The 115,343-nt window shown below is 66.9% G+C and carries 99 protein-coding genes, 3 pseudogenes and 1 riboswitch (1 of these 103 running past the window's edge); of the genes and pseudogenes, 37 read left to right on the plus strand and 65 right to left on the minus strand.

Annotated features, from left to right (window positions below):
- The 3 genes from QXH22_RS28075 to QXH22_RS28085 form a co-directional block, all read right to left on the minus strand.
- Positions 1 to 1,278, minus strand: a 1,278-nt coding sequence (locus QXH22_RS28075) for an FAD-binding protein (RefSeq protein WP_306277621.1), incomplete at its 3' end; no start/stop codon positions are given.
- Positions 1,275 to 1,775 (minus strand): VOC family protein, encoded by a 501-nt coding sequence (locus tag QXH22_RS28080; protein ID WP_306276875.1) that lies wholly within the window; start codon positions 1,773 to 1,775, stop codon positions 1,275 to 1,277. The genes QXH22_RS28080 and QXH22_RS28075, both read right to left, overlap by 4 nt.
- 100 nt (positions 1,776 to 1,875) lie before the next feature.
- Positions 1,876 to 2,565 (minus strand): TetR/AcrR family transcriptional regulator, encoded by a 690-nt coding sequence (locus QXH22_RS28085; protein WP_306276876.1) that lies wholly within the window; start codon positions 2,563 to 2,565, stop codon positions 1,876 to 1,878.
- A gap of 112 nt (positions 2,566 to 2,677) precedes the next feature.
- Here QXH22_RS28085 and QXH22_RS28090 point away from each other — a divergent pair, with 112 nt between their 5' ends.
- Positions 2,678 to 3,118 carry a nitroreductase/quinone reductase family protein gene (locus tag QXH22_RS28090; protein ID WP_306277622.1) on the plus strand — a complete coding sequence of 147 codons (441 nt, stop codon included), beginning with the start codon at positions 2,678 to 2,680 and terminating at the stop codon, positions 3,116 to 3,118.
- Here the strand turns inward: QXH22_RS28090 and QXH22_RS28095 are convergent.
- The 3 genes from QXH22_RS28095 to QXH22_RS28105 all read right to left on the minus strand — a co-directional run bounded on the left by QXH22_RS28095 (position 3,115) and on the right by QXH22_RS28105 (position 7,934).
- Positions 3,115 to 5,799, minus strand: coding sequence for a PE family protein (locus tag QXH22_RS28095; RefSeq protein ID WP_306277623.1), 2,685 nt, complete (start codon positions 5,797 to 5,799; stop codon positions 3,115 to 3,117). The two genes, QXH22_RS28090 and QXH22_RS28095, sit on opposite strands and share 4 nt — an antisense overlap.
- Positions 5,800 to 6,217: 418 nt before the next feature.
- Positions 6,218 to 6,880 carry a hypothetical protein gene (locus QXH22_RS28100; protein WP_306240490.1) on the minus strand — a complete coding sequence of 221 codons (663 nt, stop codon included), beginning with the start codon at positions 6,878 to 6,880 and terminating at the stop codon, positions 6,218 to 6,220.
- Positions 6,881 to 6,980: 100 nt separating this feature from the next.
- Positions 6,981 to 7,934, minus strand: coding sequence for a sterol desaturase family protein (locus tag QXH22_RS28105; protein WP_306240491.1), 954 nt, complete (start codon positions 7,932 to 7,934; stop codon positions 6,981 to 6,983).
- Positions 7,935 to 7,994: 60 nt separating this feature from the next.
- Here QXH22_RS28105 and QXH22_RS28110 point away from each other — a divergent pair, with 60 nt between their 5' ends.
- Both QXH22_RS28110 and QXH22_RS28115 read left to right on the plus strand, forming a co-directional pair.
- On the plus strand, positions 7,995 to 8,927 hold the full coding sequence (locus QXH22_RS28110) for an alpha/beta hydrolase fold domain-containing protein (protein WP_306240492.1): 933 nt from the start codon (positions 7,995 to 7,997) through the stop codon (positions 8,925 to 8,927).
- On the plus strand, positions 8,846 to 10,090 hold the full coding sequence (locus tag QXH22_RS28115; RefSeq protein ID WP_306277624.1) for an NAD(P)/FAD-dependent oxidoreductase: 1,245 nt from the start codon (positions 8,846 to 8,848) through the stop codon (positions 10,088 to 10,090). Before QXH22_RS28110 ends, QXH22_RS28115 begins: the two co-directional genes overlap by 82 nt.
- Here the strand turns inward: QXH22_RS28115 and QXH22_RS28120 are convergent, their stop codons facing one another.
- From QXH22_RS28120 to QXH22_RS28220, 21 genes and pseudogenes are all read right to left on the minus strand, one after another.
- Positions 10,091 to 10,816: an MgtC/SapB family protein gene (locus QXH22_RS28120; RefSeq protein WP_306240496.1), complete on the minus strand. Its 726-nt coding sequence runs from the start codon at positions 10,814 to 10,816 to the stop codon at positions 10,091 to 10,093. It abuts the gene before it with no gap.
- Between the two features lie 80 nt (positions 10,817 to 10,896).
- A complete protein-coding gene (locus QXH22_RS28125) occupies positions 10,897 to 11,223 on the minus strand; it encodes a DUF732 domain-containing protein (RefSeq protein ID WP_306277625.1) in 327 nt (108 codons plus the stop codon).
- Entirely contained in the window at positions 11,220 to 12,626 is a 1,407-nt protein-coding gene (locus QXH22_RS28130) for a PPE family protein (RefSeq protein ID WP_306277626.1), read from the minus strand. Before QXH22_RS28130 ends, QXH22_RS28125 begins: the two co-directional genes overlap by 4 nt.
- Positions 12,627 to 12,658: 32 nt before the next feature.
- On the minus strand, positions 12,659 to 13,897 hold the full coding sequence (locus QXH22_RS28135) for a PPE family protein (RefSeq protein ID WP_306240499.1): 1,239 nt from the start codon (positions 13,895 to 13,897) through the stop codon (positions 12,659 to 12,661).
- A 227-nt stretch (positions 13,898 to 14,124) separates the two neighbouring features.
- On the minus strand, positions 14,125 to 14,445 hold the full coding sequence (locus tag QXH22_RS28140; RefSeq protein ID WP_306240500.1) for a DUF732 domain-containing protein: 321 nt from the start codon (positions 14,443 to 14,445) through the stop codon (positions 14,125 to 14,127).
- A gap of 58 nt (positions 14,446 to 14,503) precedes the next feature.
- The gene (locus tag QXH22_RS28145; RefSeq protein ID WP_306240501.1) at positions 14,504 to 15,904 is read right to left on the minus strand and encodes a PPE family protein; all 1,401 of its coding nucleotides are present in this window, start codon (positions 15,902 to 15,904) and stop codon (positions 14,504 to 14,506) included.
- Positions 15,905 to 15,976: 72 nt separating this feature from the next.
- A complete protein-coding gene (locus QXH22_RS28150; RefSeq protein WP_306277627.1) occupies positions 15,977 to 17,272 on the minus strand; it encodes a PPE family protein in 1,296 nt (431 codons plus the stop codon).
- 710 nt (positions 17,273 to 17,982) lie between these two features.
- Positions 17,983 to 18,303, minus strand: a pseudogene (locus QXH22_RS28155) (PE/PPE C-terminal domain-containing protein); the annotation flags it as partial.
- Positions 18,304 to 18,366: 63 nt separating this feature from the next.
- Entirely contained in the window at positions 18,367 to 19,602 is a 1,236-nt protein-coding gene (locus tag QXH22_RS28160) for an IS256-like element IS1512 family transposase (RefSeq protein WP_065140125.1), read from the minus strand.
- A 120-nt stretch (positions 19,603 to 19,722) separates the two neighbouring features.
- Positions 19,723 to 20,616, minus strand: a pseudogene (locus QXH22_RS28165) (PPE family protein); the annotation flags it as partial.
- A gap of 364 nt (positions 20,617 to 20,980) precedes the next feature.
- Positions 20,981 to 21,152: riboswitch (M-box (ykoK) riboswitch) on the minus strand.
- 132 nt (positions 21,153 to 21,284) lie between these two features.
- The gene (locus tag QXH22_RS28170) at positions 21,285 to 22,475 is read right to left on the minus strand and encodes a PPE family protein (protein ID WP_306277628.1); all 1,191 of its coding nucleotides are present in this window, start codon (positions 22,473 to 22,475) and stop codon (positions 21,285 to 21,287) included.
- A 54-nt stretch (positions 22,476 to 22,529) separates the two neighbouring features.
- Complete coding sequence (locus QXH22_RS28175; RefSeq protein ID WP_306277629.1) at positions 22,530 to 23,792, minus strand: PPE family protein; 1,263 nt, start codon at positions 23,790 to 23,792, stop codon at positions 22,530 to 22,532.
- 493 nt (positions 23,793 to 24,285) lie between these two features.
- Positions 24,286 to 26,121, minus strand: a complete 1,836-nt coding sequence (eccA, locus tag QXH22_RS28180; RefSeq protein WP_306240506.1) for a type VII secretion AAA-ATPase EccA — start codon at positions 26,119 to 26,121, stop codon at positions 24,286 to 24,288.
- Entirely contained in the window at positions 26,118 to 27,344 is a 1,227-nt protein-coding gene (eccE, locus tag QXH22_RS28185; RefSeq protein WP_306240507.1) for a type VII secretion protein EccE, read from the minus strand. Before eccE ends, eccA begins: the two co-directional genes overlap by 4 nt.
- Positions 27,341 to 29,146 (minus strand): type VII secretion-associated serine protease mycosin, encoded by a 1,806-nt coding sequence (mycP, locus tag QXH22_RS28190; protein ID WP_306240508.1) that lies wholly within the window; start codon positions 29,144 to 29,146, stop codon positions 27,341 to 27,343. Before mycP ends, eccE begins: the two co-directional genes overlap by 4 nt.
- Positions 29,124 to 30,635, minus strand: a complete 1,512-nt coding sequence (gene eccD, locus QXH22_RS28195; protein ID WP_306240509.1) for a type VII secretion integral membrane protein EccD — start codon at positions 30,633 to 30,635, stop codon at positions 29,124 to 29,126. The genes mycP and eccD overlap by 23 nt, the downstream gene beginning before the upstream one ends.
- Before the next feature lie 266 nt (positions 30,636 to 30,901).
- Entirely contained in the window at positions 30,902 to 31,804 is a 903-nt protein-coding gene (locus QXH22_RS28200) for an ESX secretion-associated protein EspG (protein WP_306240510.1), read from the minus strand.
- A 99-nt stretch (positions 31,805 to 31,903) separates the two neighbouring features.
- Positions 31,904 to 32,188 (minus strand): WXG100 family type VII secretion target, encoded by a 285-nt coding sequence (locus QXH22_RS28205; protein WP_055579135.1) that lies wholly within the window; start codon positions 32,186 to 32,188, stop codon positions 31,904 to 31,906.
- A 32-nt stretch (positions 32,189 to 32,220) separates the two neighbouring features.
- Entirely contained in the window at positions 32,221 to 32,517 is a 297-nt protein-coding gene (locus tag QXH22_RS28210) for a WXG100 family type VII secretion target (protein WP_055581207.1), read from the minus strand.
- A gap of 309 nt (positions 32,518 to 32,826) precedes the next feature.
- Positions 32,827 to 33,126 (minus strand): type VII secretion system ESX-5 target PE19, encoded by a 300-nt coding sequence (locus QXH22_RS28215; protein WP_055579137.1) that lies wholly within the window; start codon positions 33,124 to 33,126, stop codon positions 32,827 to 32,829.
- 251 nt (positions 33,127 to 33,377) lie between these two features.
- The gene (locus tag QXH22_RS28220) at positions 33,378 to 33,701 is read right to left on the minus strand and encodes a DUF732 domain-containing protein (protein ID WP_306240511.1); all 324 of its coding nucleotides are present in this window, start codon (positions 33,699 to 33,701) and stop codon (positions 33,378 to 33,380) included.
- Between the two features lie 356 nt (positions 33,702 to 34,057).
- Between QXH22_RS28220 and pstS the strand changes: the two genes are divergently transcribed.
- On the plus strand, positions 34,058 to 35,119 hold the full coding sequence (gene pstS / locus QXH22_RS28225) for a phosphate ABC transporter substrate-binding protein PstS (protein ID WP_371934339.1): 1,062 nt from the start codon (positions 34,058 to 34,060) through the stop codon (positions 35,117 to 35,119).
- Between the two features lie 14 nt (positions 35,120 to 35,133).
- On the opposite strand, the gene QXH22_RS28230 is transcribed toward pstS, so the two are convergent.
- The 3 genes from QXH22_RS28230 to QXH22_RS28240 form a co-directional block, all read right to left on the minus strand.
- A complete protein-coding gene (locus tag QXH22_RS28230; protein WP_306240512.1) occupies positions 35,134 to 36,348 on the minus strand; it encodes a PPE family protein in 1,215 nt (404 codons plus the stop codon).
- Positions 36,349 to 36,385: 37 nt separating this feature from the next.
- Positions 36,386 to 37,603, minus strand: coding sequence for a PPE family protein (locus QXH22_RS28235; RefSeq protein ID WP_306277630.1), 1,218 nt, complete (start codon positions 37,601 to 37,603; stop codon positions 36,386 to 36,388).
- 149 nt (positions 37,604 to 37,752) lie between these two features.
- Positions 37,753 to 37,947: a ferredoxin gene (locus QXH22_RS28240; RefSeq protein WP_306277631.1), complete on the minus strand. Its 195-nt coding sequence runs from the start codon at positions 37,945 to 37,947 to the stop codon at positions 37,753 to 37,755.
- 64 nt (positions 37,948 to 38,011) lie between these two features.
- Here QXH22_RS28240 and QXH22_RS28245 point away from each other — a divergent pair, with 64 nt between their 5' ends.
- Positions 38,012 to 39,208 (plus strand): cytochrome P450, encoded by a 1,197-nt coding sequence (locus tag QXH22_RS28245; RefSeq protein WP_306277632.1) that lies wholly within the window; start codon positions 38,012 to 38,014, stop codon positions 39,206 to 39,208.
- Here the strand turns inward: QXH22_RS28245 and QXH22_RS28250 are convergent.
- The 5 genes from QXH22_RS28250 to eccB all read right to left on the minus strand — a co-directional run bounded on the left by QXH22_RS28250 (position 39,205) and on the right by eccB (position 48,305).
- A complete protein-coding gene (locus tag QXH22_RS28250) occupies positions 39,205 to 40,431 on the minus strand; it encodes a PPE family protein (protein ID WP_306277633.1) in 1,227 nt (408 codons plus the stop codon). The genes QXH22_RS28245 and QXH22_RS28250 overlap by 4 nt on opposite strands.
- A gap of 10 nt (positions 40,432 to 40,441) precedes the next feature.
- A complete protein-coding gene (locus QXH22_RS28255; protein ID WP_065049588.1) occupies positions 40,442 to 40,741 on the minus strand; it encodes a PE family protein in 300 nt (99 codons plus the stop codon).
- Between the two features lie 75 nt (positions 40,742 to 40,816).
- Positions 40,817 to 42,037 carry a PPE family protein gene (locus QXH22_RS28260; RefSeq protein ID WP_371934346.1) on the minus strand — a complete coding sequence of 407 codons (1,221 nt, stop codon included), beginning with the start codon at positions 42,035 to 42,037 and terminating at the stop codon, positions 40,817 to 40,819.
- 578 nt (positions 42,038 to 42,615) lie between these two features.
- Positions 42,616 to 46,779, minus strand: coding sequence for a type VII secretion protein EccCa (gene eccCa, locus QXH22_RS28265; protein ID WP_306277635.1), 4,164 nt, complete (start codon positions 46,777 to 46,779; stop codon positions 42,616 to 42,618).
- Positions 46,776 to 48,305 (minus strand): type VII secretion protein EccB, encoded by a 1,530-nt coding sequence (gene eccB / locus QXH22_RS28270; protein WP_306240523.1) that lies wholly within the window; start codon positions 48,303 to 48,305, stop codon positions 46,776 to 46,778. The genes eccCa and eccB overlap by 4 nt, the downstream gene beginning before the upstream one ends.
- Before the next feature lie 282 nt (positions 48,306 to 48,587).
- Between eccB and malQ the strand changes: the two genes are divergently transcribed.
- The 3 genes from malQ to QXH22_RS28285 all read left to right on the plus strand — a co-directional run bounded on the left by malQ (position 48,588) and on the right by QXH22_RS28285 (position 51,620).
- On the plus strand, positions 48,588 to 50,783 hold the full coding sequence (gene malQ / locus QXH22_RS28275) for a 4-alpha-glucanotransferase (protein ID WP_306277636.1): 2,196 nt from the start codon (positions 48,588 to 48,590) through the stop codon (positions 50,781 to 50,783).
- On the plus strand, positions 50,777 to 51,244 hold the full coding sequence (locus QXH22_RS28280) for a nuclear transport factor 2 family protein (RefSeq protein WP_306277637.1): 468 nt from the start codon (positions 50,777 to 50,779) through the stop codon (positions 51,242 to 51,244). The genes malQ and QXH22_RS28280 overlap by 7 nt, the downstream gene beginning before the upstream one ends.
- 100 nt (positions 51,245 to 51,344) lie before the next feature.
- Positions 51,345 to 51,620: a LapA family protein gene (locus QXH22_RS28285; RefSeq protein ID WP_306277639.1), complete on the plus strand. Its 276-nt coding sequence runs from the start codon at positions 51,345 to 51,347 to the stop codon at positions 51,618 to 51,620.
- A gap of 2 nt (positions 51,621 to 51,622) precedes the next feature.
- On the opposite strand, the gene QXH22_RS28290 is transcribed toward QXH22_RS28285, so the two are convergent.
- Positions 51,623 to 52,051 (minus strand): SRPBCC family protein, encoded by a 429-nt coding sequence (locus QXH22_RS28290; RefSeq protein ID WP_306240527.1) that lies wholly within the window; start codon positions 52,049 to 52,051, stop codon positions 51,623 to 51,625.
- A 369-nt stretch (positions 52,052 to 52,420) separates the two neighbouring features.
- Here QXH22_RS28290 and QXH22_RS28295 point away from each other — a divergent pair, with 369 nt between their 5' ends.
- The gene (locus tag QXH22_RS28295) at positions 52,421 to 53,980 is read left to right on the plus strand and encodes a molybdopterin-dependent oxidoreductase (RefSeq protein WP_306277740.1); all 1,560 of its coding nucleotides are present in this window, start codon (positions 52,421 to 52,423) and stop codon (positions 53,978 to 53,980) included.
- A 4-nt stretch (positions 53,981 to 53,984) separates the two neighbouring features.
- Here QXH22_RS28295 and QXH22_RS28300 read toward each other — a convergent pair whose 3' ends face one another.
- Positions 53,985 to 54,398, minus strand: coding sequence for a hypothetical protein (locus tag QXH22_RS28300; RefSeq protein WP_306277640.1), 414 nt, complete (start codon positions 54,396 to 54,398; stop codon positions 53,985 to 53,987).
- A 132-nt stretch (positions 54,399 to 54,530) separates the two neighbouring features.
- Positions 54,531 to 55,091 carry a hypothetical protein gene (locus QXH22_RS28305; RefSeq protein WP_306277641.1) on the minus strand — a complete coding sequence of 187 codons (561 nt, stop codon included), beginning with the start codon at positions 55,089 to 55,091 and terminating at the stop codon, positions 54,531 to 54,533.
- Positions 55,092 to 55,293: 202 nt separating this feature from the next.
- On the opposite strand from QXH22_RS28305, the gene QXH22_RS28310 reads away from it, so the two are divergent.
- Both QXH22_RS28310 and QXH22_RS28315 read left to right on the plus strand, forming a co-directional pair.
- Positions 55,294 to 57,171 carry a DUF4407 domain-containing protein gene (locus tag QXH22_RS28310; protein WP_306277642.1) on the plus strand — a complete coding sequence of 626 codons (1,878 nt, stop codon included), beginning with the start codon at positions 55,294 to 55,296 and terminating at the stop codon, positions 57,169 to 57,171.
- Positions 57,172 to 57,273: 102 nt separating this feature from the next.
- A complete protein-coding gene (locus QXH22_RS28315) occupies positions 57,274 to 57,723 on the plus strand; it encodes a hypothetical protein (RefSeq protein WP_306240532.1) in 450 nt (149 codons plus the stop codon).
- A gap of 12 nt (positions 57,724 to 57,735) precedes the next feature.
- Here the strand turns inward: QXH22_RS28315 and QXH22_RS28320 are convergent, their stop codons facing one another.
- Positions 57,736 to 58,950 (minus strand): cytochrome P450, encoded by a 1,215-nt coding sequence (locus QXH22_RS28320; protein WP_306240533.1) that lies wholly within the window; start codon positions 58,948 to 58,950, stop codon positions 57,736 to 57,738.
- Positions 58,951 to 59,139: 189 nt separating this feature from the next.
- Here QXH22_RS28320 and QXH22_RS28325 point away from each other — a divergent pair, with 189 nt between their 5' ends.
- A complete protein-coding gene (locus QXH22_RS28325; protein WP_306277643.1) occupies positions 59,140 to 59,691 on the plus strand; it encodes a TetR/AcrR family transcriptional regulator in 552 nt (183 codons plus the stop codon).
- 4 nt (positions 59,692 to 59,695) lie between these two features.
- On the opposite strand, the gene QXH22_RS28330 is transcribed toward QXH22_RS28325, so the two are convergent.
- Positions 59,696 to 60,517 (minus strand): DAPG hydrolase family protein, encoded by an 822-nt coding sequence (locus QXH22_RS28330; RefSeq protein WP_306277644.1) that lies wholly within the window; start codon positions 60,515 to 60,517, stop codon positions 59,696 to 59,698.
- Positions 60,517 to 61,857: an FAD-binding oxidoreductase gene (locus QXH22_RS28335; RefSeq protein WP_306277645.1), complete on the minus strand. Its 1,341-nt coding sequence runs from the start codon at positions 61,855 to 61,857 to the stop codon at positions 60,517 to 60,519. The genes QXH22_RS28330 and QXH22_RS28335 overlap by 1 nt, the downstream gene beginning before the upstream one ends.
- Positions 61,858 to 61,923: 66 nt before the next feature.
- Between QXH22_RS28335 and QXH22_RS28340 the strand changes: the two genes are divergently transcribed.
- On the plus strand, positions 61,924 to 62,670 hold the full coding sequence (locus QXH22_RS28340; protein ID WP_306240538.1) for an IclR family transcriptional regulator: 747 nt from the start codon (positions 61,924 to 61,926) through the stop codon (positions 62,668 to 62,670).
- A gap of 79 nt (positions 62,671 to 62,749) precedes the next feature.
- On the opposite strand, the gene QXH22_RS28345 is transcribed toward QXH22_RS28340, so the two are convergent.
- The 6 genes from QXH22_RS28345 to QXH22_RS28370 form a co-directional block, all read right to left on the minus strand.
- Positions 62,750 to 63,040 (minus strand): ANTAR domain-containing protein, encoded by a 291-nt coding sequence (locus tag QXH22_RS28345; RefSeq protein WP_306240539.1) that lies wholly within the window; start codon positions 63,038 to 63,040, stop codon positions 62,750 to 62,752.
- 166 nt (positions 63,041 to 63,206) lie between these two features.
- Positions 63,207 to 64,571 (minus strand): wax ester/triacylglycerol synthase domain-containing protein, encoded by a 1,365-nt coding sequence (locus tag QXH22_RS28350; protein WP_306277646.1) that lies wholly within the window; start codon positions 64,569 to 64,571, stop codon positions 63,207 to 63,209.
- A gap of 118 nt (positions 64,572 to 64,689) precedes the next feature.
- Positions 64,690 to 65,967, minus strand: coding sequence for a D-arabinono-1,4-lactone oxidase (locus tag QXH22_RS28355; RefSeq protein ID WP_306277741.1), 1,278 nt, complete (start codon positions 65,965 to 65,967; stop codon positions 64,690 to 64,692).
- 2 nt (positions 65,968 to 65,969) lie between these two features.
- Complete coding sequence (locus QXH22_RS28360) at positions 65,970 to 67,175, minus strand: M28 family metallopeptidase (RefSeq protein ID WP_306240541.1); 1,206 nt, start codon at positions 67,173 to 67,175, stop codon at positions 65,970 to 65,972.
- Between the two features lie 28 nt (positions 67,176 to 67,203).
- Entirely contained in the window at positions 67,204 to 68,442 is a 1,239-nt protein-coding gene (locus tag QXH22_RS28365; protein ID WP_306240542.1) for an amino acid deaminase/aldolase, read from the minus strand.
- 180 nt (positions 68,443 to 68,622) lie between these two features.
- Complete coding sequence (locus QXH22_RS28370) at positions 68,623 to 69,843, minus strand: CaiB/BaiF CoA-transferase family protein (protein WP_306277647.1); 1,221 nt, start codon at positions 69,841 to 69,843, stop codon at positions 68,623 to 68,625.
- 226 nt (positions 69,844 to 70,069) lie between these two features.
- Here QXH22_RS28370 and QXH22_RS28375 point away from each other — a divergent pair, with 226 nt between their 5' ends.
- Genes QXH22_RS28375 through QXH22_RS28410 form a run of 8 tightly spaced genes read left to right on the plus strand, consistent with a single transcriptional unit; the run spans position 70,070 to position 78,685 of the window.
- Complete coding sequence (locus tag QXH22_RS28375; protein WP_306277648.1) at positions 70,070 to 70,933, plus strand: mycofactocin-coupled SDR family oxidoreductase; 864 nt, start codon at positions 70,070 to 70,072, stop codon at positions 70,931 to 70,933.
- Positions 70,934 to 70,987: 54 nt separating this feature from the next.
- Positions 70,988 to 71,926, plus strand: coding sequence for a thiamine pyrophosphate-dependent dehydrogenase E1 component subunit alpha (locus QXH22_RS28380; protein WP_306277742.1), 939 nt, complete (start codon positions 70,988 to 70,990; stop codon positions 71,924 to 71,926).
- A 14-nt stretch (positions 71,927 to 71,940) separates the two neighbouring features.
- Positions 71,941 to 72,939 (plus strand): alpha-ketoacid dehydrogenase subunit beta, encoded by a 999-nt coding sequence (locus QXH22_RS28385; RefSeq protein WP_306277649.1) that lies wholly within the window; start codon positions 71,941 to 71,943, stop codon positions 72,937 to 72,939.
- Positions 72,932 to 73,171, plus strand: coding sequence for a lipoyl domain-containing protein (locus QXH22_RS28390; protein ID WP_306240546.1), 240 nt, complete (start codon positions 72,932 to 72,934; stop codon positions 73,169 to 73,171). The genes QXH22_RS28385 and QXH22_RS28390 overlap by 8 nt, the downstream gene beginning before the upstream one ends.
- 17 nt (positions 73,172 to 73,188) lie before the next feature.
- Positions 73,189 to 74,058 (plus strand): enoyl-CoA hydratase/isomerase family protein, encoded by an 870-nt coding sequence (locus tag QXH22_RS28395; protein ID WP_306240547.1) that lies wholly within the window; start codon positions 73,189 to 73,191, stop codon positions 74,056 to 74,058.
- A 19-nt stretch (positions 74,059 to 74,077) separates the two neighbouring features.
- Positions 74,078 to 75,607, plus strand: a complete 1,530-nt coding sequence (locus QXH22_RS28400; RefSeq protein ID WP_306277650.1) for an acyl-CoA synthetase — start codon at positions 74,078 to 74,080, stop codon at positions 75,605 to 75,607.
- 13 nt (positions 75,608 to 75,620) lie between these two features.
- The gene (locus tag QXH22_RS28405) at positions 75,621 to 76,991 is read left to right on the plus strand and encodes an aromatic ring-hydroxylating dioxygenase subunit alpha (protein WP_306277651.1); all 1,371 of its coding nucleotides are present in this window, start codon (positions 75,621 to 75,623) and stop codon (positions 76,989 to 76,991) included.
- Entirely contained in the window at positions 76,988 to 78,685 is a 1,698-nt protein-coding gene (locus tag QXH22_RS28410) for an FAD-binding protein (protein WP_306277652.1), read from the plus strand. The genes QXH22_RS28405 and QXH22_RS28410 overlap by 4 nt, the downstream gene beginning before the upstream one ends.
- A gap of 12 nt (positions 78,686 to 78,697) precedes the next feature.
- Here QXH22_RS28410 and QXH22_RS28415 read toward each other — a convergent pair whose 3' ends face one another.
- Together QXH22_RS28415 and QXH22_RS28420 are read right to left on the minus strand one after the other, a co-directional pair.
- The gene (locus QXH22_RS28415) at positions 78,698 to 79,549 is read right to left on the minus strand and encodes an enoyl-CoA hydratase-related protein (RefSeq protein ID WP_306277653.1); all 852 of its coding nucleotides are present in this window, start codon (positions 79,547 to 79,549) and stop codon (positions 78,698 to 78,700) included.
- Between the two features lie 110 nt (positions 79,550 to 79,659).
- Positions 79,660 to 80,205: a bifunctional 2-polyprenyl-6-hydroxyphenol methylase/3-demethylubiquinol 3-O-methyltransferase UbiG gene (locus tag QXH22_RS28420; protein ID WP_306277654.1), complete on the minus strand. Its 546-nt coding sequence runs from the start codon at positions 80,203 to 80,205 to the stop codon at positions 79,660 to 79,662.
- A gap of 95 nt (positions 80,206 to 80,300) precedes the next feature.
- Between QXH22_RS28420 and QXH22_RS28425 the strand changes: the two genes are divergently transcribed.
- Positions 80,301 to 80,891, plus strand: a complete 591-nt coding sequence (locus QXH22_RS28425; RefSeq protein ID WP_306277655.1) for a TetR/AcrR family transcriptional regulator — start codon at positions 80,301 to 80,303, stop codon at positions 80,889 to 80,891.
- 21 nt (positions 80,892 to 80,912) lie between these two features.
- Here the strand turns inward: QXH22_RS28425 and QXH22_RS28430 are convergent, their stop codons facing one another.
- Complete coding sequence (locus QXH22_RS28430; protein WP_306277656.1) at positions 80,913 to 82,139, minus strand: hypothetical protein; 1,227 nt, start codon at positions 82,137 to 82,139, stop codon at positions 80,913 to 80,915.
- Between the two features lie 531 nt (positions 82,140 to 82,670).
- On the opposite strand from QXH22_RS28430, the gene QXH22_RS28435 reads away from it, so the two are divergent.
- Positions 82,671 to 83,084, plus strand: a complete 414-nt coding sequence (locus QXH22_RS28435) for a hypothetical protein (RefSeq protein ID WP_306244200.1) — start codon at positions 82,671 to 82,673, stop codon at positions 83,082 to 83,084.
- Here QXH22_RS28435 and QXH22_RS28440 read toward each other — a convergent pair.
- Together QXH22_RS28440 and QXH22_RS28445 are read right to left on the minus strand one after the other, a co-directional pair.
- Complete coding sequence (locus tag QXH22_RS28440) at positions 83,081 to 84,832, minus strand: amidohydrolase family protein (RefSeq protein ID WP_306277657.1); 1,752 nt, start codon at positions 84,830 to 84,832, stop codon at positions 83,081 to 83,083. The genes QXH22_RS28435 and QXH22_RS28440 overlap by 4 nt on opposite strands.
- Positions 84,833 to 84,940: 108 nt before the next feature.
- A complete protein-coding gene (locus QXH22_RS28445) occupies positions 84,941 to 85,708 on the minus strand; it encodes an LLM class flavin-dependent oxidoreductase (protein WP_306277658.1) in 768 nt (255 codons plus the stop codon).
- Positions 85,709 to 85,982: 274 nt separating this feature from the next.
- Between QXH22_RS28445 and QXH22_RS28450 the strand changes: the two genes are divergently transcribed.
- The 4 genes from QXH22_RS28450 to QXH22_RS28465 are packed head-to-tail and all read left to right on the plus strand — an operon-like array spanning position 85,983 to position 88,588.
- Positions 85,983 to 87,167: a cytochrome P450 gene (locus QXH22_RS28450; protein WP_306277659.1), complete on the plus strand. Its 1,185-nt coding sequence runs from the start codon at positions 85,983 to 85,985 to the stop codon at positions 87,165 to 87,167.
- On the plus strand, positions 87,164 to 87,358 hold the full coding sequence (locus QXH22_RS28455; protein ID WP_306240559.1) for a ferredoxin: 195 nt from the start codon (positions 87,164 to 87,166) through the stop codon (positions 87,356 to 87,358). Before QXH22_RS28450 ends, QXH22_RS28455 begins: the two co-directional genes overlap by 4 nt.
- Positions 87,359 to 87,410: 52 nt before the next feature.
- Positions 87,411 to 88,205: a heavy metal-binding domain-containing protein gene (locus QXH22_RS28460; protein ID WP_306240560.1), complete on the plus strand. Its 795-nt coding sequence runs from the start codon at positions 87,411 to 87,413 to the stop codon at positions 88,203 to 88,205.
- Positions 88,205 to 88,588, plus strand: coding sequence for a DUF5073 family protein (locus tag QXH22_RS28465; RefSeq protein WP_306277660.1), 384 nt, complete (start codon positions 88,205 to 88,207; stop codon positions 88,586 to 88,588). The genes QXH22_RS28460 and QXH22_RS28465 overlap by 1 nt, the downstream gene beginning before the upstream one ends.
- 6 nt (positions 88,589 to 88,594) lie before the next feature.
- Here the strand turns inward: QXH22_RS28465 and QXH22_RS28470 are convergent, their stop codons facing one another.
- The 3 genes from QXH22_RS28470 to QXH22_RS28480 form a co-directional block, all read right to left on the minus strand.
- On the minus strand, positions 88,595 to 90,097 hold the full coding sequence (locus QXH22_RS28470; RefSeq protein WP_306277661.1) for an adenylate/guanylate cyclase domain-containing protein: 1,503 nt from the start codon (positions 90,095 to 90,097) through the stop codon (positions 88,595 to 88,597).
- 87 nt (positions 90,098 to 90,184) lie between these two features.
- Positions 90,185 to 91,588: a wax ester/triacylglycerol synthase family O-acyltransferase gene (locus tag QXH22_RS28475; protein WP_306277662.1), complete on the minus strand. Its 1,404-nt coding sequence runs from the start codon at positions 91,586 to 91,588 to the stop codon at positions 90,185 to 90,187.
- A gap of 58 nt (positions 91,589 to 91,646) precedes the next feature.
- Complete coding sequence (locus QXH22_RS28480; RefSeq protein WP_306277663.1) at positions 91,647 to 93,161, minus strand: FAD-dependent monooxygenase; 1,515 nt, start codon at positions 93,159 to 93,161, stop codon at positions 91,647 to 91,649.
- A gap of 103 nt (positions 93,162 to 93,264) precedes the next feature.
- Here QXH22_RS28480 and QXH22_RS28485 point away from each other — a divergent pair, with 103 nt between their 5' ends.
- Both QXH22_RS28485 and QXH22_RS28490 read left to right on the plus strand, forming a co-directional pair.
- Complete coding sequence (locus QXH22_RS28485; RefSeq protein ID WP_306277664.1) at positions 93,265 to 95,991, plus strand: LuxR family transcriptional regulator; 2,727 nt, start codon at positions 93,265 to 93,267, stop codon at positions 95,989 to 95,991.
- Positions 95,992 to 96,000: 9 nt separating this feature from the next.
- The gene (locus QXH22_RS28490) at positions 96,001 to 96,927 is read left to right on the plus strand and encodes an antibiotic biosynthesis monooxygenase (RefSeq protein WP_306277665.1); all 927 of its coding nucleotides are present in this window, start codon (positions 96,001 to 96,003) and stop codon (positions 96,925 to 96,927) included.
- On the opposite strand, the gene QXH22_RS28495 is transcribed toward QXH22_RS28490, so the two are convergent.
- On the minus strand, positions 96,928 to 97,803 hold the full coding sequence (locus QXH22_RS28495) for an SDR family NAD(P)-dependent oxidoreductase (protein WP_306240567.1): 876 nt from the start codon (positions 97,801 to 97,803) through the stop codon (positions 96,928 to 96,930). It abuts the gene before it with no gap.
- On the minus strand, positions 97,800 to 100,631 hold the full coding sequence (locus tag QXH22_RS28500; RefSeq protein ID WP_306277666.1) for an RND family transporter: 2,832 nt from the start codon (positions 100,629 to 100,631) through the stop codon (positions 97,800 to 97,802). Before QXH22_RS28500 ends, QXH22_RS28495 begins: the two co-directional genes overlap by 4 nt.
- A gap of 224 nt (positions 100,632 to 100,855) precedes the next feature.
- On the opposite strand from QXH22_RS28500, the gene QXH22_RS28505 reads away from it, so the two are divergent.
- The 3 genes from QXH22_RS28505 to QXH22_RS28515 all read left to right on the plus strand — a co-directional run bounded on the left by QXH22_RS28505 (position 100,856) and on the right by QXH22_RS28515 (position 104,098).
- On the plus strand, positions 100,856 to 101,926 hold the full coding sequence (locus tag QXH22_RS28505; RefSeq protein WP_306240569.1) for a hypothetical protein: 1,071 nt from the start codon (positions 100,856 to 100,858) through the stop codon (positions 101,924 to 101,926).
- Positions 101,927 to 102,204: 278 nt separating this feature from the next.
- Positions 102,205 to 102,912 carry a DUF4344 domain-containing metallopeptidase gene (locus QXH22_RS28510; protein WP_371934340.1) on the plus strand — a complete coding sequence of 236 codons (708 nt, stop codon included), beginning with the start codon at positions 102,205 to 102,207 and terminating at the stop codon, positions 102,910 to 102,912.
- A 79-nt stretch (positions 102,913 to 102,991) separates the two neighbouring features.
- Positions 102,992 to 104,098, plus strand: a complete 1,107-nt coding sequence (locus tag QXH22_RS28515) for a glycosyltransferase (RefSeq protein ID WP_306277667.1) — start codon at positions 102,992 to 102,994, stop codon at positions 104,096 to 104,098.
- Here the strand turns inward: QXH22_RS28515 and QXH22_RS28520 are convergent.
- Complete coding sequence (locus QXH22_RS28520) at positions 104,085 to 104,846, minus strand: hemerythrin domain-containing protein (RefSeq protein WP_371934341.1); 762 nt, start codon at positions 104,844 to 104,846, stop codon at positions 104,085 to 104,087. The genes QXH22_RS28515 and QXH22_RS28520 overlap by 14 nt on opposite strands.
- A 193-nt stretch (positions 104,847 to 105,039) precedes the next feature.
- Here QXH22_RS28520 and QXH22_RS28525 point away from each other — a divergent pair, with 193 nt between their 5' ends.
- The 4 genes from QXH22_RS28525 to QXH22_RS28540 all read left to right on the plus strand — a co-directional run bounded on the left by QXH22_RS28525 (position 105,040) and on the right by QXH22_RS28540 (position 107,274).
- Positions 105,040 to 105,255, plus strand: coding sequence for a hypothetical protein (locus QXH22_RS28525; RefSeq protein ID WP_371934342.1), 216 nt, complete (start codon positions 105,040 to 105,042; stop codon positions 105,253 to 105,255).
- Positions 105,252 to 105,560, plus strand: a complete 309-nt coding sequence (locus QXH22_RS28530) for a PadR family transcriptional regulator (RefSeq protein WP_306277669.1) — start codon at positions 105,252 to 105,254, stop codon at positions 105,558 to 105,560. Before QXH22_RS28525 ends, QXH22_RS28530 begins: the two co-directional genes overlap by 4 nt.
- A gap of 68 nt (positions 105,561 to 105,628) precedes the next feature.
- Complete coding sequence (locus QXH22_RS28535; RefSeq protein ID WP_371934347.1) at positions 105,629 to 106,810, plus strand: APC family permease; 1,182 nt, start codon at positions 105,629 to 105,631, stop codon at positions 106,808 to 106,810.
- The gene (locus QXH22_RS28540; protein WP_306277670.1) at positions 106,807 to 107,274 is read left to right on the plus strand and encodes a DoxX family protein; all 468 of its coding nucleotides are present in this window, start codon (positions 106,807 to 106,809) and stop codon (positions 107,272 to 107,274) included. The genes QXH22_RS28535 and QXH22_RS28540 overlap by 4 nt, the downstream gene beginning before the upstream one ends.
- A 185-nt stretch (positions 107,275 to 107,459) precedes the next feature.
- On the opposite strand, the gene QXH22_RS28545 is transcribed toward QXH22_RS28540, so the two are convergent.
- The 4 genes from QXH22_RS28545 to QXH22_RS28560 all read right to left on the minus strand — a co-directional run bounded on the left by QXH22_RS28545 (position 107,460) and on the right by QXH22_RS28560 (position 110,728).
- A complete protein-coding gene (locus QXH22_RS28545) occupies positions 107,460 to 108,431 on the minus strand; it encodes an enoyl-CoA hydratase/isomerase family protein (protein WP_306240572.1) in 972 nt (323 codons plus the stop codon).
- A gap of 60 nt (positions 108,432 to 108,491) precedes the next feature.
- Entirely contained in the window at positions 108,492 to 109,151 is a 660-nt protein-coding gene (locus QXH22_RS28550) for a TetR/AcrR family transcriptional regulator (RefSeq protein WP_306277671.1), read from the minus strand.
- 68 nt (positions 109,152 to 109,219) lie between these two features.
- Complete coding sequence (locus QXH22_RS28555; protein WP_306277672.1) at positions 109,220 to 110,380, minus strand: iron-containing alcohol dehydrogenase; 1,161 nt, start codon at positions 110,378 to 110,380, stop codon at positions 109,220 to 109,222.
- A gap of 96 nt (positions 110,381 to 110,476) precedes the next feature.
- Positions 110,477 to 110,728: a hypothetical protein gene (locus tag QXH22_RS28560; RefSeq protein WP_306277673.1), complete on the minus strand. Its 252-nt coding sequence runs from the start codon at positions 110,726 to 110,728 to the stop codon at positions 110,477 to 110,479.
- 155 nt (positions 110,729 to 110,883) lie between these two features.
- On the opposite strand from QXH22_RS28560, the gene QXH22_RS28565 reads away from it, so the two are divergent.
- Complete coding sequence (locus QXH22_RS28565) at positions 110,884 to 111,702, plus strand: sugar phosphate isomerase/epimerase (RefSeq protein WP_306277674.1); 819 nt, start codon at positions 110,884 to 110,886, stop codon at positions 111,700 to 111,702.
- Positions 111,703 to 111,734: 32 nt separating this feature from the next.
- On the opposite strand, the pseudogene QXH22_RS28570 reads toward QXH22_RS28565, so the two are convergent.
- The 3 genes and pseudogenes from QXH22_RS28570 to QXH22_RS28580 all read right to left on the minus strand — a co-directional run.
- Positions 111,735 to 112,334: pseudogene (locus tag QXH22_RS28570) on the minus strand (Gfo/Idh/MocA family protein); the annotation flags it as partial.
- Positions 112,324 to 113,547, minus strand: coding sequence for an FAD-dependent oxidoreductase (locus QXH22_RS28575; protein WP_306277675.1), 1,224 nt, complete (start codon positions 113,545 to 113,547; stop codon positions 112,324 to 112,326). The pseudogene QXH22_RS28570 and the gene QXH22_RS28575, both read right to left, overlap by 11 nt.
- Positions 113,548 to 113,580: 33 nt before the next feature.
- A protein-coding gene (locus tag QXH22_RS28580) for a PPE family protein (RefSeq protein WP_306277676.1) crosses the window boundary here: on the minus strand, positions 113,581 to 115,343 show its 3' portion. Its footprint extends 157 nt past the window's final position; the window shows 1,763 of its 1,920 coding nt (coding positions 158-1,920); its start codon lies off the right edge, out of view; its stop codon occupies positions 113,581 to 113,583.

The following is a 115,343-nucleotide window of genomic DNA, read 5'->3' on the forward strand; positions in this document are numbered from 1 at the left end:
GTACATCGCCCGCCCGAGCGACAGGTCGAATACCGCCCATGGGCTTTTATCCTGTGGCGCAACGTATTCGGGCTGTTTATGGAAGTCCGGGTCCTCGCCCTTGGCGGCGAATTCGTTGTAGCGGTCCAGGGATGCGGCGAGATTGCCCGCCGGTATGCCCAGGGCCGTCTCCATCTCGGCGATGGTCTCGTACCCGTCGAGGAATTTGATCAGCGGCATCGCCGGCATCTGCATGTGTGCTTCGTCGACGATCAGGTAGGCGGTCTGCTCCGGCTGTTCGAGCACGAAGGCCGAAGTGCGCGAGTGGTAGGAGTCCTCCGCAACGAAACGTTTGCCGTCCTTGTTGACGATGATGCCCGTCAGCAGGATCTCCGGCGGATAAGCCGCCGCGGTGATGAACAGCTCGTCCATGTATTTGGTGGCACCCCCGGCCGACTCGCCCAGCCGGATGGCCAGCCCGTCGTCGTGTGGATTGCCCAGGATGTACGGCGCCACCAGGCCATGGTGCTTGGTGCGCCGCGGCTGACCCAGCGCCGGCGTGTGCTCGGCGACCATGTCGGGGTTCATCGCGAAGCCGCCGGCCGCGATGACAACCGCTTTCGCCCGCACCGCGCCGGTGTCGGAGAAGTGCTTCCAGCTCACGCCGACAACCGCGCCGTCGTTGTCGACGATCAGGTTGGTGACCCCGGTCTCGTACTGGACCTGCACGCCGAGTTCGTCAGCGCGTTTGACCAGCAGGTCGATCACCATCGCTGCGCCGCCCAGTTCACCGGGCACCGGCACGGAGTGTCCGCGCGGCGCGGGCTTGGCCTGCTCGCAGAACGGCCACACCTTCTCGTTGCCCGTGTAACTCAGCCCCTCGGTGCCCGGCGGCACCACCACTTTGCCGGGGTAGTAACTGCGCTCGAACTGAAAGCCAAGTGCCTCAAGCCAATTGAAATGCTCGACACTGTCCTCGCAATAGGCGCGGATCTTGTCGAGCTCGGGCTCGCGGGACACCGCGACCAGGTACTTGTACATCTCCTCGGGAGAGTCGGCATGACCCGTCGCCTCCTGGACCGCGGTGCCGCCGCCCAGATAGAAGTGGCCGCCGGCCATTGCGGTGGTCCCACCGGCGGCGGCTGCCCGTTCCAGTACGAGCACCCGTGCACCCGCGGCCGCGGCGCTGACGGCCGCGCAGCCACCGGCGATGCCGAAGCCGATCACCAGCACGTCGACCTCGTCCGACCAGGACTCGACCGTGTCCACGTTGACCGTGGTGGGGATGTCGGTGCTCACCGCTGCTCCTGTTTTATGTAGTCGTAGAACGCTTTGATCTCGGGCGAGAGGTACGCGATCTCCACAAACGGGACACCCGCCTGCGGCGCGCTGACGTAGGCGAAGTGAATGCCGCCGGGCATGACGCCCTGTTGCACCACCTCAGCATCGTGACGGGTCGCGTCGGCAAGTGCGGCGTCGAACGCCCCCAGCGATTCGGCCTCCATGCATATGTGGTGCAGACCGGGGCCATGGTCCCGCAGGAATTCACTATAGATATTCTCTCCGCGGACCGGCGCGATCAGTTCCAGCTGCATGTCTCCGAGGTAGCTCAGCGAAATGCCCGCGACGAAGTCAGCAGGCTCACCGCGGAAGCTGCAGGTGTCCGGCGCAAAGTGGACGTCGGGTATCCGCACCCACTTGCGAGCGCCTAAAAGCCCGGTGAGAGCCGTTTCCGTGGCCTCGAGGTCCGGCGTCACCCAGGCGATCTGGATCGGTGACGCAGCAAGAAAGTTCATCGTCACGCAGACTATCGCAGCGCGCGGTCGGCAGAAAGAACGGGGAAAAACTTTGCCGCCGAGGCCAGCACCGGCCCCACGGCGGCCTGCTGAACATGTTCTAGTTCGGCTGGTCGAACAGGCCGATCAGCAACCGGACCTGGGTGTCGAACACGCTCCTGGGGTCGGTCACGGTGTCGGACCCGTACTGCTGGAACACCTCCATGCTGATCGCCCCCAGCACGCCGGCCCACAACAGGAAGCAACGGGCCATCACGCGATCGTCGCCCGGAAAGCCGAACTCGCGCCGGATGCGTTCGAAATCAGACGACATCGGTTGCGGCGCAGCATCACTGGTCAGCTTGATGTCGCCCGTCGTGATTCCGGTCGCGATGGCGTCGAACAGGTCTGCGACCACGCGGGTGCCGACTCCCACCGTGCGGTCCGGCGGCGCGTGGTATCCGGGTACCGGGCTGCCGTACAGCAGCGCCCAGCGCGCCGGGTGCGCGACAGCCCAGGCGCGCACCGCGTGCGTGATGGCCAGCACGTCGTCGCTCCAGAAGTCGCTCTCGGTGCCGTCGCGGGCCTGGCGCACCGCGTCGGCCAGGTCGGAGTAGGCGTCGACAAGGAGCAGGGTCAGCAGTTCGTCCCGGTTGGCGACGTAGCGGTAAACGGCCGAGGAAACCATGCCCAACTCGCGGGCAATCGCTCGCAGCGACAACCCGGCCGCGCCGTGCTCCACCAGATGGCGGCGCCCGAGTTCGATGATCTTCGCCTCGATCTGCTCCCGCGATTCCTGGCGTGTGCCCACGGGGTCAAGTCTGGCAGGACCGAGATCACCGCTCTTGCTTTTCGGTCACGGTTGTGACACGGTCAACCCAATACGAGAGCAGTGCTCTCGTATTGGGTTGAGGGAGGTCAGCATGTCCACGCAGTATCAACAACCGAATGCGGCCGCCCGGTCCGCGAATGCGGTGATCCGCTGGCTCGCCGAACTGGGCATCAGCATCGCCGGGACCCGGGCGCTGCGAGTGCGAGGCCGCAAGACCGGGAAGCCGCGCAGCGTGGTGGTCAACCTGCTGATCCTCAACGGGGACGAGTATCTCGTGTCGCCCCGCGGCAACACGCAGTGGGCGCGCAATGTCAGGGCCGCCGGGGTCGTCGAAACCGGCCCGCGCTGGCGACGGCGACGGGCCACCGTCACCGAGGTCGCCGACGACGGTAAACCCGAGATCCTGCGCCGGTATCTGCAGCGGTGGTACTGGCAGGTGAAGGATTATGTGGGCGGCGTGACGCCGGATTCCGGCGACGACGAGTTGCGCGCCGCCGCGACCCGCATTCCGGTGTTCGCTCTCGCTCGTTAAGGGGTGCCGGTAGTCCCTGGGGATCCGTCCAAGCCGTCGGCGCCGGCCGCGCCCCCCAGGCCACCGGTGCCGCCGGCACCGGCGCTGACCTGCGCGTAACCCAAGCCATCGCCGCCGTCGCCACCAGGACCGCCGCTGCCGGCAGGCTGCATCGCATTGCCGCCGTTACCGCCGTCCCCGCCCGCGGCGGTGGCAGTGGAAGTGGCCTGCAACACGACGGCGTCGCCGCCGCGCCCGCCCGCGCCGCCACCGGCACCGCCGTCGGCTCCATCGCCACCGCGGCCGGCCGTAGCAGTCGCTGTCGACGTCTCACTGCCAATCAAGGCCGAGCCACCCTCGCCGCCTGCACCGCCGGTCGCGGTGGCACCGCCGGCGGTCCCGGCCACGCCGTTGCCGCCAACTGCGTTTCCGGAACCCTCGCTGGCCGCATCACCGCCGCGGCCGCCTGCGCCGCCGCCCCCGCCGGTGCCGCCACGCGCTCCGTCGGCGCCGATGGCGTCGCCGCTGCCCAAATTCCTGGCATCGCCGCCCCTTCCGCCCGCTCCGCCGCTGCCGGTCGCACTGTCCCCGCCGGCGCCACCGGCGGCACCAAAGGCATCGACCGTCGACGATGCGCCGGCATACCCCAGTCCGCCTCGTCCACCGTCACCCCCATTGCCGGATGTTCCCGACCCGCCGGCGCCGCCCACAGCGGCAATCGCGGTTGTCGTGCCCTCGGTTCCCGCGGCACCACCCTCACCGCCGAACCCTCCGGTGACACCGGCGCCGCCGGCTCCACCCACACCGCCGGTGGCGAGCCCCGGCGACGCGATGTTGTTCGTATACGCCAACCCGCCTGCTCCGCCGTCGCCTCCGCTGGCGCTGATGCCGACGCCCCCGGCCCCGCCCGCGCCGCCGACGGCGTCGCCAATGCCGCGGTTTTCTACGAACCCGCCTCCCCCGCCATAGCCGCCGGCGGTTCCCGTGCCGCCGGCACCGCCGGCGCCGCCGGTCGCCGTGGCCGCAGACGTCTCGTTGTCGATGATCGCGCTGCCGCCACCGCCGCCGTTACCGCCTGCGGAGGTGACACCGCCGTCCGTGCCGGCGGCGCCGGCTCCGCCGAATGCGTTCCCGGTGCCCGAGTGAAGCACATCGCCGCCACTGCCTCCGGCGCCACTACCAGCAGGTCCGACGCCGGCAGTCCCGCCCTTGCCACCGAAGGCGTCGCCGCTCCCTTCATGGAACGCGCCTCCGCCGCGGCCGCCGTCGCCACCCACGCCTACCGTCGCGGCACCTCCAGCCCCGCCGGTCCCGCCGGTGGCGGTTCCCACCCCATAGCCTCGCGATACGCCCCCGTCGCCGCCGTAGCCGCCGGCGGCCCCGGTCCCGCCGTCGCCGCCGGTGCCGCCCACGCCGGAGTCGCCGATTCGTCCTCCCGTGCCGCCGGTGCCGGCGGCCCCGCCGCGTCCGGCGTCACCGCCCGTCCCACCGGTGCCGCCATCGCCTGCACCGATCCCGTCGCCTCCCCTGCCGCCGGTGCCCCCGGTTCCGCCCGTACCGCCGTTACCGTTGACACCGCCGTTGCCAGCCCCGCCAGTGCCACCGACGCCTCCGGTTCCACCTTGAGCGCCCATGACACCGCCGCCGTTAAAGCCCGTGCCGGTTTCGCCTTCCAGCCCCGTACCACCCGTACCCCCGGTGCCCCCGGTCCCGCCGGTGCCCGCGCCGCCCGTGACCGCCCCACTGCCGCCAAGACCGGCGGCCCCGCCTGTGCCACCGGCACCACCGATCCCGGCACCGGAGCCACTGTCTGCTGCGCCCGCGCCACCGTGGCCGCCCATCCCGCCGGTGCCACCCACACCGCCGTTGCCGCTACTGCCGCTCGTACCCGAGTTGCCGCCGAAGAATCCGGACGCGCCACCGGCTCCGCCCGCCCCGCCGACGCCGCCCATACCGCCCTGACCACCGGTCTGACCTGCGCCGCCGGCCCCGGCATTCACTCCGTCAACACCGGCGGTTCCGGCTAGGCCCGCTCCGCCCGTCCCCCCGACGCCGCCCGCGCCGCCGATGCCGCCGCCGCCGCCGGCGCCCCACAGCAATCCGCCGTTACCGCCGGCTCCACCAGTGCCGCCGGCCCCGCCGGTGCCACCTTGAACGCCCGCGCCGCCGGTGGCCCCGGTCAGGCCGATACCGCCGGCACCGCCCCGGCCGCCGTTGCCGAAAAGGCCGGCATCGCCGCCCCGGCCGCCGGACTGCCCGGCCGCTCCGGACCCGCCGTTGCCCCCGTTGCCCCACAGCAGCCCACCTGCCCCGCCGTTGGCTCCGGTTCCTGCTGCGCCGTCGGCGCCATTGCCGATCAGCGGTCGGCCCAACAACATTCGGGTGGGGGCGTTGACCACCTCGAGCACCAACTGTTCGGCGCTGGTCACTTCGGCGGATGCGTAGGCATTGGCGCTCCCCATCAGGGTGCGCACGAACTGGTCATGAACCGCGGCCGCCTGGCCGCTGAAGGTCTGATAGGTCTGGCCGTGGAGGGAAAACAGGGCCGCGATAGCCGCCGACACCTCGTCTTCGGCCGCGGCCAGCACACTGGTCGTGGCGCCGGCCACCATCTGGTTGGCGGTGCTGACTACCGATCCGATTCCGGCGACGTCTGCGGCTGCTGCCGTCATCGCTGCGGGGAACGCGATCACCTGCGACATGAAACGGGCCCTGTCTGTCTATGTGGTGAGGGGATGTGATGATCCCGGGGGCCCGATCCCGGCAAAGTCCCGATCGTGGGCCGTCGGCTGCCACCGTTCCTGTGATCGGCGACCCCGAAGGACCCAGGCTCGGATCGTAACTTCGGTTTTCCGAAAAATGCCTGATTTCCAGCAATTCTCCTCGACTATTTCGGCCGTTGATTTGGCTGCCTAATTGGTATATAAGCGATCCGCGCCGCCAGTTCAGGGCAAACGAAATCGCGAGCATTTCGAATGCGAAAAACACTAATCGGCAATGCATTTGAGTTTCAGGCGTCAACCACAGCTAATAAAATGTGAGAAACGCATGAACCCGATGCCGACACACTGCGATAATTGGAATCCGGCTCTAGTCCGTGGCGAACCGTCGCACGAAAGACTACGGATTGAAGCCGGTGTCCTCGTGAACCTGCTGGGTGACCGCCTGCCAGGAGACCGCCGCCGGCAGCGTGCCCCACACGCTGTTGAAGATCCCGACGATCTGGCCGGACCCGTCACCCGCCAGGTAGATCGGGCCGCCCGAGTCGCCCTGCTGGGTCTGGACACCGTTGCTCATGGTGAACCAGCCGTTGTTGACGCTGTCGACCGTTCCGCAGGTCTCGCCGGTGATGATGCCGAAATGGCAGACGGCCTGGCCCGGCGCCACCGTGCCCGGTCCGGAGCGCAGTTGCCGGCCACCCGGCAGCGCGTTGCTCACGGTCACGTTGTCGGCCAGGGCAATCGCCTCGTAGTCGGCGATCATCTGGTCGGTGGCCACCGTCGAACCGGTCGGAGTGTTGTCACGGAAGGTCGTCATGCGGCCGATGACGTTGTTGGCCTGGTCGGTCACGGTGCCGCCCCCGCGGCAGTGTCCGGCCGTGTAAGCCATGTGCATCCGGACGTCGACGAATCCCAGCGTGCACACCCGGTTGTCCTGATGAATCTCCATCCCCGGATAAACGACCGCGGGGTCCGCGACGGCAATTGCCGGCGCAAGCGCCGACACCGACGCCACGAGCATCAGGGATGCCGTTACTGAACGCAACACCGTCCGGCGCACCATCGGACTCCGATCCATCCCGGGCCGACACAGCGCCGACCTCCCCTATCGAGGTTACGGATTGATAACCCCATAGTGGTTTTCGCGCCTCGTGACCGATGCGTTACCGAGACGCCGCAAGCGGGCTGCTTTTCTCGGCCCGCCCGGCCGTGCGCGGCGTCCAACCGGGAGGTCCGAACACGTAGCCGAACCGGTCGCGCAGCCGGGTGGCCGATCGGACGTCGCGAGCGATCGCCACGTACTCGTGGGTCTGCAATTTCCAGATGTTGAAGGTGTCCACCTGCTTGGTCAGGCCGTAGTGCGGCCGGAATAGTTCCTTCTGGAAGCTGCCGAACATCCGGTCGAAGATGATGAAAATTCCGCCGTAGTTCTTGTCCAGATAGACCGGATCCATGCCGTGGTGCACCCGGTGGTGCGACGGAGTGTTGAAGATGAACTCGAACCAGCGCGGCAGCTTGTCGATGCGCTCGGTGTGCACCCAGAACTGATAGATCAGGTTCAGCGACCAGCTGAAGAAGATCAGCCACGGGGGAAGTCCGAGCAGCGGCAGCGGCAGCCACATCAGGATCTCGCCGCTGTTGTTCCACTTTTGCCGCAGCGCAGTGGCGAAGTTGAAGTATTGGCTTGAATGGTGCGCCTGGTGGGTAGCCCAGATGAGCCGGATGCGGTGGGCGGTGCGGTGGTAGGCGTAGTACAGCAGGTCTACGCCGACGATCGCGACGACCCAGGTGTACCACTTGGTCGCGGGGAGGTGCCACGGAGCGAGGTAGGCATAGATCGCGGCATACCCGAACAGCGCCAGGGTCTTCCAGGCCGCAGTCGTGGCTATCGACACCAGGCCCATCGAGATGCTCGCCATGGAATCGCGGGTGAGGTACGCACCCGATGACGGCCTGTCCTTCGACGGGTTCTTCGCCGCAGCGGCATCAAGCTTTTCCAGCTTGCGGGCCGCGGTCCACTCCAAGGTCAACAGCAAGAGGAAGAACGGTATGGCAAACAGCACCGGGTCCCGCATCTCCGGAGGCAGCCCCGCAAAGAAGCCCGCTATAGCACTCACGGCAGACAGATTACTGTCATCGCGCACTCACCGTGCCGGGTTCTGTCACGGTGGGCAGCAGTGAGGACTCTGAGGCGCCCGGTGCGCAAACCCCACGTGACGCAGCGTCTGCTCCGGGCGTCCGGCATGCGCAACCGGATGTTCCCGCCGGCGAAGCTGGCGAGCTGGGCCGCCAACCCCCGGCCGCCCTATTGCGGGATGCCGTCGAAGCTGGTCCAGAAGAAGATCGAAGTCGTGCGCGGCGATCTCAACGGTCGCCCCGTCTACCAGGTCAGCCCCCGCCACGTCGACTCCCGGCAGCACCGCGGTCACCTGATCTACCTGCACGGTGGCGCCTACGTGCTGGATCTGCTCCCCCATTTTCACTGGCCGGCCATTGCCCGGCTGGCGACCATGCTCAACCGCACCATCACGGTGCCGATCTACCCGATCGCGCCCGAAAGCAACTACCGACAGGTGTTTCCGTTCCTGCTACAGCTCTACCGCAGCATTCTGGAGACGCGTGATCCGGATTCCGTTGCCTTCATGGGCGATTCGGCCGGTGGCGGGATGGCGTTCGCGCTGTGTCACGCCGTGCGCGACGCGGGCCTGCCGCAGCCCACGGATGCGGTACTGCTCTCGCCGTGGATGCACCTCGGGTTGCCGGACCCCGAGGTGCCCAACGTCGCCAAGATCGATCCGTTCCTCAATCTCGACGACCTGCGCGCCGCGGGCATCCGCTACGCCGGCGGCGACCCGCTCGACACTCCCCTGCTCAGCCCGAGTGTGGGTCCACTGGACGGGCTGCCAAGGCTCACGGTTTTCACCGGAACCCATGATGTACTCAATCCCGACGCCCGCGCCTTCCGTAGCCGCGCGGCGTCCGAAGGGCTGGACATCGGCTGGTACGAACTCGAGGGAGGCATGCACACATGGATGCTGCTTCCCGGGCAACAGGCCAAGGCGACGCTGGGCCAGATTCGCGACGTGCTGTCGGTGCCCGCCAGGTCCTGATCATCGGCTCGGGTTTCGCCGGGCTGTGGACCGCGCTGGGTGCCGCGCGACGCCTCGACGAGCTCGCCGTCCCGTCGGGGGGTGTGGAGGTGACGGTGCTCAGCACTCAGCCGTTCCACGACATCCGGGTGCGCAATTACGAGGCCGACCTGAGCAGCTGCCGCATCCCGCTCGCGGAGTTGCTCGACCCCGTCGGCGTCGCCCATGTCACCGCGCAGGTGACGGGTATCGACGTCGACGCCCACGTGGTGACCACATCGGCCGGCGCCGAGTACCGGTATGACCGCCTGGTCCTGGCGGCGGGCAGTGGCGTGAACAAACCCGACGTTCCGGGACTGCGTGAGTTCGGTTTCGACGTCGACACCTACGACGGGGCCATGCGCCTGCGACGCCATCTGGAAGCGCTGCCCGACGAACCGGCGGCGGCCACCGTTGTGGTGGTAGGGGCCGGCCTGACCGGGATCGAAACCGCGTGCGAGTTGCCGCACCGGCTGCGCGAACTGGGCATGACGCCGCGGGTGGTGCTGGTCGACCACAATCCGCTGGTCGGTTCCGGCATGGGCGCTTCGGCCCGGCCGGTGATAGAGAAAGCGTTGTCCTACAACGGTGTTGAGTGCCGCACCGGCGTCGGCGTCACGGCCGTCGGCCAGGCGAGCGTGTCACTGACCTCGGGAGAGCAGCTGGACACCGCCACCGTCGTGTGGTGTGCCGGGATGCGGGCCAGCGCGCTCACCGAGCAGTTGCCGGTGACCCGCGACCGGTTGGGGCGCGTTGCGGTCGATGACTATTTGAGGGTGATCGGGGTTCCGGGTGTCTTCGCGGCAGGCGACGTGGCCGCTGCCCGGATGGACGAGGAGCACCTTTCGGTCATGTCGTGTCAGCATGGCCGGCCGATGGGGCGATACGCGGGGTACAACGTGATCAGCGATCTGTTCGGCGAGCCGCTGCTGGCGCTCCGGATCCCGTGGTACGTCACGGTTCTCGACCTCGGCCCGGCGGGCGCGGTATATACCGAGGGATGGGACCGCGTCGTGGTCGCGCAGGGTGCCCAGGCAAAGGCCACCAAGCAGACGATCAACACCAAACGGATCTATCCGCCCCTGACCGCCCGTCGCGCCGACCTGCTCGCCGCCGCCGCACCGGAGCTGCAGGCGCGACCCTGATCAGTCGGGCTGGCCGGAGGGCAGCATCGGGGTGGTCTGCTCGCCGGCGTACCAGTGCACCGCATAGATGCCCGGTTGCAGCGACAACTCAGCCACCAGCCGTTCCAGCTTGGCTGCGGAGTGACCGCCCAGAAGTACGTGTGCCGTCAAGGCGACGTTGTCTTCGGCTTGTCCGGTGTGAATGCCGCGCAGGATGATGTCGTTGCTGCGGGTGTGCTGCACGATCTGGGCGCGCGCGTACTTCGCCGATTTGGGCCGGCACACCACTTGGACCTGGTAGGGCTCGAGTCCCTCGTCGTCGTCTCCGGAGTTGTCGTGGTCGATGAGCCGGCCCAGCGGTCGTCCCAGCAGGTGGATGGCGACCACCGTGCCGGTGGCGATCAGGGCGAATACCAGATGTCCGGAGGCGGCCAGCACGCCGACCGCGGCCGAGCACCACAGCGTGGCGGCCGTGTTGAGGCCCCGGACGTTGGCACCCTCGCGCAGGATGACACCGCCGCCCAGGAATCCGATGCCGGACACCACATAGGACGCGACCCGGGTAGGGCTGCTGTCCTCGGTGGCCGCGGCGTAGAGCACGAACAGCGTCGCCCCGGCCGCCACGAGCGCGTTGGTGCGCAGGCCCGCCATGCGCGCCCGCCATTGCCGCTCCAGCCCGATCAGGGCGCCGCATCCCACGCCGACGGCCAGGCGGAGCGCGAAATCGGCGATCGTCAGCGTGTGCACGGCGCCACTCCTCTCCTCGAACCGCAAGGCAACCAGAATCGGGTTAACACTCGGTGGCGGCCAGGCGAACCCGGTTGCCGCTAGAAGTACCCGCCCTCGGGTTGGCCCAGGTGCTCGGGGCAATAGGTATTCGACGCGATAGCCGTGAACAGGGCCGCGCCATCCAGGGTCAGTCCGGGATTCTGGTTCCGCACGTCCGTCAGGACCTGCAGACCGGTTTCGCCGTTGCGCATCAGACCGCATACCGCTTGGGCGGACGTGATGGCCCGGTTCGGGTCGGGGACGGTGATGCCGGCGTTGGCCAGAGCGGAGAGAAACGCCGCATCGTCGCCATTGGGGTCTGCGTGCGCGGGGACAGCCAAACCGATCGTGGCGACGACCGCGGCTATTGCGAGCGCCGGCCTCATGTGCCACCCAATTGCGCATCGGGCAGTGTCACCTTGGGCTTGTCCTTGTTGGACACGTGCACTGCGTGGATTCCCGGCTCTTTCGACAGCTTATCGAGGAGCGCGTCCAAACCGGCCTTATCGACATTCCAGTGTTTCACCGAGTCCGGTTCTTTCTGCAATTTCGCGATGACGCTGTCCAGCTTGACCGGCTCGACATGACCTTTCCCGCCGTTGGCCCGGGCCCGGGCACCACTGCCGCTGAGGACTTGAGCGCCCCCCGCGCCGAGTGCGCCACCGGTCATGCTCCCCAGGGCCATCTGGTTGACGAGGTCCGCCGGCACGCCCGCCGCGGGTGCCGCGGACAGGCTGGTGGCCGACAGCGCCGTCGAGGCCATCCTGATCGCCGGAGTCGCCGAGGCCCAACTCGGCGGAACCGACAACTTTCCCACCACGTTGGCCTCGCCCACGCTCGCGGATGTCGCGCTGGTCAGGCCGGCCGACGGCGCCATCCCCAGCCCGGCTCCCAGCGCGGATTTGGGAATGTTTTCCAGAGGGGGCTTCCAGAAGAGCTTGAACTCGGTCATGGCAAGGTTCGGCACGCTCATGCTGTCGTTGGCAACCACACTGAAGCGACCGATGTCGGCCAGGATCCCGAAGGTGTTTTCCCAGGTTGAGGCGGCCAATGGCGTACCTGTCAGAGCATTGAGGAGCTGACCCATGGCTTGGATGTACGCGCTGCCCCCGCTGCCCAGTGCCTCGAAGACCTGCAGGACGATGTCGAACGGAAACACCGGTGCCGCAGTGGGCGCAGCTGCCGCAGCAGTCGCCGCCGCGGTACCAGCCGCCAACCCACTGGCCTGTCCGACCGAAGCTTGTTGGGCGGCGAGGCCTGATTCGTTGGTGATCTGCGGTGGTTCGGTGTAGGGCGTCAGTCGCGCGGCCGCCGCCGACGACGTGGTGTATGCGAGCATCGCGGCGGTGTCCTGAGCCCACATCTCCCCGTACTGCGCCTCCAGCGCGGCGATGGCGCCCGTGTTTTGCCCGAAGAGGTTAGTTGCCACCAGCAGAGCCAGCTGGCTGCGGTTGATTGCGATCTCCGTCGGCGGTACAACTGCCGCGAATGCCGTCTCGTACGCGCTCACGGCTGCCTTCGCCTGGTCTGCCGCCGCCTTGGCCTGTGCCGAGGTCGCCGACATCCACGCCACATAGGGCGCGGCAGCCGCTGCCATCGCGGCCGCTGACGGCCCGGTCCACGATTCGTTCGCCAACCCGTCGACGATCAAGCCGTAAGAGGCTGCCGTGGATTGTAATTCGGCTGCCAAGCCGTCCCATGCGACAGCGGCGGCAATCATCGGAGCGGCACCCGGGCCGGCATACATGAGAGCGGAGGTGATCTCCGGTGGTCGCACCGCAAAGCTCATAAGCCCGGCCTTTCTGCTGCGGATGTCATAAGTCAGTCCGCCGGTATCACGATGATGGTCGCCGTGGTGGCGACGTCGTCGGCCGCTGCGACGCCACCGTTGCTGCCGGCCGCGCCGTTACCCACGGTGCGGATGCTGGCCCCGGCCAGCGCGCGTCCGGCCAGGCTCGCCATGGCCATTTCGCCGAATAAGCCGCCCTCAGCGGCCGCCGGCGCCGCGGCCAGAGCGGCGGGGCTGGCCGCAGGCAGTACGGAAGCCATCGTCCTCATCACCGGAGCGGCGGTCACCCAGCCTTGAGGCACTGACAGGGATCCAACCAGGGTGGACTGTCCCATTGATCCGGCAACTCCGGGAGTGACTGTTGCCACGTAGCCGGCGCGCAGTGGTGAGAGGCCGGCAATTGGTTTTCCGCCGGTACTCAGCAGCGAGGCGACGCCGGGCGCGTTCTGGGACAACCCGAGTATCTGCAGGGCGAACAGCCACCATCCGCCGGCGAGCACGAATCCGATGATGGGGCTGTAAGCACCGGTGATAGCGGCGAAGAAGGGCCGGATTGCCACCACGTACGGATTGATGGCTTCGATGACCGAGCCGATCGGCGTCGAAGCCGCCGGTGCGGCTGCCGCCGGACCCACCGCCTGCAGCGCGTTGGGCACTGCGGTCATCAGCTGCGACAGCCCCGATTGCGTCTCGGCGGCGCCGACTGCCTCGGTCACCGCCGCGGTCTGTCGGCCCACACCCGAGGGGTCGGTGGTCTCCGGTGGCTCGGTAAACGGCGTCAGCACCGTCGCGGACGCCGACGATGCCGCGTAGCCGTACATTGCGGCGGCGTCCTGGGCCCACATCTCGACATAGAGAGCCTCGGTGGCAGCGATGGCGGCCGTGTTCTGACCCAGCAGGTTGGTGGCGATCAACGCCATCAGCAAACTTCGGTTGGCCTCGATCACCGGTGGCGGCACGGTCGCCGCGAACGCGGCCTCGTAGGCGGCCGCGGCAGCTTTAGCCTGAACCGCCGTCTGTTCCGCCTGTGTCCCCGTCGAGGTCAGCCAGGCCACGAAGGGTGCCGCTGCCGTCAGCATGGCCGTGGCGGCCGGGCCGTGCCAGGACCCTACGGTGACGCCATCGACCGTCGAGCGGTAGGCCGCGGAGGTGGAATGCAACTCGGCGGCCAGCGCATCCCACGCCGCCGCGGCAGCCAGCATCGGCCCCGATCCCGCCCCCGTATACATGCGTCCCGAGTTGATTTCCGGCGGCAACGCCCCGAAGTCCATCTATTCCCTCCGGTCCCCATTGTGGGCGCCATGGTAATCGCCGGTTTCCCATTCTGCGGGCACGTCCGGTCGATCTCATATGAAGTCCACCAGATGCCCCAATGACATACCGCGCAATTCCACGTACTTCCGGTTTGGGCACCGAGAAAGTGGAGCCGGGTTCGGGCCGGGCCGGTTGGGTCTGCTGCCGTGCAAAACCCAGAATCAGGTGACGGGAGAAGGATTCATCAGCTCTTCGAGAGATGTTGCGGGCAGTAGTACTTCGACGAGATGACGGCGAACTCGGCCGCGGCGTCCAAGTTGAACGCCGGGTTGTGCGTCTGCACATCATGGACGAGTTCCAAGCCCGACTCGCCGTTGTTCAGGCAGGTGCACACCGCCTGGGCGGACCGAATCGCCTGAGCCGGCGAGTTGTAACCGATGTCGGCCGTGTGCAGAGCCGAGAGGAACGCGTCGTCCCCCCCACCACCGTCTGCGGGGTCGGCATACGCCGGGGCGGCCAGGCCGATCGTGGCGCAGACGCCGAGCAGTGCGAGAAGCCGTCTCATGTCGATACCTTTCTTCAGTTCCTCTTGAGTTCCGGGCGCCCATATGCGCCCTATTCGGTCAGCCCAATTGCGCATCCGACGGCACTACTGTCTTCTCGCCTTTAGACAGGTGCACCGCATGGATTCCGGGTTTCTTGGCCAGTTGTTCGAGCAGACTGTCGAGACCTTCCTGATCGACGGTGTGGTGCTGGACACTGTCCGGTCTTTCGGAGATCTGGGCGACCATCCGTTTGAGCATTTCCGGCGATTTCAGGTCTTTGAGGTCCTTCACCGGCGTGAGGCGGCTGCGCGTACCCGTCCGCCCGGAGGGGCCGGGCACGCCGGCGCCCAGGGCGGCTCCGGTCATACCGGCCAGCGACATCGAGCTGAGCAGGCCGCCCTGGCCGAGTTCGGCGGCCGGCACGGCTTCGGGACCGGCCGCTGACAGCGCCGCGGCGACAGTCCTGATCGCCGGGGTGTTCGCGGCCCAGCTCGGCGGAACCGTCAAAGACCCGACCAGCGTGCCGCGCCCGAAGTTCGCCGTCGGCGCCGTGGCGCTGGTCAGCCAACCCCGGCCCCAGTGCGGCGCCGCCAGCCCGCCGCCGAGCGCGTCTTTCGGCAGCTCGGCCAGACCGGCGGCGGAGTGCGGCCCGAACTTGAGGAACTGCGATACCGGGAAGTTGATCAGCAGCCCGATGTCGTTGAACTGCGTCGTGAAGCCCAACGGCACCTTGAGGGCGGAATACAGCGTCGTGTAGGTGGACGCCCCCGCCGGTCCGAACATGCCGTTCAGCAGGCCGTTGATGGTGGCGGTGTAGTCGGTGCTCAGGTTCGCCAGTGTCTGCAGCAACCCCGAGGCCGGGTCGCCGGCAGCCAGAATGGACTGCGCGACAGTGCCACTGGATGTGCCCGCTGACTGCGCGGCAGCGGCGGCCTGGTTGACCAACCCGCCGGCATTGGCGATCTGCGGCGGCTCGGTGAACGGTGTCACCCGGGTCGCGGCGGCCGACGAACCGGCGTAGGTGTCCATGGCCAGCGCGTCCTGCGCCCAGAACTCGGCGTATTGGGCCTCCGTGGCGGCGATCGCCGCGGTGTTCTGTCCGAACAAGTTGGTCGCCATCAGCGATGCCAACTGGGCACGGTTGGCCGCGATCTCCTCCGGCGGCACATGAGCAGCGAAAGCCGCCTCGTAGGCGGCGGCGGCCGCGGTGGCCTGGCTTGCTGTTTGCGTGGCCTGCGCGGCAGTGGCGCTTACCCAGGTCACGTAGGGCACCGCCGCTGCCGCCATGGCCGCCGACGACGGACCGACCCACGGGCCACTGGTCAGGCCGGTGATCACCCCCGTCAGAGATGCGGCGGTGGACTGCAGTTCAGCGGCCAGCCCGTTCCACGCTGCCGCAGCGGCCAGCATGGGCCCGGCGCCCGGACCGGTGTACATCCGGCCCGAATTGACCTCCGGCGGAAACGCTGCGTAAAACATGTCGGCCTACCCCCTGCCCCGATAGAGCATCGGGATTGCTTGTGTCGGAATACGATTCGCGATCGCCACGGCTCACTCCTCCAGAGCCGGCAGGACGAAGATCATCGCTGCGGCCGGGTCGGCTGCCGCGACCACGCCGCCCAGTGACGCGGCCGCCGCACCTCCGCTTCCCGAGGTCGACGTAGTGGCGGCCAGGGCCCGTCCTGCCAGGCTGGACAGAGCCATCTGGCCGAAGACACCGGACTCCCCCGTCAGCGTGGCCGCCGGTGCGGCCGCCAGATTGGCTGACAGTGTGGCGGCGACGGTTCGAATGGCTGGCGCGGCAGTGGTCCACCCCTGCGGCACAGACAAGCTGCCCACCAGCGCGGCTCGTCCCATGGCGCCCGAGGCTCCGACTGAGCCGGTCAGGTGCGGCGGTATCGACTGCGCGATGGGCGCCAGTGCCCCGGTAATCGGCTGTGGGGGCGTGAAGAAGGACGCCAGGCCCTGCCCGTTCTGCCCGTAGGCGTATACCTGCCCGAACGACAGGAACGGACCACCGGGAACAGAACTCAGACCTTGCAGCGAGAACGGTCCGGTGAGCGTTCCCATGACGGTGTTCCAATTCGCGAGGTCCCCCGACAGCCCGGGCGGCAGTGACACCGTCGCGAGCTGTGGCACGGCCAGTCCCTGCAAGAACGATGTGGACCCCGTCGTGGGTGCAGCTCCGACCGTCGTCCCGAGGTTCTGCAGCGCCGCGGGTACCGACGTGACCAGCTGTGACAGCTGCGTCGCCACATCGGAACCGGTTGAGGCGCCGGTAGATTGGGCCACCGCGGCCGCCTGCAGCGCCGGCCCCGAGGCGCTGGTGGTTTGTGGCGGCTCGGTGAACGGCATCAATTCTGTTGCTGCCGAGGATGATCCGGCGTAACCATACATTGCGGCGGCATCCTGAGCCCACATCTCCAGATACTGAGCTTCCGTCGCGGCGATGGCCGGCGTGTTCTGTCCCAGGATATTGGTCGCGATCAACGAGACCAGCAGCGCCCGGTTCGCGGCAATCACCGGTGGTGGAACCGTTGCGGCGAAAGCGGTTTCGTATGCTCCGACCGCAACCTTGGCTTGCGCCGCCGCCTGGTCGGCCCGGGTTGCCGTGGTGGAGATCCACGAGACGTAGGGACCGACCGCGGCAGCCATCGCAATCGCGGTGGGCCCCTGCCAGGTTCCGGCCGTGAGATTCTCGATTGCGGACGCGTAAGACGCTGCAGTGGAATGTAATTCGGCTCCCAGCGCATCCCAGGCGGCGGCGGCGGCCAACATCGGTCCCGGTCCGGGGCCCGTGTACATGCGACCTGAGTTGATTTCGGGTGGCAGTGCCCCGTAATCCATATGTGTTACCTCTTCATCCCCTTGATCACCGCCCGGTGGCTTACGGCGGACGGTCATCACTCCCGCTGTTGAAAGGGCTTGGCAAGCGCGAAGTACTTCGCTAAAACAGGCCCCCCTGTCGATATCGAACGCCATCGTTATTTGAGCATATTGTCATTGCGTTCCCCGTGTGTAATCGCGAAGTAAACAAGACCTCTCAGTGTTGCTGAACCGGGTGTGAAGATGATGCACAGCAATACTCATAAAACGCAATAGAACAGTTTACAGGTCATCACAGAACTCAGCAGCAAAACGCTGAATGCAAATCTCGATATACCCGTAATTTGTGCCCAAATCTACGTATAGGTCCTTCGGGGATACCCGAAGTACGTCAGATCATCGAGAAATTTATCCGGTGTCGGATCGCAACGCGAATATCTCGCCGTCAGGGCGCAAATGTCATGCCGAACCACATATCTCTGCGAAGCGAGGCGAGTGCGGACCGTGCCCTGGACCGTTCGGGATCGGCCGGGCCCGGGCGCCGCCACGGCCCCCGGGGCGAGGGGGCGCAGCGCCTGGTGCGGTGCCGGCCGTCATCAGAAGTTCTCCTAACGTCAGGAACAACCTACGTAAGACGTTAGGGAACGATTGTCATTTACACCTGTAACGAGACTGCGCCTTTCCTGAAGGTTTCCTGAAAGGGCAGAGCTCGCAGGCGAATACGGCGCGCGTCAGCCGGCTGCGGGCGGTCTCATGACCACTATGGGGCGGAAGCCGTATTGCGGGACGGCGCGGCCGTAGGGTTGTGCGGCCACATTCCCCAGCGGGACACCGGGCATTCCGGGTGTTCCAGCCGGCGGCGGAGCCACCATTGGGGTACCGCCCAACGCCGAGTGCAAGGGACTTGTCACTGGCGCCGCCGAGGTCCAGGCTGGCGGTACCGACAGCTTGCCGACGACGCCCGAGTTGCCCACGGCCGCCAAGCCTTGCAGCCCGCCGCCCGACTCGAGTGAACCCGTTGCCGTCGAACCGAGCGCACCTGGCAACACTTCTTGGGCGGTCAAGTCCAGGGACGTGGTGTACGACGTCGTCGTGTGATTCTTCGATGTCGTGACTTATGCGGTTAGTGCCGCGGGGTTGTCCTCCTGTTCTGCTGGTGTGGTGGTGGTCAGGCGGGATTTGCTGAGGACGTCGAGACCCAGGTAGCGCCGTGACTCGGCCCATTCGTCGTGTTGTTCGGCCAGCACAGCGCCGACGAGGCGGATTAGAGCATCGCGGTCGGGGAAGATCCCGACGACATCGGTGCGGCGGCGGATTTCTTTGTTGAGTCGTTCCTGGGGGTTGTTGGACCAGATCTGACGCCAGATCTGCTTAGGAAAAGCCGTGAAGGCCAGCAGGTCGGACCTGGCCGCTTCGAGGTGATCAGCGACCTTGGGTAGCTTGTCGGAAAGCGCGTCGATGATCCGGTCATATTGTGCAGCAACAGAAGTGGCGTCGGGTTGATCGAACACCGAATGCAGCAGGGTCTTGACCCAGGGCCAGGAGCTCTTGGGGGTGATGGCCATCAGGTTGGTGGCGTAATGGGTGCGGCAGCGCTGCCAGGACGCCCCGGGCAAGGTGGCCCCAATCGCTGAGAGCAGTCCAGCATGGGCGTCGCTGGTGACCAGCGCCACCCCAGACAGGCCGCGCGCGGTCAACGAGCGCAGAAACGTCAACCAGCCCGCACCGTCTTCGGCGGTGGTGACGTCGATGCCCAGGATTTCGCGGTAGCCCTCAGCGTTGACGCCCACCGCGATCAGCGCGTGCACGTTGACCACGCGGCCGGCCTCGCGGACCTTGAGTACCAAAGCGTCGGCGGCCATGAACGTATACGGGCCGGCATCAAGAGGCCGAGTGCGGAAAGCCTCCACGGCAGTGTCGAGTTCTTTGGCCATCACCGACACCTGCGACTTCGACAAGCCGGTAATCCCGAGGGTCTCGACCAGCTTGTCCATCCGCCGGGTCGAGACCCCGAGCAGATAGCAGGTGGCCACCACAGTTGTCAGGGCCCGCTCGGCGCGTTTGCGGCGTTCCAGCAGCCAGTCCGGGAAGTAGGACCCCTGGCGCAGCTTGGGAATCGCCAGATCCAAACTGCCTGCCCGGGTATCGAACTGGCGATGCCGATAACCGTTACGAGAGTTAGTCCGCTCGCTGCTGCGCTGACCGTAGGCCGCGCCGCATAGCGCGTCAGCCTCGGCGCCCATCAGCGTGTGGATGAAGGTAGCCAGCAGTTCGCGCAACACATCAGGGTGGGTGGTGGTGAGTCGCTCAGCCAACAGTGCGGGTAGGTCGATATCGTGGGCAGCGGTCATCGCGTCGATCCTTTGCTCTAGTGACTTTGGTCGGTCTCTCGAAGAATCACGCGATGACCCTTTACTAGCCGGCTACGACACGCCGGTCCTCACCTCACGGCCCGACTCGTACACCACTTTCGTGGACGCAACCCCTTGGGCTGCCCCGGCGACATCCGTCATCGCCGGCGCGCCGAACAAACTGGAAAGGGTTCCGACCGTGGCGCCCGGCGTCAACGTGCCGGTCGAGGTGATCGTGTTCCAGATGTTGGCGTTAGGTCCCCACGTCGTCATGAAGTCCTGCCAATTGGCGGGTCCGTTGCCGGTGAGCAGAAAGTTCGTGATCTCTGAAAGTCCTTGGCCGCTGTTGGATCCGGAGAGGCCCTGCAGTGCGTTGGGTACAGCGGAAAAAAGTTGCGACACAGTGCCCTGCTGCCCGGCCGCCGAGGCACCGCCGGCCTGGTTGACGGCGACCGCTTGGGCCGTCAGGCCGCTGGGATTGGCGATTTCGTCGGGCCCCACGAACGGGCTCAACTGGGTCGCGACAGCGGAGTAGCCGGCGTAGCCGTACATGGCGGCGGCGTCCTGGGCCCACATTTGGAGGTACTGCGCCTCCGTTGCCGCTATCGCAGGGCTGTTCTGGCCCAGGATGTTGGTGGCGACCAGAGCGGCCAGCTGTGCGCGATTGGCCGTGATGAGCGCCGGGGGCACGGTCGCCGCATACGCCGCCTCGAAGGCGCTCGCGGCGGCCTCGGCCTGTGCCGCGGTCTGCTCGGCCTGGGCGGCGGTGGCGCTCATCCAGGCCACGTGCGGCGTGGCGGCGGCGGCCATGGAGGCCGACGCGGGACCGAACCACTCCTCGCCAATCAACGCCGAGAGCACGGCGTCGTACGACAAGGCGGTCGCCCGCAGCTCGGCGGCCAACCCGTTCCAGGCCGAGGCCGCAGCGAGCATCGGGCCGGAGCCGGGTCCGGTGTACATCCGCGCAGAGTTGATCTCGGGTGGCAACGCGGCAAAATCCAGGGCGGCAGTCATCGCTCGCCTCCTTGACTGAAGGTAGTGCTGATCGCGGTCGCGCGGACCGCGTGGTGCCCGGCAGACATCTCGGAGTTATCCCGGAGGAACGAAACCGATTCCAGGCAGCATTAATCGCAATTCGTGCAGGACGTTTTCCGTGCACACGAATTACACATGCGCATTTATTGCGCGCAGGACGCTATCGGCCGAATAGACTCATATTGCGAAATCAGCGGCCGGGCCGGATCGAGACGAAATGGTCTTCGATCTCGGATACGGACTATCGTCGGGACTCACTCCGCTCTCACCTCCTTCGGGCCGGGGCGCACGGGGGCGCCGGGCGCACGCATCACGGAGATGAGGCCAACGGAAAACCGCTGGGCCAGCACCTCTCTCGACAGAGCTTTGGCACCACACGGCGTATCCGGCCGAAACCGGAAGCCACTTGGGCTCAACCCTTAAGCCGGGAAGAGCTGTCCTGACCCTGGGCGTCTTTCGACGTTCGAGGTCAGTGGCCTATGTCCGTGCAGACGCCTCACCTAGCGAGGTGCATGCAAAGTCATCGTGGCACTCGAATCGTCGACAGTCAACTCACGACCCACATTTCACAGTTTCGTGTCGAAATTCGATGCCACGAAAATTGTTGTTCGACACGGTGACAATAAATGTCGGTACGATGCGGCAGTTCAGCCTGCCGCCACCGGACGCGGCATTATGGTCAGCTTGAATCCGTAGCGCGGGCCGTTGCCCCAGCTGCGGGAGTAGGTGGCGGGCGCGGGCATGCCGGGCATACCGGGCATGCCCGCCGCGGCTTCCGGCGCAGCGGTGACCGCCGCACCGGAGCCTGGGATCACGCGGTCGGCGACCTCCGCGGCCGTGGTCCAACTCGGCGGTACGGACAGCCGGCCGACGAACGACGCTTGATTGACTCCTGCGCTCACCCCGCCCGATTGCGAGGACGTCAGGCCTGCGGACGCGGCGTCGGCGGCAGCGGGCGCGGCATCGGGGGCCCCTTCGGCTACCGCCTCGACGTCCGCGAGCGCGTCGGTAGTGGCAGGGAAGATGGTCACGGGCGACACGTATTGGGCTGACACGAACCCGTTCACCAGGTTCGAGTTCAGAAAGATTCCGTAGGGGTTGCCGTCATTGCCGTCCAGGAAGTTCAGGATGTCGGCCAGCAAACCGGTTTGCGGGATGTTGTCGAACGGTGAGGCCGCGGCCGGGGATGCCATCTGCTGCAGGCTCGCCGGCACGGCGGACATCAATTGCGGTAGCTCCGACTGGGTGGCGGTGCCCGTCGCGGACCCGGAGGCCTGTGTGACAGCCGCCGCCTGACTTGTGAGACCGTCCGGATTGGTGGTCTGGTCCGGTTCGCGGAACGGCGTCAGCGTCGAGGCCGCCGCCGCATCGGCGGCGTAGATGTACATCGCCGTCGCATCCTGGGCCCACATCTCCGCGTATTCGGCCTCGGTAGCCGCGATCGCCGGCGTGTTGATGCCCAGAAAGTTCGTGGCGACCAACATCAGCAGTGTTGCCCGGTTGGCGGCGACGGCAGCCGGCGGGACGGTCATCGCGAACGCGGCGTCGAATGCCGCGGCGGCGGAGGCCGCCTGACCGGCCGTCTGTTCGGCCTGGACGGCGGTCATTCTCATCCACGTCATGTACGGGACAACAGCAGCCGTCATCGCCTCCGCTGCCGGCCCCAGCCAGCCCTCACTGACCAAAGTGGCAATGACGGACTCGTATGCCGTTGCGGTCAAATGTAATTCGGCTGCGGTTTCATCCCAGGCCGTCATTGCGGCCAGCATCGGCGCTGAGCCGGGCCCGGTATACATTCGCAGCGAGTTGATTTCAGGTGGGAGCGCTCCAAAATCCAATGACAGCACCTCCTTTCGCCCAACGTGAGCGATGTCGCGGCGGTCTCCCTCCTGTTATCCGGCGGCCGGCGGGCGCCCCATGATCGTCGGACGGAAGCCATAACGAGGCGGGTTGCCGAAGTTGTTTCCGTACATTCCGGCGGCGGGTAAACCGGGGATGCCGGGCATGCCCGCCGCCGCTTGGGGCGCAACGGCGGTACTGGTCCAGCCGCCACCGGGTGCGGCCGCGCCGGCGTAATTGGCCACCGCCGTCGCTGCGGTCCAGGTCTGCGGAACGGACAGCCGCCCGACCATCGCCGCCTGGTTGATCCCGCCCGTCACTCCGCCGCCCGTGGTGTACGAGGCCTCGGCCACATCCATCAACGGGGGGATGTTGGTGGGATTGGCCGGTGATGCGGCCGGTATCCAGGAGGCGTTTCCCTCACCGGAGCCCATCGGCGGCAGCGCTTGCTGCTGTGCGCCTAGTGCGACTGCGTTGATGTCGGCCAGTCCAGCGAACGCAGCCGGTGCGACGATCGCGGGGCTGACGTAGCCGGCCGAGACAAAGCCGTTGACCAGCGAGGAATTCAGGAAGATGCCGTACGGGTTTCCGTCGTTGCCGTCCAGGAAGTTCAGCAGGTCGGCGAGCAATCCGGCACCCGGGAAGGCATCGAGCGCCGCCGCTGGTGCCGAAAGGCCTTGCAGCGTCGACGGTACCGACGACATCAATTGCGGCAGTTGCGACTGCACGGTGCCCACCGCGGTTCCGGCAGCCTGGGTGACGGCGCTTGCTTGGCCGGCCTGTCCCGCCGGGTCGGTGACCTGCGGCGGTGAGCTGAACGGCGTCAGCGTCGATGCGGCCGCCGAACTGGTGGCATAGCCATACATCGCCGCCGCATCCTGGGCCCACATCTCGCCGTAGGCGGCCTCGGCGGCTGCGATCGCCGCCGTGTTCTGGCCGATCACATTGGTCGCCACCAGCTGTTGCAGCTCGGCCCGGTTGGCCGCGATGACCGCCGGCGGCACCGTCATGGCGTATGCGGACTCGTACGCCCCGGCCGCGGCGGCCGCCTGGGTGGCAGCTTCCTCGGCCTTCGCGCCGGTCAGGGTCATCCAGGTCAGATATGGCGTGATGGCCGCCAGCATGGCGTCCGAGGCAGGCCCGCGCCAACCGTCGTCGGTCAGTATCGAGACGACTGTGTCGTAGGCGGCAGCCGTGGACTGCAGTTCGGCAGCCAACCGCTCCCAAGCCGAAATCGCGGCCCGCAGTGGTGCCGAGCCGGGCCCGGAGTACATGCGCAGCGAGTTGACTTCCGGTGGTAATGCTCCAAAATCCATCGTCGTCACCGCCTCAGCCGACCGCGGCGACGATATGAACGGGAAAAAGCGATGCAGCGCAAGCGCTTTGAGTGAAAGACATCGGACTTCTCCTTACGAGATAGTCCGACCCAGCTACGGGACTTGGCCGCTGAGGTGGTGTCGGGGTGCCTCCGATGACGTGGGCGCCGTGGTGAATACCGCGGCCACCGCGCGTCCGGATTCTTGCGCCAGCCGATTCCGACGACGGGAAAGCGCCGTGACCGGATCGGGATGAATGGTCATCGAATGTGCAGAGACGTTTTCGGTTGGATCAGTGCGGCCCCACCTCCCGTCACCATCAGGGCACACGGGAGCGCCACCGTGACAGGGTGCGCCTACCCCACTCGTCTTAGCTCGAGTTGCAGACAGCGTATCCGGCGGAAGCCGCAGCGGCAGGGCAATAGCCACAACCCCTTCGGCGCGCCGCGCCGGCCAGCGCCGCGGGTGGGCGGACGCGTGCCGACGGAAGGCGTTACTTGTTCTTCCGCTCCTCGGCGACCGCGGCGCTGAGCCCCTCGGCGAGGTCGTCGCGGGTGAGTTCCCGGAAACGGCGCATCTGGGCTTCGCTGAACTCGGTGAGGTCGCTGTTGAGCACTGCGTCCAGATCTTCGTCGTCGAGGCGGAAACTACGGTGGTCACGCGCTTTCTCCACCACGTTGCGGACGAACCCGGCGTTGCCGAGCATGTCGATGCCGCGGATCAGGTCGCCGTCCTCGGAGTATGTCTCGTCGTTGTAGAACTTGGTGTACGACGGCAGCAGGACCGAGGCCTCCTCCTCGGTGATGACGTCTTCGTTCTCCCTGCCCATCAGCACGGTCAGCGCAACGAGCTCCTCGGGCGTGTAGCTGAAGAACTCGATCACGGTCGAAAAGCGGCGCCGCAGACCCTGATTCACCTCGAGCATCTTTTCCATTGCCTTGGCGTATCCGGCGCCGAACACCACCAGCTCGTCGCGATGGTTCTCCATGTAGAGCAGCAGGGTATTGATGATCGCATTGCCGTACGGGTCGCCCTGCTGGTAGCCCTTCTCGTGCAGGGTGTGCATCTCGTCGAAGAACACCGCGCCGCCCAGCGCGCCCTCGAGCATTTCCTCGGCGTTCTTCTCGGCGTCGGCCATGTAGCGGCCCAGCAGCTTGGTGCGACTGGTCTCCACCACCAGCGGCTTGCGCAGCACGGTGAGACCACACAACTGCTTGGCGAACGCCCGGGCGACCGACGTCTTGCCGGTGCCGGGCGGCCCGAGCAGAAGGGTGTGCCGGGACGTCAACGGAACTGGGAGTCCCATCTTTGCCCGCGCCAGGTTCACCTTGGTGGTCGACTTGATCAGCTTGATCTCGCGTTTGGCCTGCTCCATGCCCAGCATGGCGTTGAGCTCGGCGTCGCCTTCGGCCAGGTATTTCGCGGCTTCCTCGGCATGGCGGGCAGCCTCGGCCTGCGCCCGCGACGGTGCGCTGTCCGGATCCCACGGATCCGTGCGGGCCTCGATCGTCTCCGGGTCGGTCAGAACCAGACGGAAGTTCGGGTTGTCCAGCGCTTCGCGGGCCGGGGTGAACTTCGCGTCGCGCGAATACACGCGGCGCAACAGTTCGACGGCCTCTTCCTCACGGCCGACGTGGCGCAGGCACATGCCCTGGGTGTACAGGGCGATGTTCGCCGCGCCCGGCACCCGGTCGCCCTCGATGGCGTCCTGTCCGCGCCGGAACGCTTCCTCGAAGACCCCGAGCGACGCCAGCGCGGTAGTCGCCATGGCCGCCCCCGCCGCCTTGAGCTCGGGGTGCCGCCACGGCGTCGCCTCAGGGAACTGGGTCAGCACATCCGGCCACCGTTTGGTGCGGAAATAGAGCACGCCGCGCACATAGGTGACTAGTTCTGCGTCGAACGGGTGGCGGGGGTCGGCCGAGTCAAGCAGGTCCGCGGCTTCCTTGTAGCGCTTGTTCTCCGCGAGCACTGCCGCGTAGGCGCAGGCCAGTGAGTCGACGCTGGTCACGGCGAGCCGCAGGAACAGGCCGTCGGACACCTCGGGACGGAACTGCAGATCCGTGACACCGAGGCGGCGGGTCTCCCACCCGAAGGTCCTTACCGCCGCCCACGCACCGGCGAGCACCTCGAGGCTCTGATCACCGGCGAGGATCCGCGCCAGCCAGGCGTCGCACATGCCGGGGTCGAGCTTGGTGGCGGTGGTGAACATCTGCGCTGCCACCTGCGGGTTGTGGCTCGGCTGCAGTCCGTTGACCGAGATGCCCGAAGCCAGCAGCCCGGCAACCATCGCGTTTCTGGCATCTTCGGCGGCTGACTGCGCGCGGGTCATGGTGTTGCTGAGCTGGTTACGCGCTCCGGCTCATGCCCCACTGGCAACTCCAGCTCATCGTGGTCGCGCAAGTCGCGGCCCGGCACGACCAGCGGTGGCCGTGAAGACGGCGCGGGCAGACTGGCCCGCACGGCCGCCAGCTGGCGTCCCGTCAGGCGGTTGAGGCCGGCCGTCAGCTCCCTGGGGAGCCGAGATTCACTGTGGTAGCGCACGAACGCTGACAGTTGCGGCCGTCTGGCCCGCGTCGTCAATCGCATGGTGAGCACAGTAGCGCCTACCTCCGGAGCGTCCGACAGCCATAGGCTCTCCAGCGTCTCGGAGTCGATGTCGGAGGGCGTCACCCAGAAACTGGTCACGAACCCGTTGAAGTGCTTCAGGTGGCGCCAACCGGGCCGGCTCCACGTCGGCTCCAAGTCGGCCAGCACGGCGGCGTCGACTTCGGCCAGCTCGTCGGCCGTCAACGGACGGGCGCTGCACGTCTGGCCGTCCAGGTCCTGGACCAGCCGCTCGGTGGCGGCGACCAGCGTCGACGCCAGCGAGTCGCGGCACACCACGGCGGCCACGTTGCGCTGCGGGTTCATCCGCAGCACCAACCAGGTGCGGCGCCGGTCGGCGGCCGGGCGCTCGCCCGCTCCTTCGTTAGCCTCCCAGCCTTCCGGCTGCCACTCCTCGAGTGAGGCCGAGGCCCGGGCTGCGGCCGCACCACCGCGCACCTGCACCGACACGATGTCGATGCCGTCGAGGTGGATGTCGAACTGGCGCAACCCGTCGGCGACCGCGGCAACCGGCAGGAACGGCGCTGCTCCGCCGGCGACGGTGCGGTGGCGGTGGCGGCCCGCCGGGTCACCCTCGCCCCCGTCCACCTCGACCACCGCGACCAGCTGGCCGCGGTACTCGCGTACTCCCACCGTGTCGCGCCCGAAGCGCCGCTTGAAGTCGGTTGCCGGCGTGCAGCCGGCGCCGAGAGCGGTACCGGGGTCGGCCGACCAATCCCACAGCCAGGAGGCGACGCCGGAGGCGACCGTGATGCCGTGGTAGGTGACCACGGACAGCAACGTCACCAGTACCGCCAGGCCGACACCGACCCACCACGCCACCCGGTTCTCGCCCTGCCACGAATCCGGGGCATGGCTGGCGAGCACCAGAATGAGCACGTCGACCAGGAATACCGCGGTCAGGCGCGGCCAGGACAACGACAATCCGAGCTTGCGCTGCGCCTTCATCGTTGTTTCCGCGATCGTCGCATCAAAGAGGCTGTACCGAACACTGCTCCGCCTATCAGTAATGCCGCAGCCAGGCCCCCGGTGGCCACCCACACCGGCGCCATGTTGCGCGGAGCGGGAGGCTTCGGCAGCGACAGCGGCGCCGAAAGTTGTTTAGGTGCCTGGGGCGGTCCTTGCGGGACGTCCCAAGTCAGTGCCGCGACCGGATCGACCACACCGTAACCGACCTGATTGTCGACGCCACGGGCGGGCGGCCTGGCCGTGTGAATCAACCGCTGCATCACCTGGTACGCCGACAGTTCCGGGAACTTGGCCCGCACGAGCGCGGCCACCCCCGAGACGATTGCGGTGGCGAAGCTGGTGCCCGCGGGAACCAGCAACGTGTTGTCCGGACCGTCGATCGCGTTGATCAGGCCGTCGTCGCGCGGCGAGAGCCCCATGACGTCGGTCCCAGGTGCAGAGATCGAAACCCAAGGCCCGGCAATGCTCATCTGTGACAGCGGCTGCCCGCTGGTGTCGACGGCGCCGACGGTGAGCACGTAATCGCTGAACCACGACGGCGTCACCACCGTGGTCACGGCGTTCCAGGCGCGGGGGTCGTTGGGCGACAGCGGGTCGAAGATGGTGTTCTGCTTGCAGTCCTTCTTGCTGCTGTCGCCGGCCGCCGCAACGATCAGCGCGTTCTTGTCGACCGCGGCGTAGTGCACCGCGGCACCCAGCGTCCGCTGGTCCACCACGTTGCGCGCACTCATGCAGGTCACGTCGGAGATGTTGATCACCGAAGCGCCCATGTTGGCAGCATGCACGATCGCGCGCGCCATCGTCTCGACGCTGTCGATCTTGGCCACCGTCTGCGGGTCCTCGTCGCCGGTGTAAGCGTCCTTGAGGCCGAACGCCTGGCTGGACTGCCGGATCGAGATCACCTCGACGTCCGGTGCGATCCCGCTGAAAGCGTCCGGCGGCGCCGCATTGGGACTCGGCGGCGGCGGCGGTGGCGGCGGGGTCGACGACGACGATGTCGCGCTCGGCGATGTCGTGGTGGTCGTCGACGGGGCCAGCGGGTGCGGAGTACGCGGGTGGTCGACGGGCTGAATCTTGCCGCCGCCCGCGTAGCCCGGGATGGTCACGGTGCCGCCGCCGCGGTTGGCCGACGGCGCCTGACCCGGACCGGGTGCGGGACCGGGCCCAGCCCCCTCCGAGGGCGGTGGGGGCGCCGGAATCACGGTGATGGTCGGGCCGGGCACCGGTGACAGGGTCACGGTCTGCGGTGGCGGTGGCTTTTCGGTGGTCGGGATGGTCACCGGCCGGCGCGGCGATGCCGGCGGGGGCGCAGCTCCGTTGGCCGGAGCCCCGGCGATCATCGAAGCCACCAAGGTGCCGTGGGCGTCGCAGTCAGACAGACCATCACCCCCGGCCATGACGTAATCGCCGCCCGGGATCAGGCGCGGCAGCCGCGGGTGCGGAGTGACGCCGGTGTCGATGACAGCGACCTTGACGCCTTCGCCACGGCCGAAGTGCCACGCCTCGTTGAGGTTCAGCATCTCCATGTACTTCGGCGGCACCTTGAAGTCGGTGCCGGGCATGACCCCGACCTCCGTGCAGTACGAGTTCTGCTTCATCGGTGCGATCGGCCCAGGAGGGCTATCAGGCGGGAGCGCCCCCGGATCGATCGTCGGAGGCGCAATCGCATATGCAGGTGGCATCCCGGCAAGCGCGCCGGAGGTCAGCAGCATCGCGGCGACGGTCGCGCTCAACGCACGACCGCGCCGCGAGCGGCTGTTACCGGTATCGGATCGCTGCATAAACATTCATCAACCACAATGCCAGCGGGAAGATCGGCATGAGGCAGAGGTACTCGAGCCATTCCACGAACTTGCGGAACAGCGGGCTGTAGATGGTGTTGGGCACGACGGCCGCGGCCGTCAGACCGGCGGCCGGCAGCGCCACCAGGATTGCCGCCGAGATCGACACCGACAGCGGCGAGGACAGCACCAGCGCGTACCGCACCAGCACCGCCGCGATGATCAGCACGCCGGTAGTCGCCAGGGTGATGGCCTGCCACCGGTCGACGTAGGAGCGGCCGCGCAGCAGCAGGAACCCGGCGCTGAAGCTGGCCAGCAGCAGCGGCAGCCACCGCTCGTGGGTGTGCGGGTTGGACAACGCGGTCAGGCAGATGACCATCAAGACACCGAGCCCTACCAGCAGGCCGCTCAGGAACGAACGTGCGCGCTCGGCCTGCAGCAGCACGTCCCGGACCGATGCCGGCCCCTCCAGGGTCGGCGGGCCGCCCTCGGAGCGCACCACGGTGGTCGGCAGGTCAGGCCGGGCCTCGAACACCCAGCGGCTGGTCGCGGACGGGAACACCGGCAACCGGATGCCCGCCAGACGCCGGGACAGCGCGGGAGCGGCGTGGTAGAGGATCACGCAGGCCAGCACCAGGCAGGACAGCATGGTCACAGCACTGGTGGCCGCCACCATTCTGGCCAGGCTGGCGATGGTCACCAGTGCGGCTACCGTCACGATCGCGGTGTAAACCGCCAGCCGGCGCCCGGTAAACCGCAGCGCCAGCGCCGCCGCCACCGTCAAGACGCCGAAGCCCAGCACGGCCTGCGGAGACCCAACCGGCCCCGGCGGCGCCGCAGCGGCCGCAACCGTCAACGGGACAAGACCGCTCATCAGCATGATGTCGGCGGCCCGGCGGTCCGCGTCCGTCTTGGCGCGCATCAACAGCATCACTGAGACGGTCAGCACCAGGGCGGCGACGATCGCGGTGAAGATGGTGGTCAGCCACGTGTTGTGGTGCCAGCGCCACCAGCCGAGCACTCCGGAGGCCAGAATCACGCCGGACGCGACCATGGTCGCACCGACCTGAACGGCGACGACCGGGTCGATCGCCGCGAACCGCTTGCTGAGGTTGGCCGAGACGGCGGTCGAAATGTGCTCGATGACCTGAGACCGGTGCTCAGTGTCGTTGACGAACCGGATCCACAGCCGGTCTCCGTCGTAGACATCCTGCTCGGTGAGCGACTGGGTGGCGCGCAGCGGCGTGCCGTCAACCAGGCACAGCGCCCACCGGCCGCGGCCGGTGGCCTCCAGCGGGGTCTCCCCCAGCTCTCGGAGGCGGCTGTTGATCACCTTCAACAGTGGGTCGGTCATCACCGAAACCGGGGCGTTGGCGTCCAACAGAACGCCGATCTGCACCCCCTCGCCGGCCATGATTCCGACAACCACAGCTCTGGGCGACGAAACACCCTCAATGTCAGTCTGTGGCGCATCAGCTACTGCGGTCATCGTCCTGCACCCCCTGCCCTAGCGAATGAGTTGGTTGTGGACCGCGTGGGGCGCTGTGCCGGTGCACTGACCGGGGCGTCGCTGCCCGGGTAGCGCTGCGGCCGGACTGATTCCGATTTCATTTGCCTGCCTCGCGGTTATTGGTTGTGGTTGGCGTATTGCGTTTTAGTTGTGCAGCCCGTTCCAGAGCAGTATGCCGTGTTGGCATCCAGCTCGCATTTTATGTTCAAAAATGTTGTCGCACTGCGCGTCTGGTAACGGCGCTGTTAAACCCTGCTGTGTGATTTCCATTCGCCGTACGGCAAAGTGTCCAAGACGGTCTTCACGCCGACCTGAACCAGTTGCGGGGTGGCGGGGCAGATAGCCAGCCAGGCCTCGCCGGAACCCGCCGTGCGGGCCTGTTGGTAGAGCGCGATCCGGCCACCCGAGCCATCCTTGAGGGACAGGACGGAGGCGCTGGGGCCCTTGGCGTCGTCTCGATACTGGCGCGCATACACCGCAACCTCGGCCGCGGGGTCGGACAGTGCCTGACCCAGCGCGGCGACAGTGGAGGCGCTGATGCCCATGCGTCGCAGATCGCCGCCGGAAAAGACGTTGAAACCGGACTCCTGCCACGACTTGGTGGCTTCGAGCATCTCTTCCAGGGGCACGTTGACGGCGTTGATCGCCGCAGGGTCGGCGTGGTGAATCGACTCGAGACCATCCATCACCAGTGCGGCGATCGAGGCGCTGTCCGAGACGACGACGTCGTCGACGGTGATGTCGCTGCCCACGCGCACCGCGGAGACCCAGTGGTTGGCGCGGCGGGCCAGAACCACCCGGAACTCGTTGTCGGGAATATCGCGCGAACCCGGGGGCTGGTTCTCGTCGTCGACCACGCCGTAGAGCAGCTTGCCGCGCGACAGCAGCGCGACGACCTCGAGGTCGGGCGCGGCGAGCACCTTCATCCGGGCGGCGACCTGCTCGTTGACCGTGTCGCCGACCACGATGCCCTGCTCACGCATCACCGCCATGCCCGGATGCTCGTTGAGCCAGTCATTGTTGTCGGTGGATACGTACGGCCGACACCTGAGCTCCGGGGCGACGTGCCGGATATCCAGCAGCGCCTGAAGCATCCAAAAGCCGTCGACGTTGACAGTGATGTCGGTGCGGGTGCTCTGTTGATCCATCCCTACCTCAATGGTCTTGACTTATTCGAACTTCCAGTAAACCGCAGGACACGGCAGCACACCGAGGAATTGGTGTGCTGCCGCGCCTGGAGATGGGTTTTAGGCCCAGCTGGAGCCGACGGCGCTGTCGGTCTGCGCCATGTTGCTGCCGGCGCTCTGGACCTTCTGGCCGTGAGCGTTGGCCTGCTCGTAGATCACCTGGAAGTTGCGGCCCAACTGGGCGATGAACTCCTGGCAAGCCACCGAACCGGCGCCGCCCCAGAAGTCACCGGCAGCCAGCACATCGCGAACGATGGCCTGGTGCTCGGCCTCCAAGTTGGCGGCCTGGGCGCGGATCAGCGCACCGTGGGCGTCGACGTCGCCGAACTGGTAATTGATCGTCATTTTCCAAAGTCCCTTTCTTGGCTGCTGAAGTCTTAGCTGCTGAGGATCTGCTGCGAGGCCTGCTCTTGCTGCTCGTAGTTGTTCGCGTCGCGAATCAACCCGTCGCGAACGCCGTGCAGCATGTTGACGATGTTGCGGAACGCCGTGTTCATCTGGCCCATGGTGTCCAGCGAGGTGGCCGAGGCCAGACCGCTCCAGCCCGCACCCGAGATGTTCTGCGAGGACGCCCACATGCGGCGGGCCTCGTCCTCGACGGTCTGGGCGTGGGTCTCGAAACGGCCCGCCATGTCCCGCATTGCGTGCGGGTCAGTCATGAAACGTGTAGTCACCTGATTCTCCTTAAACTCGTTACTGCTGATCGGGTTGTTAAGGCACGATGGCCGATCGGCTACACGCGGACATATCCGCCGACCGGTAGTACTGCGAATCTCCCCTTTCGGTCAGCCGGCGGCCACCGGGTGCTCCACGGTCGGAAGGGTGTCGAACCCGGACACCGGTGTCCGGATTGACGGCGAATGCAGGTGATCCGTGAGCGATGGCCCCGACCGGCCGTCAAACCCCGAAATCACCGCCTGTTGAGACGTCGCAGCGGAACTCACGTCCGCAGCTGGCCGTCCCCAAATCTCAATCAGAACCGGTCAGCCTGCGGCCGCCGCGTTGGCGGCCTCGGTCGCCGCATACGAGCCCGAGCTGGTCGACAAGGTGTTGACGAACATCTCGTGAATGGCGGCCGCCTGAGCGCTGACGGCCTGGTACATCTGAGCGTGCGCGGCGAACTGAGCCGCAGTCAGCGCCGACACCTCGTCGGCCGCCGCAGGAACCACCCCCGTGGTCGGTGCCGCGGCAGCAGCGTTCTGAGCGCTCATCGTGGTGCCGATACCCTGCAGGTTTCCGGCCGCAGCCGCCAGAGCCTCCGGCTGTGTGGTCACGAACGACATGCTGTTTCCTCCCTAAATTCATCCAGCAACCGCTCCCTGGACGAGAGTAGATGACGGTGTGGTGCCAGGTCGCCCTCGACGCCGCCTGGTCGACGATTGTTCACTAGACGGCAATACGACTTGACCTGTCGTAACGACACAGTAACAGCGCCTGACCTGCTTCGGAGCGCACTCGCGAGAGTCCACCGCAACCTCTCAGGTTTCTCTCACCATGCCGCTGAGCTGCATGTTTACCCTAACCGCGGGCGACACTAGGACGAGGGTAGCTCGGCCTTGTGGCGCGGGCAGTACGCGTCGATGGCAGCGCCGACGAAGAATCCGGAGTGATAGGCGGGCATGCTGCTGCTGTTCAGCACGTCATTTGCCACATCGCTGGGCGACATGCCGTTGTCCAGTTTCACGCAGACGAAATGGCCGGCCTCGATCGCGTGCGCGGTGGATATGTGGTCGCTGATGCCCTCGGACTTCAGGGAGGCGATGAACTTGTCGTCGGTCGTGTCGGCGTGCACGGTGGCGACCGCCAGTGGACACAGGGAAAAGAAGAGCAGTACAGACCCGGTACGGCGCAAATACATTCGGCTGCTCCCACAATGACATGACCAGAGTTGGCATTACTGAACCTCAATTTTCGCCAGTGCCGAAGCGCTCTTCCAGTTGGGCGGCTATTTGTACATTCTTTATTTACCCGCTGGCAACGTACGAGAGCGCACCGGCGCACCGACACGCACGGCGGACCAGGCAATCGCGTCGAATGCACACGGTAGTTCGCCGTTCACATTTAGGTTGCGGCGACGCTACCGTCCGTTAATTTGCGCCCGACGGAATTACAGTAAGGTTTCGTGTTGCTCGACGCTGAATTGCGCGTCTTCTTTTCCTGACGTGAGGAACTGAATTGTCATCCAGCCTGTTTCGTCTCTTATGGATCGCCTTTGTGGTCGCAATACCGGTGCTCGCCGGTTGTGCTGGCAAAAATGAAGCAGGCGGGCCCACGCCGTCGTCCTCGAATGGCAGTTGCGGCGGCCAGAAGACGTTGAAGGCCAGTGGCTCGACGGCGCAGGAGAACGCGATGATCCGGTTCGTCAAAGCCTTCGAGCGAGCATGTCCCGGCCAGACGACCGACTACACCGCAAACGGGTCGGGCGCGGGGATACGCGAATTCCTGGATAAGAAAACCGACTTCGGTGGCTCGGACTCGCCGATGAGCCCGGGTGAATACGCCGACGCGCAGCGTCGCTGTGGCGCACCGGCGTGGAACCTTCCGGTGGTGTTCGGACCGATCGCCATCACCTACCACATCAACGGAGTCACTTCGCTGATCCTCGACGGACCGACAGCGGCCAAGATCTTCAACGGCACGATCTCCAGCTGGAACGACCCGGCTATCACGGCGCTCAACCCCACTGCCCAGCTTCCCGCTGAACCCATTCATGTGGTGTTCCGCAGCGACGACTCCGGAACGTCGGACAACTTCCAGCGCTACCTGGACACGGCGGGCAGTGGGGCGTGGGGCAAGGGCGCCGGCAAACAGTTCCGTGGCGGAGTCGGCGAAGGCGCGATCGGTAATGAGGGCACCGCCGTGGTGGTCAAGCGAGCCGAAGGCGCGATCAGCTACAACGAATGGTCGTTCGCCCGGGAGCAGAAGCTCGACATGGCCAGGATCATCACCTCCGCCGGCCCGGAGCCGGTCGAGATCAACTCCGATTCGGTGGCCAGGACGATCGCAACGGCCGGCATCATCAACAAGAACAACGACCTCGTCCTTGACACGATCTCGTTTTATCGGCCGAGCCGGCCGGGCTCGTATCCGATCGTGCTGGCGACCTATGAGATCGTCTGCTCGAAGTACCCTGACTCCGAAGTCGGCACCGCGGTCAGAGCCTTCCTGCAGAGCACCATCGGAGCGGGACAGGACGGTCTGTTGGGCAACGGCTACGTGGCGATCCCGGATGCGTTCAAGGCGCGGTTGTCGACCGCGGTGAGCGCCATCTCTTGAGTCCGGGCGCGGGATCAACCCACCGGCAGCTGCTTGGGCATGACCGTGGGCTTGAACCCGTAACGCGGCGCGGCTCCCGCCCCCCGGGAATTCCCTGCGGCTCCAACAGGCATGCCACTCAACACGTTTCCGCTTGCGGCGGACTCGCCGGCGGTTATCGGTTCACTGATCATCTGCACTGCCGGGCGAACAGCCGGCGCCGCCGATGCGCCGGGCCACGACGCTGGGACGGCCAGGTGCCCGATATGGGCACCGTTGCCCAGGCCGGCTGCCACTTGTCCGCCGGGACCGAGTGCGGCGGTGACCGGTGGCACCGGGACGGCGGACGCGGCGGCCGGAGCCGCGCCGCCCAGCAGGCCCGCCGACTTGGCCATCTGAACGCCGAAGTTGCCCATACCGACACTGAAGTACGGCAGGCCTTCGGTGTTGTAGAAGAAGCTCGCGTAGTTCGAGTAGCCCTGCATGAAGGTGCCCAGGTTGTTAGGCAGCGTGGTCTGCCCGGTCAACAGGAACCAGATTTCGGTGAGAACCGGGAATTGGGTCGTTGTCTGCGTCAGCAACTGCTGCGCTCCGGCCGGAGTGGCCAGCAGGCCCAGCTGGCCTGTGACCTGGTTGAAGAAGCTCTGCAACGACTCCTGGATGGACGCCGCCGGGGCAGCTTGCGCCGCGGCGACTGCGGCGGCCTGGTCGGCGGTGCCCGTGGTGATCGACGGAGCGGAAGTGAAGGGTTCCAGCTTCGACGCCAGGGCCGAGGACGACGCATAGGCGTACATGGTCAGTGTGTTCTGCGCCCACATCTCCGCATACTGGGCCTCCAGCTGTGCGATCAGGCCGTTGTTCAGACCGAAGATGTTGGTCTGCAGCGCTTGAGCCAACTCCGCCCGATTGGTCGCCACCAGCGGAGGAGGCACGATCGAGGCGAACGCCGTCTCGAAGGCGGCTGCGGCCGACTGTGATTGGATTGCAGCGCGTTCGGCCTGCCCGGCGGTGACCGTCAGCCAGTCCACGTAGGGCTCAGCGGCTTGCGCCATCGTTGTCGAGGCCGGACCCAGCCACTCCTCGCTGACCAGTCCACCGAGCACGGCTCCATACCCGCGTGCTGTCGCCGTGAGTTCGGCGGCCAGTGCGTTCCACGCCGACGCCGCGGACACGAACGAGGTAGCTCCCGGACCGGAATACATGATCGCCGAGGTGACCTCGGGCGGTAGCGCACCAAAATCAGTTGCCATCGTTCGACTCCTTGATAACTCTGTCTATCAACACGATTCATCCGGCGGACGGTGGCCGGGTGAGCACGGTGTAACGCAGCCCATAGCGGACGCCCAGGTTGCCGGCGCGCTGGCCGTCGCGCGTCCCGGACGGGAATCCGCGCAGTGCGGCGTTGATGCCGTTGCCAGGTCCGGCTTCGGCGGGTGACGACGTGAAGTGGGTGCTGGTGGTAGTCATGACCGCATGTTCGGGCGCGCCTGATGCCCCGACCCAGCTCGCGGGGACCGACAGCGCGCCGATCTTGGTGGACGAGGCGATACTGGCCGAAAGCCCCGCTCCCCCGTGGTAATTCCAGCCGCCGGCACCCAGCGCGGCGAACTGCGGTGTCGGGTACCAGGCACCACCTGAACCCGCGGTGGTGCCGAGGCCCTGCTGCAACTGTTGCGCGATCGACCAGCCGAAGTTGCCTATGCCGACACCGAAGTAGGCCTGCAGAGTCTGCCTGATCGCCGTGTACATGCCCGGGTAGAGCCCTGCCCAGTTGTTTTCCGGCGTGGGCAACCACCCGAGCATGGGCAACGTGGTGACCGGGGTGTCAGTCACGATCACCACGTCCGACGTTGCCGCGGCCGGTGCCGAGACCGCGAATTGCTGTCCCAGCTGCGGAAGTGCGGCCGAGGAGAGCATCTGGGGGATGGTGGGTCCGGTGCTCTGTGCGGAGATGTCGGCCAGCGCGGCCGCCGCCGGAGTGGTGGTGGCCGGCGATTCGGAGAACCGGGTCAGCTCGGTGGCCGACGCCGACGACGCCGCATAGCCGTACATGGCGGCGGCGTCCTGTGCCCACATCTCCAGGTACTCCGCCTCGGCCGCCGCGATGGCCGGGGTGTTCTGCCCGAAGAAGTTGGTTGCGATCAGCGTCATCAGCAACACCCGATTGGCCGCGATCACCGGTGGCGGCACTGTCAGGGCGAAGGCAGTCTCGTAAGCCGCCACCGCCGCCAGGGCGTGGGTCCCCGCGCTCTCCGCCTGACCGGCGGCGGCACTGAGCCAACCCACGTACGGAGTCACCGCGGCAAGCATCGACCGCGATGCCGGACCGATCCACGGCGCGCTGGTCAACTCTGCGATGATCGACGCGTAACTTGCTGCAGCCGAGGCTAGTTCGTTTGACAGCCCATCCCAGGCGGCGGCCGCGGCCAGCATCGGACCCGACCCCGGGCCGCTGTACATGCGGCCGGAATTGATCTCAGGCGGCAGTGCCCCGAAGTCGAACAACACTCCTCCTGACGAATGGCGTCGCTATCGCGCGGAGCAGCCTCAAGAATCCGGGCTGATTGGAAATGTAGAGGCGGAGTTCGGGCTTTGGACCGGGCAATGCCAACTATTCATTGGCTGTCGATGTCTGTTAATCGACAGTTCAGATCTCAGTCCGCTTCTAGGATGATCGCCATTTCGGGGCAGGAGGCCACCCCGTCGCGAATCAGTTCTTCGTCCTCGGCCGTCACTTCGCGCTCTTCGAGGACCGAGTAACCAGACTCGTCGATCGGGAACAGACCCGGGTCCACCGCGAAACACTGGGCGTGCCCGACGCATCTCGACCGGTCCAGACGAACCTTCACCCGGGCAAGCCTAGCTGCCCACAACACGATTGAAACGTCGCGCGGTCATGGGAGACTTCGCTTCATGAGCGCTCCGGGTGCAAACGGGCCAGAGTCCTTCCACCTGCCGAGGCTCGAATACTCCGCGCTGCCGCTGACCGACGACCGGGGGGTCGGGTGGCGGGCGTTGCGGGACGCCGGTCCGGTGGTCTTCATGAACGGTTCCTACTACCTCACGCGACGCGAGGACGTGCTCGCCGCGCTGCGCAATCCGCGGGTCTTCTCCTCCCGGCTGCTGCAGCCGCCCACAAATCCGCTTCCGGTGCTTCCGCTTTCGTTCGATCCGCCCGAGCACACCCGGTATCGCAGAATCCTGCAGCCCTACTTCAGTCCGCACGCACTCGGCGAGTCGCGAGCGGTATTGCAACGCCACGCGGCCTCGATGATCGCCGGCCTTGCCGACCGCGGGCAGTGCGAGGCGATGGCCGATTTCGCCCGGCTGTATCCCTTCCAGGTGTTCCTGGACCTCTACGGGCTGCCCTTGGCCGACCGCGATCGGCTGATTGCCTGGAAGGACTCGATCGTCGGCGACAAGCCTTTCCTCACCGTGGCTGAGGCGCAGGAGGGGCAGATCGAGTTGTTCGAGTATCTGACCGCGGCAATTCAACAGCGCCGCCGGCGGCCAGGCTCAGATATGTTGTCGCAGATCATGACCGGGTCGGGTGACCTCTCTGATCTGGAACTGCTGGGGATGAGTCACCTGCTCATTCTGGCCGGCCTCGACACGGTGACGGCCGCCATCGGATTCGCCCTGCTGGAACTGGCCCGCCGTCCGAAGCTACGGGCGCAGTTGCGCGACGACCTGCGACAGATCAGGGTGTTCATTGAAGAAGTGGTGCGGCTGGAGCCGTCGGCACCCGTGGCCCCCCGGGTCACCACCGAATTCGTCAACATCGGCGGCATGACGCTGCCCCCAGGCTCGCAGGTGCGATTGTGTCTGGCTGTCATCAACCGCGACGGCAGCGATGCGGCATCCACCGACGAGCTGTTGCTGGACGGAAAGGTGCACCGCCACTGGGGTTTCGGCGGCGGACCGCACCGCTGCCTGGGATCACATCTGGCCAGAATGGAACTGACCGTCGTCGTCGCCGAGTGGTTGCGGCAGATCCCGGAGTTCGGGATTGCGGACCAGTACCGGCCCGCAATCACGTTCCCCTCCAAGTCATTCGCGCTTACCTCGCTGCCGCTGCACTGGGATTCCGGGGCAGCGCTGCCGACTTAGCCGGCGAACGGCGGCCGCGCCATGACCGTGGGCCGGAATCCGTACTTCTGCCCCCCGGCGGCGGCAGCGCCGGCCCCGAGCCCGCCTAACGGCATGCCGCCCAACAGGTTTCCCGTGGTTTCCGGGGCGGCGCTGACCGTGTTGATCGGAATCGGCGCCGCGTGACTCACGGCCGGCCCCAGCGTCGCAATCGCGGGCGGCACTGACAGCTTGCCGACGGAGGCAGCCTGCCCCAGGCTCGCCGCCACCGGTCCGCCGCCCCCACCCAGCAGGCCGCCCAGCCCCCCGAGGCCGTGGGCAGCGCCTGCGGCGGCCGACGAAGCCGCCGGCGCAAGGCCTTTGCTCAGCGACAGCAAGGTGTTGGCCATACCGGTCGAGAAGTACGGCAGACCTTCGATGTTGTAGATCGGACCGGCGAAGTTACGGAACGCGGTGATCAGCCACTGCGGATTGATCGTGGCGTTGCCTCCGATGCCCGTGAGTGCCGACCCCAGCACGGAGTTCGGATTGAAGACGATGCCGCTCAGTGATTCGCTGGTCGGCGTCAGCCCCAGCAGGGCCATGTTTCCGGGCGATGCCAGATTGCTCAGCTGGCTCTGGATTCCACCGAGCAGATCCGCCAACGTCTGTTGCGCCGAGCCCGCCGACGTCGCGGCGGCCTGAGAGACCGCGGCACCCTGGATAGCCGACGCCGCCGGGCTGGTGGTCTGCGGAGGCGCGGCGAACGGGGTCACCTTGGCAGCGGAGGCAGACGTGCCCGCGTACTGATACATGGCGGCGCTGTCCTGGGCCCACATCTCGCCATACTGCGCTTCGAGCGCCGCGATGACGCTGTTGTTCTGGCCGAAGACGTTGGTCGCCATGGCCTGTGCCAACTCGGCGCGGTTGAGCGCAACGAGTTGCGGCGGCACCGTGGCCGCGAAGGCGTTCTCATAGGCGGCCGCCGCGGCGGTGGCCTGGCCGGCGGCTTGTTCGGCCTGCGTCGCGGTGGTGTTGATCCACGCGACGTAGGGCGAGATCGCGTCCGCCATCGAGGCGGACGCCGGTCCCATCCACTCCTCGCTGGCCAGCCCGGTGATGACCTTGTCGTAGGCGAGCGCGGAGGCATTCAATTCCGCGGCCAGTCCGTTCCAGGCGGATGCTGCGGCCACCATCGGCCCTGAACCGGGCCCGGAATACATCAGTGCCGAATTGACTTCCGGCGGCAATGCCCCGAAATCCATTGCGTGATCCCTATCTGCTCGCGGCCGCGTTGGCGGCCTCGGTGGCGGCATACGACCCGGCGCTGGTGCCCAGGGTGTTGACGAACATCTCGTGGATAGCCGCGGCTTGGGCGCTGACCGCCTGGTACATCTGCGCGTGCGCGGCGAATTGCGCTGCCGTCAGCGCCGATACCTCGTCAGCCGCGGCCGGAACCACTCCCGTCGTCGCGGCGGCAGCAGCCGCGTTCTGGGCGTTCACGGACGAGCCGATACCTTGCAGGCTCGCCGCGGCCGACGATAGTGCTTCCGGTTGCGTGGTTACGTACGACATGTCATTTCCTCCTCGAATAACGCTGCAAATCAACATGTTTCAGTACAGGTGAACTACGTGCGCGACTCCTCGGGGTCATCCGGCCGACGGCGATCGGGTCAGCACGTTGTATTTGAACCCGTACTTGTTGGTGTAGCCGCCGGCTGCTCGACGGCCCATTCCGCTGCCCGGTATTCCGCTCAACATCCCGTTGGTGGTGGCTTTGGAACCCGCGGCGCCAAGGCCGTCGAAACTTGCGGACCCCGACGGGAGTGGCGTCACCTGGGAGACCGTGTTTGCGGCCCAGGTCGGCGGCACCGACAGCTTGCCAACCGTCCCGGCCTGGGCCCACCCGGCGGACACCGGTGTCCCCCAGGCGCCGATGGCGCCCGGAGGCGGCAGGGCACCACCCAGCGCCGGACTGGGGGCCGGTGCGCCGGGCAGCAGCCCGCCGCCCCAGGCGACCAGCGAGTTGACCGAGCCCAATGCGAAATACGGGTAGTTGGTGACCGAGTTCCAGATGTTCGTGGAGTTTCCGAATGCGGTCGCGATCAGCCCGTTCGGCCCCAGGAACCACGATGGAAGAGTCACCGAACCCGGCGTGAACGAGAATCCGAGCCCGGTCAGAATCTCCTCGATGCCGGTGACCGGCGCAGCCGTGGACACCGAAGTCCCGAGCGCACTGAGCATGGGAGCCACCGCCAGTGCCGGTGCGACGGACGCCGCGGCGTTGCCGGCAGGAGTCGCGGCCGCCTCGCCGACCGCGGCCGCCTGGGCAGCCTGACCGGCGACGTTGGTCGTGACCGGCGGTGCGGCAAAGGGATTGAGTTGCGACGCGGTCGCCGAGGAAGCGGCGTAGCCGTACATCGCGACGGCGTCCTGTGCCCACATCTCCGCGTAGTGCGCCTCGGTCGCGGCGATGGCCGGCGTGTTCTGGCCGAAGAAGTTGGTGGCTATCAGCGTGGCCAGTAATGCCCGGTTGGCTGCGATCACCGGCGGCGGCACTGTCATGGAAAAGGCGGCGTCGTAGGCCGCGGCCGCCGCCCGGGCCTGCATTGCGGCCTGCTCAGCCTGGTCCGCCGTGGCGGCCAGCCATGCCACATAGGGCGCGGCGGCGGCCACCATCGACTGCGACGCCGGCCCGACCCACGGCGAACTGGACAGTTCTGTGATGACCGAGCCGTATCCCACTGCGGCCGTGCTCATTTCGGCGGCGAGCCCGTCCCAGCCCGCCGCGGCGGCCAGCATCGGGCCCGCGCCCGGGCCGGTGTACATCCGTCCCGAGTTGATTTCGGGCGGTAACGCTCCGAAGTCCAACACCACCCCTCCTCAGCCAGCCGGGACCGCACTGGCGATCCCGGTGTCGGCATTGGCTTTGTCTGGACCATGACCAGTCCTGGCAGCTGCGTTGCTGCGCTTTCTCCCCCATGCGGTGACCCGGCGAAGTGCGACGGGTCGGTAATTCAGCGCCGGCCTGGTGGAAATCGGTAGCCGCCAAACGAAACGTTCCTCCAACCTGCGAAAAGGTCGAGGATATTAGCATCGTTAGGAGTTATTCGGCTCGTTTTCGGACCGGCACATAGAAAACACATTAGAACCCGAAATCGGTCCGAGATACCGATGACACCGACTATTCATTCCCGGCAAACCGTTGTTCAGCCGCCGTTCAACAACTGCCGCGACGCACTCGTCTGACCTTGGTGAATAGCTCTGCGGATTGGGCGGCGGATAAACAGGTGACACTGTTTCCGGGGGCATTGTTCACCGAGATGTTGCTGAAGCCGGACAACAAACAAAGCCGGACAACAAACAAAGCCGCCGCGTCGAGGCGAACCCGGCGTACCGGGCTCGCCACCGACGCGGCGGCGTTTCTAACTGCTATGGCGTGATGCGGACTACTTGTGCACCTCGGTGGCGGCAACCTGAACGAACACGCCGGTGTCCTCGGCCATCAGCAGGCCTCGACCACGGGGCAGCGGACCACCCTTCATCTTGCCGCGGATGAAGCCCTCGTCCGGGTCGGCGTCCATGACCAGCAGGGGTGCGTTGGCCTGGTGCAGGGCGCGCAGCATCGGGTCGCTGCCCGCCGACGACCAACCACCGAAGGAGCGGGTGACGATCACATGCAGCCCGACATCGGCGGCCCGGTTCACGAACGGAACCACCTTGTGCAGCGGCGAATCGAAGCCCGGCGGCAGCTGCTGGATGTCGTCGACAATCAGGAAGATCTCCGGTCCGCTCCACCACGATCGCGACAACAGCTCCTGGGCCGACAGGCCAGGCGGGGGCTCGCGTCCGGCCAGGGCCGCCGCCAGCTCGCCCATCATCGCGACCACGCCGTCGAGGTTGTAGGCGAACTTCTCGACGTAATCCGAGCCCAGCGTGGTGAGCAGCTGGCGGCGCGGGTCGATCAGCCATACCTGCGCCGACGGCCGTCCGGGCGGCGGCGTCGGTGCGCTGCTGGAACCCGGAGCGTACAGCCGCCCGATCTCGGACATGATCGTGGCCAGCGTTGTGGTTCGGCCACATTCGCGACGGCCGGTGACCATCAGGTGCGAGTTCTCGGCGAAGTTGAGGTAGACCGGCTGCAGGTCCAATTCGGAGATCGCCCAAGCGATTCCGCCGGCGCCGACACCCTGGCGGGTGTCGCGTGCCGCCAGCTCGCGGACCTGCTCCACACCGAACCGGGCCGGCAGACGCCGCACCGGCGGCGCCGCCGCGGTGGTGAGCCGGCTGACGGCCGCGACAACGCTGTCGCACTCGAAGACGTTGTTCGGCGTGCTGCCCAGCGCCGGGCGGGCGACCAGGGTGTGCAGACCGGCCTGCGGGTCGCTGTCCAACCGGACATAGTTGACGGCGACCATGCCGCGTCCCGGCTTGACCGGGACGTCCTTGGCGAACCGCGAACGCACCAGCTTGGCGTCTTCCACTGCGGCCAAGCGCAATTCGACGCGGGAACCGAATCCGCTCCGCACCGGCGGGCGCAGCTCCGATTCGCGGTCGGCGGTGACGATCACGTGCACACCGAACGAGGGACCCTGGTTGATGATCAGGTTGACCTGGTCGATCAAGACCTCGTTTTCCTCGGCCAGTGCCCGGTAGTTGTCGATCACCAGGAAGACGTCGCCGAACCCGTCGTTGGGCACCGGGCCGGCTTCCCCGCCGAACTTGCGGCGGCGGAACATCTCCATCGAGGCGATGCCGTATTCGAGGAAGCTGCGCTTGCGCTCGCGCACCAGCGCCAGCAGTTCGGCGACCGTACGGCGCACACCGTAGGGGTCCGTCGGTCCCGCGACCTCGCCCACGTGCGGCAGCTGCGCCACGGTGGTGAGCGCGGTGCTGCTGTAAGCCAGGCAGTAGAACTGCACCTGCTCGGGCGTGTGGGTCAGCGCCGCGGAGCAGATCAGCGTCTGCAGCGCGGTGGTCTTTCCGGACCCGCCGGCGCCGAGGATCAGCACGTTGGCACCCGGGCCGGACGTGTCCACCGTCCACGGCGGCTGGTCGTGCTTGAACGGACGGTCGATGATCCCGATCGGGAACACCAGGTTGCGGGCCGTTCCGTAGTCCTTATTCCAGGGGTGGCCGAGGAAGCGGTTGACCAGCTCGTCGATCGCGACCGGCTCGGTGAGCGGCGGCTGCCACAACCGGTACGGCTCGAAATTGATCTTGCGCAGCTGGTCGATGATCACGGTGCCGACCTTCGGCGTCCGGATCGCTTCCTCTTCCTCCTCCACCTCTCCGCCGGCGTCGACGACTTCGCCGTTCGCGTAGTTCGCGATCACGTCGACGCTGGGGCCTCCCACGCTCACTTCCATCGGCGTGAAGGAGTTGGTGAACAGTTGCGGTCGCACGTAGTCGATGGTGTTCACCAACACCGGCGCTTCCTCACCGTCGACGGAGGAAATGCGCAGGTAGTCCCGCCAGAGGAACTCGGCCTGGAATCGGATGATGTCCTCGAGGCTCTTGCGGAAGTAGCCCAGACCGGCCTGGGCCGGCAGGTTGACCGCATTGGGCACACCGGCGGCCTGCGCGGCGCCGGCCGTCCGCGCCTTGAGCACCAGGCGGTAACCCATGTTCTCCATGAGCTTTTCGGCGCGGCTCTCGATGGTCTGCGACGCCATCATCAGGTGGATCCAGTAGGCACGGCCCTGGCGGCCGATCGAGTCGAGCACGTCGACCGCGGTCGGCATGATCCGGAACCACTCGTAGAACTCGTCGATGACCACCACGAGCATGGGTAGCGGCGCCATGTCCTGGCCGCGGGCCCGCATCCTGCCGCGCACCGAGTTGTACTCCTTGGCGTCGTCGACGCCGGCGCTGTCACAGATCGCCTTGCGGCGCGCGATCTCGCCCCAGAGTGCGTCCAGGAAGCGCTCCATCAGCGCCTGGTCCTCTTCCAGGTCGGTGATGATGCGCGAGACGTGCGGCACGCCGGCGAACGGCTTGACGGCCGATCCACCCTTGAGGTCGGCGAGCACGAACTGCAGCTCCTCGGGCGGGTGGCCGAGCATCAGCGACTCGATCACGGTCCGCACCAGCGTCGACTTACCGGAACCGGTGGTACCCGACATGACGCCGTGCGGGCCGTCCCCGCCTTCGTCCAGCGACTTCATGTCCAGGAACAGCAGCTCGCCGTTGTCGGAGCGGTTGCCGAACGGCACGCGCAGGCGCGAGCGTCCCATCGTGTCGGTGCGGCTGCCCCACAGATCTTCGAAGTCGATCGCGGCCGGATCGCTGATTCCGTAGTAGGACAAGATGTCCCGCGCGCCGATATGGGCGACCCGCTGGCCGATCTCTTCATAGGCCTCGGCCAGCCGCCACTGCGCCAGCTTCTGAGAGAACTCCTCGGCCTCGGCGGTGGTCATCTGGTCGGTCAGGGCGAAGAACCACGCTTTGTCGTCGATCACCATCCAGGTGTCGCGGTCGCGGGGCAGCGCCTCGATCACGCCGATCTTGTCAAACGAAAGCTTCCGTTCGGGAACGTTCGTCCACATCTCGGAGCCGGTCAGGTCGAAGAACGTGACACCGTCGACGCCCTCGGCACTGATCACGTACTCCCACTGCGGGTCGTCGACGTCGGCGATGATCACGTGGTGCGGGGTGGGCGTCTGCGCCGACGAACTCGCGTGCCGGGGCGTGAACGACCCGCGGCCGGCGAACAGTTCGGCCTGCTCGGCGGCGAATTCGCGCACGGAGCTGTACACCATGCGGGCGCTGCCCGCGGCGTCGGTACGCCGTCCATCACCGAAGTGCGGCAACCACTTCACCCAGTCCCACTCGTCGAGGTCGGAGCTGACGACGATCATCCGGATGTGGTCCGGGCCGTGCGAGAAGGCGAGCTGACAGATGATCGCCCGCATCAGTCCGAGTACCTGCGGGCGGTCGCCGACCAGCGCATACCAGGGCTCCACCAGCACGGAGATCATCTTGGGCAGGTTGTAGACGACGCTCTGGTAGCGGCCGAACTCCTGCAGCGCCTTGCCGGTTACCGGCTCCAGCTCGATGTCGGTGGGCATGTTCTGCGGTTCACCCCAGGTCACCTCGGGGCGTGTCATGCCGACCCCGACGCGGACGACCCCGAAGTTGAGGTCTTTGCCGTCGGGCTTGCGCTCCCACATCCGCTGGGAACCCACCGCGGCCGCCAGAGTGTTCGGCGCCGGGTGGAACCACCGGTAGTTGGCGTCCATGCTGTCGGCCGACTCCTGCGCGGTCTCCCGCAACATGTCCAGCATCAGCATGAACTGGGCGCGCATGGCATCCAGCTTCGGGCGGCTCATCTGCTGCTGACCGCCGCCGACGCCGCGGAACATCATCAGCATCATGCCGCCGACCATGAAGATCGGGAAGATCGAGCCGACACCGCCGAATACGTGCGAACCGCTGGCGAACGTCATGGCGACCATGCCGCCCAGCAGTCCGATCACGACGACGCCGACCACGATCAGCCACCAGGGCTTGCCTTCGGGCGGCGGAATGCTCAGTGGCGTCGGCAGAACGATGTTCTCCGGCTTGATTACCGGCGGCCGCTCCGGCGTAGGCCGTGCAAATCCACGTTTCACTTCGGTACCACCAACTCTGCAGGGGTCATGTCCATCGGAAGGGTGTCGTGCTCCACCAGGGCGTCGGCACGCGACAAGGTCGGTCCTTGTGGCAGCAACCGCAAGGCCACCCACGGCGCCATGCTGGGCTGCAGCGTCAGACCGAGCGCGTCGCGGGCTTCCTTCGTGTCATCCACCCCGAACCGCGCACCGGCGTTGGTCAGCCACCACAGCGACTCGGTGGTCTGAGCCCCCGGGTTGTTGCCGGTCACGGCCACGAAATTCGCGTAGTTGGGACCGAAGTACACCTGGTCGGCCTCACGGCCGCTCAGGTCGGACTTCACCAGGCTGACCACGTTCTTCATCTCGCTGGACTTGATCGGGATGGTCGGTCCGGAGACCACCTGAACGCGGGCCCGGTTCTCACCGTTGGTCCGTTCCCACCACCAGCAGGTGGACGGGTTCTCCCGGATGTCCAGCACGTTGAGCGGGTCATTCGGATATGCCGACAGGTCCAGCCGGTTGACGACCGGCATCTTGGCCAGCGCGGACGGTTCGACGGTCACCGGCTTGGTGTTGCCGGGGCGTCCCGCGTTCTGCAGGATCTGGGCGACCAGCGGCGGCAACGTCTGGACGCCGTCCTCGAGCACCAGCGAATACTGCTGGGGGCCACTGATCTGCGGGGTGACCAGGATCGTGCCGACGGGGCCGGGGGCGCCCTGGAAGGTCGCCGGGGCGCCCGCTTTCGGCACCTCCGGAACCAGCAGCTCGGGTCCGACCGGCAGCGCGTCGTACAACGCGTGGCTCATCGGACGCGCCTGGCTGACCTGCTCCGGCGTCAGGCCCAGCGGGAGCAACACCGAGCGGTCGGTGGCGTCGATCTTCGACCGGCGGCCCTCGCGGATCACCCAGGTGTTCCCGCCATAACTCAGCACCACCGCGTCAGATCCGTTGAGGACCCGGCGGTGGCCACTCATGTCCGGGGTGCCGTCGATGACGGTCACCGTGACACCGGCCGGCGACGGCATGCCGGAGGGACCCGACGTGCCGCCCACCGTGTCGCACACCAGCCAGGACGACACGCTGGGACTCTTCGGCGCGAACTCGGTGGGGGCTCCCGGGATGCCGACCAGCGGGCCGTGCGGCATGTTTGCGATCTGGCTTCCCTTGACCAGGTGCGGGTTGTCAGGCCGGCCGGTGATCAGGCGCGCTGACGCGAGGTTGAGCGCCGGGTAGAGCCGGTCGCCCACCTTGACGTACAGCGCACCCGAATCGCGGTCAGCGATGATCGGTGACTCGTTGATCTGTCCGGCGGGGCTGAGGAAGGAGTACAGCAGTGCGCCCAGGCAGATCACCAGTGCCGCCGACACCGACGCCACGACCGCCAGGGTCTGGCGGCGGCCCGGCTCGATCTCCATGCGCACCCGCCAGCGGGTCAATGCCATCGCGGTACGGCGGGCCAGGAACTGATAGCCCGTTACCTGGGTGCGCGTCGACAACCCGAGGCCGTAGCCCGACCCCCGCTGTCCGCGGCTATGTTCAGCCACGCTTGATCACCTTTCGGTCATAACGCCCGGATATAAAACGCCCGCTGAGCGGTAAGCGCCAAATCACATCGACAACCGTAAGGCACCTGCGCAAACCTCGCCAGGCGGCAGAACCCGCCGCCCGGATTCGCGCGTCCATCCCCCATGGAGCCGTCGTGACTTCACTGGGCATGTTAGCTGTGAATCAGTGACTCGGCGCGCTAAGTCGCCCACTGTTCACATCGGGGTTCGCCGACCCAGCCGAGCTGCGGGTCCCGGAGCGCAACGTGACAATCTTCTTCCATGACCGAGCCGACGCGTCCTTTTCCGACCCAGCCAGCGCCGTCGCTCGTCGAACTCGCGCGCCGGTTCGGGATCGCCACCAGTTACCAGGACTGGAGCGGACAAGAGGTCTTCGTGCCGGAAACCACGCTGGTGTCCGTCCTGGGCGCCCTGGGCGTCCCGGCGGACACCGAAGACGAGCGCAATGTGGCTCTGACCACACAGTCGCGCTCCTACTGGGCCCGGTCGCTGCCGGCCACCATCGTCGGACGCGCCGGTGCCCCGCTGCGATTCTGGGTGCACGTCACGCACGGCGCTCCGGCCGACGTGTGGGTGCAGCTCGAAGACGGGACCGAGCTCAGCGGCCCGGAAAATGGCATCGTCCAGGTCGACAACTTCACTGCACCATTCGATCTGGACGGACGTCAGGTCGGCGAGGCCAGCTTCCTGTTGCCGGGCGATCTGCCGCTGGGCTATCACCGGGTGCACCTGCGGTCCGGCGACCACCGGTCCAGTACCGCCCTCATCATCACGCCGGACTGGCTGGGCCTGCCGGAAAAGCTCGCGGGACGCCGCGCCTGGGGCTTGGCCACCCAGCTCTACAGTGTGCGGTCGCAACAGTCCTGGGGTATCGGTGACGTCAGCGACCTGGGCGATCTTGCGCTGTGGTCCGCGTGGGCGCACGGCGCCGACTATCTGCTGGTCAATCCGCTGCATGCCGCGTGCCTGCCGGACCCCGGCGGGAGCGATGGCCGGATAGAACCGTCACCGTATCTGCCGACGTCACGCCGCTTCGTCAACCCGCTCTACCTGCGGGTGGAAGCCATCCCGGAGTACGCCGAACTGCCCAAACGTGGCCGGGTGCGGGAGCTGCGCGACCGGGTACAACGTCGCGCCGTGCGATCGGACAGCATCGACCGCGACAGCGCCTGGGCAGCCAAATGCGCGGCCCTCAAGCTCATCCACGCCGTGCCGCGGTCGGCCGGGCGGGAGATGGCCTACACCGCTTTCCGCGATCGGGAGGGCCGGGACCTGGACGACTTCGCCACCTGGTGCGCCCTGGCCGACAAGCACGGCACCGATTGGTACCGGTGGCCGAAATCGGTGCGACACCCCGACGCCCCCGGCGTCGCGGCATTCGCCGCCAAGAACGCCGGCGCCGTCGATTTCCACCGATGGCTGCAGTGGCAGCTTGACGAGCAGCTCGCCGCGGCGCAGTCGCAGGCCACCCGGGCCGGCATGGCGCTGGGCATCATGCACGATCTGGCCGTCGGCGTGCATCCCACCGGTGCCGACGCATGGGCCCTGCAGGACGCGCTCGCGCTGGGAGTGACGGCCGGCGCGCCGCCGGACGAGTTCAACCAGCTGGGGCAGGACTGGTCGCAGCCGCCGTGGCGGCCCGACCGGCTTGACGAACTGGAATACCGCCCGTTTCGCGCGCTGATCCAGGCGGTGCTGCGGCACGCGGGCGGAGTCCGGATCGACCACATCATCGGGCTCTTCCGGTTGTGGTGGATACCGGAGGGCCGGCCCCCGACCGAGGGCACCTACGTGCGCTACGACCACGAGGCGATGATCGGGATCGTCGCGCTGGAAGCCCACCGGGCCGGAGCTGTCGTCGTCGGGGAGGATCTGGGCACCGTCGAACCGTGGGTGCGGGACTACTTACTCTTGCGCGGCCTGTTGGGCACGTCGATCCTCTGGTTCGAGAAGGAAGAGGCAACCGGAACGCCGCTGCCCGCCGAACGTTGGCGGGAATACTGTCTGTCCTCGGTCACGACGCACGATCTGCCGCCCACCGCAGGTTACCTGGCCGGTGACCACGTCCGGCTGCGGGACTCGCTGGGGCTGCTGACCCGGCCGGCCGAGGTCGAGCAGGAGGCGGCCAGGACTGAACGGACGGCCTGGCTGGCCGAGCTGCGGCGGGTGGGCCTGATCGGCGACGGCGAGGAGAGCCCCGAACAGCTGATTCTGGCCCTCTACCGGTACCTGGGCCGGACACCGTCGCGGTTGCTGGGCGTGGCGCTGACCGATGCGGTCGGCGATCGGCGCACCCAGAATCAGCCGGGCACTACCGATGAGTACCCGAACTGGCGGGTCCCGCTGTCGGGCCCGGACGGCAAGGCGGTACTGCTGGAAGCGCTGTTCACCGATGCCCGCGCCGCACAGCTGCTCGAGGCAGTGCGCGACGTCACCGCCCCGGCACACCCATGCTGAACGATCGCGCCGCTCTCAGCGATCTCGTCCACCGTTATGCCGCCCTGGTCGACGATCGTCAATTCGATTCGGTAGCAACGTTATTCACCGAAACTGCGGAGCTGGTGGTGGCTGACCCGCCGTCTGAGCTGACACCGGTCCGGACCCACCGGGGCCGCGACGCCATCGCCGCGGCGGTTGCTGCGGTGGGCCGGCTCCTCCGCACCGAGCACGCGATCGTCGGCGAAGTGTACGACGCGGGACCGGCACCCGACCTTGCCCGCGGGCGCATCACCGGTATCGCCCACCACTGGAGTCATCGTTCCGGCGAAAGCGGGACCGAACTCGTCGACGTGGTCTGGCATCTGCGTTACGACGACGAGTACCGGTTGACCGTTTCGGGCTGGCGAATCAGCCGCCGGGCGCTGACCGTCAATGCCCTCGAAACGCGGCCGGTGCGCCGGGTGCGGCCCGGTGAATAGCCGAACTCGTTTGCCCGTAAAGCATTTCGGGTAGGCCCTAAAAAGACTCGAATCGGCCGCTCGGGACGGCCGGCTGCGCCGACTGCTGAGGGGGATACCGATGGCCGAGATCGCACACCTGCCTCGCGGCGCGCGCGACCTGGGGGAATTCGAAGATGCGGCAGAGCGCACCCCGGTCCTCGTCGTGATCGCCGGGGCCGTCCTGGCGTTCGTCGTTTCGGTCGCCGCATTCGCGCTGGGACAGGCGGGCGTGGGCGTTGCTGTGGCCAGTGGCGGGTTGCTGATCTTCGGCGCCGGGCTGTGCTGGCTCAGCATGGAACGCCGACGGGTGCGGGACGCCGAACGCGAAGTGCTGCTGCACCATCCGCGCAGCTGAGCTCAGCGCAACTCGGCGAGGTTGTGCACGGACTTCTTCACATCGGAGCGCAGTAGCCGGGCCACCAGACGTCCCACCGGTCCTCCGAGCACGCCGCCGGACAGGTCGGCGGTGAGCGAGAAGTCCGACCCGGGTTCCTTCGGCGTGACCTCCATTGCGACCGTGATGCGCACGCCGCCGCGACCGCTGCCTTGCAGCTCAATCGATTTCGGTTCGTCGTAGTGCGTCACTTCCCAGTAGATGACGTTGCGGAAGCCCTTCACCTTGATCAGCGACGCGACGCAGGTGCCTTTCTCGATGGTGGACGGAACCTCGCCGCGCCACCCCCCGAAGATGGTCATCCACTCGTCGAAACGCGCGAGATCTGACGCCAGCTTCCACGCGGCTTCCGGAGTCACCTCCGAGGTGGTCGAAACCTCTACTTTCGCCAACGGAATCCGCTCCTCTGCGCGTCGGGGTCAGTGCCGATACATACCCGGGTCCGGTGGGCGGGTAAACAACGCCGTCGTCCGCGAACACATGAGTTTGGCATTGTTTCTAATTTATACAGTGGCCATGGTGTAAATTTGCTCAGCGTGAGTGGATCCATTGACGCGGGGTCAGCCCCCCGTACCGGAGCGTCGGACAGACAGCTGGGCGTGGACTACGCGAGCGAGGTGCACACCGCCGAGGACGTCGTCGACGTCGAGTCCTACGGCGGTGGCTTCGATCTCACCCGGCGCGCCACCGCTCCGCGCCTGCGAGTCGGCCGGGACAGATGGTTCAACCTGCTCTGGCTGATCCCGATCGGCTTCGTCGTAATGCTTGCCGGCGTCGCGATCGGCAAAGGGCTGCACCACATGCCGGCGGTGCAGTCGTTCATCGAGCGCTATCCGGGCACCGAGGAGCATTCCGGTGCCATAGCCGGGCGTCCGGCCTGGATCGGGTGGACCCACTTCTTCAATCTCTTCATGATGACGTTCATCATCCGTTCCGGGATCCAGATCCTGTGCGATCACCCGCGGCTCTACTTCAGCCGCAACGCCACGCCCGGCAAGGACGAATGGTTGCGGGTGGGGCCGCCGGTGCCCGATGACCCCCTGTGGACCGCCAACTCCGATACCGTGGCTCTCCCACCGCAATTCGGGCTGCCGGGCTTCCGCCACTCCATCGGTCTGGCCCGGTGGTGGCACCTCGGCATCGACGTGTTGTGGTTGGTCAACGGTGCGGTCTTCTACGCGCTGTTGTTCCTCACCGGGCAGTGGCGGCATCTGGTGCCGACCAGCTGGGACGTGTTCCCCAACGCAGCATCGGTGGCCATTCAGTACGCGTCCCTGCAGTGGCCCACCGACAACGGCTGGGTGGCCTACAACGGTCTGCAGTTGCTCGCGTACTTCACCACCGTGTTCATCGCCGCCCCTGCGGCCGTCATCACCGGACTCGGTATGTCACCGGCACTGTCGCAACGCGTCCACTGGCTCAGCAAGCGATTGAGCATCCAGCACGCGCGCTCGCTGCACTTCCTGGTGCTCGTGTATTTCCTGTTCTTCATCCTGACCCACGTCACGATGGTTTTCGCCACCGAAGCCCTGCGCAACCTCAACCACATGTTCGCCGCCCGAGATGACAACGGCTGGGTCGGGTTCGCGGTCTTCTGTGCGGCGATGGTGATCGTGGCAATCGCGTGGGTTGCCGCCACCCCGTTCACAATTCGCCATCCGCGCGTGGTCCAGCGGGTCGGCTATGCGCTCGTCGGACCGTTTCAGCGCGCGCTGGAACGCCTCAATCCCAAGCCCGGTGCATTCACCGAAAAGGACATCTCGCCCTATCACTGGCGTAACGGCCGCCTCCCGGAGACCGTGGAGTACAAGGAGCTGGCGGAAAACGACTTCGCGGATTGGCGGCTGCGGGTGTACGGCCTGGTGGAGAACCCGACGGCATTCTCACTCGACGACCTGCGGGCACTGCCCTACCACGACCAGATCACGCAGCACTTCTGCATTCAGGCGTGGTCGGGGGTGGCCAAGTGGGGCGGCGTCACGATGCAAACCATCATGGACATCGTCAAACCGCTGCCGGAGGCAAAATGGGTCGTCTTCTACTCGATGGGCCTGGGCGCGACGGGAGGCATCTACTACAACGCGCATCCCATCGAGCAGATGACACACCACATGAGCATGCTTGCCTACGACATGAACGGCGAGCCGCTCCCCTATCTGCACGGCAGACCGCTACGCCTGCGCAACGAATTGCAACACGGCTTCAAGCAGGTCAAGTGGATCAAGGGCATCGAGTTCGTCGCGCACTACTCCGAAATCGGCAGTGGCTATGGAGGTTACAGCGAAGACCATAAGTTCTTCGGCCGGCACCAGACGCTGTGATCTATCAGGTCGGACAGACCTGATCGACCCACGACTTCACGGTCTGGTTGTTTTTCGGGTAGTCCGGATCGTCGAAGTGGGTACCGCCGGTGGTGACGAAGTGCTCGATCGCCGACTTCACCGAGGACGGCGGGTTGTAGCGCTCGAGGGTGTCGGCGGCCTTGCGCGCGGCGTCCCTGTCGGTCGCGGTCAGCAGATCAAGGTTGGCCCCGGTGATCTCCACGCACTGGCTGGAGTCCAGGGTGGTGACCGGTGCCGACTCGGTGGAGGTGGCCTCGCTCGACGAGGCGGCGGCCGACGTCGATGTGGCCGAGCTGCTGGCGCCCGAGGAGTGAACCACCGTCGTCTTGCCGGACGAGCAACCCGTCATCACCGTGGTGGTCACCACGACGGCCGCAAACCACCACCGCTTTCGCATCAAGGTCCCTCCTGGATGAGTAGGCCGACCGCTCCCGGCGCGGTAGCACCGCCGTAGATTAGCGCACCGAATGTGGCCTGGCTCACGTTCGAGCTGCGGAAATCCAGGAAGATCCAGGTTTGCCGGGGCCGGCTACCCGCCCCAGGCGGCCGCTACCTGCGTGGCGACGTCGATGATCTGAGCAGCCTGGGACTGCGGCGAATCGATCTCCTCGCGCACGTACTGCGCGATGAAACGCCGGATCTCACCGTCGACCCCGGCGAGGATGCGCAGCACTTCGCCCCGGATCGATTTGGACGAGACCTTGACGGTGATGTCCGACGGTCGCGGCTTGGAGACGTCCACGATGAGTAACAGCGGCTCGGCCGCCCGCGCGGTGGCACGTAAGGCGATGTCGCCGGTCACCTTGAACCGCTGCTTGTCCAGTCGCAGGTCCAGCAGCAGGTCGATGGACAGTGGGATGTGGATGACAAAGGTGATGAGGTCACCGAGTTTGCGGGTGACCCGCGGCTCCTGAATCTTGACGTTCGCGCTGACCTTCGCGATTCCGCCCGGTCCCTGGGCGATGGGTTCCATGGCAAACTCGCTGCCGGCGATATCACTCAACGCGGCGGCGACCCGGTCCGGCGTTACGGCAACCTCGAAAAACTTGCGGCCGAACTCTTCGTAGCTGAGGAAGTCCTTGTTTTCCATAAGATTTATACGGTCTCATGCCGCCCGGCCGATGGGCCGCTGATCCGCTCGAGTCGCCGAAAATTCGGCGACCCGCGGCGCCCGAAAGTGTGATCCGCGCCACTGTGCAGCCGGTTGTGAAGAACGCCACAAGCGGGCGCTTCGATTCGGTATGTCGGGTGGGGGCCTGCCACCCTTGACGTATTGGAGGTGTTTGAATCTCATGCGCGCGCACGAAATTTCTGAGCAGCGCTCGGTCGTCACGCGGATCGAGGCGCTGCTGACCTGGCTTGGCGGCGGGCATGCACGCGAGCTCGCAGAACGCCACGAGCGGTCCACACACGCCGTCGCGGGAGCCGTGGTGGTGCTCGGCGCCGTGCTGGCATGGCTGGTCGCCGCCCTTGCCGTCAGGCCGGCGGTCGGCTCCGCGCCGGTATGGGCCGTGGTGGCCGCGACCCTCGTCTTCGGTCTGTTGGTCGGAGCGGTCACTCGCGGCATCGCCGGTATCCCTGCGCGCGGGTGGCGGGGAACGGCCGGTCGCGCCATTGTGGCGCTGGCCGTCGGAGTTTTGGTCGGCGAACTCGCCGCACTCGTGCTCTTCTCCGGCGCTGTCGACCGTCGCCTGGACGAGCGGGCGCTGCGCACCGCGGACTCGGCTCCGGCGGTGGCACAGGCTGCGGCATCCCTGCAACAGGCGCGTACGGCACGCAGCGCGCTGGACGGAACAGTGGACCAGGCCCGCGGACACCTGGACAACGCCCTGGTGATCGCGCGCTGTGAGTACAACCCGACGCCCGCCTGCCCGCAAACCCGGATCACCGGCGTTCCGGGCCGCGGGCCCGAGACCCGGACGGCGAACGAGCTGCTCGGTGACGCCCAGCGGGAACTCGACGGCGCGCTGGCCGCTCGCGACCGCCAGGCACCCTCCCTGGACGCCACCGTCGCACGCGATGAACAGGCACTGACCGAGGCGCGGCAGGCCGCGGTCGCCGATGCCGGACGGGGTCTGGGCGCGCGGTGGGTCGCGATGAACGACCTGACTCTCGCCGGCGCCGGGGCGCTCGTGCTGCGCCTTCTTGCCATCGCATTCTTCGTGCTGCTGTATCTGCTGCCGCTGATCCTGCGCACGTGGCGCGGCGAGACCACCCACGATCGCCACGCCAGCGCGCGTGCGGAGCGCGAACGCGCCGAGCTGGAAGCCGACACCGCGATCGCCGTCAAGCGGGCCGAAGTGCGCCGCGCGGCCGAGATCATGTGGGCCGAGCACCAAATCACCCAGACGCGCCTCGCCATCGAGGCTCAGGCCGAGATCGATCGCGAACACCACCGCCGCCGGGTCGTCGAGGCGCTCGACGCCCCGGTGCACGCGTCGTCGGAACGTACCTTCGAGCCAGTGGAGGAAGACATGTATCTGCCGATCGCCGCCGAGGCCGAGGCCGCCGCAACGCGGGCGGTGGCCCAGTTGCCCGCCGCGGACCGCGATGTGCAACCACCGGTCACCGAGAACCTGCCGGCACCGGCCGAACCCGTCATGGCGGCCGTCGAGCACTACGAGCCGTCAGCTCCCGCCGAGGTGGACGACCAGCACCGTGCCCCGCTGATTCCCTCGATTCCGGATGCCACCAAGGCCGCAGCCCGGTGGATCCGTCCGCTGGTGCCACCGTTCGTGGCGCGGGTCATCGACAACACCACCCAGCCGTTGCGCACCGCCCGTCAGGTCTTCGAGGAGGTCGAGGAGATTGCCTTCTCACTGAAGCGAACCCGCAAAGTGACCATGAATACCGAGACCTCCGACGGCGCCGGCCAGCAGCAGCCCCAGCAGCCGCCGCAACCCCCGCTGCAGGCACCGGCGCCCGCAGTCCCCGGGCCAGGCGTCCACCGGATCGATTCGACGCGTGGTCAGGCGGCGCAGCGGCACTATGCCGGTGACTACGGCCAGCTGGGCGGGCATGCCGAGCAAGCGCTGAGCGGGGCGCCCGGCAGAGACCTGGCCGACTTGGCGGTCGGGGCCTCGGATGGTCGCCGTCAGCTGGTCGAGCGGGAGGGACCACGCGAGTTGGACGGGCCCACCGGCCCCCGCCAATTGCCCCCTGCCAAATAGGGTGGCATAGCGGCAAACCGGCCGAGTTGGTCGCGGCGTAGTATCTTTCGGGGTCGGCGGCGACGGGTAATTGCATACGGATTGGGAACAGGACGTGCTCGCATGAGGGTCAGTCTCTTTCTGGCGGACGCGGCTCAAGCCGATGTTCAATCGGGCAAGGTCCACACCCTCGGGTTGGGCTGGCGCCAATGTCAAACGCCCACGCCCCCATTCGCATTGGTGATGTTTCTGGACATCGACTGGGACGAGACGAACAAGCAGCACAAGCTCACCTGCCAGTTGCTGGACACCGACGGTCAACCGGTGGTGGTGCAGGGCCCGCAGGGCCCGCAGCGGATCTTGTTCGAGGCGGCCGCCGAGGCGGGCCGCCTACCGGGTGCCATTCACGGCACCTCGGTCCGGATGCCGCTCACGCTCAACATCCCGGCCGGAATCCCACTGGAACCGGGCATATACGAGTGGCGGGTCGAGGTGGACGGCTTCGAACAGGCCACTGCCGTCGAGGCGTTCATCGTCTCCCCCGGCGGCATTGCGCCGACACCGGCAAACTAACTGCGCCACAAGCTATTTGATCATCAGCTCCAGGTGTTCCAGCCGGCGTACCAGCAGGCTCGGCAGCCAGGGACCGACGTCGGCCGCCTCGATGACGGTGGTGCGGTCCAGCAGTAGCCGCAGTGCGATCTGAGCTTCCAGACGTGCGAGTGCGGCACCGACGCAGAAGTGCGCGCCCCTGCCGAAGCTGAGGTGTCCCTTCGCCGTGGAGCGGTCGAGCCGGAACTGCGCGGGGTCGTCGAACTGGCTGGGATCGCGATTGGCCGCGCCCCACATCAACATCAGATGCGAGTCGGCCGGCAGCTCGACACCGGCCAGGCTGGTGTCGGTGCGCACATGCCGGTAGTGACCACGGAACGGCGGTTCGTAGCGCAGTGTCTCCTCGATGAAAGGGGTGAGCAGAGCCGGGTTTTCACGCAACCGGCGCTGAACGTCGGGACGAGTGGCCAGGATCCAGGCGGCACTGCCCAGCAGCGAAGCGGTGGACTCCCCGCCCGCGGCGAACAGGGTCACCATCATCACCTGCGCGGCGATGGTGTCGATCTCCCCCGCGGTGCAGGCCGCCGACAGCTCGCCCAGCAGGTTCTCCCGGGGGTCGGCCACTGCACGGCGGAAGCACTCGGTGATGAAGCCGTTGAGTTCCAGCAATGCGACGCCGGCCGCGGCGAGCTGATCCTGACTGACCAGTCCTTCGAGCAACTGAGTGGCGGCGTAACCCCATTGCACCAGCTGCGCGATGTCAGCATCGGGAACACCGATCAGCTCCGCCACCACCATCATGGGCAGGCGGTTGGCCACCGATCCCATCCACTCGATACGCCCATCGTGCAGTCCCTCGCGCCAGAGCCGGTCCGCGGCGGTCGCCGTGAACTGCTCGATGGCCCGGATCCGCTTGGCGGCCAGGTGCCGGACCAGCAGTTTGCGATGCACCGCGTGCACCGGGTCGTCAGCGGTCGCCAGCACCTGAGTGGGCCCGCCAAGGGCGTCCATGGTGAATGCCCGCACGTTGCCGTCGGGCGTATACGTCATGGTCGCGGTCAGGTTCGAGGAGAAGTCCCCGGTCCGGCTGATGGCCTCGTTGACGGCAGCCCATTCGCACACCACATAGAAGTCCGAGTCGGCCACCCGATGCACCGGGCCCGCGCTGCGCAGGCGCTCGTAGAGCGGATAAGGATCCTGGATCGAGGCGGCGTCGAAGAGCTCGACAGCATCATGGACAGCGATCATGTACCCAGCCTGCGGAGTCGATACCCGCTGGTCAAGGGCACATTGTGAAGTCGAGACCGGTTGCCGGCGGACCGTCGCTCGAGCTGTCTCAGCCAAGCGGCACGACCTGCGGCTACTGTGAGAGCAATGTCCACGATCGTCTCAAAGTTGAGAAAAATAGTCGTGCGCTTCTCGCGGGTCGGGTGAGCGATGCCGGCTGACGACTGGGTGATCGGCGCCGACCGGCGCGCGATGGCCGCGGAGCGCATCTATGCCGCCGCCACCGACCTGATCGCCCGCCACGGGCTCGACGCACTGGACATCGACATGCTGGCGGCGAACGTGCACTGCTCCCGGGCGACCGTATATCGATATGCCGGCGGCAAGGCCGAGATTCGCGACGCCGTGCTGCGCCGGGCGGCAGCCGGCATCATCGACTCGGTGCGTTCGGCAGTAGCCGGACTGAGCGGACAAGAACGAGTCGTTACCGCCATCACCCTGGCGCTCAAGCGAATTCGATCGGATCCGATGAGCCGGCTGATGCTGAGCTCGGGCGCCGACGCGATGGGCGGACTCACCGCGTCGCCGTTGCTCGCCGACCTTGCTTCCGAGCTCGCCGGCCTGGCCGACACCGACCCCCAGGCCGCGCAGTGGGTGGTGCGGGTGGTGCTGTCGCTGGTGTCGTGGCCCGCGGAGAATGCGGCCGCCGAACACGAGCTGGTGCAGCGGTTCGTCGCACCGGCGTTCGGCGACAAGCCCTGATCAGTTACTCGTCACCGAAGCTCTCGTAGAGCTGGGGCAGAAATCCGGCCAGGTGGTTCATCTCCTGGGCGCAGTGCACCAGCAGGTTGCGCCCGCTGGTTTCGGCGTTGCCCAGGATTCGGGAAGCGATGGGACGCACCGCTTTCGATGCGACCCCCGGAGCGTTGCGCACGGCGATGTGCGGGCCACCCATCCAGAAGCGGGAGCGCATCTCGGATCCGGCCTGAGTCGAGCGGATGTGGTGGATGAACCAGCCGACATCCACCGGCGCATCGCCGGAGCCCAACCGGGCGCAGATCGCCACGGCGTCGTCGGTGTCGGGAGGCAGGCCCATCGCCGCGGGCTCAACGAATTGTATTGCCCCGCTGAGCATCGCCGAGCCGATGTACTCGTTGATCATCGACCAGCGGCCGATGTAGCGTTGCGCGCCCCGGCGACCGGCGTCCGCGTCGTCCTGGTTGCCGTCCTTCCAGGCTGCCGACAGATGCGCCCGCGGGTGCCACAACTTGTAGCGGCGGCTGTCGCATCCGTGCCAGCCGAACCACCATGACCACATCCCCGGTGTGACACCGGGCATGTCGGTGCGCACCGAGACCTGATAGCTGCCGTCTTCGAGTACGCCGTAACCGTTCTCCGTCTGCTGGTAGCCGTCCTGCGCGACGGCGGCGGCCTGGTCGAAGGCCGCCAGCGCCATGCCGCCCTGCGGCCCGTGCTGCAGCGCCTCGACGACATGCTGTGGCAGCGGCGCCATCTCGGGTTTGAAGAACTTGCCGAACGGGGTGTCGGCGTCGTCGCCCCGGTAGCCGAGGTAGAGATCGCCGGCCATCAGAGTCGTCCCATCCAGCTGTTGAACAGACCGTCGGGATCGTAGGTCGCACGCGCCTTGTCGAGCCGCGCCATGGCATCGTCGGTGGCGAAGCGGGCGGGCCGCTGACCCAGGTTCTCGTCGGCCAGCTGGATGCCGGTTGCCAGGTGAGACATCGCCTCCATGTTCGAGCGCGCCCAGTCGCCGTACTTCGCGTCGTCGGCCGGGTCCTTCCAGGAGCCGTACAGCGCGAGGTAGATCTCGTCCTCGACGCTGTAGGCCATGTCCTGACGCGCCGGCGACGGCCCCCAGTTCAGCCACAGGAAGTGTGACGGCGACGGCGGCAGTGTGTTGACGATGTTGCGGATCCCCGGCAACAGATCCTCCGCCGACGCCGAGGTCCACATGTTGTCGGCCGTATAGCGGTGGTCCTCGAGGTAATGCGTCATCACGACGTCGTACCAGGTGGGCAGATCCGTTGGCATGTAGGGGTTTTTGACCAGTGCGCGGTCGACGACCGGACACGTCTCGAACACCGCCAGGGCCTGCTTGGCCTCTTCCTCGGAATCGGCGAACGCCGGTGATGCCATGACGATCGCCGGGATGTCGAGGCCCATCTCGGGAACGCTCGCCGTCGCGATGATTTGCATCTCGACCCGGCGGTCCACATCGGCGCTGACGTTGCGGGCCCAGGTGTACACCTCGTCGGCGAGGTCGAGGGGGTAGACGTACACGCTGGTGCCACAGACCGCCGGGCGCGGATAGACCTTCAGATAGAAGGAGGTGACGACACCGAAGAAGCCCGGACCGGCGCCGCGCGCGGCCCAGTAGAGTTCGGGATGATTCTCTGCGTCGCAATGGATTTGCTCGCCGTCGGCGGTGATGACGTCGAGTGCGGTGACGCTCTCGCAGGCCGGCCCGTAGATCCGGCTGTTCCAGCCGTACCCGCCCTGCAGGAGGTAACCACCCAGGCAGACCCCCTTGCAGTGGCCGCCGGGGAAGAACAGATTCTGTGCCTGCAGGTCGGCCATCAGCAGGCTGCCGCCCTTGCCGGGACCGGCGACGGCGGTCATGTTGTCGGGGTCGATGGAGGCGTGGTCGAGACGGCTGACGTCGAGCAGGAGGGCGCCGTCGCGAAGATGACTGGCCGCGAAACTGTGCCCGCCCGACTTGATGCTGACCTTGTGTCCGTGCGACCTGGCGTACGCGAGAGCGGCTTTGATGTCGTCTGCGTCGGTGGCCTGCACGATCACCTCGGGATAACGGTCGGGCACTTTCTGGTGCCAGACGCTGTCCCGCCGGGCCGGTTCGTAGCCGTCATCACCACGGAAGTAGTGTCGCCCGGCAGGTAGCGCGCTCATCTGGAACTCCTTTGATCCCTATTTCGGTCCTTCACAGTCCGCTATGCGGCACACTATAGTGGAAGTGTGGGGCAAACGGAACGGACTTCGACGACGAATCGTGACGAGGGAATTCAGGTGCTGCGCCGTGCGGCGGCCGCCTTGGACGAGATCGCCGCCGAGCCCGGACATCTGCGTCTGGTCGATCTCGGTGAACGCCTGGGATTGGCCAAATCGACGGTGCGCCGGCTCCTGGTCGGCCTGGTCGAAGTCGGCCTGGTCAGCGTCGACTCGAATGGTCGTTTCTCCCTTGGCGATCGGTTGCTCGGCTTCGGCAGCGCCACCGGCGCGCACATCGCGGCGATATTCCGGCCGACCATCGAGCGGGTCGCCTCGGCCACCGACGGGGAAACCGTCGACCTCTCGGTGCTGCGGGGGCAGCGAATGTGGTTTGTCGACCAGATCGAGTCGTCACACCGCTTGCGTGCGGTATCGGCGGTCGGGGTCCGTTTCCCGCTGGCCGGCACCGCCAACGGCAAAGCGGCACTGGCGGCACTCGACGACGCCGACGCCGAGGCCGCGCTGGCCCGGATGCCCCCGGAGGTGGCCGCCGCACTGCGCCCGGAGATCGCTGAGATCCGTTCCACCGGAATCGCTTTCGATCGAGATGAGCACACGGCCGGAATATCGGCGGCCGCTATCGCGCGACGCTCGGTGGGAGACAACGTGATCGCGATCTCGGTGCCCACTCCCACCGAGCGGTTCGCGGAGAAGCAGGACCAGATCGTGGCCGCACTGCGCGTCGCCGCCGAGTCGACGGCCTGGACCCGCTGACTTCAGGCCGCGATACTTCCCTTTACCGCGGCCGTTCGGTGTCCGGCACTGTTATTCAGTGGGCCGTTCAGCAGTCCATTCAGCAGGAGGATACGGCGGACGCGACGAAGAGGTCGCCCCATTCATGCCGTGCGGCCGACTGCGCTTCGATAAAGCTCGGCGTCTCCTCCCCCTCGCCGGCCAGGTGCACCAGCGCCCAGGCCATCTCGTAGACCGGGACCCGGTGACGTTGTGCGGCGCCGTGCAGCTCATCGAAGGCCGTGCCGGAACGGCACCGGCGCAGACCGATGAGGATGCCGCGTGCGGTGTCGAGCAGCCGACCTGAGTTCGAGTCAGAGGGAATCTGGGTAGGAGCCCAGCTTGCCGTCATACCTTTCTTACCTCCTGCCGTCCATCACCGGCGAAATCCTTGCAGGTGAGGACATCTCGCCGGAGGTGCGCCAGCAACGGCGCACCGTGCCATGATTTGCGGGTCTGCGCGATTGCGCCAGGGTGCGGCCCGTTTCGATACCGAGCTGTAAGTGCCCCGATACCGATCAGTCAGCCAGCGCCAGCACCTCGTCGAAGCCTGCGACCAGCGCTTCGTGGAATACGTCCTCGTCGGGGATGGCCGCGGTGTCGACGTTGATGCCCAGGGCGCAGGTATCCACATAGGTCAGCAGCGTGACATTGACCGACGAGCCGATCGTCGGGCCGAAAGCGTATTGCCCGCGCACCGCGGCACCGCCGAGGAACACCGGTACGGGAATGCCCGGCACGTCACTGGTCAGGAAATCGACATGGCGCAGCACCGAACCGATATACCAGCGCGGCATCAAGTTGAGGACGCCGGCGATCAATTGGGTATGCGGGAGCGACTTTTCGTTGCGCACCGCGCCGACGCGCCGGTGTATCTCTTCGATCCTTTTCGCGGGATCGGGCTCGCCGACCGGCACGTCGAACCGCATCAGGGTGATCTTGTTGCCACCCATGTCATCGCCTTTGGTCCGCAGACTGATCGGCATCGTCAGGTGCAGGTCTCCCACTGGGACCCCGTGCTTTTCGTGGTAACGACGCAACCCGCCCGCCACGCCCGCGACGAACGCGTCGTTGAGTGCGCCGCCGCAGCGGTGTGCCGCCTCCCGCAGCTTCGGGCGTGACACTTCGTGCACGCTGAGACGACGGATCAAGCTGCGCTCGGTGGTCAGCGGGGACCCGGTCCGGTTCAGCGGCCGCACCGTCCGGTAGACGGATGCGGCGTTGGCCGCGGCCGAGCGTACCGTCGCGATGGGCCTGCGAACTCCGTCATACATCAGGCGAGGTGCCCGCCTGGCGGTGCCCAGCACCGCGCTGCTCAGCAGAGAAGTGTTGTACCGCAACGTGTCCCGGTAGCCATCCAGCCAGGTGGAGGCGGGCACCCGCGGTTGCTCCGGCAGCGGCTCGTGCGGGTAGAGCTCCGCGGAGAGGTCGAACAGATTCATCGCGATCTGCACGCCCCCCACCCCGTCGGTCAGGGCGTGGTGGAACTTGCAGATCACGGCCGCGCCGCCGTCCTGCAGGCCCTCGACCAGAGTCGTCTCCCACAGTGCCCGGGCCCGGTCGAAGTCCTGCATCTCGGCCAGGCGTGCCATCTCGAGCACATCGTCGAGGGTTCCGGATCCGGAAACCGCCGTGCGCCGCATGTGATAGTCGAGGTCGAAGTCCGGGTCGGGCTCCCACCGGGGCGGGGCCGGTGGCGGGGACTCCACCACGCGCTGCCGGAACATGGGCAACTTGCGACTGATGATGTCGAAACGGTCGCGTACTTCGTCCCAGTCCGGGGTGCGGTCCAGTAACACCACGCTGACCACCGTCGACCGCAGCCGCGGGTCGCTTTCCATCGCCCAGGTGAAGGCGTCGCTGTTGCGCAAGAATTCAGTCATGTTCGCTCCCGGTCGTAAACCTACGACCAGCAACGTCCCGCGTCAGCACCAGATTGGCAGCCAATGACTTTGGTCCCCACAGGTGGGGCCGTTCGTCAATCCTCGCGCCGGCGTCCCGTCAGTTTCCGAGCACTCGCCGGGTGTAGTCGTTGCGGAAGACGCGGTCGGGGTCGAGGCGGTCCCGGACCGCGATGAACCGGTCCCAGTCCGGGTAACGCTCGCGCAGGGTGGCCGCGTTCTGGTAATGCCGCTTCCCCCAGTGCGGCCGGCCCTGGTACTCGTCCATGATCTCCTCGACGGCGCGGAAGTAGGTTTCGAATTCCATGCCGCTGAACTGATGGACCGCGATGTAGCAGGTGTCCCGGCCGTACGCGGTGGACAGGAATGCGTCGTCAGGCGCGCTGAACCGCACTTCGAGGGGGTACATGATCGGCAGGTTGCGCCGGCGCACCAGCTCGATCACCCGCTGTACCGCTTCGTTCGCGTGCTCGCGGGGTATCGCGTACTCCATCTCGGTGAATTTGACGTTGCGGGCGCTGGCGTAGACCTTCCACCCGTGGTCCTGGACGCTGGACGGTGACATGAGGCTTGTCATCAACCGGTTCAAACGCGGTGCGGTGCTGGGGAATTGGCGGCCGGCGCGGCAGATCACGTTGAGGCCGGCGTTCTCGAATCCCTCGCCGAGTTTCTTCTTCCACACCGGGCCGGGCCGCGGCGGTTCGTTGCTGCGCCGGGTGGTGCGCGTCAGCGCGGTATCTCCATAGGGGAACACGAAGAACTCGAAGTGGTCGTTGCCGTCGACGTCGGCGTCGAGTCGCTCCAGCGTTTCGGTCAGTGGGCGCAACTCGTCCTCGCGGTGCAAGGTGAACAGGGGCACTACCCTCAGGGTCACCTGGGATATCACGCCCAGCGCGCCCAGCGAGACCCGCGCCGCCAGGTAGTCGTCTCCCTCGGAGACCTCCAGCACATCGCCGGTGGCGGTGACCACCCGCGCCGAAACAATCTGTGCCGAAACGTTTTTGAAGCGCGCTCCGGTGCCGTGCGTGGCGGTGGCGGTGGCTCCGGTGATCGACTGCTTGTCGATGTCGCCCTGGTTCTCGATGCCGAACCCGTGCGTCGCCAACTCGGCGAAGAGTGGATGCAGCTTGGCGCCGCCCTGGACGGTCGCCAGTCCGTTCGCCTTGTCGACGTTGATCACCCGCTGCAGGCCGGTCATGTCGATCATCACGCCGTCGGTGCAGGCGCAGTCGGTGAACGAGTGGCCGCTTCCCACCGCGCGGACCCGCTGTCCCCGACCGGACGCCAGGCTCACGATGTCGGAGAGCTCGGCCTCCGACGCGGGCCGCTCGATCGTGACCGGTGCGCAGATTTGGTCACCGGCCCAGTTCTTCCACATGTTCATCGCACCAGCTCCCGTGCTACCGATTCCGCGACCGTGACTGCGTGAATCACGGTCTCATACACCAGATTTTCTGGCGTATCCGACATTTGGTGATAGTTGGACAGCGCCTTGTGGCGGTCGATCGAAGAGAAGCAGGCGGTGGGGTAGCCCGCGCGGCTCATCAGGACGGCGTCGGTGCTGTTGCGCGATCGCATGCCGCGGCGCAGCGGCGCTCCGGCGCGTTCGGCGGCCCGCACCACCAGATCCCGGAACGGCCGGTAGAAGTAGTCCTCCATGACTGTGGTGCCCTCGCCCTCGAGCATGATGAGCTCGGGTGAACCGACGGTGTCGAAGTTCAGGAAGTAGGTGCGCTCGCGGTCGAGTTCCGGCTTGTGCCGGGCCATGAAACCGTAGATGCCGCCCTGCAGTTGCTCCTCGGCTCCGAGCGAGACCAGCAGCACCCGCACGCCCGGCACGGGCCGGTCACGCAGCCGCTCGGCCAGGGCCACCAGCAGCGCGACCGCCGAGAGGTTGTCGTTGGCGCCAGGCACTATCGGGCTGCGGGCGATATCGGTGAACGCGGCCACTCCGATCGCGCTCACCGCCGCTCCGGCGAGCATCATGGCGCGGCTGCCCCGCAGGGCCCCCACCCCGGCAAGGGCGGGCGCGAAGATGGTCGGCCACCAGTTGGGCAGCGAGGTGTCCACCCGCTCGACGATTCCGGGGAACCATGCGACCGCGTACTCCTGCAGCTTGGAGTCGAAGAACTTGCCACTGTGCGCGGCGTCGTGGTGGGCGCACACCACCAGCGTGTGCTCACCCGCCGGGTCGCCGGCTTCGGCAACCACGTTCCAGGTGGTCCGGGAGTTGTGCAGCGTCTTGCGCACCACCCGTGCGCCGTTGGAGCAGTCGTCGGCGATGGCCAGTCCGGCACCCAGTCCGGCCAGCGCCGCCGGCGCACGCAACCGCCGGCTGAGCAGACCCGCCGCGGCGGCCGCGACCCCGACGGCCGACAACTTGGCGTGCAGCCGCGGATATCCGTCGTAGAACTGCTCCTCCTCGATGCGCGCCTGTCGCGCTCCGGCCGCGCGCAGCCGCTCGACGATCCAGACGGCCGCCCGGTGTTCTCCCGGGCTGCCGGCACCCCGCTCGATGGGTGCGAGTGTCTCGATGACTTCGCGCAACGTGTCGAGTTCCGTCGGCCCTGCGGCGGTCGCGGTCATGGCAACTCCTGTGTGTGCATCAGATCCATCAGAGGAAGGTGCACCCCTCACCCCGGTAGGTCGGGACCGTGTCGACTATCGCAGCGCCGCGTACCAGATGCAGGCGGTCGAACCGCTCGCACAGTTCGCCCGCCTTGGTGTGGCGGAAGTACACCTTGTCGCCGATCTTGAGGCTGCGGGCCGCGTCGCCGGTGAGCGGGGTCTGGACTTCACCGGTGCCCTCGACCGAATTGAGCGCCAGCCCCGCCGGCAGATAGGGGGTGGGCATCCGGTCCTTGGCGCCGACGCCGCTGGCCAGGTAGCCACCGCCCAGCGCGGTCACCGTCTGGTCATCGGGCCTGCGACACACCGGCAGTGCGAACATCGCCGCCGGCTGCAGCGTGAACGACGAATAGGAGTCGAAGAGCGTCGGCGCGTAGAAGCCGGATCCGGCGGTCGCCTCGGTCATCGCCGGTTCCTGCGCGACCAGCTGCAGGTCGCCGGTGCCGCCGGCGTTGACGATCTCGAGGTCGGCCACCTCACGGACCAGCTCGACGGCGCGGGCACGTCGCTCCCGCAGTTCCGCGATAGACCGCCGCTGCATGAACCCCACGAGGGCGTTCTGCAGATGCTTTCCGGCGACATGGTCACCGAACCCGGCGATGTGGCCCTCATAGGACATCAGTGCGACGAGTTTCAGATTGGCGCGCCGCGCGATGTCCTGCGCCAGGGCCCGCGCCTGCTCGGGGGTGTGCAACGGCGAGCGCTTGGGGCCGATCTTCACGCGACCGCCGGCCGGCCAGAATCCGGCGTCGAGATCGAGGCACAGCCGCACCGGCTGGTTTGTGGCGCTCTGGATCAGGTCGAGATGGTCGACACTGTCGACCATCACGATCGGCGCACCGTCGGGATCTGCGGCGGTGAGCTCCCCCAGTTCGCGCAGCGCAGCGCGGTCGGTGCTGGGATAGGCGAGCAGGAGATTGCGGAAGCCGTGGCCGGCCAGCCACAGCGTTTCCCGCAGGGTAAAGGTCATCAGCCCGTCGAAGCGCTCGTTCGAGTCCAGGATCTGGCGTTGTATCGGCCTGCACCGCAACGACTTCGACGCGACGCGAATCGGCTTTCCGCCGGCGCGGGCGAGCAGCTGGGCGGCGTTGCTCCACATCGCGTCGAGATCGACGAACGCAAAGGGCGCATCCAGATCGGCGAACGCCTCTTCATAGCGCTGCAGTCGGCCCTGGATATCGAGCCTGACCTGCCCCTGCGGAGGTGGCTGGTGGGCGGCATTCACGCCGTCACCTTACTGAACATTCGCCCAATTGCCGCAACATGACCGTAACCGGGTCGGCAGTGTGTGCAGTTTGCCGTCGACGGCGTCCGATTCTGTGCAGAATGCCCTGCCCCGGTCCGCCGGCTTCGTGCCCCGAACCCGCCGCAGACCGCCCGTTCCGCCGCACCCGGCGGCAGGTGGTCAGAGGATGGCTTTGACGTCCTTCGCGTGCGCGATCTGGTCCCAGTCCACATCCAGTTCGAGCAAAATCTCTTCGGTGTGCTGGCCGTGTTCCGGCGCGCGGGTCGGACCCGGTGGCGTCTCGTCGAATTGCACCGGCGCAGCGACGATCCGGTACTTCTCGCCGTGGTCGTCGAGATTGGTGATCACGTAGCCGTTGGGCTCCACCTGCGGGTCGTTGAGGGTCTCGCGCGGAGTCGCCAGGGCACCCCAGACACCCGGTTCGTCGTGCAGGACCTCCCGCCAGTGCGCGAGGTCGTGAGCGGCAAACGCGTCGGCGAAGATGGCCGTGGCGTCGGCGGCATTGGCGATCAGGTTCGCCGACGGCACGAATCGCTCGTCGTTGGCCAGCTCCGGCAGGCCCATGCGCCGACAGAACCCAGCCCAGAATTTATCCGGCTGCAGAAAGACCAGCTGGATCCATCTGTCGTCCTTGGTCTTATAGCGGGCCACCAACGGATTGATGGCCAATCCCGGTGGCGCTCCGGGGATTCCATCGATATCGAACAGATCTGCCACGGAGATCGACGGCGCGATGGCCCACATCGCCTGCGCCAGCAGGGAAGAGTCCACGATGCTCGGCTCACCGGTGCGCTCACGGTGAAACAAGGCGGCACAGACCCCGCCGGCCAACGTCGCGCCACCCTGCAGGTCGCCGAAGGCGGGTCCCTGCACAGCCGGGTTCTCGGTGCCGAAGGGGGTCAGCGTGTACGCCACTCCGCCGCGCGCCAGATAGGCGGCAGCGTCGAAGCCGCCGCTGTCGCGGTCCGGGCCGCGCACCCCCAGGCCGGTCCCCCGGGCAATGATGATGCCGGGATTGAACGAGCGGATGTCCTCCACCGTCAGCCCGGCCCGCTCCAGGGCACCCGGCAGCCAGTTGGTCAGGAAGACGTCCGCGGACGCCAGCAGCCGCCCGAACAGTTCGCGGCCCGTGTCGGTCTTGATGTCGATGGCGATGCTGCGCTTACCCCGGTTGCTCAGCTCCAGAATGAAATCGACGTCGGCCCGCGCCGCCTGACGGGTGAAACCGCCGACGACCAGCGCCCGCCCGGGATCACCGGAGGCCACGCCCTCCACCTTGATGACGTCAGCCCCCCAGTCCGACAGGGCGACTCCGGCCGACGGCACATAGGTCCAGGACGCCAGCTCGACCACCCGAACACCGCTGAGCATGCCCGCCATCGTCAACCCCCTCGGTTGCCCGGTTCATTCCTTGCTATTTTAGATATTCTAGCTACTGTAAGCCATATTGGTAGCCCGACTGCAGCCATGCCCGCTCGGTGCGGCTGTTCGTGGAGAGATGCGATGGAAGCCGGCCACTGGTCAGATCACCCAGCTCTTTCCACGACGAATGACCTTGGGCCACAGAGCCAATCGTGCAGAAAAGTACCGGGGTGAGGGGCGGGACGTGGGCCGAGTAACCGGAAAGGTAGCCGTCGTCAGCGGTGCCGCTCGGGGGCAGGGACGATCCCACGCGCGGATGCTGGCGGCCGAGGGCGCCGACATTATCGCGGTGGACCTGTGCCAGGACATCGAGACCAACGAGTATCCACTGGCACGGCCGGAGGACCTCGAGGAAACCGCGCGACTGGTCGAGAAGGAAGGGCAGCGGGTGTATTCGGCGATCGCCGACGTCCGCGATCGTCCCGCGCTGTCGGCCGCCATCGACGACGGCGTCGCCGAGTTGGGCCACCTCGACATCGTGGTCGCGAACGCCGGCATCTGCCCACTGACCGCGGGCCTGCCGCCACAGGCCTTCGCCGACGCCGTGGACGTCGATCTGGGCGGCGTGCTCAATCTGGTGCACGTCAGCCTCAAACACCTGCATGCCGGCGCGTCTATCATCGTCATCGGGTCCAACGCCGCGTTCATGTCCTCGATGAACACCACCGGAATCGACGGCGGGCCGGGAGGCGCAGGGTATGCCTTCGCGAAAATCGCTGCGGCACACTATGTGAACGACTTTGCGCGGGCGCTGGCGCCGTTCTCCATCCGCATGAACGCGGTGCACCCCACCAATGTGAACACCGACATGCTGCACAGCGCGCCGATGTACCGGGCGTTCCGGCCCGACCTGCCCAACCCGACTCGCGAGGATGCCGAACCCATCTTTCCGTTGGTCCAGGCCATGCCGGTCCCCTACGTCGAACCCGAGGACATCAGCGAGGCCGTGCTGTTCCTGGCCTCCGATGCGGCGCGCTACATCACCGGCCAGCAGTTGCGTGTCGACGCCGGTGGGTTCCTCAAAGTCAAACCATGGTCGGGCTCGTAACGCTTGCAACGGAACTGGAGGCATCAGGTGAACGAGCGCCGGCTCTACGAACTGATGGTGTTGATGAAGGCGGCCGACGACCGGCTTTCCAAGGGCATCGGCACCGGCGAGTTCATGTGCGTGTATTGGCCCTCGCGCGGCCAGGAGGCCATCGCGGCGGCCATGGGTGTGGCGCTGCGGGACGACGATCAACTGGTGACCACCTACCGGGGACTGCATGACCTGATCGGCAAAGGCGTTCCGCTGGAAGAGATCTACGGCGAGATGATGGGCCGCGTCGTGGGCGCCGGGCGCGGCAAGGGCGGCACCATGCACATTGCCAACCCCGGCAGGGGTGTGATGCTCTCGACCGGCATCGTCGGAGCCGGCCCACCGGTTGCCGTCGGCCTGGCCATGGCCGGCAAACGCAAAGGACTGGACCGGGTTACGGTGGTCAGCTTCGGCGACGGCGCCACCAATACCGGCTCGTTCCACGAGGCCGCCAACATGGCCGCCCTGTGGGATCTGCCGTTGGTCTTCGTCTGCCAGAACAACCTCTACGCCGAGATGACGCCGACGTCGGACACCATGAAGATCGCGCAGGTGGCCGACCGGGCCGCCGGTTACGGGATGCCCGGCGAACGAGTGGACGGCAACGATCCGCTTGCGGTGCAGTCGGCCCTGGTGCAGGCATTGGACCGGGCGCGCAGCGGCGGGGGGCCGACCTTCATCGAATGCGTGACCTTCCGGTTTCGCGGCCACTACTTCGGCGACCGGATGCCCTACATTCCCAAGGATCAGCTGGCCGAGGCGTTGGCGGCTGACCCGGTTCCGCGGTTCCGCAACCACCTGGAAGGGACGGGCATCTGCACCGCAGCCGAACTCGACGAGATCGAGGCCGACGCGCAGGCAACCATCGAGGAAGCGCTGCGCGTGGTGCTCGGCGCCGATCCGCCGTCGGCCGACGAACTGGACCGGGATGTGTACGCGACGCCGATCAAATTCCCCGGGTGAGGAACAGGCTGGCTATGGAAGAAAAAGAGATGACGATGCGCGAGGCGCTCAACCTCGCGCTGGATCAGGCGTTGCAGGCCGACGACCGGGTGTTCCTGCTGGGCGAGGACATCGCCGACCCCGGCGCGTCCGGCCCTACCGCGGGTCTGTCGACGAAATACGGGCATCACCGGGTGCTGGACACACCGATCTCGGAAGCCGCGATTCTCGGCGCGGCGATCGGCGCGGCGATCGACGGCCTGATTCCGGTGGCCGAGATCATGATCATGGACTTCATCGGTATCGCCGCCGACCAGTTGATCAACAACGCGGCGAAGTTGAGGTTCATGACCGCGGGACGGACCACGGCGCCCATCACCGTACGGACCCAGGTCTACGCCGGTCTGGCCACCGGCGCCACGCACTCGCAGACCCTGGAATCCTGGTTCATGCACATTCCGGGGATGAAAGTCATCGTCCCGTCCACCCCGCGGGACGGCAAGGGCCTGCTCACTTCGGCGATCTTCGACGAAGACCCCTGCCTGTTCGTCGAAACGATCCGGCTGCAGGGCCGCAAGGGCCCGGTCCCGCTCGACCCTGCGTTCGCGATTCCCTTGGGCCAGGCCGATATCAAGCGGCCCGGCACCGACGTCAGCCTGATCAGCTACGGGCGCGCGGTGCACGACGCCCTGGCGGCGGCGGCCACCCTTGCCGAGCAGGGCGTCAGCGCCGAGGTGGTGGATCTGCGCACCCTGCTGCCGCTCGACGTCGACACCATCGTCGAATCCGCTCGTCGCACAAGGCGAGTCGTGATCGTGCACGACGCGGTGCAGTTCGCCGGGCCAGGGGCCGAGGTCGCCGCAATTCTGTCCTCCGAGCTGTTCGGTGAACTGGCCGCTCCGATCCAGCGCGTCGGCGCCCGGTTCGTACCGAATCCGGCGGCGGCCGCCCTGGATGCGCAGGTCTACCCGTCACCGGCCAAGATCGTGGCCGCCGCGCAGCTCACGCTGGAGAAGGCGAAAGTTCATGGCTGATTTCGTGATACGGATTCCACGGGTCTCGGTCGCCGTCTCGGAGGCCGAGCTCACCGAGCTGCTGGTGGACGGCGGCGCGTACGTGGAGGAAGGGACCCCGATCTACGTCATCGCCACCGAGAAGGTGGAACAGGAGATCGAAGCCGGCGCCTCGGGCACCGTGCAATGGACTGCACAGACCGGAACCACCTATGACATCGGCGCCGAAATCGGCGTCATCACCTCATCCTGAAAGGTAAGCGAAACGGCATGGACCTCAACGAGACTCGTGAAAGAATCATCTATGAGAAGGAAGGCCCGATCGCGCGGGTCACACTGAACTGGCCGGAGAAGGCCAACGCCCAGGACCAGAAGCTGGCCGAAGAAGTCGACGCCGCGCTGCTCGACGCTGACCGCGACTACGACATCAAGGTGCTCGTCCTCAAGGCCAACGGGAAAGGTTTCTGCTCGGGGCACGCGATCGGCAACAACGCCGTGGACTACCCCTCGTTCGTCGAAGGCGCGAAGGTGATGGGCACGCCGTGGAAACCGCAGACGGACCTGTTCGTCAAACCGGTGATGAATCTGTGGGAGTTCTCCAAACCGACCATCGCGCAGGTACACGGCTATTGCGTCGGCGGCGGCACGCACTACGGGCTGACCACCGACATCGTCATCGCGGCCGAGGACGCGTACTTCTCCTATCCCCCGTTGCAGGGATTCGGCATGCCGTCGGGTGAATGCTCGATCGAGCCCTGGGTTTTCATGAACTGGCGACGGGCGGCGTACTACCTGTACCTCGCCGAGGTCATCGACGCCAAGAAGGCGCTGGAGGTGGGACTCGTCAACGAGGTGGTGCCACGCGAGCAACTCGACGACCGCGTCGAGGCCATCGCCCGCCACATCGCCCAGGCCCCGATGACGACGCTGCTGGCGACGAAGGCCAATCTCAAGCGGGCGTGGGAGCTGATGGGCATGCGGGTGCACTGGCAGAGCTCCAATGACCTTGTCGCCCTGGCCTCCATCAGCAAGGACGTGCAGGAGCTCATTCAGACGGTGTTCCGGGACAAGGTGCTCCCGTCCGAACAGGCACGGCGCCAGGCTGCGGCCGCCGCCTCGACCGACGGCGCCGGCACCTGAGCCCGCCCGAGCTCCGCCCGTGAACATCGCCGACCATGCGAGAACCGCCGCTGCTTCGCCGGCACTCATCACCGAGGACGGCGTGGTCTCGTTCGGGGAGTTGCACGACCGCAGCCAGCGAGTCGCCGCGGCGCTGCACGAAGCGGGCCTGCGCCGCGGCGACGGCGTGGCGCTGGTTCTGCCGAACCGGCCGGAGTTCTTCGAAATCACCTGGGGTTGCCAGCTTTCCGGCCTCTACTACACGGCCGTGAATACCCACTTCACGCCGGACGAGGTCGCGTATGTGATCGACGACTCCGAGGCGAAGGCGGTATTCGTCGACGCGTCCATGCCGGTCCTGGCCACGCACATCCGCGAAGCCAACACCTCGGTGCGCGTGCATCTGGTGGTCGGCGATGAGCTGGCGGGCTGGCGATCCTATGGCGAGGCATTGGCAGCCGCCGGTGCTGCGCCACCGCCGACGGACGGCACCGAGATGCTCTACTCGTCGGGCACCACCGGCAGACCCAAGGCGGTGCGACGCCCACTGCCGGCGGACGGCAACGGGTCCTGGGCACAGTCGGTGCTGGAGATGGCGCTGATCCACAAGTACGGGATGCGGGCGTCCGACGTGTACCTGTCCCCCGCACCGCTCTACCACGCGGCCGGCGTCAACTACACGATGGCGGTCAATCGCGTTGGGGCGGCCTCGATCATCATGCCGCGCTTCGATGCGGAAAGCGTCTTGCGGTTGATCCAGACCCACCGGGTAACCCACGCCCAGTTCGTGCCGACCATGTTCGTGCGGATGCTCAAGCTGTCCGAAGCGGTGCGCAGCGAGTACGACGTGTCCAGCCTGCGCTGCGTCATTCATGCCGCGGCGCCCTGCCCGGTCGATGTCAAGCATCAGATGATGGACTGGTTCGGGCCGATCATTCACGAGTATTACGGTGGCACCGAGGGATTCGCCGGCACCACGATCGGTCCTCAGGAGTGGCTGGCGCACCCGGGCTCGGTTGGCATTCCGATGACGGCGGTGCACGTCGTCGGCGAGGACGGCGCCGAGCTGCCGCTCGGTGAAACCGGCGAACTCTACTTCGAGGGCGGTCCGGACTTCGAGTACTTCAAAGATCCGGCCAAGACCGCGTCGGTGTTCAACGAGCGGGGCTGGCGCACCCTGGGCGACATGGGTTATCTCGACGCGGAGGGATATCTCTACCTCACCGACCGCTCGACTTTCATGATCGTCTCCGGCGGGGTCAACATCTACCCGCAGGAGGTGGAGAACCTGTTGACCATGCACCCGAAACTTGTCGACGCCGCGGTCTTCGGCGTGCCCAACACAGAATTCGGCGAAGAGGTCAAGGCGGTGGTGCAACCGGTCGCGGGAATCGACCCGGGATCCGGGCTGGAAGCCGAGCTCATCGACTACTGCCGAAAACATCTCGCCGCCTACAAGTGTCCGCGCACCATCGAATTCGACGTCCTGCCCCGCGACCCGAATGGGAAGTTGTACAAGCGGCGAATCCGCGACAAGTACTGGCAGGGACGGACGTCCCGGATTCTATAGACGAGGAAGAGCCATGGACGTCAACTGGACGCCGCTTGCGGTGCCGTGGGCGGTGCGGGATGCCGACCGAATCCCCAAGCAGCGCTACTACGATCCGGAGTTCTACGAGCTGGAGAACGAGAAGTTCTGGCCACGGGTGTGGCAGATGGCCTGCCGGCTCGAGGAGATCCCCAAGACGGGCGACTTCGTCGAATACGAAATCCTCGACCAGTCCGTCATCGTGGTCCGCCTGGATGCCGACACGGTGCGCGCCTACCACAACGCGTGCCGCCACCGCGGCGTGAAATTGTCGGAAGGCAACGGATCCCGCCGTACGTTCGTATGTCCATTCCACGGATGGTGCTGGGGCATCGACGGGCGCAACACCTTCGTGCTACGCGCCGACACTTTCGACGAGCACAACCTGAGTGCCGACGACCTGGCGCTGGTACCGGTGCGCTGCGAGCTATGGGGCGGGTGCGCGTGGATCAATCTCGACGACGACGCGCCGCCGCTGCGTGACTGCTTCGAACCGTTCGCGACGATCTACGACGCCTGGAAGGTCGAGTCGCTGCGCACCGAGTGGTGGCAGTCGTGCCGGCTGCCGGTGAACTGGAAACTGGCGACCGCGGCCTTCATGGAGGGCTATCACGTCCCGCAGACCCACCCCCAGTTGCTGCCGACGTCGCAACCCGCGTCGGCGAAGCCGGGGCTGGTGCAAACCAGCCTGTACTTCATGCGCACCCTCGGCGAAGGTATGGCCGGCATGACGCACGAGAACGACATCCGCATCGCCGAAGGACTGCAGAACATCGAACTGCCCGGCGATCCGGCCGAGGCGATGGCGGTGTGGAAGAGCACCCTCAACGATGCCGTCGTCGCGTGGCACCGGGCCCGTGGCTGCGACATGCCCGACCTCAACGACCTGCAACGCCGCGGCATCGTCGACGCCATCGGGTTCTGTTTCCCGCACTACTTCCTGCTTCCGCAGTACAGCAGCGCATCGTCCTACCGCATCCGTCCGCTCGGACCGGAGGAGACGCTGTTCGAGATCTGGTCGCTCACCCGTATCCCGCCGGACCGGGTCACCGCGAAACCCACTCCGCCCGAGCCGATGGCGCCCGACGACCCGCGCTGGCCGCCCATCCCCGCGCAGGACTTCTCCAATTTGCCCAAACAGCAAAAGGGTTTGCATTCAAGAGGTTTCGAGTACATGCGGCTGTCCAGCCGGATCGAAGGACTGATCTCGAACTTCGAGCGCGTCATCGACGGGTTTCTGGCAGGCCTGCCGTATGAGGCGCTGGTGCCCGCGATCCAGAAGACCAACACCACCATCGACGTGCCGATCGCCGATCTCGGCTTCACCGCGGGTGTCGGCACGCCGGCAGGAGGGACCGGACAATGAGCACCCAGTGGGACCGCAGCGTCGACCTGGTGATCGCCGGCAGCGGCGGCGGCGGCATGGTCGCGGGGCTGGCCGCCCTGGACGCCGGCCTGCAGCCGCTGATCATCGAAAAGCAGCCCCTGGTCGGCGGTTCGACGGGGTTGTCCGGCGGCATCGTCTGGCTGCCCAACAATCCGTTGATGCGGGCGGACGGCATCGCGGACTCGCACCAGGACGGTCTGGCCTACCTGGCCGACGTCGTCGGTGACATCGGTGCGGCCTCCTCCCCCGCGCGCCGGGAGATGTTCCTGACCGCCGGTTACGAGATGCTCAATTTCCTGCTCCGCAAGGGAGTTCGGATGATCCGCTGCGCCGGCTGGAGCGATTACTACCCGAACCACAAAGGCGGCAACGAGTCGGGCCGCGCCGTCGAGGGAATCCCGTTCGACGCCGCCGAACTGGGAGCCTGGCACGACAAGGTGCAGCCGTCGCTGGCCAAGAACTACGGGTACGTTGTGCTGACCAACGAATTGCGCTCGGTTCAGTACTTCAACCGCTCGCCTCGCGCACTCGCCGTGGCCACCAAGGTCTTCGCGCGCACCCGGGCGGCCCGGCTCGCCCGGCGGCAGCTCCTGACCAACGGTGCGTCCCTGATCGGCCAGATGCTGAAGGTGCTCATCGACCTCAGCGACGGTCAGCCGCCGCTGTGGATCAACGCCGCGATGCAGGACCTGATCGTCGAAGACGGCCGGGTGACCGGCGCCCGGATCGTCCATGACGGCGTCGCGCAGAATGTCGAGGCCCGCAAGGGAGTTCTGTTGGCTGCCGGGGGCTTTGGCCACAACCCCGACATGCGCCGCCGGTACAGCGGCGAGCAGCCCAACGAAGGTCAGTGGTCGATCGCCAACGCCGGCGACACCGGCGAGGTTTTGCAGAGCGCGATGCGCCTGGGCGCCAAAACCGATCTGCTCGACGAGGCCTGGTGGTTGCCTTCGGTTTTCATCGCCAACGGTGGCGCGGCGGCGGCCTCGCTCGGTTCGGGACGGCAGCGGCCCGGGGCCATCTATGTGGACTCCGGCGGCCGGCGGTTCTGCAACGAGTCGAACTCTTACGTCGAAGTCGGCAAGGCGATGTACGCCAATAAGGCGGTGCCGTGCTGGATGATCTTCGACGAGGGTTACGTGCGCAGGTATGTCGCGGGTACCAACCCGGTGAAGCGCGAGCATCTGCCCCCGCAGCTGGTCGAGAGCGGAGCCGTCAAGCGCGCGGAGACGCTCACCGACCTCGCCCGTCAGATCGAGCTGCCCGCCGAGGAATTGGTTCGAACGGTGCAGCGATTCAACAGGTTCGCGGCCAAAGGGCTCGACCCCGATTTCGGGCGCGGGCAGTCCGCGTACAACGACTGCCTCGGCGATCCCGGGTACCGGCCCAACGCCGCGGTCGGGCCGCTGGACCGGGCGCCCTACTACGCGACCCGGGTGCTCCCGGCGGACGTGGGGACCTGCGGCGGTGTGATCACCAACGAGTACGCGCAGGTGCTCGACGAGCAGGACCGCGTGATCGAAGGGCTCTATGCGACCGGTAACACCACCGCCACGGTCATGGGGCGGACGTATCCGGGCGCCGGCGCCAGCATCGCGAGCTCAATGGTGTTCGGGTACGTTGCCGCGCGGCATGCCGCCGGCCGCAAGATCGCCGGGCAGATGAGCGGCTGAGGTGGCGCGGCTTCACGATGGCGGATCGTTCTGGGCGTCGGCGCCCTCGATGAAGTCGCGGGGCTTCATGCCGGACTGCATCAGCTCGGCGCGGCGGGCCTGCACATCGGAGGCGGCGCCCACCATGTTCGTCAGGATGTGGCTGACCTGAAGATGCACGCGCATACCCATCAATTCCCAGGCCCGTTTGACGTTGTTCTTCACCGCCATCAGCGTGGTCAGCGGGATCTGGGAGATCTTGCGCGCCATCTCTTCGACGGTCTGCTCGAGATCGTCGCGCGGTACCACCTTGTTGAGCAGACCCCACTCGAGTGCCTGCTGGGCCGAGAGCGTCGGCGCCAGCAGCAGCCAGTCCATCGTGCGATGCCAGTTCATCAGCAGCCACGGTTCGATCATGGTGTGACCGCCCGGCTCGCCGAGGCTTTGGGCGAGCGGCATCTGGAAGTACGCGTCCTCGGATGCGACGCAGAAGTCGGTCAGCAGCCCGAGGTAGATGCCGCCGCCCATGCAGTAGCCGTGGATCTGGGAGATCGTCGGCTTGGGAAACTCCCAGAGATACAGCGTCGGCCACAGGAAAAGGTCGGCCGTGCCTTTGTAGAGATCTTCGAAGGTGTTGCCGAAGTCCGGGTAAGGGTTCTCGTCCGGTCCCCACCGGGCCACATGGCCACCACAGAATCCCTTGCCGTTGGCTTTGAGGATGACGACCTTGATCTCCTTGTCCCGGTCGGCTTCTCGCAGACATGTGTCGACTTCGGTAACCAGCACTGCGTCTTTGGTGTTGGCTTTGTCGACCCGGTTGAGGATGATGCGCGCGATCGGCGGCTCGCGTTCGTAGATGACTGCTTCCAGGACGCGACGCTCCATGGTCGTGACACTACCCGACAGGGGGTGCGGGCTACAGCGACCGGCTGACCATTCTGCTCCTCATTTCGCTTGTGCCGCCGTCGATTTTGTCGATCCGCGCGGTCGCGCTGTCACGCGCGCCCCACCAACCAGGCGTATCCGGCAGCCTCCCCGGCTGCCAGCAGGGTGAGTTCGCCGAACGCCGAGGGCAGTTCCCCGCGCGTGGCGCGAAACGGCCCCGGTTCGGCGCCGACCTCACTGAGGGTGCACAGGGCCAGCAGCCCGCCCGGCGCCAGCCGCTCGATCATGGCGCGATCGAGCCGCCGATCGCGAAACTTGTTGCACAGCAGCACGTCAACCGCCGGACCCGCCGGCAGGCCGTCGTCGAGGTCGACGACGTCGAACCGGCAGAGCTCGGCAAATCCCAGGCTTGTGGCCAGATCTCGTGCTTGCGTGATGGCCACGCCGGAGATGTCCACACCCCACACGGTCAATCCGCGGCTGGCCAGCCACACCGAGCCGAGCCCGCGGCCGCAGGCGATATCGAGCGCGTGTCCCCGCGTCGGAATCAGATCCGCATAGGGTTCGAGGAAACTCGGCGGGTCCACGGCCGGAACCTGCACCGGCTCGAATCCTGCGTAGCGCTCGTCCCAGCGGCGGCGGTCGTGCTCGCTCACAGCCCCGAGGCTACTGATCGCTAGCCCCGGCGCCGCGCCGAGATGACTCTGGACAGTTGTCTACATTTGCGGCCGGCGTTTTCTAGACTGGACCGGTGTCTAGAAAAGCGGCGTCGCCGGCAACCGGTGCGCCCGCCCCGCGCCGGTCGGATCGCCGCCCCGGTCAGACGATCCGGAAAGTCCTCGACGCCGGGCTGCAGGAACTGCGCGAATCGTCCTACGCCAACCTGACCATGCGGGCGGTGGCGCAACGCGCGGGGGTGTCGCCGGCCAGCGCCTACACCTATTTCTCGTCGAAAAGCGCGCTGGTGGCCGCGGTTTACCTGCGGTTTCTCCGTGAGCTGCCGCTGCACACCGACGTGAACGACACCACCAAGACCCGGGTCAGCGCCACCATGCGTGACATGGCGCTGGTTGTTGCCGACGAGCCGGAACTCACCGCCGGATGTGGCACCGCGCTGATGGCCGACGATCCCGCAGTCATCCCGTTGCGCGTCGAGATCGCGGAGGAGGTGTCGCGCCGGATCGGCGCCGCGCTGGGTCCGGGCTGGCCGCGGTCGGTCAAGTCGACACTGCAGATGACGTTCGCCGGCGCCCTGATGACCGCGCGCTTCCTCACCTACCAGGAGATCGCCGGCCAGCTGGACGAGGCGGTCAACCTCATACTGGGCGCCTCCGTCGCCTGAATCCTCCTGAGCCTCTGGCAGTTACACCGGGGTCAGGGGCAGCGACTTGCGAGGCTGGAAAACGAAACTCGCGCCGCCACTGAACTTGGTTACCGCCACTTCGGAGAATTCTTTTGCGGCAGTGTCGGTTTCGGTGACCACCGCCGTCCACTCGGTGGGGCTGCCGGTCACCTCGACGTGCAGGCGCGGATCTACCGCGGACGCGATCGCCTGCAAGGGCGCCACCGCCTCCGGCGACACCAGCACCGGCCATGCCTCGTCCTCGTGGGCCGGCGAGAGGCGCAGGCGCACTCGATCGGACTCGAAATCTGCCAGCACATAGGCGGCGGGATTGAACAGCGGATGCAACTCCATCACCCGGACGGCACCCTCCACGCCCCCGGGCAGATCGAGCGCCCGGTGAATCCGCTCGCCGGCCAGCCCGGACAGGCCGATGAGCTGCTTGGTGGCGATCGACTGAGCCAGCGCGACGTCATTGCCGGCGCGTTTGCTCACCGCCAGGGCGAAGGACAGGTAGAGCAGATGCATCTGCAGGCAGACTTCGTCGGCCAGGCGCACCAGCGCGGAGTGGGAGAATGCTCCGAAGTCGAAGTCGGAGACCAGCGGACCGGAATAGTCGGCCTGGCCCGGTTCGGTGTTGTCAATGGGGTCGAGTTCGGTGGTCGCGGCTCTGGTGCTTCCGACGATCTCCAGTTCCGGGATGAAACCGACTTCCGGGTGCGAGTCGTCGATGATCACGGTCCATGCGCAGTGCGGCTGCCGGCCTGCAGGCACGCGCGGCGGCCGGTGGATCGGACGCACCTGGGCGCGGCGATTGGTGGCCAGCGCGGTGGCGTCGAACGTCGGATCCTCGATGTCGTGGCACATTCCGCGCACATAGTCGTCGCCCATCGGCTCGACATCCAGCAGCGCACCGCAGTGGTCGAGGTGGAACTCGCCGTGCCAGCGGTCGTGCACCGTGTAGCGGAAGTCCATGAACTGTGGCGGCGCGCCGATGTCCAGTTGCAGTCCCTTGAAGATGGTGATGACGTCGTCGCCCTCGAAGCGCAGTGCGCGCTGCATCCGCTTGGTGTAGAGCGGGCTCGCCCCGGCCCACTCCTCGATCGCGATCTGCACCATCTCTTCGCGGCCGAATTGCTGGATGCACCAAGCCATTCCGGACCGGTCGATCATCTGGCCGATCAGCAGCAGCTCCGGCACCAGCGTGCTGAGCTGATCCCGGGTGAGGGCGGCGTACCTGCTCGTCAACGGCGGTCCTCCGGTCTGCTTCGCTGCCCGGCCGGCGGTGCGAGCCGGTGCCAGCCCGCCGACACCACGCGGTGTCGCAGGCCCTGAATTATGGACAGGTGTCTGATATCAATTCCGACTCTAGCGGACCCCTCTCGACTTGGGCAAGAAAGGCCGTTACCAGGCTGAAATCGCGGCAGAAGGAGAGTCCTGACGACAGCCGGACCGGCCGGGCGCGGAGCCGGGCGATCCAGCAAAAATACCATTCTTCTGGACAGGTGTCCGACAAACTGCTGTGAGACCCATGTCCCTCAGGCGTCATCCGTCGGATGAGCCATCCCCTCGCCGAGCGTGTGACCAGTGCGAAAATCAGCCCCGCGATCCACACCACCAGTTCACGCTCGGCGGACGCGACCCGCGGACACCCGGCGGTTGATCCGCTCCCCGCTTTCGGCAATCCTCATCGGGGAAGCTCGTGGACGAGCCGAAGGAGGGCCTGAGGTGGCGGGTGTGGGACAGATCGCGCTGAACAGTGCGCCCGTCCTGGGTGGCATGATGCTGGCGCTGACGGCGGGGCAGTTCCGGGGGCCGGACTACCGGTCGCTGATCAAACAGGACATGGATCTGCTCGACCGGCTCCCGCCCGAGGCCGCCGAGAGACGCGCCAACCTGCAGCGCAGCATCGACACCCGGATCGACGACCTGATCGACGCGGCCGACCGAACCAACGCGCTGCGCAAGGCCGCGACGTCGTACCGCGGCAACTGGCGCGACATCGTGTTGTTCCTGTGCGTGGTGTTGTTCGCGATCGTCTGGTGGGACGTCAACCATAGCCGGGCCAACTGGCTACCGACGTTTGTGCTTCTGATCCTGCTCTCGGTGGTCACCGCCGCGTACGCGTTGCGCGGAATGGTGCGCGCGGGTGCATCGCTGCTGCATCGGAGCGGAACCGGCGAGCGCGCCTAACCGGCCTGCGCCGGACGAGCGCCGCGAACCAGACCCCCGGGCCTGGCATCGGTCAGCTCTCCTTCGGCGACCACCGTCTGCCCGAGCACCAGCGTCTCGACATAGCCGTCCGCGCGCTGGATCAGCCGCCCTGCGCCGCCGGGCAGGTCTTCCACCCGTTCCGGGTAGTGCAGCGCGAGTCGGTCCAGATCGATCAGGTTGATGTCGGCCCGTCGGCCCGGCTGCAGCACACCCCGGTCGCCCAGCCCGTAGAACCGCGCCGGGTCGCCGGTCAGGCGGTGCACGGCGGTCGCCAGCGAGAGGCCCGGCCCCCTGCTGCGGCCCCGCACCCAGTGCGACAGCAGATAGGTGGTCATGCTGGCGTCGCAGATGATGCCGCAGTGCGCCCCGCCGTCGCCGAGGCCCTGCAGGCTCACCGGATCCGACATCATGTCGTGCAGATGGTCGTAGTTGTTGCCGGCGTAGTTCAGCAACGGCAGCAGCAGGAACTCGCGCCCGTCGGCTCCGAGTAGCACGTCATAGGTGACCTCCCAGGGGTCGCGGCCCTCCCGCTCGGCGATGGCCGCCACGCTGTCCTGCGGTGCGGGTTCGTAGTCGAGTGCGGCGCCGAGCGGATAGAGCCTTTTGAAGATGTGCCGGTTGAGCTGGTCGGCTGACGGTTCCGCCGCCGGATCGGGCGTCTCTGCCAGAATCCGGGCTCGCACCGCGGGATCCCGCAGGCGCTGCACCCGTTGTTGCAGAGGCAAATCCATCAGCGACCGGTAGCTGGGCCGATGGCGGAAGGGGTTCATCCGCGACTGGTGACCCATCAGCATGCCGAAAGCGCGGCACGCCACCTGCGGCCGAATGTCCGCCCCCTCGGCGTTGGCGCCGTGCACCGCGGCGAACCAGCTGCGCCAGTCGTGTGGGTCCTGCTCGTTGACCATGGCCAGAAACGTCAGCGGTATCCGGTATTTCCGGCCGAGCCGGGTGATCCATTCGATCTCGGCGTCGATCGAGTGCCGTTGGTCGCCGCCCATCGCGCCACCGACCCCCGCCGGAACCACCTGCAGCACACCAGAACCCGCGTCGGCCATAACCCCCATCAGGGCGGCGAGCTCGGCTTCCTCCGAGTAGGTGCCGGGCACCGGCTCGCCCGACGCGCTGCGGTGGCCGGCCGTGCGGCCGAACGACATTCCCAGCGCTCCCGCGCGCAGGCCGTCGCCGACTATGCTGCCCATCGCTTCGATGTCGGCGGCAGTCGCAGATTCTTGTGCGCGGTCTCCCATCACGAAGCCCCGGACCGCGGCGTGCGGAATCTGGGCACCCACGTCGACCGCTCTGGGCATCCGCGCCAGCGCATCCAGATATTCGCCGAAGGACTCCCACTCCCAGGCGATACCTTCGGAGAGCGCCGAGCCCGGAATGTCTTCGACCCCCTCCATCAGGTCGACCAGCCACTCGTGCCGGTCGGGTCGCACCGGGGCGAAACCGATACCGCAATTGCCCATGATCGCGGTGGTGACGCCGTGCCAGCACGACGGCGTCAGGTGCGGGTCCCAGGTCGCCTGGCCGTCGAAATGAGTGTGCACATCGACGAAACCCGGTGTGACGGTGAGGCCGTCGGCATCGATGGTGCGGATGGCACCTCCGTCGACGCGCCCGACCTCGCGCACTAGACCGTCACTGACGGCGACGTCAGCGGTTCGGGGTGGCGAGCCGGTGCCGTCGACCACGGTGCCGCCCCGAATGATCAGGTCGAACGTCATGGGCCGCCTTCCGCCGCGGGCTGCTATTTCCACAATAATAGCAATGTTAAAAAGTCTCGCGGCCAAGCGCCCGGGCCCCGGCGTACGATCGCGACGTTCACCGCCGGCCTAAAGCCCGTCTCGCCAAGCGATGAGTTCGCCGAGATTCGTTGAATCGTAACCGTTTTCGTGTGGAGTGACTTCCGCGGTGAACAGCGTCGCGCCTTCGTTGCGGTACCGGTCGGCCTCGCTCGGACCCCGCCACCACACCGCGCGCTCTATCGATGCGTTATCTCGTTGCGCTGCTTCGACATACGCGTGAAGCAGGCCGTTCTGGCGGCGGAACTCGTCGACGGGCCCGGCACTGTGCCAGATGTCGGCGAATCCCGCGATGAGCGGCAGCGTCTTTCTGTCGCCGGGCCCGGTGATGAGAATCGGGATGTCGCGCTGCGGTGGCGGACTGTGACGGGCCAGGGAATATTCGATGCTCGCCAACCCGTCGACCAGTGCCCGGAACCCGTCTCCGGACGAGGCGTGTCCGTCGTTTCCGTATCCGTCGTTTCCGTTTCCGCCGGCGCTGAAACCCAGGATGAGCCGGCCGCCGCTGGTGTGGTCCACCGTGCGCGCCCTGTCGGCCAGCAGGTCCGGGCTGCGGTATCCCATTGCGCTGATCAGCAGGCCGATTTCGGCGCGAGTGGTCAGCTCGCCCCAGGCCGCCGGCGTCGTCCCCGCATCGAAACCGGCGCAATCGGCGTATCGCGGGGGAAGGTCGTCACTGCCGAAGATCACATCGGCCCCCATCGCCTCGGCGTCCCGCACCGCTTGGCGCAAGGTGGGGTCGCTGGCGGCTCCTGCCGTCCGCAGCAGGGCCCCGACCCGGACCGGGCGCGCTGGCATCATTGAAACCTCTTGTGGTCGTGACTCATTGGGAAGGCTTGAACGCCGGCGACAGTAACGCCGGCCCCCGAAGCGATGCGTCTACAGCCCCGCTCTCAACGTAACGCGCCGCCACGGCCAGTTATTTCTACAAGCTATGCAACTTGCAGATGGCCGCCATCGGATTCCGTGATGACAGCAGCAGGCCTTCAACCCCCGCGGCCAAGTTATCTAACTTACGTATTTTTGTAAAACAAGGATTGCCCGCCGACCGGCGCGGTGTCAGGCTGACTACATGACAGAAGCGGAATCATTCGTCGACCAGGCCGTGATGGGTCTTGCCGAGCCTCAGCCGATGTACAAGGCGCTGCGCGAGTCGGCCCCGGTGTTCCGGTCGCCGCAGGCGGTGGTGCTCAGCCGGCTTTCCGACATCGAGATGGCGCTCAAGCGCACCGACCTGTTCTCGTCCAACATGGACGCGGTGGATCTGGGCAACTCGCGACCACTGATCCCGCTGCAGATCGACCCTCCCGAGCACGCGAAATACCGCCGGATCCTGGATCCACTGTTCACGCCCCGGGAGATGGCACGACGGGAGCCCCAGGTCACCGCGCTGGTCAACGAGATGATCGACCGCTTCGCGGACCGGGGTTCCTGCGACTTCCACGAAGAGTTCGCGGTGCCGCTGCCCTGCACCGTCTTCCTGCAACTGCTGGGCCTGCCGCTGGAGGATCTCGACAAATTCCTGGAGTGGAAGGACGGCGTGATCCGGCCGGAAGGGTCCACCGGCTACGACGACCGGCATGACGCCTCGGCCAAGGTCGCCGATCAGATCTACGAATACTTCAACCGCGCCATCGACGACCACATCGCGACCCCGCGCGACGACGTGCTCTCGGCGATGATCGCGACGCACTTCAAGGAGGACGGAGGAGCCGCGCTGTCGCGTGAAGAGTTGCTCGACATCTGTTTTCTGTTCCTGATCGCCGGGCTGGACACCGTGACCGACTCCCTGGACTGCTTCTTCGTGTACCTGGCCCGGCACCCGGAGCACCGCCATCAGCTGGTCGAACAGCCCGACATCCTGCCGCATGCCATCGAGGAACTGCTGCGATGGGAGACACCGGTGCCCGGCGTCGCCAGGGTCGCGATGCAGGATGTCGAGGTCGGCGGCTGCCCGATCAACAAGGGCGAGCGGGTGAGCCCCCTGCTGGGCGCGGCCAACACCGACCCCGCCGAGTTCCCCGACCCGGAGCGGGTCGATTTCAGCCGGAGCCCGAACCGGCACCGCGCTTTCGGCGGGGGCCCGCACCGTTGCCTCGGATCCCACCTGGCCCGGATGGAGCTCCGGGTGGCGTTGCGGGAGTTCCACCGGCGAATCCCCGATTACGAGATTCCGCCCGGCACCGAGCTGAAGTACACCGCTGCCCTGCGCTCGGTCGAGGCGCTGCCGCTGACATTTCCGGTACCGGGCCGATGACGCGCGTGTCGGTGGATCCGGACCGCTGCGTGGGTCACGGACGCTGCTACTCGCTGGCGCCGCGGATCTACGATTCCGACGACGCCGGCCACGCCGTCGTCCTTGTCGAGGACGTGTCCGGCGACCTCGAGCAGGAGGCGCTGCTCGGTGCGCAGAACTGCCCGGAAGAGGCGATCACGCTTACTCCATGAGCGGGCCGCCGGTAGGTACGCTGTCGCAAACGACAGAAGGGACGCCCCGCGCATGGAACCAGGCTCGCTCGACCCGGTAGCAAACGAACGGTTGTCGCACGCCGCCAAGTCGTGGACGTCGGACTTGTCGATCAACGAGTTCGCACTGCTGCACGGGGCCGGGTTCGAACCGATCGAGCTGGTCATGGGTGTCTCGGTGTATCACGTGGGATTCCAGTTCTCCGGCACCGGTCTGCGGCAGCAGCAGGAACTCGGTGTCCTGACCGAAGCGACGTATCGGGCGCGGTGGAATGCCATGGCGCGCATGCAGGCCGAAGCAGACGCGCTGCACGCGGACGGCATCGTCGGAGTCCGCCTCACCTGGCGACACCACGGCGAGGGTGGCGAACACCTGGAGTTCATGGCGGTGGGCACCGCGGTTAGGTACACCGAGAAGCCGGGCGCATTCCGCCGCCCCAACGGACAGGCCTTCTCCAGCCATCTGTCCGGGCAGGACATGGTGACGCTGCTGCGGTCCGGCTACAGCCCGGTCGCCTTCGTGATGGGCAACTGCGTATTCCACATCGCCGTGCAGGGATTCATGCAGACCCTCAAGCAGATCGGCCGCAACATGGAGATGCCGCAATGGACCCAGGGCAACTACCAGGCCCGGGAGTTGGCGATGTCGCGCATGCAGACCGAGGCCGAGCGCGACGGCGCCAACGGGGTGGTCGGCGTGCATTTCGCGATCTCCAACTACGCGTGGGGGCACCACACGGTGGAGTTCTACACCGCGGGAACCGCGGTGCGGCGCACCGGCAGCGGAGAAACCATCAAACCGACGTTCGTCCTGCCCATGGACAGCTGATGTACGAGTTCGATGCCCAGCGGGTGAGCCGCACCATCGGGGGCGCGCTGGGCGGCCCCGGTGGTGTGGCCATGGTGGTCAAGGTGTTCGCCGGGCTGCCGGGCGTGATCCACACCCCGGCCAAGCGCGGGTTCTTCTCCTCCAGCCCCGAGCGCGTGCAGATCGGCGACTGGCGTTACGAGATCGCCCGTGACGGACGGCTGCTCGCCGGGCATGTGGTGAACGACATCGTGATCGCCGAAGACATCCTGGCGGCGGACGCTGTCGGGCCCCACATCACCCGCTCGCTGCACCAGATCGTGGCCCGGTACGGCGCTTCGGTGATCCCGACCATCAACGCCGCAGTCGACGCGCTGGACACCAGCACCGGCTATCCGTACTGAAAAAGATTATCCCACAACGCTATTCGCCGCAGGTACGACGATCTCGGTGGAGCTGTCCCGGCCGCGCAGCACGGTGGTGGTGAACACCCGCCAGTGCTGCGCTTCGTCCTCCGATGCGCGGGCCAGCGCGGCGCCGGATGCGGCCACGCCCCCCTGTTGCTTGGCCACCTCGGTGAGTCGTGCCGCCTCGTTCACCGGGTCGCCGATGACCGTGTATTCGTAACGCCGCGACTCGCCGATGTTCCCCGCGACCACGGTTCCCGCGGACACGCCGATGCCGGCCCTGATCTCGGAGCGGTTCAGTTGCCGGCCCAGTTCGCGTGCCGCGGCCAGCGCCGCGCCCGCGCAGTCGTTCAACTCGACCGGGGCACCGAATATCGCCAGCGCGGCATCACCTTCGAATTTGTTGACCAACCCTCGGTGACGTTCGACCACTTCGACCACTACCGCGAAGAATTCGTTGAGCATGGCGACGAGATCCTCCGGCGCCATCCGCTCGGCGAGCCGCGACGAGCCGACCAGATCGACGAACAACGCTGCCGCCTCACAGCTGACCCCACCCAGGGCACCGTTGTCGGACGCGCCCTGTTCGGCGAGGCGCGCGACGTCGCGACCGACGTGGCGGCCGAACAGGTCCCGCAACCGTTCGCGGTCGCGCAGCCCCGCGGCCATGGTGTTGAACCCTGCCTGTAGCAGGCCGAGTTCGGAGGCCTCGAAGACCGGGACGGTTGCGTCCAAGTCGCCGCGTTCGACGCGCTGCATGCCGCGCCGCACCTCGTCGATGGGGTCGGCGCTGACCGCCCCGGTGAACGCGGTGATGGCCAACCCACTGACGGCCGCGCACCCGCCGAGGACCAGCACGACGATCGCCAGCCTGCGCCCGGAATAGTCGATGACCAGTGCGCTGGCTCCGACCAGAAGCAGTTGCAGCAACGGCACACCGGTGCCCAGCGTCCATGCGGACACCGCCCGCAGCCGCAGTCCGGGTCCCCGCGCGGAGGTCGGCGGGCTGTCGGTGAGCACCTCGGCGACGAACGGGCGCAGGATTCGCGTGCACAGCCAGTACGCGACGGCGGTGGTCACAAAGCTACCGAGCAGCACCGAGACGCCCAGCGTCGTCGCCAACCAGGGTGCCCGGAGATTGATGACCACCAGGATGACGCCGGCGGTCACCCAGACCGCCCCGTGAATGGTGGCGGTGCGCAACGGGATTGCCATCAGTACCCGTTTTCGGGCCTCGGATGCGGAGGGGGCCTCGTCACCGCCGCTGCGGTAGGTGGTCGCCAGGAGTCCGCAGACGATGGCGATCGCCGCCGCGACTGCGACGTAGACCGCCATCACCACCACGTTGAAGTGCAGGATCCGGCGCTCGCTCAACGCCTGGCCGGTAGGCAGGGCCCAGAACGTCGTCACCCCGATCACCGCGGCGCCCAGCACATTCGGGAACAGCGCCGCCAGCACCAGCAGGGCCCGGGTCGTCCACGGCACCGGAAACTTCCGGCGACCCACCAATTTCACGTCCGTGGGCCGTCATGCGTGCGTGTCACGGCTATAACGTGCCACAAAGCCACGCCGTGGCCGCAGCAGACAGGCCAATCAGTTGTCGGGCGGGCTTTCGCCGGACGCCGCGTCGCGGCAGACCAGCAACTCCTTGAGCGCATCCGGGAAAGTGTCGGCCATCCCCCACAGGTCCGGCACCAGGTCCGGGCAGGAGATGACGCCGACACCGAGGGCGCCGTTGAGAGACATGACGGTGACGTTGAGTCCGGCACCGCCGAGCAGCGGTCCCAGCGGGTACATCGATTCGATGCCGCAGCCGAGGAAGTAAAGCTGATCCTGCGGACCCGGCACATTCGACAGGATCATGTTGTAAATGGGGCTGGTGCTCAACGGGATTCGGGGCAGGATCCGCATCGCCGCACCGAACATGGTCTGACCACCGAACTCGGTCCAGTCGTGCAGCAGGCTGGGGCCCATCGCCGCGGTGTGTTCCTTGGCGGCGCTGTTGCCCGCCGCGATGGCGCGGATACGTTCGGCGGGATCGGCGATCTGGGTCTCCATCCGGCAGAACATCCAGGTGGTCTGGTTGCGGCCGGGCCGCTGCGATTTGTCGCGCACCGAGACCGGGACTGTCGCCACCAGCGGAACGTCGGGCAGTTCGTCGCGCTCGAGCAGGAAGCGGCGCAGCACCCCCGCGCACAGCGCCACCACGACATCGTTGACGGTGACCCCGAACCGGTCCTTCACCCTCTTGACGTCGCGCATGTCGAGTTGGGTGAAGGCCACGTTCCGGTGGTGAGTCAGCGGCCCGTTGAACGGGGTGGGCGGTGCCCTGAACGGCGCGGCCATGGTGCGGCCTTCGCGGGCCCGCAACATCGTCTGCGCGACCGTGAGCAACGTTGCCGGCACCACCGTCGCCAAGCGCAACGGTCGTTTGGCGACGTTGAGCAATCCGGTCGCCGCGATCTGCAGTGAACTGGCGTGTCCGGCACCCTGCACCGGTCGTGGTGCGGGGGCATCGGGGACCAGGCTGCACAGCTGCGCCAGCAGATTCGCCCCGGCGACGCCGTCGACCACGGCATGGTGCACCTTGAGCACCACGGTCAGGCCGTTGTCCCGGGCTCCGCCCTCGACCACCCACATCTCCCACAACGGCCGGTCCCGGTCGAGCGGCAGCCCCGCGATGTGCCCGCAGATCTCGGCCGTCTCCCGACGCCCTCCGGGTGCGGGCACCGCCACCCGGTGCAGGTGGCGCCGCAACGCAAAGCTGTCGTCGTCCACCCACACCGGATGATCCGGATTCAGTTGCGTGTCAGCAAGTTTCATCCGGAACTCCGGTACCGCCCGTACGTGCCTGGCCAGCAACGCACGAAGCCGGGGGTAGGAATAACCGCCCGGCATCGTCGAGGTGTCCAGCTCCAGCACGCAGCACACGTTCAACGGCTGTGCCGGTGTCTCCATGTACAAAAAGAAAGCGTCAAGTCCGCTTAGTCGTTCCATAGCCGCCCACCCGACTAGTCACGTGCAATTTTTCGGTGATAACCCCTCGGCTCCCCCGTTACGATCCCCGAGCACCGAGGTTCCGCACCGCGTACCCGGGCTGCGCACGGCTTAAACACCCGCACCACCGCTTCAGCAACTCAGCGACTTCGGCGGCCGTCGGCGTCCGCCGCGCCGCCCACGCGACATAGCCGTCGGGCCGGACGAGCACCGCGGCGGGCTGCGTTGCGTCGTAGTGATTTACCTCTTCGACGCCTGGCCAGTCGACGCGAGTACGACGGGTCCCCCGGGTGAGCAGGACGAAGTGGCCGCTGCGCAGCACTTCGTAGAGCCGGATGCCATTGCAGTCCACGTCGGGCATCCGGCGCCCCACCAGTGGATGATCGGCGGGCCGGCGCCGGGGATAGCGAATGGCAACGCCGCTGAGCCGTTCGGCGATGGCGCGGCGGCTGCGCGGGAAGCGCAGGATCGTGCGAATGGCCAACCCCTGCGCGAGCCGGCGTACCGCGGATCGGCCGAGCACGAGCTGGGTGAACATGTCCGTCATCGCCAGCACCTCGGCGCCGACCGGGTGCCGCTCGGATTCGTAGCTGTCCAGCAACGACGCGGACGGCTGTCCGTCCAGCGCCCCGTTGGCCACGAGGGCCAACTTCCAGCCGAGATTCATCGCATCGCCGATGCCGGTGTTCATGCCCTGGCCGCCGATGGGCGAATGAACGTGGGCGGCGTCCCCGGCCAGAAACACGCGCCCCACCCGATAGTGGCGAGCCTGTCGGCGCTCACTGAGAAACCTCGAACTCCAACGCAACTCGTTCAGGCCGAAATCCTCGCCGGCGATCCTGGCGATCGCATCCCGGATCTGTGCCGGGGTCACCGGATCGGTCAGCGGCTCGTGTTCCCGCCGGCGGTCCCAGGCGATGGCGCGATACCAGCCGTCGCCGAACGGCAGGACCAGCACCACACCCTCGGCGTTCGTCCTGGCGAACATCTGCTCGGCGGGGGGTCTGGTCAGTTGCACATCGGCCAGCATGATGTGGGTCTGGTACTGCTTGCCCACAAAATCCACGCCGAGCAGTCGCCGCACCGCGCTGTGCGCGCCGTCGCACCCGACCACGTAGCGTGCGCGCAGGCTTCCGCCGCCGGCGAGGGTAAGGGTGACACCGTCGTCATGCTGCTCGAGCCCGGCCAGCTCGGCGCCCCGGCTGATCCGGACCCCGAGGCGCTCCGCGTGGGCCGCCAGCACATGCTCGGTCCCGCTCTGCGGGACCATCAGGATGAATGGGTAGCGCATCCGCAGCTCGTCGGCCAGCGAGATGGTGGCGCCCGGAATGGGAGCCACCTCGCCCACCCGGAATCCGCGGGCCAGCATTTCGCCGGCCAGCCCTCGTGCGTCGAGCAGCTCCAGAGTGCGCGCGTGCACGGCGAACGCCCGGGTGATGTTCGGCTCCTGCGCTCGTCGTTCCAGCACCTGCACCCGGACGCCGCGCATCGCCAGCTCGCCCGCCAACATCAATCCGGTCGGGCCCGCTCCGATCACGGCGACATCGACAATCTCGGTACCGAGAGTGTTCATCGTCAGCTCCTTCTCTCCTTCCTTCAGCGTCGAGCTTTCGAGGTGCCGTCGAATCAGTGAAGTCACCAGTTCCGGCACCGGTCCGGGTCCTACGATCGGTGCTGTGCTGCACGGCCGGGAGCGGGAATGTGCCCAGTTAGATGACCTGCTGGCAGGTGCGCGGTCCGGACGCAGCGGTGTGCTGGTGGTGCGCGGGGAAGCCGGTATCGGCAAGTCGGCACTGCTTGACTACGCGGTGGCACAGGCCGGTGGCATGCAGGTGCTGCGGGCCGCAGCAATCCCGGCCGAATCGCAGCTCCCGTTCGCCGGGGTGCACACGCTGCTGCGGCCCGTCCTGAACCACAGCGCCGCTCTCCCCGACCGGCAGCGCACGGCTCTGCTGGGTGCCTTCGGGCTGGGTCCGGCATCCATCGAGGACCGGTTCGTGGTGTCGCTGGCGGTGCTGGGAATCCTCGCCGAGTCGGCGGAAACGTCTCCGCTGCTGTGCCTGGTGGACGACGCGCAGTGGCTGGACGGGCCATCGGCCGACACGTTGACGTTCGCCGCCCGGCGGCTGCAAGCCGAGGGAGTCGTCGTCATCTTTGCCGTGCGGGGTGAAAGCGCTTTCAGCGCAACAGGATTGCCGGAGTTGCGGCTGGCCGGGATCGACGCGGACGCCGCCGCGCGACTGGTGACCGAGTGCACCGGCACGGCAGTCGGTCCGACGGTTGGCCGCCAGCTGGTCGCAGGCACCCTGGGCAACCCGTTGGCCATCGCCGAACTGGCGCGATTGCTGTCCGGGCAGCAAATCGCGGGGCGATCCGCCCTGCCGGACCCATTACCGGTCAGCACCGGTCTGGAGCGGCTGTACTCCGACCGGGTCGACCAACTATCACCGCACGCGCAGTCGATGCTGCTGGTCGCTGCCGCCCACCACAGCGGCGAACTCGACGGTGTGCTGCGTGCAGCTCAGCAGCTCGGCGCCGGACCCGATGTCCTTGATCAGGCGGAGGCCGCCGGACTGGTCCGGGTGCACTCAGGCCTCGTGTCTTTCGTCCACCCGCTGATGCGCTCGGCGGTCTATCACGGCGCGACGTCGCACCGGCGCCGGCAGGTCGAACGCGCCTTGGCGTTGTGCCTCGACGCCGACGACGATCGCAAGGCGTGGCATCTGGCCAACGCGGTGGCCGGACCCGACGACGAGGTGGCCGAGATGCTGCATGCCGCCGGGCACCGGGCCGCCGCGCGCGGCGGACACGATGCGGCGGCCGCCGCATTCGAACGCGCCGCTTCGCTCACCGCCACCGCCGGGCTTCGCGCGGACCGGCTGGCGGATGCGGCCGCCGCCGCGTGGTCGGCCGGGCAATCCAGACGGGCTCAGGACATCCTGGATCAAGCTCTGCCGCTGGCCGGCGGGGCGCAGCTGCGGGCCCGGATCGCGCACTTGCGGGGATCGATCGAGGCACGCTGCGGCAACCCGTCGGCCGCTTACGCCATCCTCGTCGATGCCGCACAGTTGATCGCCGCCGCCGAACCGGCGCGTGCCGCCCTGATGCTCGGTGAGGCCGGGCAACTGGCCTGGGCCGGCGGCGACCTGGCGCAGCTGAATGCGGTCGCCGACCGGCTCGCCGCGCTGCCCGCCGAACATCATCCGGAATTCGTTGCAGGGCATGTGGTTACCGGCCTTTCGGGACTTTTGCGCGGTGACACCACCGACACCGCGGGCAGGCTGCGCGCGGCAGTGGAGCTGGCAGCGGCAGCGCCGGAACCGCGGGTGCTGATGGGCGCGGCCGCCGGGGCGATGTTCCTCGGTGAAGACGCCCGCGCCATCGACCTGTTCTCCACTGCGGTGGCCAGGACCCGTGCGGCCGCCGATGTGGCGACGCTGCCGACGCTGCTTGCGCCCTTGGCGATGGTGGAGACGTTGACCAGCCGTTACACCACGGCGCTGGCCGACGCGACCGAGGGGCTGCGGCTGGCCGAGGAGACCGGTCAGCACAATCCCGCAGCACATCTGCATGCCGTGCTGGCCCTGATCGCGGCGGTGCAGGGACGCGCTCTGGACTGCCGAGATCACGCTGAAGCCACACTCTCCCAAGCGATTTTATATCGACTGGGACCGCACGCGGCCATCGCGTCGTGGGCCCTGGCCGTACTCGACCTCGGCGCCGGTCGCCCGGAGGAAGCCTGCGACCGTCTCGAGTCGCTGGCCGGTGCGGCGCCCGGCGAGGGCAACCGGATGGTCACGCTGATGGCCACCCCGGATCTCGTCGACGCCGCCGTGCGCATTCAACGGCTACCGGCCGCTGCCGCGGGGCTGGCCGCGTTGCAGGCGTGGGCGGGCGACACCGGCGCTCCGTGGGCGCGTGCGCTGGTGGCCCGCTGCCGCGGTCTGCTTGCCGACGACGGCGCAGCGGACCGGCATTTCGACGAGGCGCTCACCCTGCATGCGCATGGCGGTCGGCCGTTCGACACGGCCCGCACTCAGTTGCGGTATGGGGAGTCCTTGCGGCGGCGCCGCCGTCGCGCCCAGGCGCGCAAGTATCTGCGATCCGCGCACGAGACTTTCGAGAGGCTGGGTGCCGCGCCCTGGGCCGAACTGGCCCGTACCGAACTGCTGGCCACCGGCGAAACCGCACGCAAACGAGACTGCGGCACCGTCGATCAACTCACTCCGCAGGAGTTGCAGATCGCGCGTTTTGTCAGCGCAGGAGAGACCAACCGGTCGATCGCCACGCTGATGTTTCTCAGTCCCCGCACCGTCGACTATCACCTGCGCAAGATCTTCACGAAGCTCGGTCTGTCGTCACGAGCCGAGCTGATCCGCATGTCGTTGAGCCAGGGGTGGTAGACAACAGCCATGACGGTTGGCGCCAGCGCGATCTCGCTCTTCCACCCACCCGGGGATCCGGATCGCTTCGGCGGCTGGCTCGAGGAGTACCTGGCCGTGGCCAGGCAGACACCGGGATATGCGACTGCGCGGCAATCGGTTCCTGGCGTCGCGGAATTGGACTGGGCCGTCGAGGTGTCTTTCGACGACACCGAGACACTCGACGCCTGGCTGGACAGCACGCCGCGCCGCCGCCTTCTGGCCGCGGGCGCCGCACAGGGGTTCGGGCGGTGCGCCTCCGATGTGGTGCTGGCGCCCGGTGAACTTCCACCGGGCAACGCAGCAGTCTTCCTGCACCGGGTCGCACCCGGCAAAGACGCTGAATTCGTGGCCGCACAACGCGATTTGGCACTCGTGAGCGCCACCTTTGCCGGGTACGAAGGTACGGCGCTGTTTCCGGCAGAGGCCGGCGGGCAGTGGATGTCGGTGCTGCGTTTTCGTGGCGCCGGGCAACTGGGCGCCTGGATGCGGTCCGCGGAACGGCGGCAGGCCCTGCCCCGTCTGCGTGAGGAGTTGACGCACGAATTCGCCGAACTGCCGCGCAGTGCGCCATTCGGCTCCACGGTGCGCGTTGCCGACGGTCAGGCCAAGATCACGCCGGCGTGGAAGTCAGCGATGCTGGTGGTGCTGTGCCTGTACCCCACGGTGATCCTGCTGTCCAAGACACTGTCTCCGGCGTTGAGCCGGATCGGGATCGGCCAGGCGGCAGCCATTTTCGTAGGCAATGTCATCAGTGTCGCTCTGCTGCAATGGGTTCTCGTGCCGGCCGCCTCGCGACCGTTCCGGCGCTGGCTGGATCCGATTGACGGCGCGTCGAACCGCACCAGCCTGGCCGGCTCGGCGGTGGTGCTCGCCGGTTACGGGTTGCTGCTGTTCATCTTCGACCGCATCGGGTGATCAACCGGCGATCATCGCATGCAGTTCGTCAACCGACCACGGACCGCTGTCGTGATGATCGCGATAGCCGAGCAGCTCTGGAGTGGGCCGGCCGAAGCGGCCGACGAAACCGCCTGCGGCAACAAAGATCTGACCGGTGATGTCGCGCGCCGCGGCGCTGGCGAGATAGGCGTAGAGCGGCGCCACGTAGGCGGGTGGGGCGGCGTCCAGCGAGGCGCGCATCGTGATCTCGTCGAGCAGCCCGCGGCGATGCAGGTCGTTGATGTGCTGTTCGTACTCGGGGCCGGTGGACAGCCGGGTCCTGGCCCCGGGACACACCACATTCGCCCGCACCCCGGCGCCTTTCAGCTCTGCCGCCATCGCCATCGTCAGGCCGTTGACCGCGGCTTTGCCCGCGGGATAGCCGGTGCCGCCGTAGTCACCGAGAAACGCCACCGAGCCGGTGTTGATGATGGAACCGTGGCCCTGCGCCGCCATGACCGGCGCGGCGAGCCGACAGGTGTGAAACACCGTCCCGAGGTGCGCTCCGATCAGCGTCTCGAACTCGTCCGGCGAGATCCGCAGGATCGACGAGCCAGGTGGCTCCGCGATTCCGGCGCAGTTGATCAAGATGTCCAGCCGTCCGAAAGTCTGCGTGCACGCGTCGATCAGGCCCGCGGCCACGTCCTCGTCGTCGGCTGCCCCGGCGACGCCGACCGCGTTACCTCCGGACGCGGCCAGCGATTCCACACTGTCCCCCACCGCGGCGGAATCACGGCCATTGACCACCACACCCGCGCCCAGCGTGCAGAGCAGTTCACTGACCGCGCGCCCGATGCCGCGGGTGCCCCCGACCACCAACGCACCGCGCCCGGCGAGCAGGTCAGAATTGCTCATCTGGCCGCGATCGCCGGCTCGAATTCCTCGTCATCGGCGGCCGAGCGTCGCGGCCACCACAGCCAGCGGTCCAGCACCACCATCGTGGCCGGCAGCACGAAAGCACGGACCACCAGCGCGTTGAGCACCAGCCCGAGGCCGACGGTGACGCCGATCTGCGCGACGCTGAGCACGCTGCTGATACCCAGCGCAAGCATCGTCAGGCCGACGACGACGCCACCTGCGGTGACGACCATCCCGGTGGCGGCGGAGGCCCGGATGATGCTGGTGCGCAGCCCGGCGGAAAGTCCCTCCCGGATGCGCAGCGCGAACAGCAGATTGCCGCCCGAGGCGATGCCGACCATCGAGACGAACGCGATGGGAGGCACCGACCAGTGCAGGTCGTGGTGCAGCAGGCGGTGATAGAGCAGCACACTGGCGCCCAGTGCGCAGACGTAGGAGACCAGGATCGTCGCGAGGACGACGAATCCGGCGATCGGACTTCGCAACAGCAGCGCGGCGATGAACAGGATGACGCCCAGGGTGATGACCACCATCAGAGCCAGGTCACCGCCGACGATGTCCTGCAGGTCACGGGTCGCCGGTCCGACACCGGTCAATTCGACGGCGGTCACTTTGAGCGTGTCGCCTTTGATGGTGTCGGTCACCGCGGCCTCGATCGCGCGGGCCCGGGCCGCGCCCTCGTCACCCCATTCGAGTCCCTGACCGTAGACGAACAACCGGGTGGCATGCCCGTTGGGAGAGAAGAACTGATCCAGGGTGGGACGCATACCGGGGTCGGTCAGGATGCGGCGCGAGGCGTACAGGTTGGCGCCGGGGCTGCCCTGCGAAGCGGCGGCCAACCGGCGCAGGTAGTCGGGAAGCTCCTGAGTCGGCACGGGCCGGGGTTCACCCAGCTGCTCCCTGAGCTGCGCCGCCATGCCCCGGACCTGCGCCATCTCGCTGCTGACGTTCGCCACCACCGCGGGCAGGGGGACGCCCGGGGCCGACGCGGCATCCACCGTCGCCTTCGCCAGCTCATCGGTGGCCTCCACCAGCTTGTTCGCCCCGGCGACGACCGCGGTCGCCCACTGCACCGCCTCCTGGGCCGATGAACACACCGGGGTGGTGCGGCAGTCGCTGATCGAACCCACGAAACTGCGCAGCGGATCGAAGATCTCGCCGACATCCGCGGCGCGAGCCCGGATCTTGTCCGTGGCCTGCTGCGTCAGGCGCACCGCCAGACTGACGCCCCCGATGGCATAGGCGCCCGCCGTGGTGCTGGACTGGACCAGGTCGAGTCCGGAACCCAACTCGCGCACCGCCGCGTCGAGGTCGGTGAAGACGGAGTTCTTGGCGGCAAGCAGATCAGCGAACTGATCGAGCCGGTCGCCGACATTGCCGCCGGTGGCCGACAGGGACGCCTGCTTGGAGACCATCCCGCCGGGATGGCTCGCCGATTGCACCATGCGTACGCCGGTGATCCCCATGATGGCGCCGGTCACCCGGCCGATCGCGGTCAGCGCGGCGGGGTTGCGCAGGTCCTCGTCGGACTCGATCGTGACGACGTCGGGCTGCACGTGGTTGGCGTCGAAGTGCTGGTTGACGGCGCGGTAACCCCGATTGGCCTCGGTGTCCGGCGAGGTGGACGCGGTCTCGTCCCAACCGATCGGCACGCCCGGCAGGGCGAGCAGCATGATCAGCACGAACACGCTGCTGGCCACCAGGATCGGCGCCGGCCAGCGCGCGACGTGGGTGCCGATGCGGCGCCAGCGCCGCCGCATGCGTTCGAGCCGCGGCGGTTTCATCAGGCCGGCACGACTGGCCAGCGCGATCAGGGCCGGCGTCAACGTCAGGCTGGCGATCCCGACCGTGAGCACGCCGATCGCACACAGGATGCCCGTGGTGGCGAACATGCTGATCCGGGCGAGGCTGAGCCAGCCCACCGCGGCCAGGGGCGCCACCACGATGAGGGTGGAGCCGACGATCGCCGGCGCCACGCTGCGGTACGCGTCCGCAAGGGCGTCGGCCGGATCGGCACCGTTCCTACGCTGTTCGTGGTAGCGGCCGATCAGGAAAATGGCAAAGCCGGTGCCGGCCCCCACCGCCACCGCAACGGCGATGGACAGCGAGAACAGCGAAACGCTGATCACCTGGCGCGAGGCGAGGTCGGAGATGACGGGCTTGGCGACGGTCAGTCCCGACATGACGGAGACCAGCGGGACCATCGCCGTGATCAGCGACCGGTACATGATGACCAGGAAGATCAGCAGAACGCCCAGTGTCACCGCCGTGATCACCTGCGTCTGCCGGTCGATCGCGGCGAACTCATCCATGATGGTCGCCCCGGCGCCGGTGATGTAGACGTGCAGACCATCCGGAGGACGCACCCCCGAGACGATGGTGCGTGCCGCGGTGATCGAGTCGATGGCTTCGGTCGAACCCGTCATGCCGTCAAGGCGCAGGGTGGCTGTCACCACGTCGCCGTCGCGGCTGACCGCCGTGTCCGCGGCCGCCGGCATCCGCCACCAGTCCGTCACCTCGTACACGTTCTGTGTGTCGGCGCGCAACGCCGCGACGACCTGGTCGTAGTACGCGCGGTCCTGATCGGTGAGCCGGCCGTCGCGTTCGAGCACCAAGTAGCCGACATTGTCGGTCGGCGCTTGTGAAAAGGCGGCCGCCGAGCGTTGCACGGCAAGCGAAGTCGCGGTGCCGACCGGCAGAAACGGCTGGTCCAGATCCGCCACAACCCGTTCGAGCGGCGGAGCCAGGCTGTTGCCGGCGACGGCGGCGAAAGCCCAGACGCCCACGATCAGCAACGCGAAACGGTAGATGAGGCGAGCGATCAACGTGCCGGCCTCAACCGAGCCGAGCGGCCGGTATCACGCAGCAACCCATCCACTTCGCGTATCACCTTCTCGACTGACATCGTGACCAACCCCCGACCGAGTCGGATCATTCAACCACCCCGGCCCGCGGACCGACAGTGATTTTGCGGCGTGCCGCGGCCGTCGTGATCGCGCTGGTCAAACCGTGCCCACTCGTGTTCCTGACTAGATTAAGGTCGCCCGTCATGGGCGTTCTGCGGTTTCTCTGGCGACGCGTACTGGCATTCGACCGTATCGGCTCCCGAATCCCACAGCTCATCCAAGTCTGGCTGCTCGAGCTCTTCTTCGTGATGCCATTGACCTTCTTCATCGGAAAAGTGATCGATATCCACGGCGCGTTCGGCGTGCCGGGTACCGGTGAGCGGCTCGGCGGCGTGTTCTGGGGAGCGCTGGCGGTCTCGATGGTCTTCGGGTTTCTCTTCGTCCGGTCTCTGCTGAAGCCGCGTGTGGTCGAGGGATCGTGGACGCCGGTGGTGCATGCCGATGTAGGGCCGGTGAGTGTCTACGGCGCGAACCGGGCCTGGACGGTGACGTACCCCTACCTCACCAGCCACCCGTCGTACGCCCTGTTGCTGCTGCTGACGGCGCCGATTCCGGCAGTGATGTTCGCCGCGACCCGCAACCAGGGCGACAGCACCTTCTACTTCCGCGTCTGCGGGATCGTCGGGATGGTCATCCTGGCCGGGATGGCGGTGGCGCGCATCGTGTCCTGGTACGTCTTCCGGACGGGCCGCCGCCGGCTCGACGAGCAGTTGCGCGGACTGCCGATTTCGCCGCGCCGCCTGGGTTGGGAGATCGCGTGGAAACCGGTGCTGGTGCTGGTGGTGCTGATCTATGCGATCGTCTGCATTCCCCTGGGCCTTATGTGGCTCAAAGAAGAACGCACCATCGCGGCCCTCCCAGTCGTCACGGTCGGCGACAACGCCGGCGTGTATCGACGCGTCGAGGGAACAGTGACGTCCGGGCCGGTCTACTGGGCCCCGCGCGGCACCGGCCGCGGCGGAAACAACTACGCCGGCGCAGGAGTACTGGTGACGCTGCGCGACGGAGGTGAGGCGCTGCTGCTGGCCGAGTCGCTGTCGGTGCCCGACTTCAAAGCAATGATGGCCGACGTCACCCACCGCACCCTCAAGGCCACCGGAAAGGTGATCGAGGACATCACCGCCACCCAGCGCACTTACTACGGCTTCGACCTCAGTGCCTTCCCCGAGCCGGCTCCGGGTGGGCGGGTCATGCTGCTGCTCTCCAGCCCGTAGCCGACATCGCCGTCACGTTCCTGCGCAACGCGGGTGTGCCGGCCGGTCCAGTGCCGTACCGTTTCGACAGGTCCTGGGCAGACCGTCGGTTGGTTCCATCGAAGGGAGCTCGAGGGATGGGTAGGCGACTCGTATGCGTCGCGGCATGTGCCGCGGTACTTCTAGCGGCGGGCTGCGGCGGCTCGAAAGGGCAACACGCCGATGCCCATTCGCGCGCTGCCGAGCGCCCTCCGGGAAGCTCGCGCACCGAGCCGGCGGATCAACCGGCGGCGGGCAAAATGACGTTCCGTTACGAGGACGCGACCACCCCGGAGGCCCAGCAGGGCCGCCAATTGATGTCGGACGCAAAGGTTTTGGAGAATGTCGCCGCACACGTCAACGACACGCTGAACCTGCCGCACGACGTCGGTGCCGTCGGCAAGCAGTGCGGCGAGGCCAACGACTACTGGGATCCCAACGCCAACGAAATCCAGCTGTGCTACGAGGACATTCAGCAGAGCCGGCAGCGGTTCACCAACGCCGGAAACCCCAACCCGGCGGAAGCCGCGGTCGACGCGACAGTCTCCGGGTTCTATCACGAACTCGGTCACGCGACGCTCAACGTCTACGACCTGGCGTTCACCGGACGTGAGGAGGACGTCGCCGACCAGCTGTCCGCGTTTATGCTGCTGGCCCCCGGCGCCGACGGGAAGGCCTATCCGAACGGCGTCCGCATCGCCACCGACACCGCCCAGGACTGGAAGCTGAGCGCCAAGGAGGCCGGTGACGCCAATGAACTCCCGTTCTGGGACGGGCATTCGATGGACATCACCCGGATGTACAACTGGGAGTGCTGGATCTACGGGTCCGACACGACGGCCAACGCCAGCATCGTCACCTCCGGTGACCTGCCCGAAGACCGGGCCGGCAACTGCGAGGAAGAATTCCAGAACATGTCCAGGGCGTGGCAGCAGATGCTGGGCCCGCACCTGAGGAAACCCAGCTGACCCGGAGCTTCACACACTGTTCAGGCCCCGGTGGGCCCCCGCTCGTTGACCGCACATTCCCGACCGTTTCTCTCACCGTATGCGGGTGGTTCAGGTCGCCAACTTCTACGGGCCACGGTCCGGGGGGCTGCGAACGGCGGTAGACCGGTTGGGCGCGGAATACTGCGCCAGAGGGCACGAGGTTTTCCTGGTGGTCCCGGGATCCCGCGCCCAACGCAGCCGGCTGGACAGTGGAGTCGTGCGAATCACGGTGCCGGCCAGGCTGCTTCCCTGCACCGGCGGATACCGGGCGATCATGCCGGCGCCGGTGCGGACGCTGTTGACGGCTTTGAACCCGGACGCGCTGGAGGTTTCCGACCGGCTCACCCTGCGGTCCCTGGGACGGTGGGGCCGCCGGCACGGTGCGACCACGGTGATGATCTCCCATGAGCGTCTGGATCGCCTTGCGGGCCAATTCCTTCCGCGGCGCACCGCCCAGAGATTCGCCGACGTCGCCAACCGACGCACCGCCGCCGACTACGACACCGTGGTGTGCACCACGGAGTTCGCGCGCGAGGAGTTCGATCGCATCGGGGCCACCAACACGGTGACGGTCCCACTGGGTGTCGACCTGCGGACCTTCCACCCACGCCGGCACAGCGCTCAGCTGCGGCGCCGCTTCGCCGCGCCGGACCAGCTTCTGCTGGTGCACTGCGGACGCCTGTCGGTGGAGAAGCGCGCCGACCGCAGCATCGACGCGCTCGCGGCACTGCGCGACGGCGGCGTCGATGCCCGGCTGGTTGTTGTCGGCGAAGGCCCGCTGCGGGCCCGGCTGCAGCGTCAAGCCGCCCGCCTGCCAATCGAATTCACCGGGTTCGTCGCCGACCGGCACATGGTGGCCGCACTGCTGGCGACCGCCGACGTCGCGCTGGCCCCCGGCCCGCACGAGACGTTCGGACTGGCCGCCCTGGAATCGCTGGCGTGTGGCACCCCGGCGGTGGTGTCGCGCACCTCGGCCCTCACGGAGATCGTCACAGCGGACAGCGGTGCGCTGGCCGACAACGATCCGGTGGCCTTCGCCCATGCGATCCGTGACCTCGTCGGCCGCCCGGAGCCCCACCGCCGGGTGGGGGCCCGGCACCGGGCCGAGATGTTCACCTGGCAGCGATCCGCGGCCGGCATGCTGACGACCCTCAGGTCGGAGTGAATTGGCTCAAGTCGTAGATGCCGAGACTGTTTTCGATGTCGGCAACTTTACTCACCACCCCTTCGAAACCGGCCGGACCGAACCGCCGGTGCTCCTCATCCTCGAACATTTCCGCGAGGTCCAGAAATTCTTTGCCTGGCAATACTTCTCGCAGCGCCGGGAACACAACGGTGTCTTCGCGCGCTTCGTGCGGCTCATACATTCGAATGAATGCCGACAGGTCGTTGCGCAGCGCTGCTCGGGCCGGGTCGGTCGATACGCCGGTGGTAGCGGAGAGGACTCGGTCGGTGAGCGCGCGACCGCGTTGGTGCTGGGTGCGCAAGACCGCGGTGATGTCGGTGAGCTTGCCGGCCTGCTCCAATTTCGGGAAGACGTACTGTTCTTCGAGATGTTCGTGGTAGTCCTCGATGAAGCTGCGAATGATCTCAGCGCTCGCGTTCAATTCCTGGGCGGGAAGCTGATCGCCGGCGTCCACCCGCCGGATCCCTTCGCGATAGATCAGCAGAACTCGCTTGAGCACACCGTGCTCACGCATCAGATCCTCCGGTGGCGTCACTTCCTCTGGCTGAGGCGAACTGGACGGAGTTGCCATCGGCTGGGAACTGCCGCAGGCCGCTACGGCAACGCCGCCGACGGCCGAGAACGAGATGCCGAGGAGCTGCCGGCGGCCCAGATCGGGCCTCGTTTCGGTCATCGTTGCACCTTTCTCTGGCTTTGCGTATGCGTTCGGCACACCACCGGAAGCCATGATATCGTATATCGATATCGTTAACCGTTATTTGAAACCGATGTAGGTGTTGCCGCGCGGGTCGAGTCGGCTCTCGGCCACGAAGGGATTCAGTCAATGATGATGGGGGCCGAAAGTGACCGCAGTTTTGCCGGCTGAGGTTCGGTTGCATACGTTGCACCACGCAGCGATGGCACCGATTCACACTGCGTGGATGGCCGGCGAATTGTTTCGACATGGCTACCGTGTCTCCCCGGCAATGCTGCATTCGGTTATGTACCGCATGGAGAACGAGGAGCTACTGGTTCCCGAGAGGGACGTTGTGGACGGACTACTCCGGCGGGTCTATGCCATCACCGTGCACGGATTCTGGGCACTGGAGCGTCCCGAATTCGTTTTGGGGCTTGGTGGGATCAATATTGACCTATGAGCCAGTTCTTGCGAGGTGCGGTGCGGCTGCACATCCTGCACCATGCGAATGTCGCGCCAATCCACGGGGCGTGGATGGCTGAAGAACTAGAAAGTCACGGCTACAAGATCTCTCCGGGCACGCTTTATCCGACCCTGCACCGCATGCAGGAAGAGGGCCTGTTGGCTTCTCGCCAGGAGGTGGTCGACGGACGTGCTCGCCGGGTGTATGAGATCACCGAGCTGGGGCGGCAGGCTCTCACCGAAGAGCGCACCGCACTCGCTGAATTGGCCTCGGAAATCCTCGGTCGACAGGAGGAGTCATAGTTACCGAGCAACCGAAACTGGCACGCCGGCTGGGTACCGCGGACGCGGTCGTGATCGGGCTGGGATCCATGATCGGCGCTGGGATTTTCGCCGCTCTGGGTCCGGCTGCCCGCGCGGCTGGATCGGGATTGCTGATCGGACTCGCGGTGGCTGCGGTGGTGGCCTACTGCAACGCGACCTCGACGGCTCGCCTAGCGGCTCTGTATCCCGCATCCGGCGGCACCTACCTCTACGGGCGGGAGCGGCTCGGAGACTTCTGGGGATATGTTGCAGGCTGGGGATTCGTAGTCGGCAAGACTGCCTCTTGCGCCGCGATGGCGCTCACCGTCGGGGCTTACGCGTGGCCGTCGCATGCACACATGGTCGCCGCGCTAGCCGTGGTCGCGCTGACTGTCGTGAACTATCGCGGGGTGCAGAAGTCGGCTTGGCTGACACGCGCGATCGTTTGTTTCGTCCTGCTGGTGTTGACTGCGGTCGTCATCGCGGTGTCATTCTCGGGCGTGACAATGTTCGCCCGGCTGTCGATCAGCGGCAGCGCGGCCGGCGGTGTCCTGCAGTCCGCAGGGCTGCTTTTCTTCGCTTTCGCCGGATATGCCCGCATCGCTACTCTCGGTGAAGAAGTCCGAGACCCGGCCCGCACCATCCCCCGCGCAATCCCGCTCGCGCTTGGCATCACACTAGTCGTCTACACCGTTATCGCAGTGGCGGCGCTCGTGGCGTTGGGACCAAACCAGTTGGCGGACGCGACGGCTCCGTTGTCGCAGTCCGTGCGTGTCGCGGGAGTTGCGTGGCTGGTGCCCGTGGTGCGAGTTGGCGCCGCGGTCGCAGCCCTGGGTTCGCTACTCGCTCTACTCCTGGGCGTTTCACGCACCACGTTGGCGATGGCACGCGACCGCCACCTGCCACATTTGTTCGCCGCGGTGCACCCGACATTTCACGTACCACACCGCGCCGAACTGTCAATCGGCCTGATTGTGGCGGTATCGGCGGCGATCGCCGATGTGCGCACCGCAATCGGCTTCTCCTCTTTCGCGGTATTGATCTACTACGCCATCGCTAACGCATCTGCATTCACGCTGCGCCCCGATGAGGGTGGCCCGTCACGCTCAATTCCGATCGTCGGCGGGCTGGGATGCGTCGTCTTAGCGTTCGCCCTGCCGCTGACCTCGGTGGTCTCCGGAGGCGCGGTCATCGGTATCGGCATCGCGGCCTACGCACTGCGCCGCATCGTTCGACGGAAGCGATCGTGATTCACGCGGCGCTCTCCCGGCTGACTGCTACCCGCGCACCGGGAGCGGTAGTGCTCATCCGCCTGTACGTCGGCGTCGTATTCGCGTGCGAAGGAGCGCTGAAGTTTCTGCGGCCCGAGGCGTTGGGTGCCGGCCGCTTCGACAAAGCCGGTATTCCCGCGCCCGAAGGCTTGGCGACCCTGGATGGCATCGCCGAGATCATCTGCGGCGCAATGATACTCGCCGGGTCGCTGACCCGGTTGGCAGCCGCGCCCATGATCATCGACATGCTGGGCGCGCTGTTGCTCACCAAAATACCGATAATCTCGGGCCAAGCCGCACTGTTCCCGACCCGACATGGCTGGTGGGACCTGATTCACGAGTCTCGTGTCGACCTGGCGCAACTATGCGGCACCCTATTTCTGTTGATCGTCGGTTCCGGACGGTTCTCGGTTGACAGCTGCGTTTCCGCCAAGACCGGCTGATTGACAGCGGCGAGGCGTACACGGATCGCCAAGTACAGAACCGCATCCGCGACGTCTTCGGGTCGCAGTTTGACCCTGTCTGTGGCGTGGCGCACGACCGCCGCTGTCGACGCCGCATCCAGATGCGAAAAGATCTCGGTATCAACGGTTCACCAACGCAACGGTCGCGGCGAGCGTCCCCGGCATCAGGGTTTCTGGCGGCCCGACCGGCTCAACCGCCATTCCGGCGGGAAGTTGAGGTCGTTGTCCTTGACGACGTTGTTGAGTCCCTTGCCGAAAGTGCCTTCGGTGAGGTCGACGTCGTTGTCCTGGTCGTTGGCGATCAGGGGCAGCATTCCCTCGACCATTCCGGTGAGCAGGCTGCCGAAATATTCGCCCTTGTGCTGTTTGTAGAGCTCCAGGAAGGTCTTCTGCACCGCGACGGTGTCGGTCGGGCGGCACCGCGCGCACGCCAGTGCGTACTTCGCCGTCTCCTCTTCGAGCTTGTCGCGCGGCACCACGCTGTTGATGAAGCCGCATTCGTACATCTCTTTGGCGCTGAAAGGCCTTCCGGTGAAGAGCATTTCGGAGAACTTGCGCAGACCCATAGTTTCGGCCCACCACCACAGGCGGGGTCCCCAGCCCACGTAGCGGAACGCCGGGTGGCCGAACAGCGCGTCGTCCGAGGAGATCACCAGGTCGGCGTCGCCGGCCTGGTAGAAGTGCCAGCCATAGCAGTAGCCCTTGGCCTCGACGATGCTGATCTTCCGGAGTTCCTGCAGCGGGCGGTTTCCGGCCCGGGCCTTGGCGTAGAAGTCGGTGACCGTGGACAGGTAGCGGTAGGAGTCGCCCGACGGATACTTGACGTCGTCGTCGTTGATCGCGAGCTCGTGCAACAGCGGCATCCCCGGGTTCTCCAACATGCCGCGCTGTTCGGGAAGGTCGCCGCCGCTACCGAAGTCCTCCCCCTCGCCGCGGATCACCACGACCTTCACGTCGTCGTCCACATTGCACTTGTGAATCAGATCGGCGTAGTTGTGCCGCATGCCCAAGGTGGTGGAATTCTGCGCATCGGGACGGTCGAAGGTGATGTAGGCGATCCGGTTCTTGACGTCCTTCTCGAACTTGATGTATTGCTCCGCTTCCTTTTTCAACTCTTCGTAGTCGTATTCAGGCATGTGTTTCTCCCTCTACTCGAGCTCGCGACGACGGGGTTGATGAGTTCGATGTGCGCACGTTCACTGACCCGGATCGCCGGTCAGTTGTCCCTTGTTCGGGCTCTTCAGGATTCCACTGGCGATTGCGGCCAGGATCTTGTCGAGTTGCTCTGCGCTGTCGATGATTCGGTCGCCGTGGGCCAAACGCAGCAGCAGGCCGTTGATGAACGTCAAGGTGATGTTGCTCAGGTCCTCGACCACAGCTGATTCCAGCTCGGCGCCGCGCGGCATCAACTGGACCAGGATTTCGCGGTGCAGCTTGGTGAAGGCCTCGGTGCCGTGCGCCAGGGTGGCGGCCAGCGCCGGGTCGCGGGCGGCCTGCATGGTCAACTCGTACCTGGCCCTGGTGCGGGAAAGTTCCGGCTCGCAACCGGATTGGATCACCACTTGCGACAGCAGCGACGGTGATCGGCGGCCTTTGCCCGCGCCCGCCGGGCTTTCGTTGTCGGCGACCGACTGCAGGTTCGCCAGGTCCAGCTCGGCCAGCCGTTCGGCCACGGCGAGCAGCAGTGCCGAGCGCGTCCGGAAATAGAATGACGTCGTCCCGTCCGGAACTCCGCATTTCCGGTCCACCTTGAGATGACTCAACCCTTTGGCCCCGTCATCGGCGAGCAGTTGAATAGCCGCGTCGCACAAGTCACGACGGCGTTCGGCCGGATTCGGCTTTCGTCGCTTGTCCATGGTCAACGCCTCTCGGGTCTGGGCGCGACACTACTCTATATGTGTAGTGTCGGCTACCCTCCCGACGATCAGCCATACACCTGCGCATACAGCGCTTCGATCTCCGCGGGCTCGGGAATCACCGGATTGTTGGCGGGCGAACCGGAGGCCATCGCCTGCTCGGCCATCAACGGGATAAGCGATTGCCAAGCGGCACTGTCGATTCCGTACGACCTCGGCGTGGGGACCTCGAGTTCACTGCACAAATCGCCCAGCGCATCCACGAGGGCTCGGGCGGCGTCCTGGTCGCTCGTGGTGGTGTCGGCAACTCCGTATACCCGGGCGCAGTCGGCGTACCGCGCGGTAGCGCCGGCCACCGAGAATGCGGTGACCGCCGGGAACAGCATGGCGTTGGACAGCCCGTGGGCCACGTGGAAATGCGCCCCGATCGGCCGGCTCATTCCGTGCACGAGCGCGACGCTGGAATTGGAGAACGCCATACCGGCCTGGGTGGCGGCCGCCATCATTCCCGCGCGAGCCGCCGCATCCGAGCCGTCCCGGTATGCCCGCCTGAGATGCGTTGCGATCAGCCGGATTGCCGCGAGTGCCAGACCGTCGCTGATGGGGTTGGCCCGGCGGCTGACGTAGGCCTCGACCGCGTGCGTCAGGGCGTCGACGCCGGTGTCCGCGGTCAGCCGCGGTGGCATCGTCATGGTCAGCTCGAAATCCACAATCGCGGCGATGGGCAGGAACGACAGGCCGGGGCACAGCATCTTCTCGTTAGTGTCGCTGTCGCTGATGACCGTGAACTGCGTTGCCTCCGAACCACTTCCCGCCGTGGTGGGAACCGCGATGATCGGCAGCGCCGGCCCCGAGTAGTTGTTCGGTGCCTTGAATCTCCGCATCGGCCCAGGTTGGACGGCCAGCACGCCCAACGCCTTCGCGGTGTCCATCGGACTTCCACCGCCGAAGCCGATGACGCAGTCCGCTCGATGGTCGAGCAGCGCCGCGACAGCGCGGTCGAGTGAGGCGGTGGTCGGGTCGGCCACGGTACGGTCGAAGAGCGCAGGTGCCGCTCCGGCCGCACGGAGCAGGTCCATCACCCGACCGGCGGCACCACTGCTGCTGAGATACGGGTCCGTAACCACGAACGGGCGCTGCAAGCCCAGCCCGGCGATTACCGCACCCACGTCGTCAACAGCACCGCCCCCCAGACGGATGTGCCGGGGAAATGCGGCGGATGTCGACATTGATCACGTCCCTGCGCTCAAGGCCGCCCCTCGCGGCCGTAGCTCAACACTACGGCCGGCGAAGGGGCGGACTCAGCGCATCAGGTGCCCAGTCCGTCAGGTGCAGGGAATGCCGTGCGGGCCGCCGATCCAGTGGCCCGGCGGTGACTGCCAGGGGCAGTACTGCTTGATCTGACCGGGAGCCGGGCGCCAGTCGATGTTGTTGTCGATCTGGGGCACCGGCGGCCCCGGCGGCCCGGGAATGTGCGGACCGGGCTTTGCCTGTGCGCTTCCCGCGCCGATGCCGAGGGCTCCGGTCCCGAGCGCGCCGGCGATCAGGGTGGTGCCGAGCAGCTTCTTCATATCCATCGTCGCCTCCTCTTCTCAGCCAGGCTTCTCCCGATCGGCTCCGGGATGGCGCCCCTTCGGCGCCCGAACAACCGGACTGAGGATTATCAGCAATAGGAGGGATACCCGATTTTATCCGTGCCCAATCGACGCCCCCTTGTAACGTGCGACACGACATGGACCAACTCGGCATCGGCTACCTCAGCGCTTTCGGGCTTCCGCCCGTACAATTTGTCGACGTCGCCGCGGCTCTGAACTGCCGTTTCATCTCCATGTTTCTCCGGGGACTACCGTCGGCGCCGCTGGGATATTCCCCCTTCTCGCTGAAGAAGGACCGCGCATTGCGCAATGACCTCGCTGCGGCGTTGCGTCATCACGGCGTCACCATCACGCTGGCTGACGGCTTCCTGGTGGTTCCCGGCGGCGACATGCGCCGGTGTGCCCCCGATCTGGACATCGTGGCTGAACTGGACATTCCACGGATCAATGTGGTGAGCCTCGACAGCGACCTCGGCCGTACCTTCGATGAGCTCGCGGTGCTGGCCGAACTCGCTGCTGGGCGCGGCATCAGCACGGTGGTGGAGCCTGTGCCAGGTCTCACCATTTGCGACGTCCCGACGGCGCTGAGCGCGGTACGACACGTCGGCCGCCCCGATTTCCAGGTGTTGATCGACACCATGCATGTCTCGCGATCCGGCTGCACCCCGGCCGACCTGGCGGCCATCGACCCCGGGCACATCGGCTACGCCCAGCTCAATGACACCACCCGTCGGCCGCGCAGCCCCGACTACATGGAAGAGGCCATGTATGAGCGCCTGGCCCCCGGCGACGGCGAGTTGCCCCTGCGCGACATCGTCCGTGCGCTGCCGGCGGGCCTGGTCATCGAGCTCGAGGTGCCGCAGCGATCGCTGGCCCTGGCCGATGTCGGCCCGATCGACCGGCTGCGGCCGTGTGTGGAGGCGGCGCGGCGGGTGTTGTCTGACGCCGGCGGCTGACCATCAGCCCGGCTGGCGAAGCGGCAGGCCCACCCGCCGAACGTGCGCACCATGTGCACGGCGTAGCAACCGGCGTCCATCGTCGCCCCACCGGCCAGTGAGTAGTCGTAGCGAATGTCGGAGAACTTCGGCAGCGGAAAACACATCGCCGCCTCCACCCGCCGGAGCCGGCCGAGTTCGCCCGAGGCGATGATCTGCTCGGCGCGCAGCGCGAGCGGATGGTAGCGGTAGTGGAAGGCCTCCATCACGATGCGGTCCGATTGCTCTGCCAGAGCGGCGATTTCGCGTGCTTCGGCGGCGTTGGCGGTGAACGGCTTCTCGCACAGCACATGCTTGCCGGCGGCCAGAGCGGCGCGCGTCCACCGTCCGTGTAGACCGTTGGGCAAGGGGTTGTAGACGGCGTCGATCTCAGGGTCGGTGACCAGCTCGTGGTAACTGTTGTGGACGCGGGCGATGCCGTGTTCAGCCGCAAACTTGCGCCCGCGAGTCACGTCGCGGGCCGCAACTGCGGCGACGACGACCTCGCGGTCCTGCCGGGCCGGCTTGATGAGCGCCAGCGGCGCAATGCGGGCGGCCCCCAGAATGCCGATGCGCAGCGGCGGACGTCGCCCGGGCACCGCGTCAGCACCCATCTCGACGCGCGAATGCGGGCGCGTGCTCGGGCAGTACGCCGACTCCGATGAAGTACGCGGGCACCATCGAGAGCCACGGCAGCCGCTCGAGCACCCGCAGCAGAGCCGCCGGCGGGGCCGGGTCCTCGCCTCGCAGCAGTGGTCCGAGCAGCCCTCGGTGCAACATCCGTTGCACGAATTGGGTTACGGCGGTGGGAAAGAGGCGACGGCGGCGAACCGCCGCCAGATCGCGGCCGGTAACGTGATGGCGGCGTAGGGGCTCGGCCAGGATGGCCGCCGCGGCCACGGCGTCTTGCACCGCCAGGTTGATGCCGACTCCTCCCATCGGCGACATCGCATGTGCGGCGTCGCCGATGCACAGCAGTCCGTCACAATGCCACCGGCGCAACCGATTCACTTTGACGTCGAGATGCTTGACGTCGTCCATCGAAGCCAGGTCTCCCACCGATGCGGCGGCCTCCGGTACCAGCGCGGCGACTTCTTGCCGGAATGCTTCGATGCCTCGGGAACGCAGTTGCGCGTCAGTGCCTTTCAGCCCGATGTAGGCAATCTGGAAGTACCCCTTGCGTGGGATGACGGCCAGCGCCTTGCCGGGACCGGTGCGCGGCAGGAACGAGAATTCCGAGTCTTCGGCACGCGGCAACCTGAACCACCAGACGTCGAACCGCACGGGATAGTCGTGGGTCTTCAGGCCGGCCTCCTGCCGCGCGAGTGACCACCTTCCATCACAGGCAACGGTCAGTTCGGCGCGCAGTTCCCCGGGGCCGTCGGGACCGCGGTAACGAACCCCCGTGACGCGGTCACCGTCCCGCAGCAGTCCGGTGACCTCGCTGTTCATCCGCAGCTTGAACGTCGGTTCGGCGCAGGCAGCTTCGGCCAAGAGGTTCAGCAGGTCCCACTGCGGCACCATCGCGATGAACGGATGCGGTTGTCGCAGGCGCTCGAAATCGATATAGGTGACCGTGCGCCCGCCGGATTGGAATGCCGCCTTGCGTAACTCGCTGAACGGCAACACGGAGAACTGCTCCCATAGGCCCAGCTCGTCGAGCAACCGCAAGGTCGAGCAGTGCACGGTGTCGCCACGGAAATCGCGGAGGAAGTCACCGTGCTTTTCCAGCAGTGTGACCTCGACACCGGCGCGGGCGAGCAACAGCCCGAGCACCATGCCGGCCGGGCCTCCCCCGATGATCGCGCACGTCGTCTTGTCTGCCATTTGCGGTCAAGCATAAAGTCTTGCGACAACGGATCAGGCGACCGACAGTTCGGCACCGATTTGTTGCGCGGCGGCGGCGACGACGAGGATCTCCAGCGCGACCGCCATGGTGGACAGCGTGACGCCCGCCGCAAGCGGATAGCCGATGGCGTTGACCAGGCCCATTGGTTGGCCGTGGAGAAACTCCCTGATTCCCTGCAGGGACAGGTTGATGGTGTAGGCCGGCGCCGTGGTCACCATGGCATTCGCCAGGTCGGCCGTCGGCAGCAAGGTCTGGTAGCCGGCACCGGCCGCCGCCGAAACCGCCTCGGATACCGCGGAATTGGCGCGCTGGACGCCGTCGATGATGCCGTCGATGGTGACTGCGGGATTGACGGCAGGACCGGATGGCGTAGCGCCGGTCAGCACGCCGGACGCGTCAACCGTCGGAAATTCGAGATGGGTGATGGCGTAGCCGAAATCGACGATCCCCTGCTGAGTTCCGGCCACCAGCGCGTGCGACACCGCCACGGGATCGGCGTCCGGAAACACCCCGAACGGGGTCGGCACATTCGGCGGTGAGGTCGAATAGCCGTGGTTCGGATCGCCGTAGCCCAGATTGACGATCACCCGCAGGTCCGGCTGAATGAGATCAGCGAGCGGATTGCCGAGGACGGGCAGCGCCCGCAGCGGCTCCAGCAGTGGCAGGTTCTTCGTCGGAATGATGTAGTACTGCGTCATCGTCGGGCCCACGGTGTTGGTCAATGGTATGGCCGCGTCGATCTGTTCCGGGGTGAGCATCAGGTAGTTCTGATGCAGGTAGCCCATGCCGGCCAGAGCGTTCAGCGTCGACACGATGTTCAGCGGATACCGCGGGAAGTCGGCGACCCCGTCGTACTCGATGGTGTAGACCCGGGTCGGGTACAGATTGTCCGGCGTCGCACCCGGGCTGGTCACACCGAGGCTGGGAATGGCGATGCCCGGGAAGCGTGCGGCAAGCCCGCCGTTCGGATTTCCGGGATCGCCGATCAGGGTGAACGAAAGCTGTTGGGGTGTTGGCGGATTCACCGACGCCGCGAGTTTCCTCATCTCCAGTGCGGCAACGGTGGCGCTCTGGGAGTAGCCGAAGACCGAGACGTTGTCGCCGGCGGCGAGATGCGCCCGTATCGCGGTGTCCAGAATCTTTACGCCCTGGGCCACTGAGGCGTCGAATGTCAGGCTCTTCACGCCGACGACAGGGTAGAGACCCTCCGGGGTGAACAGCGATCGCGGAACGGCGTCGGGGGCCATGTTGCGAACGAAGAGGTCGAAGGCGCGCTGGACGTACCTGGGCGACGGCGTCGGAATGCCGCTGGCCCCCATGACTTCGGCGATCGTCTGCGCCGCGGCGGCAGCACCCCCCGGGGTGCCGGTCGCGGAACCCCGTGGTGTCGCAGCGCCCAGCAGCGTCTGCAGTCGCTGGTGCCACGGGACCAGTTCCGCGCAGATGGCGTCGATTCCGGTGTGGTACGCCGTCATCGCGGTCACGTCCTGAGCCCACATGTCGGCGTACCGGGATTCAGCGGCGGCTATCGCCGGCGCGTTCTGTCCGAACAGGTTGGACGCCGCCAGCCAGAGTGCCTCGGAGCGGTTCATCGCGACGAGCGCGGGATGAACCGCCGTCGACAAGGCGGTCTCGAATTCTGCCGCTGCGGTCCGTGCCAGGGCGGCCGCGGCCTGGGCGTGCGCGGCCGCGTGGCGCAACCAGCTGAGGTACGGTGCGGCGACGGCCGTCATCTGCAGTGCCGCGGGCCCCAGCCAGGAGCCGGTCGTCAGCC

This window comes from Mycobacterium sp. TY814, from assembly GCF_030755175.1.
Lineage (GTDB): Bacteria > Actinomycetota > Actinomycetes > Mycobacteriales > Mycobacteriaceae > Mycobacterium.

Coding starts and splice junctions, on each gene's coding strand:
- QXH22_RS28080 (WP_306276875.1), bottom strand. CDS start 1,775: ATGAACTTTCTTGCTGCGTCACCGATCCAGATCGCCTGGGTGACGCCG.
- QXH22_RS28090 (WP_306277622.1), top strand. CDS start 2,678: ATGTCCACGCAGTATCAACAACCGAATGCGGCCGCCCGGTCCGCGAAT.
- QXH22_RS28095 (WP_306277623.1), bottom strand. CDS start 5,799: ATGTCGCAGGTGATCGCGTTCCCCGCAGCGATGACGGCAGCAGCCGCA.
- QXH22_RS28100 (WP_306240490.1), bottom strand. CDS start 6,880: ATGGTGCGCCGGACGGTGTTGCGTTCAGTAACGGCATCCCTGATGCTC.
- QXH22_RS28115 (WP_306277624.1), top strand. CDS start 8,846: ATGGATGCTGCTTCCCGGGCAACAGGCCAAGGCGACGCTGGGCCAGAT.
- QXH22_RS28125 (WP_306277625.1), bottom strand. CDS start 11,223: ATGAGGCCGGCGCTCGCAATAGCCGCGGTCGTCGCCACGATCGGTTTG.
- QXH22_RS28130 (WP_306277626.1), bottom strand. CDS start 12,626: ATGAGCTTTGCGGTGCGACCACCGGAGATCACCTCCGCTCTCATGTAT.
- QXH22_RS28135 (WP_306240499.1), bottom strand. CDS start 13,897: ATGGACTTCGGGGCGTTGCCGCCGGAAATCAACTCGGGACGCATGTAT.
- QXH22_RS28140 (WP_306240500.1), bottom strand. CDS start 14,445: ATGAGACGGCTTCTCGCACTGCTCGGCGTCTGCGCCACGATCGGCCTG.
- QXH22_RS28145 (WP_306240501.1), bottom strand. CDS start 15,904: ATGTTTTACGCAGCGTTTCCGCCGGAGGTCAATTCGGGCCGGATGTAC.
- QXH22_RS28150 (WP_306277627.1), bottom strand. CDS start 17,272: ATGGATTACGGGGCACTGCCACCCGAAATCAACTCAGGTCGCATGTAC.
- QXH22_RS28160 (WP_065140125.1), bottom strand. CDS start 19,602: ATGACCGCTGCCCACGATATCGACCTACCCGCACTGTTGGCTGAGCGA.
- QXH22_RS28175 (WP_306277629.1), bottom strand. CDS start 23,792: ATGGATTTTGGAGCATTACCACCGGAAGTCAACTCGCTGCGCATGTAC.
- eccA (WP_306240506.1), bottom strand. CDS start 26,121: ATGACCCGCGCGCAGTCAGCCGCCGAAGATGCCAGAAACGCGATGGTT.
- eccE (WP_306240507.1), bottom strand. CDS start 27,344: ATGAAGGCGCAGCGCAAGCTCGGATTGTCGTTGTCCTGGCCGCGCCTG.
- mycP (WP_306240508.1), bottom strand. CDS start 29,146: ATGCAGCGATCCGATACCGGTAACAGCCGCTCGCGGCGCGGTCGTGCG.
- eccD (WP_306240509.1), bottom strand. CDS start 30,635: ATGACCGCAGTAGCTGATGCGCCACAGACTGACATTGAGGGTGTTTCG.
- QXH22_RS28200 (WP_306240510.1), bottom strand. CDS start 31,804: ATGGATCAACAGAGCACCCGCACCGACATCACTGTCAACGTCGACGGC.
- QXH22_RS28205 (WP_055579135.1), bottom strand. CDS start 32,188: ATGACGATCAATTACCAGTTCGGCGACGTCGACGCCCACGGTGCGCTG.
- QXH22_RS28215 (WP_055579137.1), bottom strand. CDS start 33,126: ATGTCGTTCGTGACCACACAGCCGGAGGCTCTGGCGGCTGCGGCCGGA.
- QXH22_RS28220 (WP_306240511.1), bottom strand. CDS start 33,701: ATGTATTTGCGCCGTACCGGGTCTGTACTGCTCTTCTTTTCCCTGTGT.
- QXH22_RS28230 (WP_306240512.1), bottom strand. CDS start 36,348: ATGGCAACTGATTTTGGTGCGCTACCGCCCGAGGTCACCTCGGCGATC.
- QXH22_RS28245 (WP_306277632.1), top strand. CDS start 38,012: ATGAGCGCTCCGGGTGCAAACGGGCCAGAGTCCTTCCACCTGCCGAGG.
- QXH22_RS28250 (WP_306277633.1), bottom strand. CDS start 40,431: ATGGATTTCGGGGCATTGCCGCCGGAAGTCAATTCGGCACTGATGTAT.
- QXH22_RS28255 (WP_065049588.1), bottom strand. CDS start 40,741: ATGTCGTACGTAACCACGCAACCGGAAGCACTATCGTCGGCCGCGGCG.
- malQ (WP_306277636.1), top strand. CDS start 48,588: ATGACCGAGCCGACGCGTCCTTTTCCGACCCAGCCAGCGCCGTCGCTC.
- QXH22_RS28280 (WP_306277637.1), top strand. CDS start 50,777: ATGCTGAACGATCGCGCCGCTCTCAGCGATCTCGTCCACCGTTATGCC.
- QXH22_RS28285 (WP_306277639.1), top strand. CDS start 51,345: ATGGCCGAGATCGCACACCTGCCTCGCGGCGCGCGCGACCTGGGGGAA.
- QXH22_RS28295 (WP_306277740.1), top strand. CDS start 52,421: ATGCTTGCCGGCGTCGCGATCGGCAAAGGGCTGCACCACATGCCGGCG.
- QXH22_RS28300 (WP_306277640.1), bottom strand. CDS start 54,398: ATGCGAAAGCGGTGGTGGTTTGCGGCCGTCGTGGTGACCACCACGGTG.
- QXH22_RS28305 (WP_306277641.1), bottom strand. CDS start 55,091: ATGGAAAACAAGGACTTCCTCAGCTACGAAGAGTTCGGCCGCAAGTTT.
- QXH22_RS28310 (WP_306277642.1), top strand. CDS start 55,294: ATGCGCGCGCACGAAATTTCTGAGCAGCGCTCGGTCGTCACGCGGATC.
- QXH22_RS28315 (WP_306240532.1), top strand. CDS start 57,274: ATGAGGGTCAGTCTCTTTCTGGCGGACGCGGCTCAAGCCGATGTTCAA.
- QXH22_RS28320 (WP_306240533.1), bottom strand. CDS start 58,950: ATGATCGCTGTCCATGATGCTGTCGAGCTCTTCGACGCCGCCTCGATC.
- QXH22_RS28325 (WP_306277643.1), top strand. CDS start 59,140: ATGCCGGCTGACGACTGGGTGATCGGCGCCGACCGGCGCGCGATGGCC.
- QXH22_RS28330 (WP_306277644.1), bottom strand. CDS start 60,517: ATGGCCGGCGATCTCTACCTCGGCTACCGGGGCGACGACGCCGACACC.
- QXH22_RS28335 (WP_306277645.1), bottom strand. CDS start 61,857: ATGAGCGCGCTACCTGCCGGGCGACACTACTTCCGTGGTGATGACGGC.
- QXH22_RS28345 (WP_306240539.1), bottom strand. CDS start 63,040: ATGACGGCAAGCTGGGCTCCTACCCAGATTCCCTCTGACTCGAACTCA.
- QXH22_RS28350 (WP_306277646.1), bottom strand. CDS start 64,571: ATGACTGAATTCTTGCGCAACAGCGACGCCTTCACCTGGGCGATGGAA.
- QXH22_RS28355 (WP_306277741.1), bottom strand. CDS start 65,967: ATGTGGAAGAACTGGGCCGGTGACCAAATCTGCGCACCGGTCACGATC.
- QXH22_RS28360 (WP_306240541.1), bottom strand. CDS start 67,175: ATGACCGCGACCGCCGCAGGGCCGACGGAACTCGACACGTTGCGCGAA.
- QXH22_RS28370 (WP_306277647.1), bottom strand. CDS start 69,843: ATGGCGGGCATGCTCAGCGGTGTTCGGGTGGTCGAGCTGGCGTCCTGG.
- QXH22_RS28380 (WP_306277742.1), top strand. CDS start 70,988: ATGGTGTTGATGAAGGCGGCCGACGACCGGCTTTCCAAGGGCATCGGC.
- QXH22_RS28385 (WP_306277649.1), top strand. CDS start 71,941: ATGGAAGAAAAAGAGATGACGATGCGCGAGGCGCTCAACCTCGCGCTG.
- QXH22_RS28390 (WP_306240546.1), top strand. CDS start 72,932: ATGGCTGATTTCGTGATACGGATTCCACGGGTCTCGGTCGCCGTCTCG.
- QXH22_RS28395 (WP_306240547.1), top strand. CDS start 73,189: ATGGACCTCAACGAGACTCGTGAAAGAATCATCTATGAGAAGGAAGGC.
- QXH22_RS28405 (WP_306277651.1), top strand. CDS start 75,621: ATGGACGTCAACTGGACGCCGCTTGCGGTGCCGTGGGCGGTGCGGGAT.
- QXH22_RS28410 (WP_306277652.1), top strand. CDS start 76,988: ATGAGCACCCAGTGGGACCGCAGCGTCGACCTGGTGATCGCCGGCAGC.
- QXH22_RS28415 (WP_306277653.1), bottom strand. CDS start 79,549: ATGGAGCGTCGCGTCCTGGAAGCAGTCATCTACGAACGCGAGCCGCCG.
- QXH22_RS28435 (WP_306244200.1), top strand. CDS start 82,671: ATGATGCTGGCGCTGACGGCGGGGCAGTTCCGGGGGCCGGACTACCGG.
- QXH22_RS28440 (WP_306277657.1), bottom strand. CDS start 84,832: ATGACGTTCGACCTGATCATTCGGGGCGGCACCGTGGTCGACGGCACC.
- QXH22_RS28445 (WP_306277658.1), bottom strand. CDS start 85,708: ATGCCAGCGCGCCCGGTCCGGGTCGGGGCCCTGCTGCGGACGGCAGGA.
- QXH22_RS28450 (WP_306277659.1), top strand. CDS start 85,983: ATGACAGAAGCGGAATCATTCGTCGACCAGGCCGTGATGGGTCTTGCC.
- QXH22_RS28455 (WP_306240559.1), top strand. CDS start 87,164: ATGACGCGCGTGTCGGTGGATCCGGACCGCTGCGTGGGTCACGGACGC.
- QXH22_RS28460 (WP_306240560.1), top strand. CDS start 87,411: ATGGAACCAGGCTCGCTCGACCCGGTAGCAAACGAACGGTTGTCGCAC.
- QXH22_RS28465 (WP_306277660.1), top strand. CDS start 88,205: ATGTACGAGTTCGATGCCCAGCGGGTGAGCCGCACCATCGGGGGCGCG.
- QXH22_RS28475 (WP_306277662.1), bottom strand. CDS start 91,588: ATGGAACGACTAAGCGGACTTGACGCTTTCTTTTTGTACATGGAGACA.
- QXH22_RS28480 (WP_306277663.1), bottom strand. CDS start 93,161: ATGAACACTCTCGGTACCGAGATTGTCGATGTCGCCGTGATCGGAGCG.
- QXH22_RS28490 (WP_306277665.1), top strand. CDS start 96,001: ATGACGGTTGGCGCCAGCGCGATCTCGCTCTTCCACCCACCCGGGGAT.
- QXH22_RS28495 (WP_306240567.1), bottom strand. CDS start 97,803: ATGAGCAATTCTGACCTGCTCGCCGGGCGCGGTGCGTTGGTGGTCGGG.
- QXH22_RS28505 (WP_306240569.1), top strand. CDS start 100,856: ATGGGCGTTCTGCGGTTTCTCTGGCGACGCGTACTGGCATTCGACCGT.
- QXH22_RS28510 (WP_371934340.1), top strand. CDS start 102,205: ATGACGTTCCGTTACGAGGACGCGACCACCCCGGAGGCCCAGCAGGGC.
- QXH22_RS28515 (WP_306277667.1), top strand. CDS start 102,992: ATGCGGGTGGTTCAGGTCGCCAACTTCTACGGGCCACGGTCCGGGGGG.
- QXH22_RS28520 (WP_371934341.1), bottom strand. CDS start 104,846: ATGGCTTCCGGTGGTGTGCCGAACGCATACGCAAAGCCAGAGAAAGGT.
- QXH22_RS28525 (WP_371934342.1), top strand. CDS start 105,040: ATGGCCGGCGAATTGTTTCGACATGGCTACCGTGTCTCCCCGGCAATG.
- QXH22_RS28530 (WP_306277669.1), top strand. CDS start 105,252: ATGAGCCAGTTCTTGCGAGGTGCGGTGCGGCTGCACATCCTGCACCAT.
- QXH22_RS28535 (WP_371934347.1), top strand. CDS start 105,629: ATGATCGGCGCTGGGATTTTCGCCGCTCTGGGTCCGGCTGCCCGCGCG.
- QXH22_RS28545 (WP_306240572.1), bottom strand. CDS start 108,431: ATGCCTGAATACGACTACGAAGAGTTGAAAAAGGAAGCGGAGCAATAC.
- QXH22_RS28550 (WP_306277671.1), bottom strand. CDS start 109,151: ATGGACAAGCGACGAAAGCCGAATCCGGCCGAACGCCGTCGTGACTTG.
- QXH22_RS28555 (WP_306277672.1), bottom strand. CDS start 110,380: ATGTCGACATCCGCCGCATTTCCCCGGCACATCCGTCTGGGGGGCGGT.
- QXH22_RS28560 (WP_306277673.1), bottom strand. CDS start 110,728: ATGGATATGAAGAAGCTGCTCGGCACCACCCTGATCGCCGGCGCGCTC.
- QXH22_RS28565 (WP_306277674.1), top strand. CDS start 110,884: ATGGACCAACTCGGCATCGGCTACCTCAGCGCTTTCGGGCTTCCGCCC.
- QXH22_RS28575 (WP_306277675.1), bottom strand. CDS start 113,547: ATGGCAGACAAGACGACGTGCGCGATCATCGGGGGAGGCCCGGCCGGC.